This window comes from Achromobacter sp. SIMBA_011, from assembly GCF_046535435.1.
GTDB lineage: Bacteria > Pseudomonadota > Gammaproteobacteria > Burkholderiales > Burkholderiaceae_B > Achromobacter > Achromobacter dolens.
Genome location: NZ_JAWRWN010000004.1, coordinates 54,042 through 169,150 on the forward strand (window position 1 = coordinate 54,042; position 115,109 = coordinate 169,150).

Annotated in this window: 95 protein-coding genes and 3 tRNA genes (2 of these 98 cut by a window edge); 54 read left to right on the forward strand and 44 right to left on the reverse strand. The window is 67.5% G+C overall.

What is annotated here, in order from left to right; translation table 11 throughout:
* The 3 genes from SB816_RS16060 to SB816_RS16070 form a co-directional block, all read left to right on the forward strand.
* Positions 1-32, forward strand: the final stretch of a protein-coding gene (locus SB816_RS16060) for a glycosyltransferase family 9 protein (protein WP_144655850.1). It extends 946 nt beyond the left edge of the window; 32 of the gene's 978 nt are visible here — the last part of the coding sequence; its start codon lies beyond the left edge, outside the window; the stop codon is at positions 30-32.
* Positions 33-158: 126 nt separating this feature from the next.
* On the forward strand, positions 159-1,430 hold the full coding sequence (locus SB816_RS16065; protein ID WP_144655947.1) for an O-antigen ligase family protein: 1,272 nt from the start codon (positions 159-161) through the stop codon (positions 1,428-1,430).
* A gap of 242 nt (positions 1,431-1,672) precedes the next feature.
* Entirely contained in the window at positions 1,673-3,217 is a 1,545-nt protein-coding gene (locus tag SB816_RS16070) for a methyl-accepting chemotaxis protein (RefSeq protein ID WP_116793606.1), read from the forward strand.
* Here SB816_RS16070 and SB816_RS16075 read toward each other — a convergent pair.
* The 9 genes from SB816_RS16075 to kdpF all read right to left on the reverse strand — a co-directional run bounded on the left by SB816_RS16075 (position 3,195) and on the right by kdpF (position 13,746).
* Positions 3,195-4,094, reverse strand: a complete 900-nt coding sequence (locus SB816_RS16075) for a 4-hydroxy-tetrahydrodipicolinate synthase family protein (protein ID WP_410547278.1) — start codon at positions 4,092-4,094, stop codon at positions 3,195-3,197. The two genes, SB816_RS16070 and SB816_RS16075, sit on opposite strands and share 23 nt — an antisense overlap.
* Positions 4,095-4,097: 3 nt before the next feature.
* Positions 4,098-4,343: a hypothetical protein gene (locus SB816_RS16080; protein ID WP_054501961.1), complete on the reverse strand. Its 246-nt coding sequence runs from the start codon at positions 4,341-4,343 to the stop codon at positions 4,098-4,100.
* 220 nt (positions 4,344-4,563) lie between these two features.
* On the reverse strand, positions 4,564-5,325 hold the full coding sequence (locus tag SB816_RS16085; protein WP_410547279.1) for a TorF family putative porin: 762 nt from the start codon (positions 5,323-5,325) through the stop codon (positions 4,564-4,566).
* 174 nt (positions 5,326-5,499) lie between these two features.
* Complete coding sequence (kdpE, locus tag SB816_RS16090) at positions 5,500-6,192, reverse strand: two-component system response regulator KdpE (RefSeq protein ID WP_054501721.1); 693 nt, start codon at positions 6,190-6,192, stop codon at positions 5,500-5,502.
* Positions 6,193-6,201: 9 nt separating this feature from the next.
* On the reverse strand, positions 6,202-8,988 hold the full coding sequence (locus tag SB816_RS16095; RefSeq protein ID WP_175188580.1) for a sensor histidine kinase: 2,787 nt from the start codon (positions 8,986-8,988) through the stop codon (positions 6,202-6,204).
* Between the two features lie 51 nt (positions 8,989-9,039).
* Positions 9,040-9,648, reverse strand: a complete 609-nt coding sequence (gene kdpC, locus SB816_RS16100) for a potassium-transporting ATPase subunit KdpC (RefSeq protein ID WP_064523904.1) — start codon at positions 9,646-9,648, stop codon at positions 9,040-9,042.
* A 30-nt stretch (positions 9,649-9,678) separates the two neighbouring features.
* Entirely contained in the window at positions 9,679-11,838 is a 2,160-nt protein-coding gene (kdpB, locus tag SB816_RS16105) for a potassium-transporting ATPase subunit KdpB (protein WP_410547280.1), read from the reverse strand.
* A gap of 22 nt (positions 11,839-11,860) precedes the next feature.
* A complete protein-coding gene (kdpA, locus tag SB816_RS16110) occupies positions 11,861-13,657 on the reverse strand; it encodes a potassium-transporting ATPase subunit KdpA (RefSeq protein WP_064523906.1) in 1,797 nt (598 codons plus the stop codon).
* Positions 13,657-13,746, reverse strand: coding sequence for a K(+)-transporting ATPase subunit F (gene kdpF, locus SB816_RS16115; RefSeq protein WP_035360036.1), 90 nt, complete (start codon positions 13,744-13,746; stop codon positions 13,657-13,659). Before kdpF ends, kdpA begins: the two co-directional genes overlap by 1 nt.
* Positions 13,747-14,485: 739 nt before the next feature.
* Between kdpF and SB816_RS16120 the strand changes: the two genes are divergently transcribed.
* Together SB816_RS16120 and SB816_RS16125 are read left to right on the forward strand one after the other, a co-directional pair.
* The gene (locus SB816_RS16120) at positions 14,486-14,761 is read left to right on the forward strand and encodes a DUF4212 domain-containing protein (protein ID WP_054501716.1); all 276 of its coding nucleotides are present in this window, start codon (positions 14,486-14,488) and stop codon (positions 14,759-14,761) included.
* Complete coding sequence (locus tag SB816_RS16125) at positions 14,761-16,854, forward strand: sodium:solute symporter family protein (RefSeq protein WP_054501715.1); 2,094 nt, start codon at positions 14,761-14,763, stop codon at positions 16,852-16,854. The genes SB816_RS16120 and SB816_RS16125 overlap by 1 nt, the downstream gene beginning before the upstream one ends.
* A gap of 73 nt (positions 16,855-16,927) precedes the next feature.
* On the opposite strand, the gene SB816_RS16130 is transcribed toward SB816_RS16125, so the two are convergent.
* The 3 genes from SB816_RS16130 to trxB are packed head-to-tail and all read right to left on the reverse strand — an operon-like array spanning position 16,928 to position 18,886.
* Positions 16,928-17,257 (reverse strand): DMT family transporter, encoded by a 330-nt coding sequence (locus SB816_RS16130; RefSeq protein WP_026382315.1) that lies wholly within the window; start codon positions 17,255-17,257, stop codon positions 16,928-16,930.
* Positions 17,254-17,940, reverse strand: coding sequence for a Smr/MutS family protein (locus SB816_RS16135; protein WP_410547281.1), 687 nt, complete (start codon positions 17,938-17,940; stop codon positions 17,254-17,256). The genes SB816_RS16130 and SB816_RS16135 overlap by 4 nt, the downstream gene beginning before the upstream one ends.
* Positions 17,927-18,886 (reverse strand): thioredoxin-disulfide reductase, encoded by a 960-nt coding sequence (gene trxB, locus SB816_RS16140; RefSeq protein WP_054501713.1) that lies wholly within the window; start codon positions 18,884-18,886, stop codon positions 17,927-17,929. The genes SB816_RS16135 and trxB overlap by 14 nt, the downstream gene beginning before the upstream one ends.
* A gap of 42 nt (positions 18,887-18,928) precedes the next feature.
* Here trxB and SB816_RS16145 point away from each other — a divergent pair, with 42 nt between their 5' ends.
* Together SB816_RS16145 and lolA are read left to right on the forward strand one after the other, a co-directional pair.
* Positions 18,929-21,307: a DNA translocase FtsK gene (locus tag SB816_RS16145; protein WP_116793613.1), complete on the forward strand. Its 2,379-nt coding sequence runs from the start codon at positions 18,929-18,931 to the stop codon at positions 21,305-21,307.
* Complete coding sequence (gene lolA, locus SB816_RS16150; protein ID WP_410547353.1) at positions 21,307-21,942, forward strand: outer membrane lipoprotein chaperone LolA; 636 nt, start codon at positions 21,307-21,309, stop codon at positions 21,940-21,942. The genes SB816_RS16145 and lolA overlap by 1 nt, the downstream gene beginning before the upstream one ends.
* A gap of 508 nt (positions 21,943-22,450) precedes the next feature.
* Here the strand turns inward: lolA and SB816_RS16155 are convergent.
* From SB816_RS16155 to SB816_RS16195, 9 genes are all read right to left on the reverse strand, one after another.
* A complete protein-coding gene (locus SB816_RS16155) occupies positions 22,451-22,867 on the reverse strand; it encodes a RidA family protein (RefSeq protein WP_047992528.1) in 417 nt (138 codons plus the stop codon).
* A gap of 1 nt (position 22,868) precedes the next feature.
* The gene (locus tag SB816_RS16160) at positions 22,869-24,350 is read right to left on the reverse strand and encodes an N-acyl-D-amino-acid deacylase family protein (RefSeq protein ID WP_410547282.1); all 1,482 of its coding nucleotides are present in this window, start codon (positions 24,348-24,350) and stop codon (positions 22,869-22,871) included.
* Between the two features lie 14 nt (positions 24,351-24,364).
* The gene (locus tag SB816_RS16165; RefSeq protein ID WP_049071791.1) at positions 24,365-25,237 is read right to left on the reverse strand and encodes a MurR/RpiR family transcriptional regulator; all 873 of its coding nucleotides are present in this window, start codon (positions 25,235-25,237) and stop codon (positions 24,365-24,367) included.
* 31 nt (positions 25,238-25,268) lie between these two features.
* Positions 25,269-26,270 (reverse strand): ABC transporter ATP-binding protein, encoded by a 1,002-nt coding sequence (locus SB816_RS16170; protein ID WP_068980382.1) that lies wholly within the window; start codon positions 26,268-26,270, stop codon positions 25,269-25,271.
* Entirely contained in the window at positions 26,267-27,274 is a 1,008-nt protein-coding gene (locus SB816_RS16175; protein ID WP_064524653.1) for an ABC transporter ATP-binding protein, read from the reverse strand. The genes SB816_RS16170 and SB816_RS16175 overlap by 4 nt, the downstream gene beginning before the upstream one ends.
* A 2-nt stretch (positions 27,275-27,276) precedes the next feature.
* A complete protein-coding gene (locus SB816_RS16180; RefSeq protein ID WP_064524652.1) occupies positions 27,277-28,146 on the reverse strand; it encodes an ABC transporter permease in 870 nt (289 codons plus the stop codon).
* Positions 28,147-28,266: 120 nt separating this feature from the next.
* Entirely contained in the window at positions 28,267-29,208 is a 942-nt protein-coding gene (locus SB816_RS16185) for an ABC transporter permease (protein WP_410547283.1), read from the reverse strand.
* A gap of 85 nt (positions 29,209-29,293) precedes the next feature.
* Positions 29,294-30,853 carry an ABC transporter substrate-binding protein gene (locus SB816_RS16190; RefSeq protein WP_049071798.1) on the reverse strand — a complete coding sequence of 520 codons (1,560 nt, stop codon included), beginning with the start codon at positions 30,851-30,853 and terminating at the stop codon, positions 29,294-29,296.
* Between the two features lie 149 nt (positions 30,854-31,002).
* The gene (locus SB816_RS16195; RefSeq protein ID WP_144655865.1) at positions 31,003-32,271 is read right to left on the reverse strand and encodes an amino acid deaminase; all 1,269 of its coding nucleotides are present in this window, start codon (positions 32,269-32,271) and stop codon (positions 31,003-31,005) included.
* 230 nt (positions 32,272-32,501) lie between these two features.
* Here SB816_RS16195 and SB816_RS16200 point away from each other — a divergent pair, with 230 nt between their 5' ends.
* The 4 genes from SB816_RS16200 to SB816_RS16215 all read left to right on the forward strand — a co-directional run bounded on the left by SB816_RS16200 (position 32,502) and on the right by SB816_RS16215 (position 36,707).
* The gene (locus SB816_RS16200) at positions 32,502-33,293 is read left to right on the forward strand and encodes a deaminated glutathione amidase (protein WP_081273456.1); all 792 of its coding nucleotides are present in this window, start codon (positions 32,502-32,504) and stop codon (positions 33,291-33,293) included.
* Between the two features lie 135 nt (positions 33,294-33,428).
* A complete protein-coding gene (locus SB816_RS16205) occupies positions 33,429-34,769 on the forward strand; it encodes a replication-associated recombination protein A (RefSeq protein WP_049071800.1) in 1,341 nt (446 codons plus the stop codon).
* A 42-nt stretch (positions 34,770-34,811) separates the two neighbouring features.
* Complete coding sequence (gene serS / locus SB816_RS16210; protein WP_064524647.1) at positions 34,812-36,158, forward strand: serine--tRNA ligase; 1,347 nt, start codon at positions 34,812-34,814, stop codon at positions 36,156-36,158.
* Positions 36,159-36,458: 300 nt separating this feature from the next.
* Entirely contained in the window at positions 36,459-36,707 is a 249-nt protein-coding gene (locus SB816_RS16215; RefSeq protein ID WP_080977324.1) for a hypothetical protein, read from the forward strand.
* Positions 36,708-36,954: 247 nt separating this feature from the next.
* On the opposite strand, the gene SB816_RS16220 is transcribed toward SB816_RS16215, so the two are convergent.
* Positions 36,955-37,290 (reverse strand): virulence factor, encoded by a 336-nt coding sequence (locus SB816_RS16220; protein ID WP_144655867.1) that lies wholly within the window; start codon positions 37,288-37,290, stop codon positions 36,955-36,957.
* Between the two features lie 339 nt (positions 37,291-37,629).
* Entirely contained in the window at positions 37,630-38,133 is a 504-nt protein-coding gene (locus SB816_RS16225; RefSeq protein ID WP_054501703.1) for an ASCH domain-containing protein, read from the reverse strand.
* Positions 38,134-38,322: 189 nt separating this feature from the next.
* Between SB816_RS16225 and SB816_RS16230 the strand changes: the two genes are divergently transcribed.
* Together SB816_RS16230 and SB816_RS16235 are read left to right on the forward strand one after the other, a co-directional pair.
* Positions 38,323-38,523 (forward strand): hypothetical protein, encoded by a 201-nt coding sequence (locus SB816_RS16230; RefSeq protein ID WP_049071804.1) that lies wholly within the window; start codon positions 38,323-38,325, stop codon positions 38,521-38,523.
* Between the two features lie 47 nt (positions 38,524-38,570).
* Positions 38,571-39,770: an amidohydrolase family protein gene (locus tag SB816_RS16235; protein ID WP_064524643.1), complete on the forward strand. Its 1,200-nt coding sequence runs from the start codon at positions 38,571-38,573 to the stop codon at positions 39,768-39,770.
* Between the two features lie 14 nt (positions 39,771-39,784).
* On the opposite strand, the gene SB816_RS16240 is transcribed toward SB816_RS16235, so the two are convergent.
* Positions 39,785-40,663, reverse strand: coding sequence for a LysR family transcriptional regulator (locus SB816_RS16240; RefSeq protein ID WP_116793619.1), 879 nt, complete (start codon positions 40,661-40,663; stop codon positions 39,785-39,787).
* A gap of 158 nt (positions 40,664-40,821) precedes the next feature.
* Here SB816_RS16240 and SB816_RS16245 point away from each other — a divergent pair, with 158 nt between their 5' ends.
* The 3 genes from SB816_RS16245 (at position 40,822) to SB816_RS16255 (ending at position 43,954) form a co-directional block, all read left to right on the forward strand.
* Complete coding sequence (locus tag SB816_RS16245) at positions 40,822-41,949, forward strand: mandelate racemase/muconate lactonizing enzyme family protein (RefSeq protein ID WP_054501959.1); 1,128 nt, start codon at positions 40,822-40,824, stop codon at positions 41,947-41,949.
* Between the two features lie 13 nt (positions 41,950-41,962).
* On the forward strand, positions 41,963-42,871 hold the full coding sequence (locus tag SB816_RS16250; RefSeq protein WP_054501700.1) for a dihydrodipicolinate synthase family protein: 909 nt from the start codon (positions 41,963-41,965) through the stop codon (positions 42,869-42,871).
* A gap of 102 nt (positions 42,872-42,973) precedes the next feature.
* The gene (locus SB816_RS16255; RefSeq protein ID WP_144655872.1) at positions 42,974-43,954 is read left to right on the forward strand and encodes a Bug family tripartite tricarboxylate transporter substrate binding protein; all 981 of its coding nucleotides are present in this window, start codon (positions 42,974-42,976) and stop codon (positions 43,952-43,954) included.
* 68 nt (positions 43,955-44,022) lie between these two features.
* Here the strand turns inward: SB816_RS16255 and SB816_RS16260 are convergent.
* Positions 44,023-44,113 (reverse strand) — tRNA-Ser (locus tag SB816_RS16260).
* Positions 44,114-44,368: 255 nt separating this feature from the next.
* On the opposite strand from SB816_RS16260, the gene SB816_RS16265 reads away from it, so the two are divergent.
* The 3 genes from SB816_RS16265 to yaaA all read left to right on the forward strand — a co-directional run bounded on the left by SB816_RS16265 (position 44,369) and on the right by yaaA (position 47,331).
* Complete coding sequence (locus SB816_RS16265) at positions 44,369-45,613, forward strand: cation:proton antiporter (protein ID WP_410547284.1); 1,245 nt, start codon at positions 44,369-44,371, stop codon at positions 45,611-45,613.
* 148 nt (positions 45,614-45,761) lie between these two features.
* Complete coding sequence (locus SB816_RS16270) at positions 45,762-46,544, forward strand: 3-hydroxybutyrate dehydrogenase (protein WP_269873212.1); 783 nt, start codon at positions 45,762-45,764, stop codon at positions 46,542-46,544.
* A gap of 16 nt (positions 46,545-46,560) precedes the next feature.
* The gene (gene yaaA, locus SB816_RS16275; protein ID WP_054501677.1) at positions 46,561-47,331 is read left to right on the forward strand and encodes a peroxide stress protein YaaA; all 771 of its coding nucleotides are present in this window, start codon (positions 46,561-46,563) and stop codon (positions 47,329-47,331) included.
* A 77-nt stretch (positions 47,332-47,408) separates the two neighbouring features.
* Here yaaA and SB816_RS16280 read toward each other — a convergent pair whose 3' ends face one another.
* Complete coding sequence (locus SB816_RS16280; protein ID WP_410547285.1) at positions 47,409-49,631, reverse strand: FUSC family protein; 2,223 nt, start codon at positions 49,629-49,631, stop codon at positions 47,409-47,411.
* 440 nt (positions 49,632-50,071) lie between these two features.
* Between SB816_RS16280 and SB816_RS16285 the strand changes: the two genes are divergently transcribed.
* The 4 genes from SB816_RS16285 (at position 50,072) to pssA (ending at position 54,437) form a co-directional block, all read left to right on the forward strand.
* Positions 50,072-51,841 (forward strand): acetolactate synthase 3 catalytic subunit, encoded by a 1,770-nt coding sequence (locus tag SB816_RS16285; RefSeq protein WP_258955720.1) that lies wholly within the window; start codon positions 50,072-50,074, stop codon positions 51,839-51,841.
* Between the two features lie 10 nt (positions 51,842-51,851).
* On the forward strand, positions 51,852-52,343 hold the full coding sequence (gene ilvN, locus SB816_RS16290) for an acetolactate synthase small subunit (protein WP_006217868.1): 492 nt from the start codon (positions 51,852-51,854) through the stop codon (positions 52,341-52,343).
* Between the two features lie 68 nt (positions 52,344-52,411).
* Positions 52,412-53,428, forward strand: coding sequence for a ketol-acid reductoisomerase (ilvC, locus tag SB816_RS16295; RefSeq protein WP_049071830.1), 1,017 nt, complete (start codon positions 52,412-52,414; stop codon positions 53,426-53,428).
* A gap of 235 nt (positions 53,429-53,663) precedes the next feature.
* On the forward strand, positions 53,664-54,437 hold the full coding sequence (gene pssA / locus SB816_RS16300; protein ID WP_006389119.1) for a CDP-diacylglycerol--serine O-phosphatidyltransferase: 774 nt from the start codon (positions 53,664-53,666) through the stop codon (positions 54,435-54,437).
* A gap of 60 nt (positions 54,438-54,497) precedes the next feature.
* Here the strand turns inward: pssA and SB816_RS16305 are convergent, their stop codons facing one another.
* Positions 54,498-55,016, reverse strand: a complete 519-nt coding sequence (locus SB816_RS16305) for a hypothetical protein (protein WP_054501674.1) — start codon at positions 55,014-55,016, stop codon at positions 54,498-54,500.
* A gap of 317 nt (positions 55,017-55,333) precedes the next feature.
* Between SB816_RS16305 and rpsO the strand changes: the two genes are divergently transcribed.
* From rpsO to SB816_RS16325, 4 genes are all read left to right on the forward strand, one after another.
* Positions 55,334-55,603, forward strand: coding sequence for a 30S ribosomal protein S15 (gene rpsO, locus SB816_RS16310; protein ID WP_006223612.1), 270 nt, complete (start codon positions 55,334-55,336; stop codon positions 55,601-55,603).
* A gap of 90 nt (positions 55,604-55,693) precedes the next feature.
* Positions 55,694-57,850 carry a polyribonucleotide nucleotidyltransferase gene (gene pnp / locus SB816_RS16315; RefSeq protein ID WP_049071836.1) on the forward strand — a complete coding sequence of 719 codons (2,157 nt, stop codon included), beginning with the start codon at positions 55,694-55,696 and terminating at the stop codon, positions 57,848-57,850.
* A gap of 206 nt (positions 57,851-58,056) precedes the next feature.
* The gene (locus SB816_RS16320; RefSeq protein ID WP_064524633.1) at positions 58,057-58,785 is read left to right on the forward strand and encodes a hypothetical protein; all 729 of its coding nucleotides are present in this window, start codon (positions 58,057-58,059) and stop codon (positions 58,783-58,785) included.
* A 15-nt stretch (positions 58,786-58,800) separates the two neighbouring features.
* Entirely contained in the window at positions 58,801-60,018 is a 1,218-nt protein-coding gene (locus tag SB816_RS16325; protein WP_116793624.1) for a threonine ammonia-lyase, read from the forward strand.
* Position 60,019: 1 nt separating this feature from the next.
* Here the strand turns inward: SB816_RS16325 and SB816_RS16330 are convergent, their stop codons facing one another.
* From SB816_RS16330 to SB816_RS16355, 6 genes are all read right to left on the reverse strand, one after another.
* Positions 60,020-60,643: a PIN domain-containing protein gene (locus tag SB816_RS16330; RefSeq protein WP_410547354.1), complete on the reverse strand. Its 624-nt coding sequence runs from the start codon at positions 60,641-60,643 to the stop codon at positions 60,020-60,022.
* Between the two features lie 68 nt (positions 60,644-60,711).
* Entirely contained in the window at positions 60,712-61,665 is a 954-nt protein-coding gene (locus SB816_RS16335; protein WP_410547286.1) for an alpha/beta hydrolase, read from the reverse strand.
* Positions 61,666-61,672: 7 nt separating this feature from the next.
* On the reverse strand, positions 61,673-64,129 hold the full coding sequence (locus tag SB816_RS16340; RefSeq protein ID WP_410547287.1) for a TonB-dependent siderophore receptor: 2,457 nt from the start codon (positions 64,127-64,129) through the stop codon (positions 61,673-61,675).
* Between the two features lie 97 nt (positions 64,130-64,226).
* A complete protein-coding gene (locus tag SB816_RS16345) occupies positions 64,227-65,159 on the reverse strand; it encodes a DUF4880 domain-containing protein (RefSeq protein WP_175167742.1) in 933 nt (310 codons plus the stop codon).
* Entirely contained in the window at positions 65,152-65,691 is a 540-nt protein-coding gene (locus tag SB816_RS16350) for an RNA polymerase sigma factor (protein WP_054501666.1), read from the reverse strand. The genes SB816_RS16345 and SB816_RS16350 overlap by 8 nt, the downstream gene beginning before the upstream one ends.
* Before the next feature lie 576 nt (positions 65,692-66,267).
* A complete protein-coding gene (locus tag SB816_RS16355; RefSeq protein ID WP_269873234.1) occupies positions 66,268-67,191 on the reverse strand; it encodes a carbon-nitrogen hydrolase family protein in 924 nt (307 codons plus the stop codon).
* A gap of 86 nt (positions 67,192-67,277) precedes the next feature.
* Here SB816_RS16355 and SB816_RS16360 point away from each other — a divergent pair, with 86 nt between their 5' ends.
* Entirely contained in the window at positions 67,278-68,219 is a 942-nt protein-coding gene (locus SB816_RS16360) for a LysR substrate-binding domain-containing protein (protein ID WP_395757448.1), read from the forward strand.
* Here the strand turns inward: SB816_RS16360 and SB816_RS16365 are convergent.
* On the reverse strand, positions 68,160-69,146 hold the full coding sequence (locus tag SB816_RS16365) for an AraC family transcriptional regulator (protein WP_045952815.1): 987 nt from the start codon (positions 69,144-69,146) through the stop codon (positions 68,160-68,162). The two genes, SB816_RS16360 and SB816_RS16365, sit on opposite strands and share 60 nt — an antisense overlap.
* A gap of 100 nt (positions 69,147-69,246) precedes the next feature.
* On the opposite strand from SB816_RS16365, the gene SB816_RS16370 reads away from it, so the two are divergent.
* Together SB816_RS16370 and SB816_RS16375 are read left to right on the forward strand one after the other, a co-directional pair.
* Positions 69,247-70,482, forward strand: a complete 1,236-nt coding sequence (locus tag SB816_RS16370) for an MFS transporter (RefSeq protein WP_144655893.1) — start codon at positions 69,247-69,249, stop codon at positions 70,480-70,482.
* Positions 70,483-70,590: 108 nt separating this feature from the next.
* A complete protein-coding gene (locus SB816_RS16375) occupies positions 70,591-71,871 on the forward strand; it encodes a hypothetical protein (protein WP_410547288.1) in 1,281 nt (426 codons plus the stop codon).
* A 28-nt stretch (positions 71,872-71,899) separates the two neighbouring features.
* Here SB816_RS16375 and SB816_RS16380 read toward each other — a convergent pair whose 3' ends face one another.
* Together SB816_RS16380 and SB816_RS16385 are read right to left on the reverse strand one after the other, a co-directional pair.
* Complete coding sequence (locus SB816_RS16380; protein ID WP_116793634.1) at positions 71,900-72,532, reverse strand: class I SAM-dependent methyltransferase; 633 nt, start codon at positions 72,530-72,532, stop codon at positions 71,900-71,902.
* Positions 72,533-72,749: 217 nt separating this feature from the next.
* Positions 72,750-72,839, reverse strand: a tRNA-Ser gene (locus SB816_RS16385).
* A 121-nt stretch (positions 72,840-72,960) separates the two neighbouring features.
* On the opposite strand from SB816_RS16385, the gene SB816_RS16390 reads away from it, so the two are divergent.
* The 3 genes from SB816_RS16390 to secG all read left to right on the forward strand — a co-directional run bounded on the left by SB816_RS16390 (position 72,961) and on the right by secG (position 75,338).
* Positions 72,961-73,938, forward strand: a complete 978-nt coding sequence (locus SB816_RS16390) for an NAD(P)H-quinone oxidoreductase (RefSeq protein WP_144655895.1) — start codon at positions 72,961-72,963, stop codon at positions 73,936-73,938.
* 128 nt (positions 73,939-74,066) lie between these two features.
* Positions 74,067-74,813 carry a triose-phosphate isomerase gene (gene tpiA / locus SB816_RS16395; protein WP_054433438.1) on the forward strand — a complete coding sequence of 249 codons (747 nt, stop codon included), beginning with the start codon at positions 74,067-74,069 and terminating at the stop codon, positions 74,811-74,813.
* 21 nt (positions 74,814-74,834) lie between these two features.
* Positions 74,835-75,338, forward strand: coding sequence for a preprotein translocase subunit SecG (secG, locus tag SB816_RS16400; RefSeq protein ID WP_054440273.1), 504 nt, complete (start codon positions 74,835-74,837; stop codon positions 75,336-75,338).
* A gap of 88 nt (positions 75,339-75,426) precedes the next feature.
* Here the strand turns inward: secG and SB816_RS16405 are convergent, their stop codons facing one another.
* Positions 75,427-75,606: a hypothetical protein gene (locus SB816_RS16405; RefSeq protein WP_054501660.1), complete on the reverse strand. Its 180-nt coding sequence runs from the start codon at positions 75,604-75,606 to the stop codon at positions 75,427-75,429.
* Positions 75,607-75,926: 320 nt separating this feature from the next.
* On the opposite strand from SB816_RS16405, the gene SB816_RS16410 reads away from it, so the two are divergent.
* Positions 75,927-76,011 (forward strand) — tRNA-Leu (locus tag SB816_RS16410).
* Between the two features lie 223 nt (positions 76,012-76,234).
* Entirely contained in the window at positions 76,235-78,334 is a 2,100-nt protein-coding gene (locus tag SB816_RS16415; RefSeq protein WP_116793635.1) for a PhoX family protein, read from the forward strand.
* A 143-nt stretch (positions 78,335-78,477) separates the two neighbouring features.
* On the opposite strand, the gene SB816_RS16420 is transcribed toward SB816_RS16415, so the two are convergent.
* Positions 78,478-78,783, reverse strand: a complete 306-nt coding sequence (locus tag SB816_RS16420; protein ID WP_054501658.1) for a hypothetical protein — start codon at positions 78,781-78,783, stop codon at positions 78,478-78,480.
* Positions 78,784-79,040: 257 nt separating this feature from the next.
* Between SB816_RS16420 and SB816_RS16425 the strand changes: the two genes are divergently transcribed.
* From SB816_RS16425 to SB816_RS16435, 3 genes are all read left to right on the forward strand, one after another.
* Entirely contained in the window at positions 79,041-80,684 is a 1,644-nt protein-coding gene (locus tag SB816_RS16425; RefSeq protein ID WP_064524612.1) for a methyl-accepting chemotaxis protein, read from the forward strand.
* A 204-nt stretch (positions 80,685-80,888) separates the two neighbouring features.
* Entirely contained in the window at positions 80,889-81,488 is a 600-nt protein-coding gene (locus SB816_RS16430; RefSeq protein ID WP_064524610.1) for a nitroreductase family protein, read from the forward strand.
* A gap of 207 nt (positions 81,489-81,695) precedes the next feature.
* Positions 81,696-82,310, forward strand: a complete 615-nt coding sequence (locus SB816_RS16435) for a hypothetical protein (RefSeq protein WP_054417559.1) — start codon at positions 81,696-81,698, stop codon at positions 82,308-82,310.
* A gap of 14 nt (positions 82,311-82,324) precedes the next feature.
* On the opposite strand, the gene SB816_RS16440 is transcribed toward SB816_RS16435, so the two are convergent.
* Positions 82,325-83,257 (reverse strand): hypothetical protein, encoded by a 933-nt coding sequence (locus tag SB816_RS16440; protein WP_175188597.1) that lies wholly within the window; start codon positions 83,255-83,257, stop codon positions 82,325-82,327.
* Positions 83,258-83,556: 299 nt separating this feature from the next.
* On the opposite strand from SB816_RS16440, the gene SB816_RS16445 reads away from it, so the two are divergent.
* The 6 genes from SB816_RS16445 to SB816_RS16470 all read left to right on the forward strand — a co-directional run bounded on the left by SB816_RS16445 (position 83,557) and on the right by SB816_RS16470 (position 96,097).
* Entirely contained in the window at positions 83,557-89,544 is a 5,988-nt protein-coding gene (locus SB816_RS16445) for a DUF3320 domain-containing protein (protein WP_410547289.1), read from the forward strand.
* 400 nt (positions 89,545-89,944) lie between these two features.
* Entirely contained in the window at positions 89,945-90,673 is a 729-nt protein-coding gene (locus tag SB816_RS16450; RefSeq protein ID WP_269873245.1) for an META and DUF4377 domain-containing protein, read from the forward strand.
* 475 nt (positions 90,674-91,148) lie between these two features.
* On the forward strand, positions 91,149-91,940 hold the full coding sequence (locus SB816_RS16455) for a hypothetical protein (RefSeq protein ID WP_144655906.1): 792 nt from the start codon (positions 91,149-91,151) through the stop codon (positions 91,938-91,940).
* 140 nt (positions 91,941-92,080) lie between these two features.
* On the forward strand, positions 92,081-92,608 hold the full coding sequence (locus tag SB816_RS16460; protein WP_006389156.1) for a sigma-70 family RNA polymerase sigma factor: 528 nt from the start codon (positions 92,081-92,083) through the stop codon (positions 92,606-92,608).
* Between the two features lie 6 nt (positions 92,609-92,614).
* A complete protein-coding gene (locus SB816_RS16465; RefSeq protein WP_144655908.1) occupies positions 92,615-93,565 on the forward strand; it encodes a FecR domain-containing protein in 951 nt (316 codons plus the stop codon).
* An 87-nt stretch (positions 93,566-93,652) separates the two neighbouring features.
* Entirely contained in the window at positions 93,653-96,097 is a 2,445-nt protein-coding gene (locus SB816_RS16470) for a TonB-dependent siderophore receptor (protein ID WP_410547290.1), read from the forward strand.
* A gap of 24 nt (positions 96,098-96,121) precedes the next feature.
* Here SB816_RS16470 and SB816_RS16475 read toward each other — a convergent pair whose 3' ends face one another.
* Together SB816_RS16475 and SB816_RS16480 are read right to left on the reverse strand one after the other, a co-directional pair.
* Positions 96,122-97,207 carry a M48 family metallopeptidase gene (locus tag SB816_RS16475; protein WP_162876767.1) on the reverse strand — a complete coding sequence of 362 codons (1,086 nt, stop codon included), beginning with the start codon at positions 97,205-97,207 and terminating at the stop codon, positions 96,122-96,124.
* Positions 97,191-98,366 carry a YjgN family protein gene (locus SB816_RS16480; RefSeq protein ID WP_410547291.1) on the reverse strand — a complete coding sequence of 392 codons (1,176 nt, stop codon included), beginning with the start codon at positions 98,364-98,366 and terminating at the stop codon, positions 97,191-97,193. Before SB816_RS16480 ends, SB816_RS16475 begins: the two co-directional genes overlap by 17 nt.
* Before the next feature lie 262 nt (positions 98,367-98,628).
* On the opposite strand from SB816_RS16480, the gene SB816_RS16485 reads away from it, so the two are divergent.
* The 9 genes from SB816_RS16485 to SB816_RS16525 all read left to right on the forward strand — a co-directional run bounded on the left by SB816_RS16485 (position 98,629) and on the right by SB816_RS16525 (position 110,335).
* Positions 98,629-99,684 (forward strand): hypothetical protein, encoded by a 1,056-nt coding sequence (locus tag SB816_RS16485; protein ID WP_410547292.1) that lies wholly within the window; start codon positions 98,629-98,631, stop codon positions 99,682-99,684.
* A gap of 184 nt (positions 99,685-99,868) precedes the next feature.
* The gene (locus tag SB816_RS16490; RefSeq protein WP_338075989.1) at positions 99,869-100,384 is read left to right on the forward strand and encodes a sigma-70 family RNA polymerase sigma factor; all 516 of its coding nucleotides are present in this window, start codon (positions 99,869-99,871) and stop codon (positions 100,382-100,384) included.
* 40 nt (positions 100,385-100,424) lie between these two features.
* Entirely contained in the window at positions 100,425-101,444 is a 1,020-nt protein-coding gene (locus SB816_RS16495; RefSeq protein ID WP_410547293.1) for a FecR family protein, read from the forward strand.
* Positions 101,445-101,565: 121 nt separating this feature from the next.
* Positions 101,566-104,499: a TonB-dependent receptor domain-containing protein gene (locus SB816_RS16500; protein WP_410547294.1), complete on the forward strand. Its 2,934-nt coding sequence runs from the start codon at positions 101,566-101,568 to the stop codon at positions 104,497-104,499.
* A 307-nt stretch (positions 104,500-104,806) separates the two neighbouring features.
* Positions 104,807-105,148, forward strand: a complete 342-nt coding sequence (locus SB816_RS16505) for a hypothetical protein (protein WP_054501645.1) — start codon at positions 104,807-104,809, stop codon at positions 105,146-105,148.
* A gap of 116 nt (positions 105,149-105,264) precedes the next feature.
* A complete protein-coding gene (gene mgtA / locus SB816_RS16510) occupies positions 105,265-108,036 on the forward strand; it encodes a magnesium-translocating P-type ATPase (RefSeq protein ID WP_081273353.1) in 2,772 nt (923 codons plus the stop codon).
* 18 nt (positions 108,037-108,054) lie between these two features.
* Entirely contained in the window at positions 108,055-108,249 is a 195-nt protein-coding gene (locus SB816_RS16515) for a hypothetical protein (protein ID WP_410547295.1), read from the forward strand.
* Positions 108,250-108,635: 386 nt separating this feature from the next.
* Entirely contained in the window at positions 108,636-109,715 is a 1,080-nt protein-coding gene (locus SB816_RS16520) for a sensor histidine kinase (RefSeq protein WP_410547296.1), read from the forward strand.
* Complete coding sequence (locus tag SB816_RS16525) at positions 109,712-110,335, forward strand: response regulator transcription factor (protein WP_054501642.1); 624 nt, start codon at positions 109,712-109,714, stop codon at positions 110,333-110,335. Before SB816_RS16520 ends, SB816_RS16525 begins: the two co-directional genes overlap by 4 nt.
* Positions 110,336-110,437: 102 nt before the next feature.
* Here the strand turns inward: SB816_RS16525 and SB816_RS16530 are convergent, their stop codons facing one another.
* From SB816_RS16530 to SB816_RS16540, 3 genes are read right to left on the reverse strand one after another with little or no spacing between them, the layout of a single operon-like run.
* Positions 110,438-111,520: an ABC transporter substrate-binding protein gene (locus SB816_RS16530; protein ID WP_064522661.1), complete on the reverse strand. Its 1,083-nt coding sequence runs from the start codon at positions 111,518-111,520 to the stop codon at positions 110,438-110,440.
* The gene (locus SB816_RS16535; RefSeq protein WP_240317428.1) at positions 111,510-112,916 is read right to left on the reverse strand and encodes a sensor histidine kinase; all 1,407 of its coding nucleotides are present in this window, start codon (positions 112,914-112,916) and stop codon (positions 111,510-111,512) included. The genes SB816_RS16530 and SB816_RS16535 overlap by 11 nt, the downstream gene beginning before the upstream one ends.
* A gap of 4 nt (positions 112,917-112,920) precedes the next feature.
* Positions 112,921-113,619 carry a response regulator transcription factor gene (locus SB816_RS16540; protein WP_144655924.1) on the reverse strand — a complete coding sequence of 233 codons (699 nt, stop codon included), beginning with the start codon at positions 113,617-113,619 and terminating at the stop codon, positions 112,921-112,923.
* Positions 113,620-114,161: 542 nt separating this feature from the next.
* Between SB816_RS16540 and SB816_RS16545 the strand changes: the two genes are divergently transcribed.
* Positions 114,162-115,109: the 5' portion of a CitMHS family transporter gene (locus SB816_RS16545; protein ID WP_064523123.1), read on the forward strand. It continues 393 nt past the right edge of the window; 948 of the gene's 1,341 nt are visible here — the first part of the coding sequence; the start codon lies at positions 114,162-114,164; its stop codon lies off the right edge, out of view.

Genomic DNA, 115,109 nt, shown 5'->3' on the forward strand with positions numbered 1-115,109 from the left:
CCGTGGAGGCCACCAAGGTCGCGCGTTCCTGACCTGGGACGGCAATTTCCCGGGGGCTTAGCTGGCCCGTGCAGCGCGTCGCGGCTCGTGCCGCTCCATCTCCCCTACCTCACTGTTGATGTACCGAACGGTTCTTCCAGGAACCGAATTGATCCATGATGTCCTCTCCATGCTTGCGCAGTGTTGCATTCCTGACGCTGCTGATTCCTGCCCTAGCCTTGACCAGCGCTGCTGGCGGTCCAGCCATCCTTTACCTGACCGCCTTGATCGCTTTGGCGACGATGGCAGCCAACCTCGTCAGGCGTTGGGAACCGTTTGCTCTGAAGGAATTATCGGCAATGGCATGGGCGCTGGGGGCGCCATTGCTGGCCATGCTGGTCAGCAGCAGCTATCTGGGAGTCTGGAGTTCTTCCGAGATCGAAAAGCTGTTGCGTTTCGCGCTGGCGGTGCCTGTGTGCTGGATACTGTTGCGAGTTCCTCGGAACTGGTTGGCACAGGTGCAGTGGAGTCTGCTGTTTGGCGCAATCGTCGGGTCGTTGATGCTGGTGTACATCGTCTACGAACCGAATTTGGGCCGTGGCGCAGTGTCTGACTATGGCGGCCGCTATAACGCAGTTGCGTTCGCCGACCTGACTATTTTCTTTGGGTTGGCCTCAATGCTGACCCTTCCGTGGCGTCTTTCGCCCTGGCCACGATTGGAGGCTGCGCTGAAAATCCTGGCGGTGCCGATCAGTCTGTACGGCGTCTGGGTGTCGCAAACGCGCAGCAGTTGGGCGTTGCTGTTGGTGTTCGGGCTTGTCTACTTGCTGACCAAGCGCCAATGGCGGCGTTGGACCAAGGCGATGTTCCTGATGGTACTGTTGCTGGTCATCGCGGTGGGAGCGTGGCTGTCATGGAACAGCAAGGACAGCCGCTGGAAAAGCGTAGTCTCCGACATAAGCCGCTATGAGAGCCAAGATCGCGATACTTCGGTAGGCATCCGTATCCAGCTTTGGAAGGCTTCCTGGATGATGTTCCAGCAGAATCCGCTGGTCGGCGTGGGTGTGCCGAACTTCCGGCCTGAACTGGCTAAGCTGCAAGAACAGGGCGTGGTCACCGAATTGGTTGCCACTGATTTCGGCGAGCCTCACAACGACATGCTGGGCGCGTTGGCAGGATACGGGCTGTTGGGGCTGCTCAGCATGCTGGCGCTCTACCTGGTGCCCGCCGCGGTCTTCTGGCGCCGCTCCGCCAGCGATGACCCGGTGGTGCACGTGGGCTCACAGATCGGCATGCTGTTCTGCCTGGGCTATTTCGTCTTCAGCTTGTCGGAGATGATGTTCCGCAACATGCGCAGCGTGCCGATCTACGCGTTGACGGTGGTGGTGCTGTATGCCCTGACATCGGCCCGTACCGGGCTGGCGCAGCAGCGTCTGGCGGCGAAACGATAGCGGATCCGGCGGCCCGTCGTAGCCGCATGTCGCCCCGCAAAGCAAGGCCCTGGCGGCCTTGTTTTTTTTGTGCGCGCGGGGCGCATTCCAAATGCCTGCCGGGTTTGACGCAGATCAAGCCAGTCTCCCCTCGCCGGTGAAAACCCTGGCGCTCCCCCTTATCCTGATCAGACGCAACAGATAAATAGTCACATTTTGCTGTCTTTGGTTTCCGACGGCGGTGGGTATGGAGAAGAGGGTCTATGAAGAATTCAAGCTTGCGCAGGGAGCTGCTGTGGTTCGTGCTCGCGATCGGGGTCGCGGTGCTGGCCCTGGGAGGATGGGATGCCTGGGAGCGGCGCGCCGAGATGCTGGCCGAGCGCAAGACGGAACTGCGCAACGTGCTGGACCTGGCCGCCGGCATCGTGCGCAACGGCAAGCAGCGCGCCATCGACGAGCGCCTCTCGCCCGAGCAGGCCAAGCACAACGTGGCGCAGCGCCTGGCGCAGTTGCGCTATGGCGCTGACGGCTATGTCGGCGTGTTCGACGACAGCTACACGCTGCTGGTGCATCCCGACGCCAAGCTGGCCGGCACCAATGTGCGCGCGGTCAAGGACAGCGACGGCCTGCCGATCTTCGAGAATCTCTACGCGCAGGGCAAGGCGGGAGGAGGCTTCGTCCAATACCACTTTCCGCGCCCGGGCGCCGAAGAGGCGCTGCCCAAGGCCAGCTACGCCGTCTACGACCCGGAATGGGGTTGGCTGATGTTCACCGGCCTGTACGTGGATGACGTCGACGCCGCCTTTCGCGCGACGCTGTGGCGCCAGGGCGGCGTGACGCTGGTGCTGCTGGTGGTACTGCTGGCGGCGGCGCTGCGGTTCTTCCGTTCCCACATCATCCGTCCGCTGGACGAGGCGGTGGCGGTCTGTGAGCGGGTGGCGCACGGCGACCTGTCCAGCATCATTTCGCGCCATCATCGCGGCGAGATCGGCCGGCTGTTCGAAGCCATGGCCTTGATGCAAGAGCGGCTGGACGTGGCGGTGCGCACCATTGTGCACTCCACCGGTTCGATCGCGGCGGCCTCTCGCCAGATCGCCGCCGGCAGCATGGACCTGCACGACCGCACCGAGAAACAGGCCGCCGCGCTGGAACAGACGGCGGCCAGCGTCGAGCAGATAACGGCCACCGCCAAGCAGAGCGCCGACCACGTGCGCGAGGTCAGTTCGCTGGCAGGCCAGTCGGCGCAACTGGCGCGGCAGGGCAGCGAAGAGACCCAGCACGCGATCGACGCGATGCGCGAAATCTCGCAGAGCTCGCAGCGGATCGACGAGATCATCCGGCTGATCGACGAAATCGCGTTCCAGACCAATATCCTGGCGCTCAATGCCGCGGTGGAGGCCGCGCGCGCCGGCGAACAGGGGCGCGGGTTCGCCGTGGTGGCGGGCGAGGTGCGGGCGCTGGCGCAGCGCTCGGCCACCGCCGCCAAGGAAATCAAGACGCTGATCGAGGCGTCGTCGGATTCCGTCGAGCGCGGCAGCCAGCGCGTCGCGCAGGCCAGCGCCACCATGAGCAGCGTGCTGCACTCGGCGGCGAGCAGTGCGCCGTTGATGGGCGAGATCGCCACCGCGTCGTCCGAGCAGAGCGTGGGCATCGAGCAGATCAACCAGGCGGTGACGCACCTTGACAGTGTGACGCAGCAGAACGCGGCGCTGGTCGAGGAGTTCGCGGCGTCGGCCTCCACCTTGCATGATCAGGCCGACGACCTGGCGCGCGCGGTGGCGGTGTTCAAGCTGTCTGCAGCCTGCTAGGGGAGCCCTGCACCACGCTCATGGCCCGCTGCAGACGCGGGGTCAGCTCGCGGCTGGCGCCGGTCATGGGCAGGCGCAGTTCGTCGGCGATCAGGCCTTGCAGGGCCAGGGCGCGCTTGATCGGCGCCGGGTTGGGTTCGGCGAACAGCAGGCGGATCAGGCCGCGCAGCGGTTCGAACAGTTCGCGCGCCGCTTCGACGTGGCCGTCGCGCGCCAGTTGCATGACTTCGACGAAGCGCTCGGGGAACAGGTGCGCGGCCGCCGGAATGGCGCCGCGCCCGCCCGCCAGGAAATGGTCGAGCAGCGCCATGTCCTCGCCGCAGAGGGCCGCCAGGTGTCCCCGTGCGTTCAACGCCATCAGCACCGGCGCATTGCATTCCTTGACGGCGCGGAAATTGGGCAGCAACGCCAGCGATTCCATGGTTTCGACGGTCATGGTGACGCCGGCGCGCTTGGGAATGTTGTAGAGGATGATGGGGCGCTCTGTGGCCCAGGCGATCTGCCGGTAGTGCCACAGGATGCCCTGCTGTGACGGGCCCAGGTAGTAGGGCGGGGGAACCAGGTAGCCGGCGGGCGCGTACTTGTCCAGGCGGCGGATGGCGGCGGCCACGCCGCGCGTGTCGACGCCGCCCGCGCCGAACACCAGCGGCAGGGCGTGCGGATCGCGGCGGATGGCCTCGATCATCTCGATCTTCTCGGGGATGGAGAGCAGGTTGCCTTCGCCGGTGGAACCGAACAGCACCAGGCCGGCCACGCCGGCGTTGCGGTAGTAGCGCGCCAGCGCCTGGGCGGCTTCGCAATCGACGTAGCCACCGCGCATCGGCGTGACCATCGGCAGCCAGAGGCCTTCGAAAGCGGGAGTGAGCGGGGTATCCATGGCTTATTGCACCGTGATGGCGGTCGCGGGGCGCAGCGGGCCGAATTCGGCCTGGGGCAGGCCGCACATCACCGCGTGCATCAGGGCGTCGACCTGGTTGCGGTCGCAATGCAGTTGCAGGATGCTCTGGCCATGGGCGTGATCCACCGACAGCACGTATACGCCGATCCGTTCGCCCAGTTCGCGGTGCAGGGCCAGCCGGACCTTCAGGGCGTCCAGCGTGTCGATCCTGACGGTCAGGGAAACCATCTGCGCGGGTTGCGGCGCATGGGCTGGAGCGGGACGTTCAAACGAGGCGTACGTGCTGCGTTCTTGGCGGGGAATCATGGCGGTCGGGGGGGCGCAGCCGTGAGGGCGGGCTCGCGCGTATCCGGTTGGTTGATGACGATTCCACTATAGAAAGCGGGCCGTAAAACCTGCCGATAAATGCGGGCGAGACGCGTAAAAAGCGCGTCAACGCCCGGGCGTTTCAGAAGGTCTTGGTCAGCGACAGCAGGCCGGTGGCGCGGCCCATGTAGCGGCCGCGGCTGTTGGTGTAGACGGCGCGGTCGGCGTCGGTGTCGATATAGGCGATCGAGATCGCCAGGCCCTGCCCGAAGTCCTTGGTCAAGCCCAGTTTCCAGTCGGTGTAGGCGCCGTCGGTGACGTTGCGGACCGTCTGGCGGCCGACGTGGGCGTTGACCGTCAGGCCCCAGAACCCGGTGTCGAAGTTGCCGCTCAGGTCGAAATACTGGCTGTACTTGCTGTCGGCGAAGCCGAACAGATTGGTCATGGCGATCGAATACTTGAACAGGATCGGGCCGTAGCCCAGGCCGGCATACAGCTCGGTGGTGTCGGGGCTGGTGTAGCCCGACGGGTAGTCGCCGGGGTAGTAGTACTGCAGCACGCCCAGGTCGAACGGCACGTCAGGCGCCAGGTTGCCCTTGTAGCCGCCGTAGAAGTCCATTTCGACCGGCGCCGAGACCTTGCTGTTGCTGTCGTTGAGCCAACTGATGCTGGAGTTCCAGTTGCCCAGGTACAGGCCGCTGGCGTGGGTGAAATCGAAGCCGCCCTGGATCGCGGGCTGGTTGTTGGTCTGCATCAGGCCGCGGTAGCGGTACTGGCTGGCCAGGGTGACGTTGGCGGTCAGCGAGTACTCGGGAGTCGGCTCACCGGCGGTGGGCGCATCGGCGGCGTGCACGGGGGCGGCAAGGGCGAACAGCGCGAGCGCGGCCAGGGTGTTGCGGGACATGGAATTCTCCTGTGTTGGACGGGATCGCCACAATAGGAGAAGCGGCATAAACGGCGAGACAAGACTCGCGCGGCGCGCGTAAAAGGCGCATCAATGGCGCGGCAGGTCGCGTCTGCCCCGTGCGCCGCGCGGCCAAGCCTGGCTCATTCGAGCGCTTGCGCGCGGCTCCCGCCGTCAGCCCGCGAAGCGGTAGCCCACGCCGATCTCGGTCAGCAGGTAGACCGGCTGCGCCGGATCGGCCTCGAGCTTCTGCCGCAGGTGCCCCATGTAGATGCGCAGGTAGTGGTTGCTTTCCACGTGCGATGGGCCCCAGACCTCGCGCAGCAGTTCGCGGTGGGTCATGACCTTGCCGCGATGGGCCAGCAGCGCGGCCAGCAGGCGGTATTCCATGGCGGTCAGGTGTACGTGCTGGCCGCCGCGCTCGACCACGCGCCTGGCGAAATCCACGCGCACGTCGCCGAAACTGATTTCGGCGGCGCTGCCGGCGCCGCCGCGGGCATGGCGCCGCAGCAGCACGCGCAGCCGCGCCAGTAGTTCGCTGACGCCGAATGGCTTGGTCAGGTAGTCGTCGGCGCCGGCGTCCAGCGCCGCCACCTTGTCGGCCTCGGCGGTGCGCGCCGACAGCACCAGCACCGGCACTTCGGTCCAGCCGCGCAGTTCGCGGATCAGGGTCATGCCGTCCTCGTCCGGCAGGCCCAGGTCCAGGACCACGGCGTCGGGCTGGCGGGTGCCGGCCTCGATCAGGCCGCGCTTGACGGTATCGGCTTCAAAAACCGCGCAGCCCTCGCTCTCCAGGGCCTGGCGCACGAAGCGGCGGATATTGGCGTCGTCCTCGATGATGAGGAGGGTGGGCTGAAAGTCGAACATGCGATGGACTCAGGCGATTTCGGGTTGGATCTGGGGCGGCGTGCCCAGCGGCAGCGTGAAGACGAATTGCGCGCCGCTTTGCTGGCCCGGCGCGTGTTCGACCCAGATGCGGCCGTGGTGCGCGCTGACGATGGCTTCGCACACCGCCAGGCCGAGGCCGACGCCGGGGGTGGCGGATTCGCGTTCGCCGCGGGTGAATTTCTCGAAGATGCGGCGTTCGGCGCCGGGCGCGACGCCGGGGCCGTTGTCGCAGACCGCGACGCGCAGCTCGCCGTCCTGCGCCACGGCGTGCAGGCGGATGGCGCTGCCGGCTGGCGTGTACTTGGCGGCATTTTCCAGCAGATTGCAGAGCACCCGTTCGATCAGCACGCCGTCGCATTCGACCAGCGGCAACCCGGACAGGCTGTCGACCGTGACCCGATGCGCCGCCAGCGCTTCGCGCATGGCGGCCAGCGAGGCGCCGACCAGTTCCTCAATCGACTGCCACTCCAGCCGCAGCGGGGTGTCGCGGCTCTGCAGCCGCGCCATGTCGAGCAGGTTGGCGACCAGCGCGTGCATGCGCTGCGCCTGGTCGCGCATGGCGCGGATGGTGTCCTGGATGTCGGCCGGCAGCGCGTCCTGGCGCCGCGTCAGCGTGTCGGTCATGCCGACCAGGCTGGTGAGCGGCGTGCGCAGGTCGTGCGAGACCGCGGCCAGCAGTGAGTTTCGCAGCTTCTCGGATTCCATGCTGACCAGCGCCTGCTGCGCCACTTCCACGTAGTGCAGCCGTTCCAGGGCGATGGCGATGAGCGTGGCGTAGGCCTCGATCTGGCGGCGCGAGTCGGGCTGCGAGAACAGGCTGCGGCGCGGCGCCGCCAGCGCCAGCACGCCGCGAGTGCGCATCGGCGCCTTCAGCGGCAGGTACAGCAGGTCGCTGTTGGACAGCGTGGCGGTGCCGGCGCCCGCCGGCTGGCCGTGGTCGTAGACCCATTGGGCCAGCGCCGATTCCAGCGGCGGCATGTCGTCGGCGGCGGGCGAGGCCAGCTTCAGGCGGTCGTCCAGGCCCAGGATATAGAGCGCGCAGCGCGAGCCGAAGGTGGCGTGCACGAAGGCGCCGGCGGACGCGACGATCTGCTCGGGCAAGAGCGCCGATGACAGCTCGCGCGCGAACTCGTACAGGCTGCGGGCGTCGGCCTCGCGCTTGACCGAGGCCTGGGCCTGCAAGCGCAGGCCGGCGGTGAGCTGGCCGATCAACAGGCCCACGGCCAGCAGCACGCCGAAGGTCAGCAGGTACTGCACGTCGGACACGGCGAACGAGGCCAGCGGCTGCACGAAGAAGAAGTCGAACAGCCCCACGCTGACGACCGAGGCCAGCGCGGCCGGGCCGCGGCCATGGCGCAGCGCCACCGCCACCACCGCCAGCAGGAACAGCATGACGATGTTGGTCTGGTGCAGCGCCGGGAACGCCAGCGCCGACAGCGCCGTGGCCACTGTGCAATAGCAGAGCGCCCAGGCATAGCCGGCGAGCGCCTGCGGGCCGCGTTCGTCGGCCGCCTGTCGGCCGCGGCGCCCGAGCGTCAGCGGATCGCGGCCCGGCACGCTGGCGGCGGGCAGCGGCGGGGCGCCCAGGCGGATGATGTCGATCTCGGGGCAGCCGGCGGCCAGCATGTCGGCGAAGCTGTGGCGGCGCCACAGCCAGCCGGGGCTGATGGCCGCGGTCAGCAGCGCCGACAGCGACAGCCGCAGGCGCTGCAGGCCGCTGGCGCGGGTGCGGCCGACGATGGCCTTGGTGATGTTATGGCGGCGCACGTAGCGCACCACCGCGTCGACCATGTCGCCGCCAGCCAGGGTTTCGCAACGCGCGCCGAGCGAGTCGGCCAGCGCCAGGCTGCGTTGCAGCCGTTCCTGCTCGGCCTGCGGCGGCGGCGCGGCGCGCGGCACGTCGATGGTGACCACGTGCAGGTCGCATTCGAGCTGCTGGCTCAGGCGATGGGCGCTGCGGATGACGTATTCGGCGTCAGCGTCGGGGCCGATGCAGGCCACCACGGCTTCGCGCGTGCGCCACACCGGCTCGATGGCGCGGTCGCGGCGATAGGCCTGGACGTCGTCGTCGACGTGGTCGGCGGTGCGGCGCAGCGCCAGTTCGCGCAGCGCGATCAGGTTGCCCTTGCGGAAGAAGTTGCGGGTGGCGTGGCGCGCCTGCTCAGGCAGGTAGACCTTGCCTTCCCGCAAGCGGCGCAGCAGCTCGTCGGCCGACAGGTCGACCAGGATGACTTCGTCGGCGGCGTCGAAGACCTCGTCCGGCACGGTCTCCCAGACCCGCACGCCGGTGATGCTGCCGACGGCCTCGTTGAGGCTGTCCAGGTGCTGTACGTTGAGCGTGGTCCAGACGTCGATGCCGGCCGCCAGCAGTTCCTGGATATCCTGCCAGCGCTTGGCGTGGCGCGAGCCGGGCGCGTTGGAGTGGGCCAGTTCGTCGACCAGCACCAGGTCCGGGTGGGCGGCCAGCGCGCCGTCCAGGTCGAATTCCTTGAGCGCGTGGCCCCGGTAGGCGACGTCCTTGAGCGGCAGGACCGCCAGGCCCTCGAGCAGGGCGGCGGTTTCGCGGCGGCCGTGCGTTTCGACGATGCCGGCCAGCACGCGGGCGCCTTGCGCGGCGTGGGCGCGGGCGGCCACCAGCATGGCGTAGGTCTTGCCGACGCCAGCGGATGAGCCGAAGTAGACCCGCAACTTGCCGCGCACCGCCTGGCGCGCGGCGTCGTCGAGGTCTTTCAAGAGCGCGTCCGGATCGGGACGCTCGTCAGGATTGTCGGCCATGAACGCGCAAGCGAAGTGGGGGAGCGGCTGGCAATACTATACGCCGGCGTGTCATTTCACCGGCGCCAGTTGGTCCAGCGCCAGGTTGAGCTGGAGCACGTTGACGACCGGGTCGCCCAGCACGCCCAACCAGGGCTTGGAGGTGCTAGCCTCGATGAGGGCGTCGACCTTCTCACGCGGCAGATGGCGGGTACGCGCCACGCGCGCGGCCTGGTAGGCCGCGGCGGCCGGGCTGATGTGCGGGTCCAGGCCGCTGCCCGAGGCCGTGATCAGGTCCACCGGCACTGGCGTGGGATTGTCCGGGTCGGCCGCCTTCAGCGCCGCGATGCGCGCTTGCACGGCCTCGGCCAGCGCCGGATTGCGCGGGCCCAGGTTCGAGCCGCCGGAGTTGGCGCCGTTGTACGGCATCGGCGAGGTGGCCGACGGCCGGCCCCAGAAGTACTGGGGGGCGCTGAACGACTGGCCGATCCACTCCGAGCCGACCACCTTGTCGCCCTGGCGGATCAGCGATCCCGACGCTTCGTGCGGGAACACGGCGGCGGCGATGCCGGTGGTCAGGAAGGGGTAGGCCAGGCCGGTCACCAGCGACAGGGCGGCGAACACGACCAGCGCGGGGCGCAGGATGCCGCCTTGGCGCGGCAGGGGAAGAGCTTGTTTCATGAGGAGTTCCTTTCCAGTGACGGGCGCGGGTCAGACCCAGCCCAGGGCGGCCAGCACCATGTCGACCAGCTTGATGCCGGCGAACGGCACCAGCAGGCCGCCCAGTCCGTAGATCAGCAGATTGCGGCGCAGCAGGACCGAGGCGCCCAGCGGACGGTAGCGCACGCCCTTGAGCGCCAGCGGGATCAGCACGATGATGATGAGCGCATTGAAGATCACGGCCGACAGGATGGCCGAGGCCGGCGTGGCCAGGCCCATGATGTTCAGCACGTTCAACTGCGGGTACACCGTGGCGAACGCCGCCGGGATGATGGCGAAGTACTTGGCCACGTCGTTGGCGATGCTGAAGGTGGTGAGCGCGCCGCGCGTCATCAGCATCTGCTTGCCGATCTCGACGATCTCGATGAGCTTGGTGGGATTGGAGTCCAGGTCCACCATGTTGGCCGCTTCCTTGGCGGCCTGGGTGCCCGAGTTCATCGCCACCGCGACGTCGGCCTGCGCCAGCGCCGGCGCGTCGTTGGTGCCGTCGCCGGTCATCGCCACCAGGCGGCCTTCGCCCTGGTAGGCGCGGATCAGCTTGAGCTTGGCTTCCGGCGTGGCTTCCGCGAGGAAGTCGTCGACGCCCGCTTCGGCGGCGATGGACGCGGCGGTGAGCTTGTTGTCGCCGGTGATCATCACCGTCTTGATGCCCATGCGGCGCAGCTCGGCGAAGCGCGACTGGATGTCGGGCTTGACGATGTCCTTGAGCTCGACCACGCCCAGCGCGCGGTTGCCGTCGCTGACCAGCAGCGGCGTGCTGCCGCGGCGCGCCACGTCCTCGGCCAGGCGCAGCACCTGTTCGGGCACGATGGCGTCCTGCTCGGCCAGCCAGGCGCGCACCGCGTCGATGGCGCCCTTGCGGATCATGCGGTCGTTCAGGTTGACGCCGCTCATGCGGGTCTGGGCGGTGAAGGGCACGTATTCGGCGTCCGAGGCGCGCACGGCGGGGGCGTGAATGGCCTTGTCGGCCAGCGTCACGATGCTGCGGCCTTCGGGCGTTTCGTCGGCCAGCGAGGCCAGGCGCGCCGCGTCCGCCAGTTCGCGCGGCGATACGCCGGGCGCGGGCAGGAAGGTCGAGGCCTGGCGGTTGCCGAAGGTGATGGTGCCGGTCTTGTCCAGCAGCAGCACGTCGACATCGCCGGCGGCTTCCACGGCGCGGCCCGAGGTGGCGATGACGTTGGCGCCCATCATGCGGCTCATGCCCGCCACGCCGATGGCCGACAGCAGCCCGCCGATGGTGGTGGGGATCAGGCACACCAGCAGCGCCACCAGCACCGTGACGGTGACGGTGGTGCCGCCGCCGGCGGCCGTGACCGAGTAGATCGAGAACGGCATCAGCGTCGCGACCACCAGCAGGAACACCACCGTCAGGCCGACCAGCAGGATGGTCAACGCCAGCTCGTTGGGCGTCTTCTGGCGCTTGGCGCCTTCGACCATGGCGATCATGCGGTCCAGGAAGCTCTCGCCCGGGTCGGCGGCGATGCGCACGAAGATCCAGTCGGACAGCACCCGGGTGCCGCCGGTGACGGACGAGAAGTCGCCGCCCGATTCGCGGATGACCGGCGCCGATTCGCCGGTGATGGCGCTTTCATCGACCGACGCGACGCCGGCGATGACCTGGCCGTCGCCCGGGATGGTTTCGCCGGCTTCCACCAGCACCACGTCATTGCGGCGCAGCAGCCCGGAGGCCTGCTTGACGGCCTGGTTGCGCCACAGCGCCGGCTCGGCGCGGGCGGCATCCTCATCGCGGAACCCCTTTAGCAGGCGCGCATCGATGGTGGTGCGCAGGCCGCGCAGGGTGGCGGCCTGCTGCTTGCCGCGCCCCTCGGCCAGCGCTTCGGCGAAGTTGGCGAACAGCACGGTGAACCACAGCCACACGGAGATCGCGAGGATGAAGCCCGCGGGCGCCTCGGCCTGGCCGCGCAACGCCATGATCCACAGGATGGTGGTCAGGATGCTGCCCACGTAGACCACGAACATCACGGGGTTCTTCAGTTGCGCCGCGGGCGAGAGCTTGCGCAGGCTGTCCAGCAGCGCGGGACCGACGAGCGCGCCCGACCACATGCCGAACTTGCGTTCGAGCGGCGCGGCCGACGGCGCGCGGGCGGCGCCGCCGCCGGCGCCTTGGGTTGGCATATCAATCTTGGCCATTTTCTTTCCTAGCCTGTTGCATTCAGGGTTGCAGGTGTTCCGCGACCGGGCCCAGGGCCAGCGCGGGCACATAAGTCAGGGCGCCCACCAGCAGCACCGCGCCGATCAGCAGCACCACGAAGAGGGGGCCGGTGGTCGGCATGCTGCCGGGGCCGGCGGGCAGGCGGCGCTTGGCCGCCAGCGATCCGGCCATCGCCAGCACCGCGACGATGATGGCGAAGCGGCCGAACCACATGGCGATGCCCAGCAGCACGTTGTAGAAGGGCGTGTTGGCGGACAGGCCGGCGAAGGCGCTGCCGTTGTTGTTGGCGGCCGAGGACAGGGCGTACAGGATCTCGGAGAAGCCGTGGATGCCGGGGTTGAGCACGCCGGCCTGGCCGGCCGTCACCGACACTGCCAGCGCGGTGCCGCCGAGCACCAGCAGCGGCGTCGCCAGGATCACGATCGAGACCATCTTCATGTCATAGGCTTCGATCTTCTTGCCCAGGTACTCGGGCGTGCGGCCGATCATCAGCCCGGCGATGAAGACGCCCAGGATGGCGAACGCCAGCATGCCGTAGAGCCCGGAGCCGACCCCGCCGTAGACCACTTCGCCCAACTGCATCAGCAGCATCGGCGACAGGCCGCCCATGGCGCTGAGCGAATCGTGCATGCCGTTGACCGCGCCGCACGAGGCCGCGGTGGTGATGGTGGCGAACAGCGAGGTGGCGGCGATGCCGAAGCGGGTCTCCTTGCCTTCCATGTTGCCGCCCGGCGAGAGCGCGCTCATGGCGCTGTCGACGCCTGTTTGCGCGGTCATCGGATTGGGCTGTTGTTCGTAGTAAGCCGTGGTCAGCGCGAATACAACGAACAGCACGGTCATGGCCGCCAGAATGGCGACGCCCTGGCGCCGGTTGCCGACCATTTCGCCGAAGCTGAAGCACAGCGCCGCCGGGATCACCAGAATCGCCAGCATCTCCAGGAAGTTCGACAGGGCCGTCGGGTTTTCAAAGGGATGCGCGGAGTTGGCGTTGAAGAAGCCGCCGCCGTTGGTGCCCAGCATCTTGATCGCTTCCTGCGAGGCGACCGGGCCCATGGCCAGCGTCTGCGTCTGGGTGACCGCGGGGTCGGTCACGGGCTGGCCCTTGGCATCGAGCACCGGCTGCCCCTGGGCGTCCACGCGCGGTTGGTCATAGTGCAGGGCTTCGACCGTCTGCACGTCCTGATAGGGGCTGAAGTTCTGGATCACGCCCTGGCTCACCAGCGCCAGCGCCAGCACCAGCGACAGCGGCAGCAGCACGTACAGCGTGCTGCGCACCATGTCGGCCCAGAAGTTGCCCACCGTGGCCGAGCAATGGCGCGCCAGCCCGCGGATAAGCGCGAACAGCACCGCGATGCCGGTGGCGGCCGAGACAAAGTTCTGCACCGTCAGCGCCAGCATCTGCGTCAGGTAGCTCATCGTCGATTCGCCGCCATAGCCTTGCCAGTTGGTGTTGGCCACGAAGCTGATGGCGGTGTTGAGCGAGGAATCGGGCGAGACGGCGCCCATGCCGGCCGGGTTCAGCGGCAGCAAGCCCTGCAGGCGCTGCAGCGCGTAGACCGCCACGATGCCCAGGATGTTGAAGGCGAGCACGGCCAGCGCGTAGCGCTTCCAGCCCATTTCGGCTTGCGGGTCGATGCCCGCCAGCCGGTAGATGCCACGTTCCAGCGGGCGGCCCCAGGCGGTCAGCCGGGATTGCCCATTTTCCATGGCGACGCGGATATAGCGCCCGAGAAAGGGCGCGATCGCGAGCAGGACCGCCAGGTACACGACCAGCAGTCCGATGAATTCGGCAGTCATCAGAACTTCTCCGGTTTGAATAGCGCGACCAGCAGGTACACGAACAGCAGCGCGGACGTGATGCCGCTCAGCCAGTAGAGCCAGCTCATGGTTGCTCTCCCGAGGACAAGGCTTCGCAGAACGAGACCAGGGCGTAGGTCAGCCCGGCCATGACGGCGAAGATCGCGATATAGATGGCATCCACGTTTTTCCTCCCGGGAGCGGCGCTCCCTTCGAACGACGGGCCCGGGCGGCAAAAGGGGATGCGGACCGCGCGGGCGAAGTGACCAATCAGGACATCGGCAGGTTACGGAGCAGGGGGTAAAAACGGGGTATAGCTTTGGCGGGGGGGTGTAAACGGAACGTAAAGACGCGCTGTCATCCTCCGGTTCGTGGATGCGCCGCCATGGCGCGGCGCCGGTGCCCGGAAGCGGGCGGCGGGGTCGGCGGTAGTTGAGGCTGGCTCAAAATGGGTCCCGCCGGCAGCCCCTGGAATGCGGGTTGGGGCCGAATAAATCCCAATATTTAGAACACGAGCCTTAAAATGCACTACTGTGGTGCGTGGAATATGTAAATGAATGCGCCGAATTAGGGCATTCCCCTAGTGTGGCATTCCCGCATCTGGTGCAGAATCTCTTCCCATGCAGGTGAGGAGACAAAGCCCTGCATGGGCAATTACCGGCGGCACCGGTACATAAAAAAGTAGCAGTACTCAAGAAAAGCAAAACGCACAACGGCTGGCACCAGGCAGTGCCGGCCGTTGTCGCATAAAAAGCCCGTATTCCGCACGCCAGGGTTTTTTCCAGCGCCGCGTTTCGCGTTATTCCCCAGGTTTCGCTCACGCCAGCTATGCCGGAATCCCGCGCTTCCTCCAAACCTGTCCCCACGCGCTACTGGCGCCGCAACGTGCGGCTGATCGTGCTGTTGCTGGCCGTTTGGGCGGCGCTGACCTTTGTCCCGTCCTATTTCGCCCGCGGCCTGTCGTTCGACTTCATCGGCTGGCCGTTTTCGTTCTGGATGGCGGCCTACGGCGCGCCGCTGGCCTATCTCATCCTCATCGGCATCTACGCGCGGATCATGAACCGCGCCGACCAACGCTCGGAAGAGGGCAAGGGGGACGCCTGATGCCGTTCGGCGGAGACACCCCGCAGCAATTCAGCATCCGGCTGCGCCGCATCTACGTGCTGTATACGGCTGGCTTCGCGCTGATGATTCTGCTGATGGCGCTGGCCGAGATCCTGGGCCTGCCGCGCAACTGGATCGGCTATGTGTTCCTGCTGGTCACGGTCAGCCTGTACGCGGGCATCGGCATCGTCTGCCGCACCTCGGACCAGGTCGAATACTACGTGGCTGGCCGGCGGGTGCCGGCCTTCTACAACGGCATGGCCACCGCCGCCGACTGGATGTCGGTGGCCTCCTTCATTGGCGTCGCGGGCACGCTTTACCTGACGGGCTACGGCGGGCTGGCCTACATCATGGGCTGGACCGGCGGTTACGTGCTGGTGGCGATGCTGCTGGCGCCGTACCTGCGCCGCTTCGGGCAATACACCATTCCCGATTTCATGGGCGCGCGCTACGGCGGCAACCTGCCGCGGCTGGCTGGCGTGGCCTGCGCCATCCTCTGTTCGTTCACCTACCTGGTGGCGCAGATCTATGGCGTAGGCATCATCACGACGCGCATGACCGGCATTTCGTTCGAGCTGGGCATCTTCGTGGCGCTGGGAGGCATGCTGGTCTGTTCGTTCCTGGGCGGCATGCGCGCCGTTACCTGGACCCAGGTAGGCCAGTACATCATCCTGGTCATCGCCTACCTGGTGCCGGTGGTGTGGCTGTCGATCAAGCATACCGACATGCCCGTGCCGCAATTGTCGGCTGGGGCGGTGCTGCAGCAAGTGACCGAGAAAGAGGTCTATCTGCAGAACGATCCGGCCGAGATCGAGGTGCGTCGCCTGTGGCAGGAGCGCGCCGACGAAATGGCGCAGCGGGTGCGCGACCTGCCCGAGTCCTGGGCGCTCGAGAAGGACAAGCTGCGCAGCCGCCTGGCCCAGCTCAATGCCGGTGATGCGCCGATGGTCGAGATCCGCTCTGTCGAGCGCGAGCTGGCGGCCTTTCCGCCCAATGTCGAGGAGGCCAGGATCGCCTGGTCTCAGGCCAAGGCCTCCTTCGAGGCGCGTGCCGCGCCACTGACCCCGCACGCCGAGCCATTTCCTTCCGAAGACCCGCAAGAGCGGCGCAACATGCGCATCAATTTCCTGGCGCTGGTGCTGTGCCTGATGCTGGGCACCGCGGGCATGCCGCACATCCTGATGCGGTCATACACGACTTCGTCGGTGATCGAGGCGCGCCGTTCGGTGTGCTGGTCGCTGCTGTTCATCCTGCTGCTCTATTTCATGGCGCCGGCGCTGGCGCTGCTGGTCAAATACGAGGTCTATACGCAGGTGGTGGGGTCGAATTTCCTCAGCCTGCCGAACTGGGTGCATGCCTGGAGCGCGGTCGACAGCAACCTGCTGGATGTCACCGATATCAATCGGGACGGCGTGGTGCAGTTGAGCGAGATCAGTATCGGCGCCGACGTGGTGGTGCTGGCCATGCCCGAGATCGGCGGACTGCCCTACGTGATTTCCGGGCTGGTGGCGGCGGGCGGGCTGGCGGCCGCGCTGTCCACCGCCGATGGCCTGCTGCTGACGTTGTCCAATTCGCTGTCGCACGACATGTGGTACCGGATGGTATCGCCGCGCATGTCGGCGGCGCGGCGGGTGATGGTGTCCAAGATCCTGCTGCTGGTGGTGGCGTTCGGCGCGGCCTGGGTGGCGGCGCGCAAGCCGGCCGACATTCTCTTCATGGTGTCGGCGGCGTTCTCGTTCGCGGCCTCGTCGTTTTTCCCGGCGCTGGTGATGGGCGTGTTCTGGCGCCGCGCCAACAAATGGGGCGCCACGCTCGGCATGGCGGCGGGCCTGCTGGTGACCTTCGCCTACATGACGCACACGCATCCGTGGCTGCGCGAGTGGGTGCTGGGGATTTCGCGGACCCAGCCGGTGGACCTGTGGTGGGGCATCCAGCCGATCGCGGCGGGCGTGTTCGGCGCGCCGGTGGCGTTCCTGACGATCGTCGTGGTGTCGCTGCTGACGCCGCCGCCGGATCGCGCCACGCTGGCGCTGGTGGATTATCTGCGTCATCCGGGCGCGCCGAAGCCGCCAACGGAGAACGGCACGGTCTGAAACGGAGGCAGGCGCCGGGTGGCCCGGATATATGCCCGGCGCGGGCCGGATCCGGGCTCGCGCCTGGAACGGCTCAGTGCGACACGGACTTCGAGAAGACGTTCATGACCACCACGCCGGCGATGATCAGGCCGATGCCGACCAGCGCCGGGGTGTCCAGGTGCTGCTTGAAGAATAGCGCGCCGATCAGGGAGATGAGCACGATGCCCACGCCCGACCAGATGGCGTAGGCGATGCCGACCGGCACTTCGCGCAACGTCAGCGACAGGAAATAGAACGAGATCATGTAGCCGAACACCGTCACCACCGATGGCACCAGGCGCGAAAAACCTTCGGAGCTTTTCAGGGCGCTGGTGGCGAAGATCTCGGCGACGATGGCGATGCCCAGGTAGAGCCACTTCATTTGCGCGGCCCCTCGGATTGGCGCAGCAGCACCAGCAGGGCGCCGGCGCCGCCTTCGCGCTCGGGCGCCTCGGAAAACGCCAGCACTTCGTTCTTCTGCACCAGCCAGGTGCGGGCCTTGTCTTTCAGCACCGGTTCCAGGCCCTGCGAGCCATAGCCCTTGCCGTGCACGATGCGCACGCAGCGGATGCCGTGTTCCTGGCATTCGTCCAGGAACGACAGCATGGCGTGGCGCGCCTGTTCCACGCGCAGGCCGTGCAGGTCGAGTTCGGCGCCGGCGCGCCACTGGCCGCGGCGCAGGTTGCGCGCGGTGTCGGGCGCGGCGTCGCCGCGCACGAAGGCGGTGCCGCCTTCGGACAGCAGGTGCGTGATTTCGCCGCCGTCCGAGACGCCGGCATCGGCGCGCATGGCGGTCTCTCCCAAGGCGTTGGCGCGGCGCAGGGCCGGGGCCGGCTGCGGCACAGGCTTGTGCTCGGCGCGCGCGACCTGCCTGATCGGCTTGACCGTCTGCATGCTGCGCCGGAACGCGGCCATGTCGTCGGCCGGATCGGCGTCCGCGCCGGGCGCCGGCGCGGTTTTCTTCAGCGCCGCCACGCGCTGGGCGAGGGCGGCGCGCTCCTGCTCGGCCTGCAGGTCTTTCTTGAGGCGTTTCAGGTCGGCCGCGCCGACCTTATTGCCCCGCATTCTCCAGCCACCGTTGTGCGTCCAGGGCGGCCATGCAGCCCGTGCCGGCGCTGGTGATGGCCTGGCGGTAGACGTGGTCCTGCACGTCGCCGGCGGCGAACACGCCCGGCACCGAGGTCATGGTGGCCATGCCGGACAGGCCGCTCTTGGTGACGATGTAGCCGTCCTTCATTTCGAGCTGGCCCTGGAAGATCTCGGTGTTGGGCTGGTGGCCGATGGCGATGAAGGCGCCGGTGGCCTTCAGGTCTTCGGTGGCGCCGGTGTCGACGTGGCGCACGCGCACGCCGGTGACGCCACTGTCGTCGCCCAGCACTTCTTCCAGCGTGTGGAACAGCTTCAGTTCCATGTTGCCGTTTTCGACCTTGCTCATCAGCTTGTCGACCAGGATCGGTTCGGCGCGGAACTTGTCGCGGCGGTGGATCAGGGTGACCTTGCGGCAGATGTTGGACAGGTACAGGGCTTCCTCGACGGCGGTGTTGCCGCCGCCGACCACGACCACGTCCTGGTTGCGGTAGAAGAAGCCGTCGCAGGTGGCGCAGCCGGACACGCCGCGGCCCATGAAGGCCTCTTCGGACGGCAGGCCCAGGTACTTGGCCGAGGCGCCGGTGGCGATGATCAGGGCGTCGCAGGTGTAGACCTTGCCGGTGTCGCCGGTCAGGGTGAACGGCCGCTTGGACAGGTCGACCTTGGCGATGTGGTCGAACAGCATTTCGGTGTTGAAGCGCTCGGCGTGCTTCTGGAAGCGCTGCATCAGGTCCGGACCCTGCACGCCGTCGGCGTCGGCCGGCCAGTTGTCGACGTCCGTGGTGGTCATCAGTTGGCCGCCTTGGGCCAAACCTGTAACAAGGACGGGGCTCAGATTGGCGCGTGCCGCATAGACGGCCGCCGTGTAACCGGCGGGGCCGGATCCGAGTATCAAAACTTTAGCGTGCGTAGGCGTGGACATGGGCGGGTATCTTTAGGTTAACGCCCAATTATAATGAGCCGCATGCCGCGTATCTCGACTGCTTCTCCGCGCGCTTCGCGCAACACCCGCAACGGGCCCTCGCCACTGCAGACGCGTATCTCCGCGTTGCTGCGCGAAGCCCGCTGGATCCTCTTCGCCGCCCTGGCGGCCTGGCTCACCCTGGTGCTGGCCACCTGGAGCGCCGCCGACCCGGGCTGGTCGCACTCCGTCCCCGCCGGCGTCATCCACAACAAGGGCGGGACCCTGGGCGCCTACCTGGCGGACATCCTGCTGTACCTGTTCGGTTTCTCCGCCTGGTGGTGGGTGATCCTGCTGCTGCACCGCGTGCGGGCGGGTTACCGCCGCCTTGCCAGCCATCTTCGTGTTACCAATGGTAAGCAACCTGAGGTGTTGCCGCGGGTCCACTGGGAAGAGGGCATCGGTTTCTTCCTGCTGCTGGTCGGCTCGCTGGGCATGGAAGCCCTGCGCCTGGCCAGCCGCGGCACCCACCTGCCGGGCGCCTCGGAAAGCGCCAGCGGCGCCGGCGGCGTCATCGGCCACACCCTGGCCGACCTGATGGGCCGCAGCATCGGCTTTACCGGCAGCACCCTGGCCTTTTTGGTGATGCTGGCGATCGGCCTGAGCCTGTTTTTCTCGTTCTCGTGGCTGACCGTGGCCGAGCGCGTCGGCACCTGGATCGAAGGCCTGGTGCGTCGGGTGCGCAATTCCTACGCCGCGCGCGAAGACCGCAAGGTCGGCGAGGTGGCCAAGGCCGTGCGCACCGAGCAGGTGGTGGCCAAGCAGGAAAAGCTGGTGCACGAACAACCGGTGCGCATCGAGCCGGCGATCACCGTGGTGCCCAAGTCCGAGCGCGTCGAGAAGGAAAAGCAGCAGTCGCTGTTCTTCGCGCCGCCGCCGGGCGGCGAGGGCGACCTGCCGGCCATCAGCCTGCTGGATCCGCCGCTGGCCAACCAGGAAACCGTGTCGGCCGAGACCATCGAGTTCACTTCGCGCCTGATCGAAAAGAAACTGGCCGACTTCGGCGTGTCCGTCACCGTGGTGGCGGCGCAGGCCGGTCCGGTCATCACGCGTTACGAAATCGAGCCGGCCACCGGCGTCAAGGGCAGCCAGATCGTCAACCTGGCCAAGGACCTGGCGCGCGCGCTCAGCCTGGTCAGCATCCGGGTGGTGGAAACCATTCCGGGCAAGAACCTGATGGGCCTGGAACTGCCCAACCCGCGTCGCCAGGTGGTCAAGCTGTCCGAGATCCTGGGCTCGCAGACCTACCACGCCAGCCATTCGGTGGTGACCATGGCGCTGGGCAAGGACATCGCCGGCAATCCGGTGGTGGCCGACCTGGCCAAGATGCCGCACCTGCTGGTGGCGGGCACCACCGGGTCGGGCAAGTCGGTCGGGATCAACGCCATGATCCTGTCGCTGCTGTACAAGGCCGACGCCTCGCACACCCGCCTGATCCTGATCGATCCGAAGATGCTCGAAATGAGCGTCTACGAAGGCATTCCGCACCTGCTGGCGCCGGTGGTCACGGACATGCGCCATGCCGCCAACGCGCTGAACTGGTGCGTCGGCGAGATGGAAAAGCGCTACCGCCTGATGAGCAAGATGGGCGTGCGCAACCTGGCCGGCTACAACACCAAGATCCGCGACGCGATCAAGCGCGAGGAGCCGATCCCGAACCCGTTCTCGCTGACGCCCGACCAGCCCGAGCCGCTGTCGCCGCTGCCCACCATCGTGGTGGTCATCGACGAGCTGGCCGACCTGATGATGGTGGTGGGCAAGAAGATCGAAGAACTGATCGCCCGCCTGGCGCAGAAGGCGCGCGCGGCCGGCATCCACCTGATCCTGGCGACGCAGCGTCCCAGCGTGGATGTCATCACCGGGCTGATCAAGGCCAACATTCCGACCCGCATCGCGTTCCAGGTGTCGTCCAAGATCGACTCGCGCACCATTCTCGACCAGATGGGCGCGGAGACCCTGCTGGGCCAGGGCGACATGCTCTACATGCCGCCGGGCACCGGTCTGCCGGTGCGTGTGCACGGCGCCTTCGTCAGCGACGATGAAGTGCACCGCGTGGTCGAAAGCCTGAAGGCGCAGGGCGAGCCGAACTATGTCGAGGGCCTGCTGGAAGGCGGGCTGGACGGCGACGGCGGCGAAGGCGCCAGCAGCGTCACCGGCATCGGCGGCGACGCCGAGTCGGACCCGATGTACGACCAGGCCTGCGAGGTGGTGCTCAAGCATCGCCGCGCCTCGATCTCGCTGGTGCAGCGCCATCTGCGCATTGGTTACAACCGTGCGGCGCGGTTACTGGAACAGATGGAGCAATCGGGTATCGTGTCGGCGATGCAGTCCAATGGCAACCGGGAGATCCTGGTGCCCGCCGCCGCTCGAGAGGAAGCATGATGAAGACGTTTCGTGGCCTGGCCGCCGGCCTGGCCTTCTGCCTGGTCCCGGCGTTGACGCCGGCCGCGGCGATGGCCGCCAGCGCGCAGGAACAGTTGCGCGCGTTCGTGGGGGCGGTGACGGCGGCGACGGGCGCGTTTTCCCAATACACCGTCAATACGCAGGGGCGCACGCAGCCTGCGCAGACGGGCGTGTTCTCGTTCCAGCGGCCGGGCAAGTTCAAGTGGTCGGTGCAGAAGCCCTATGAACAGTTGGTGATTTCCGACGGCAAGCAGGTGTTCCAGTTCGATCCGGATCTGGCGCAGGTGACCGAGCGGAAGGTGGATGCGGCCATCGGGACGTCGCCGGCGGCGATTCTGTTCGGTTCGGGATCGCTGGAGCAGTCGTTCGATGTGTCGGCGCTGCCGTCCAAGGATGGCATCGATTGGCTGCGGGCGAAGCCGCGCACGGCGGATGCGGGGTTTTCGCGCGTCGATATCGGGATGAAGGACAATCTGCCGGTGCGGGTGGAGCTGCTGGATTCGTTCGGGCAGACGACGCGGGTGGATCTTTCCGGGATCGTTCCTAATCCCAAGCTTGGGGAGGGGGAGTTTCGGTTTGTGGCGCCCAAGGGCGTGGATGTGGTCAAGATGTAAGGAGTCCGGCGGCGTCAGTGCTGAGTTGCTGTTGGGTTCTTGATTATTTCTTTGTTGGTCGGGCTTCGTAGGCCGCCCGTCACGGGGCGCGCAGGCGGTGAGCGCGCCAACGATTGCGGTCCGGAGCGTTCGCTCCGGACTTCCCCTTCGTCATCTTCGTTGTCGCCTGCGGCGACTGCCTTCAGATTCCCTCGGGCGCATCGACGGCGCGCTCACCGCCTGCGCGCCCCGCGCCGGGCTACCGGTTTCGAGAAATGACGCGCTGCTGGACCCTGGGGGCATGGGGGAGGTTTGCGTTGCCCGCAAAAAACGGCCGCGCGGGCGGCCGTTTTTTTCATACGTGGTGTCTTGCGTCGTGATGTGGGTCGCTGCGCGCTTGCGGCGCGGTGTGGGCGGTGTACCTGAAGCGCGCAGCGGCTGGCTTGGGCCAGGAGGGGCGCCCGGCCGTCCGAAGGCCGGGCAGCCCCCTTGGGAGGCAGCTAGCTCACGCCTTGAGCGTCGCGTCAGGTCACGGGCGCTTATACGCAACACAATCAATTTCCACCTTTGCATCCACCATCAGCGGCGACTGCACGCAGGCGCGGGCGGGGGGATTGTTGCCGAAGTATTCCTTGAAGACCTTGTTGAACGAGGGGAAGTCGCGGGCGTCGTCGAGCCAGACGCCGCAGCGCACGACGTGTTCGGGGCCGTAGCCGGCTTCCTTGAGGATGGCGAGGACCTGCTGGATGGCCTTGTGGGATTGGGCGACGGTGCCGCCTTCGATGACTTCGCCGTTTTCCATCGGGACCTGGCCCGAGACGTAGAGCCAGCCGTCGGCGGCGACGGCGCGGGCGAAGGGCATGTGGGAGCCGCCTTGGCCGGTGCCGCCGGCGACGCCGTAGCGGGTGATGCCGTTGTTGTCGGGGGTGGGGGTGGTGCTGCTCATGTCAGGGCTCCTGAAGGGCGGGGGTTGAGGCGGCGAAGCTGGCGCGCAGGTCGCCGTTGCGGGGCAGCCAGCGGCCGGCGCGGTCGCCTGTGGGTTGGCCGTGGCGGTAGGACAGGACGCCGTTGACCCAGACGGCCTCGATGCCGGCGGCGGTCTGGACGGGGGCGGCGAAGGTGGCGCGGTCGATGACGGTGGCGGGGTCGAACAGCACCAGGTCGGCGTGAAAGCCTTCGCGCACCAGGCCGCGTTCGGCCAGGCCGAAGCGGGCGGCGGACAGGCCGGTCATCTTGTGAACGGCTTCGGGCAGCGGGAACAGGCCGACGTCGCGGCTGTAGTGGCCGAGCACGCGCGGGAAGGCGCCCCACAGGCGCGGGTGCGGCATGGGGTCGTTGGGCAAGCCGTCGGAGCCGACCATGGTGAGCCGGTTCGACAGCACGCGGCGCACGTCGTCCTCGTGCATGTTGTGGTAGACGGCGCCGGCCGGTTGCAGGCGTTTCGCCGCTTCCAGCAGCGTCACGCTCCAGTCGGCGGCGATGGCGGACAGTTTGCGGCGGGCCTGTTCGGGGTGCGGCACCGACCAGGTGATGTCGATGTCGAATTCGTCGGTGACCTGCTTGAGGTCGAGCGTGGACGAGCTGGCCGAGTAGGGATAGCAGTCGCAGCCCACGTGCTGCATGCGGCCGGCGTTCTCCAGCTTGAACAGCACTTCCTTGGTGCGGCCCCAGTTGCCGGCGCCCGCGCATTTCAGGTGCGACACCACCACCGGCACGCGGGCGTGCAGGGCGATGTCGAAGGCTTCCTGCATGGCTTCCAGGATGGCGGCGAATTCCGAGCGCAGGTGGGTGGTGTAGAGCGCGCCGAATTCGTCCAGGACTTCGGCCAGCAGCTTGACCTCGGCGGTGTCGGCCTCGATCGCCGAGCCGTAGGCCAGGCCGGTGCTCAGGCCGATGGCGCCGTGCGCCAGGGCTTCGCGCAACTGGTCGCGCATGGCCATCACTTCGTTGCGCGTGGCGCTGCGGTCGAGACGGTCCATGTGGTTGTTGCGCAGGGCCGTGTGGCCGACCAGCGCGGCGACGTTCACGGCGGGCTGCGCGGCCTCGATGGCGCGGGTGTAGTCGGCGAAGGTCGGGTAGGCGAAGTCGCCGCGCTGGCCCAGCAGGTTCATCGGGTCGGGCGGCTCGCCACGCAGCGAGACCGGCGAGGCGCTGATGCCGCAGTTGCCCACCACCACCGTGGTCACGCCCTGGGACAGCTTGGGCAGCATGCCGGGCGTGCGGATGACGTTGGTGTCGTCGTGGGTGTGGACGTCTATGAAGCCGGGCGCGAGCGCCAGGCCGGCGCCGTTGATGATCTGCGCCGCCGGCCGGCCGGACAGGTCGCCGATGGCCGCGATGCGGCCGCCGGCGAGCGCCACGTCGGCGGTGTATTCGGCGCCGCCCGAGCCGTCGAGCACGCGGACATTGCCGATGAGGGTGTCGTACATCTTGGTTTCCAAATTCAATCGCCCAGCGGCAGCCGGTTGGGGCCGCCGCGATGTTCGTCCAGCGCCAGCTTGATGCGGCGCAGGCGTTCGCGGTTTTCTTCCTGGTTCAGCATGGCCAGCTCGGTCGACAGCAGGTCGATCGCCAGCATCATGGCGTAGCGCGAGGCCGAGGGCTTGTAGATGAAGTCGGTCTCGTCGGTACGGATCGGCAGCACCACGTCGGCCAGCTTGGCCAGTTCCGAGGTGGCGTCGGTGACGGCGACGATGCGGGCGCGGTACTGCTTGACGATGCGCGCCGCGCCGACGATTTCGGGCGTCAGGCCGGAGGCCGACAGGATCACCACGGCGTCGCGCTCGTCGAGCGTGGCGGCCACCATGCGCAGCAGCACGGCGTCGCTGTACACCGCGATCGGGTAGCCCAGTCGCACCAGGCGCGACTGCACTTCCTGCGCCAGCACGGCAGAGGCGCCGCCCATGCCGAACACGTAGACCATGCGGGCGCCGTCGACGATGGCGGCGGCGGCCTCGAACAGCGGCTCGGTGAAGGTCGGCAGGTGGGCGCGCAGGGTGCTTTCGATGTCGGCATAGATGCGCGCGTAGAACGTGCTTTCCTCGGCCGGCGTGCTCTGGTCCAGGAAGCGGCTGCCCACGGTGCTGGCCTGCGCCAGCTTCATCTTCAGGTCGCGGGTGTCGTCGCAGCCCACGGTGCGGGCGAAGCGCGAGATGGTGGCGATGCTGACGCCGGCCTTGGCCGCCAGTTGGTCCACGGTGGCGCTGGCGCTCCAGATGATGTTGTCCAGGATGGCGTCGGCGACCTTGCGCTCGGTCACGCTCAGGTCGTCCCGGCGGCTGCGGATCTGGAAGACGATGTCGCGGATGATGTTCATGTGGTGTTCCTGGGTCGGGGCGGGCGAGGCGCTACGCGGCCAGTTCGGCGTCGCCGAGGCGCGAACAGGCCGCGAAGTGGCCCGGTCCGACGTTGACGTCGCGCGCCTCGGTCGTGGCGCAGGCATCGATGGCGTGCGGGCAGCGGGTGCGGAAGACGCAACCCGACGGCGGGTTGACCGGGCTGGGAATGTCGCCCTTGAGCAGGATACGCGAACGCGGCGCGCGCGGATCCGGCACCGGCGCGGCCGACAGCAGCGCCCGGGTATAGGGATGGCGCGGCCGCGCGTAGACCTCGCTGGTCGGGCCGCGTTCCATGACGCGGCCCAGGTACATCACCACCACCTCGTCGCACAGGTAGTCGACCACGGCCAGGTCGTGCGCCACGAACAGCATGGTCAGCCCCAGGTCGCGCTGCAGGTCCTGCAGCAGGTTCAGCACCTGCGCCTGCACCGACACGTCCAGCGCCGACACCGGTTCGTCGGCCACGATGAAGTCGGGCTCGACCGCCAGGGCGCGGGCGATGCCGATGCGCTGGCGCTGGCCGCCGGAGAACTCGTGCGGATAACGGCGGCTGTGGTCGGCGTTCAGGCCGACGCGTTCGAGCAGTTCGCCGATGCGGGCCGCGCGGCGGTGCTGCGCGAGTCGATGGGTGTCGAGCGCTTCGCCCAGGATCTCGGCCACCGTCATGCGCGGGTTGAGGCTGGCATAGGGGTCCTGGAACACGATCTGCATGCGGCGGCGCCACGGCAGCATCTCTTTCTCGGACAGCCTGGTGATGTCCTGGCCGTCGAACAGCAGGCGGCCCGCGGTGGGCGCGAACAGGCGCAGCAGGGCGCGGCCGGTGGTGGTCTTGCCGGAGCCGGACTCGCCCACCAGGCCGACGATGGTGTTGCGCGGCACGTCGAAGCTGACGCCGTCCACCGCCCGCACCACCGGCGCGTTGCGCGCCTGCGAGGTCGGGAAGTGGACCTTCAGGTCCTCGATGCGCACCAGCGGTTCGGCGGCGCGCGCGGGTTGGGGGCTTGCGGTCATAGCGGGGTCACCTTGATGCAGCGGGCGCGGTGCTGGTCCTGCACCGCCACCAGTTCGGGCACGTCGCGACGGCAGTTGTCGTCGGCCAGCGCGCAGCGCGGCGCGAAGGTGCAGCCGGCCGGCAGCGACAGCACGCTCGGCACGTTGCCCGGGATGGCGCGCAGGCGCTCGCCCGAGGCCAGCAGCGCGGCGGTCGGCAGACAGGACAGCAGGCCTCGCGTGTACGGATGGGTGGGCTTTTCGAACAGGTCGTAGACGCCGGCGTCCTCGACCACGCGGCCGGCGTACATCACCGCCACGCGATGCGCGATCTCGGCCACCACGCCCAGGTTGTGGGTGATGAACAGGATGCTCATGTTCATCTCGGCCTGCAGTCGGCGCAGCAGGTCCAGGATCTGGGCCTGCACCGTCACGTCCAGCGCGGTGGTGGGCTCGTCGGCGATCAGCACAGCCGGGTTGCAGGCCAGCGCCAGGGCGATCATGACGCGCTGGCGCATGCCGCCCGACATCTGGTGCGGGTATTCGTTGACGCGCCGGTCGGCCGCCGGGATCTCGACGCGGTCGAGCATGTCGCGGGCGCGCTTCATGGCTGCCGCTCGCGATCCGCCTTCGTGCTGCAGCACGGCTTCGGCGATCTGGTCGCCCACCGTGTACAGCGGGTTCAGGCTGGTCATCGGCTCCTGGAAGATCATGGCGATCTCGGCGCCGCGGATGCGCCGCAGCGTGGTCGGCGAGGCGTGGGCCAGGTCGTGTTCCTGGCCGCGGCGGTCGCGAAAGCGGATCTGGCCCGCTTCGATGCGGCCGGCCGGCTTGGGCAGCAGGCCCATGATGGACAGGCTGGTGACGGATTTGCCGGAGCCGGATTCGCCGACGATGGCCAGCGTTTCGCCGCGGGCCAGGTCGAAGGTGACCCCGTCCACCGATTTGGCGACGCCGTCGCGGCTGTGGAACCAGGTCTTCAGGCCTTCCACCGACAGCACGATGTCTCGGGTGCTTGCGGTCATGATTACAGCTCCTTGCGCAGGCGCGGATCGAGCACGTCGCGCAGGCCGTCGCCGACCAGTTGCAGCGACAGCACCGACAGGACGATGGCGATGCCGGGGAAGATCATGATCCAGTCGGCCGAGCCCATGTACTGCTGGCCGGCGTTGATCATGGTGCCCCAGGTGGGGATGTCGGGCGAGACGCCCACGCCCAGGAACGACAGGCCGGCTTCGGCCAGGATCGCGTAGGCGAAGATGAAGGTGCCTTGCACCAGAATGGGCGACAGCAGGTTGCGCAGCACGTGCACGGTGACGATGCGCCAGGTCGACACGCCCAGCGCGCGGGCGGCCTCGACGAACGGCAGCTCGCGGATCACCAGCGTCGAGGCGCGCACGATGCGGGCCAGGCGCGGCGTGTAGACGATGCCCAGCGCGATCACCACGTTCACCAGCGACGGTCCCAGCGCGGCCACCAGCGAGATCGCCAGCAGGATGTCGGGAAACGCCATCATGGCGTCGATCAGGCGCGACACGAACTTGTCGGCCGAGCGGAAGAAGCCGGCGATCAGGCCCAGCGCGATGCCCAGCACGCTGGACAGGATCACCACCGAGAAGCCCACCATCAGCGACAGCCGGCCGCCGTAGATGACGCGGCTGAACACGTCGCGGCCAAAGTCGTCGGTGCCGAACCAGTGCGCGGTCCCGGGCGCCTTGAGGCGGTTCATGATGGACAGCTTGAAGGGGTCGTAGGGGCTGACCCACGGCGCCAGCAGCGCCGCGGCCACCAGCACGATCAGCACGATCAGGCTGATCAGCACGGTCTTGCGAGCCACCAGCAGGCGTAGCACCTGCCAGCGGTCCGCGCCGGCGTTAACGGTAGTTGGACTAGTCATTTCGGTCGTTTCGTTCGCAACACTTCCAAGCGGGGCCACCGCGGAGCCGGCTTTGCCGGGCCGCCCATGGCACCCCTGTGAGGGGGAGACGCCGAAGGCGGGTCGTGGGTGGGTTCATCATCAATAACGGACGCGCGGATCGACCAGCAGGTACAGCAGATCGATGAACAGGTTGATGAGCACGTAGATGGCCGCGATGATCAGCAGCGCGCCCTGGATGACGGGGTAGTCGCGGCGCAGCACGGCCGACACCACCAGGCTGCCCACGCCGGGCAGGCCGAACACGGTCTCGGTGACGACGGCGCCGCTGATCAGCAGGGCGGTGGTCAGGCCCAGCACCGTCAGGATCGGGATCAACGCATTGCGCACGGCGTGTTTGAGGATCACGCGGCTTTCCGGCAGGCCCTTGGCGCGGGCGGTGCGCACGTAGTCGTCGCGCAGCACGTCCAGCATGCTGGCGCGGATGAAGCGGGTGATCAGCGCCGAGTTCACCAGCCCCAGCACCACCGCCGGCAGCACCAGGTGCGACAGCCGCGTCGCGAACGAGGCGTCCGGGCCGCCGTAACCCGACACTGGCAGCCAGCCCAGCTTGACCGAGAACACCTGCATCAGCAGCAGCCCGAGCCAGAAGCTCGGCACGCTGGAGGTGAACATCGAGAACGACAGCACCGACTGGTCCAGCGTGGTGCCGCGCTTGACCGCCGACAGGATGCCGACCGGCAATGCGATCAGCGTGGCGATGCACAGCGACATCAGCGTCAGCAGCAGGGTCGGTTCGGCGCGGTCGGCCAAGGCCGCCAGCACCGGGTTGTTCATGAAGATGGATTGGCCCAGGTCGCCCTGGACCAGCTTGCCCAGCCACGACACATACTGCACCGCCAGCGGCTGGTCGAGCCCCAACTGGTGCTCCAGCGCGGCGATGTCGGCCTGGCTGGCCTGGGGCCCGAGCATCACGGCGGCGGGGTTGCCGGGCGTGACGCGGATGATGACGAACACGATGGTCGCGACGATGAACATCACGGCCACCAGCCCGACCAGCCGGTTCAAGAGATAACGCAACACAGTGGCATCCTAAGGATCGGCGCGCCGATGCCGGCGCTGTGGTTCAGGCGGGGCGGGCCCTGAGCGGACCGCCCCGCGGCCTGGCTTACTTCTGCGCTTTCCAGGCGTTCCAGAAGAACGGCCACGGCGCCGGCTTGACGCCTTGCAGCGACGGCGAACGGGCCGCCTGCGCATTGAAGTCGCCGACCTTCACGAACGGCACTTCGTCATACACGGCCTGCTGCACGTCGGCCCAGCGCTTGACGCGTTCTTCCTGGGTGCGGGCCTGGTTGAAGGCATCCATCACCTGCGCGCGGCGCGGCGTGTCCCACCAGCCCGGCGCGTCCTTGGACGGGAAGTCGATCAACGCGGGTTCGGGCAGGAAAACGCTGTGAGTGATGAAGATGTCCCACACGGCCGGGTCCTGGCGGCGCTGCGTCAGCGTGGCCCAGTCGACCACCTGCATGTCGACGGTGAAGCCGGCGGCCTTGAGGTATTCCGCGGCCACCAGCGCCATCTTGTAGTGGAACTCGTACTGCTGGCTGGTCAGGATGCGGATCTTCTTGTCGGCTACGTTGGCGCTGTCCAGCAGCTTCTTGGCCGCGGCGGCGTCGCCCTTGTTGTAGACCTTGCCGCCCAGCGACGTGGCCCACGGGTAGCCTTCCGGATACAGGTCGCCGTTGAGCTTGTAGAAGTCCTTGTTGCCGAACGCGGCGAACAGCATGTCCTCTTCGTTCAGCGCCAGTTGCACCGCCTGGCGCACCGCCAGGTTGGACATGATGCCCTGCTTGGTGTTGAGCACCAGGCGCGGCCAGCCGAAGGGCTTGAGCATGATCGGGTCGGAGCGGCCGCCCTTGAGCTTGTCCAGCGCTTCCACCGGCAGCGAGTCGACGTAGTCGAATTGGCCCGCGGCGGCGGCTTCGGACCGGGTGTTGGCGTTGGCGACCGGCACGAAGCGGATCTCGTCCAGGTATTGCTTGCGGGCGCCGCCGTAGCCGTCGGGCTCGCCTTCGCGCTGCTTGTAGCCCTCGAAGCGGGTCAGTTGGATGTACTGGTCCGGCACGCGCGCCTTGAGCTGGTAGGGGCCGGTGCCGACGATCTCGGTCAGCACCGGGGCGATCTTGCCCTTGGGCATGATCACGGCGGCGGCGTTGTTCATGGCCAGCAGCGCGGTCAAGGGGGCGTAGGGCTGCTTGAGCGTGATGCGGATGGTGTTGGCGTCGGGCGCCTCGATGTTGGCGATGACCTTGGCGGCCATCTTGCCGCGCGTGGCGGTCTCGGTCCAGCGCTTGAGCGAGGCCAGCACGTCCGACGAATCCATCTTGGAGCCGTCATGGAAGGTGATGCCCTGGCGCAGCGCGATGGTGTAGACCAGGCCGTCCGGCGTCACCTCGGGCATCTTGTCGGCCAGCAGCGGCGTCAGGTTCCACTTGGCGTCGAAGGTGTACAGCGTTTCGAAGAAGTGCTGCGTCAGGATGCCGACCAGGTCGGCGGTGCTGCTCATCGGGTCGAGCGTGGGCGGCTCGCCGATGGTGGCGACGGAAATCGTGCCTCCCTTGACCGGCGTGGCACAGAGGGCGGGGGACGACAATGCGGTCAAGCCAATTGCGCCGGCCACGAGCAGGCTTTTCAGCCCACCGCCTTGCCGGGAGGTGCGGAAGTTCATGATTCTCTCTCCAGAGGGTCAAAAACAGGTTGTCGCGTGATTCAGTGAAAGGCCGGTAAGGCGCCGGATGCCCGAGTTCGTTCTTGCCCCCCGGGCGCGGGGCTTGTCGGTAGCGCAACGGAACGCGCGGCCGCGCCGCGCGCAAAGGCTCAGAAAAAGGTGTCCGCGACGTCGATGACGCGGTACTGCTCGTCCACCAGCAGGACCTGGCGCCACTTGTCGAACGTCAGGCAGGGATGGGAGATGTCGAAGGCGATCATGTCGCCAACCTGGATGTCGTCGTGCTCGCCGATCTGCATGAACGCGTGCTGGTCCATCATGGCGGTGAGCTTCCATTGGGACGGCGCGGCGCCGGGCGCGCTTTGCCCGGGACGGAAATGCAGCGAAGGCGTCGGCAGGCCGGCGTCGAAGGCGGCGTCGCGCTTGCCCATGGCCACGATGGCGCGGCCAGGCTCGGGCAGCGACTGCACGTAGGCCCAGACCTGCAGCGCCGGCTGCAATCCCGGCTCCATCTTGTGGGCGACGGGATTGTTGGCATTGATGCGCTCGGCGGCCGAGCGGTAGACGCCGACGTCGTGCGACAGGTAGCAGCCGGGGCGCAGCACGACTTCCAGCGGCGCGCCGATATCCAGTTGCGAGAATTCCTCGGCCACCACGTCGAACCAGGCCGAGCCGGCGCCGGAGATCAGGGCGGGGCCGTTCTTGCGCAGGCGGCCGGCGGTCGCCAGGCCGCGCAGCGCGTCGGTGGCGCGGCGCAGGAAGGCGCGGATCGCGGTTTCCTCCTGCAGCACGCCTTCGTAGACTTCGATGCCGGCCAGCGCCAGCCCGGGCCAGCGGCCGATTTCCTCGACCACGGACTGCAATTGCGCGTCATCGCGCACGCCGGTGCGCCCGCCCTTCGGGCCCAGTTCGATCAGGACCGGCAGCACCAGGCCCTGCTCGCCGAAATAGCGGCCCAACTGGGCGGCGTTGGCGGCCGAGTCGACGATGCAGAAATAGGTGAACGCCGGATCGCGCAGCAGCTTGGCGATCAAGGCCATGTTGGCGCGGCCCACCAACTGGTTGGCCATCAGCACCCGGCGGATGCCGTGGTTATAGGCGGCCACCACCTGCGGCGCGGTCGCCAGGGTGATGCCCCAGGCGCCGTTGTCGATCTGGCGCTGGAACAGCGCGGGGCTCATGGTGGTCTTGCCGTGCGGCGCCAATTTGACGCGGTAGGCTTCCATGAAGCGCTGCATCCATTGCAGGTTGTGCCGCACCCGGGCCTCGTACAACACCGCCACCGGCAGGCTGACGTCCTCGGCCAGCAGGTTCCAGTTCAGCGCCGCCACGCCGGCGTTGGTACAGGCGGCGGGAAACGCGCCCAGGCCCTTGCCGTTGACGTCCAGGGGAGCTGCGGTGGTGGAGGAATGAGGCATGGCGCGATTCTTCTATGGAAAATATTTACGGTAAATCCGTTTTTTTTCAATTATCCTGAAAGAAATTTACAAGCGGCAGTTGGGAGTTACCCGTAGTCGGCGACCGCCATGGCGGACGCCGGCAGGCGCCGGCCAGGCGAACCGACAGGCGGCTGCACTCTCGCGGCCATTGGCGCGACAATAGGCAATCCGCGGCGATGCCTGTTTGCCGCCCCACACAAGGAAGATTCATGCTGAAAGTCGCGTTGGGCCAGTTCGCCGTCAGCCGCGTCTGGGAAGAAAACGCCCAGGTGTGCGTCGATCTCATGGCGCGCGCCCGGGATGGCGGGGCCGGCCTGCTGGTGCTTCCCGAAGGCATCCTGGCGCGTGACATCACCGATCCGCAGATCGTGCTGAAGGCCGCCCAGCCGCTGGATGGCCCCTTCATGACGCGGCTGCTCGAGGCCAGCCGCGGCTCCTCGCTGGCCACCATGATGTGCGTGCACGTCCCGACCGGCGACGGCCGGGTCTGGAACACGCTGGTCACGCTGCAGGACGGCCGCATCGTGTCGCAGTATCGCAAGCTGCACCTGTACGACGCCTTCACCATGAAGGAATCGACCAACGTCACGCCCGGCAACGACATTCCGCCGCTGCTGGAGATCGGTGGGCTGAAGGTCGGCCTCATGACCTGCTACGACGTGCGCTTCCCGGAACTGGCCCGGCGCCTGGCGCTGGACGGCGCCGACCTGCTGGCGCTGCCGGCGGCCTGGGTGCGCGGCCCGTTGAAGGAAAAGCACTGGGAAGTGCTGGTGACGGCGCGCGCGCTGGAAAACACCTGCTACGTCGCCGCCACCGGCGAGTGCGGCGAACGCAATATCGGCTGCAGCATGGTGGTGGATCCGCTGGGCGTGGTCACCGCCCAGGCCGGCGAGGCCCCGGCGCTGGTGTTCGCCGACATCGATCCCGAGCGCCTGGCGCATGCCCGCAAGGTGCTGCCGGTGCTGGCCAACCGCCGCTTCGGGACCCCGGAACTGGCCTGAAGCGACGGTTTCTCGCGGGGCTGCCGGGTGGGCCGCCGCACGCGGGTTCCCGGCCGTGCCGCCCGGGGCGCGGGGCGGCCGGACATGTTGTAATACTGGCTTGATTTCCTTGCCGTCTTCCCCCATCTGCTGCCAATGAGCAACGATCTCTTCGCGGCCGATCCCGCCCATCGGCCTTACGTGCCCCTGGCCGAACGCCTGCGCCCGCGAACGCTGGCCGACGTCGTCGGCCAGTCGCACCTGCTGGGGCCGGACAAGCCGCTGCGCGTGGCCTTCGAGTCGGGCCGCCCGCACTCCATGATCTTCTGGGGCCCGCCGGGCGTGGGCAAGACCACGCTGGCGCGCCTGATGGCCGACGGTTTCGATGCCCAGTTCATCGCCATTTCCGCCGTGCTGGGCGGCGTCAAGGACATCCGCGACGCCGTCACCGTGGCGCAGGTGGCGCAGGGCCAGGGCCGCCGCACCATCCTGTTCGTCGACGAGGTGCACCGCTTCAACAAGGCGCAGCAGGACGCGTTCCTGCCTTACGTCGAAAGCGGCCTGTTCACCTTCATCGGCGCCACCACCGAGAACCCCTCGTTCGAGGTCAACTCGGCGCTGCTGTCGCGCGCCCGCGTCTACGTGTTGCAATCGCTCACGCCCGAGGAACTGCAGCAACTGGTCGACCGCGCCATCACGGCGTTCAACGACGGCCACGAAGAGGGCGCGCGCATCCACATCGACGCAGACGCGCGCGAACAGTTGGCGGCCTGGGCCGACGGCGACGCGCGCCGCCTGATCAGCGCGGTCGAGGTGGTGGCCGAATCGGCGCAGGCCGCCGGCCGCGACACGGTCGACGCGGCCTGGCTGGAGATCTCGCTGTCGCAGAACCTGCGACGCTTCGACAAGGGCGGCGACGCCTTCTACGACCAGATCAGCGCGCTGCACAAATCGGTGCGCGGCTCCAACCCCGACGCCGCGCTGTACTGGTTCTGCCGCATGATCGACGGCGGCGCCGATCCCAAATACCTGTCGCGCCGGCTGGTGCGCATGGCGGTCGAGGACATCGGCCTGGCCGACCCGCGCGCCACCGACCTGGCGGTCAACGGCGCCGACATCTATGAACGGCTGGGTTCGCCCGAGGGCGAGCTGGCGCTGGCCCAGGCGGTGGTCTACATGGCCTGCGCGGCCAAGTCCAACGCCGTCTACAACGCCTACAACCAGGCGCGCAAATTCGCCGCCGAGCACGGCAGCGCGCCGGTCCCGATCCACCTGCGCAACGCGCCCACCAAGCTGATGAAGCAACTGGGGCACGGCAAGGCCTACCGCTACGCCCACGACGAGCCGCATGGCTACGCCGCGGACGAGCAATATTTCCCCGATGGGCTCAAGCCTTCCTTCTACCGGCCGACCGATCGCGGCCTGGAGGCTAAAATCCAGCAGAAGTTGGCATTCCTGCGCGAGCTGGACGCGCAGGAACGCGCCAAGAAACGGTAACGGGCGCCGCCCGTTGCTTCCCGCAATCTCACCGACATCACCATGCTAGACCCGATACTGCTGCGCAAAGACCTGCAAACCGTCGTAGACCGCCTCAAGAGCCGTGGCGTGTCCTTCGACACGGAACGGTTCAACGAGCTGGAGTCTCGCCGCAAGGCGGTCCAGACCGAAACCGAATCCCTGCAAGCCCGCCGCAACGCGCTGGCCAAGCAGATCGGTCAGCTCAAGGCCAAGGGCGAGGACGCCAGCGCCGTCATGGCCGAATCGCAGGCCGTGCCCGAGCGCCTGAAGCAACTGGAAGAAGAGCTGGCCGCCCTGCAGCAGCCGCTCAACGAGCTGCTCATGTCGGTGCCGAACCTGCCGCACGCCAGCGTGCCGCTGGGCGAATCCGCCGACGACAACGTCGAAGTGCGCCGCTGGCTGCCGGCCGCCGCGGGCGCCGATGGCAACCCGCCCGCGCTGCCGTTCGAGCCCCGCGACCACGTCGCGCTGGGCGAACCGCTGGGCCTGGACTTCGATACCGCCGCCAAGCTGTCGGGCGCGCGTTTCTCGTTCATGCGCGGTCCCATCGCCCGCCTGCACCGCGCGCTGGCGCAGTTCATGCTCGACCTGCAGACCGGCACGCACGGCTACACCGAGTGCTACACGCCGTATATCGTCAACGCCTCGACGCTGTACGGCACCGGCCAACTGCCCAAGTTCAAGGATGACATGTTCGCCGTGTCCAAGGGCGGCGGCGACGACGACCCCAAGGTCGACGAGCACGGCAAGCCGTTCGTGCGCGAAGACCAGTACCTGATCTCCACCTCGGAAATCACCCTGACCAGCGTGGTGCGCGACACCATCCAGGCGGCCGCCGACCTGCCGCTCAAGCTCACCGCCCACACGCCGTGCTTCCGTTCCGAAGCGGGCAGCGGCGGCCGCGACACGCGCGGCATGATCCGCCAGCACCAGTTCGACAAGGTTGAAATGGTGCAGGTCACGCAGCCCGACCAATCCTACGAAGCACTGGAGGACATGGTCGGTCACGCCGAGCGCGTGCTGCAATTGCTGGGGCTGCCGTACCGGGTGATGCTGCTGTGCACCGGCGACATGGGTTTCGGCTCGGCCAAGACCTACGACCTGGAGGTCTGGCTGCCGGCGCAGAACACCTGGCGCGAGATCTCGTCGGTGTCCAACTGCGAAACGTTCCAGGCCCGCCGCATGCAGGCGCGTTTCCGCAACGCGCAGGGCAAGCCGGAATACGTGCATACCCTGAACGGCTCCGGCCTGGCCGTGGGCCGTGCCCTGGTGGCGGTGTTGGAAAACCACCAGCAGGCCGACGGCAGCATCGTGGTTCCGCAGGCGCTGCAACCTTACATGGGCGGCCTGACGGTATTGAAGCCCTGACGCCCGGCTGAGCGATCCGGCAATAAAAAAACGGAGCCCGCGGGCTCCGTTTTTTATTGCCGCTCGGCGTGGGCACGCCGCTTGCTGAGGATGCAAGTCGGCCACATGGTGGATGGGGCGGAAAACGCGGCCTATTTATGATCGAGACATATTCCTGTCGTCTCGATGGATTATGTTGGCGACGCCAGTACTGGATTTTGATGTGAGCAATTGTGTATTTTCAATAAAAGGGCCGGATAGTTCGGCACAATACACCTGCGTTCAACGCGCTTCATTCACATAAATAACAAGGAGTTGTCCATGACTTCAAGAATGATTGGAGATTTTCGTGTGAGATGCTCTGTGGCTCAAGATGACGAGCAGGGCTACCGTGTGCAGATATGGACCCGCCGGGTAGGCGGAACCGCGCCGGAAAAATGCTGGACGGTGCCCGGACAGGCGCCGTTCAACAGCTTGCACGAAGCGGAACAGGAAAGCCGGCAATTGTTTGAAGAAATAAACGGCGTTCGTTTCAACGGTGAACCGGAGTTTGCGCATGCGTCCGCATAATGGTTGGTGGCGGGCGTCGAGTGCTCCGCGTCGTTGGATCGATCTTGTTCAGGAAGCGCCGCGTTGGGCCGCAGGCAAGCCCGTCGCGGTGCCGCAGCAGCCGCCCGCCGTCACGGCGGGCAAACCCGTCCAGGCCCCTGTCGCCTGACGTGCCTTCCATGGGGTACCGGAAATTACCCTGTGGAAAAAAGGCCACTCGCAAGAGTGGCCTTTGTATTTATTGCGGTGGGCTGGGAGCCCCGCGGCATCAACGGTGCCAGCCGCCGCGGCCGTGATAGTAGCCGCGATCGGGGCCGCGCCAGTGGCCATGCGGACCCCAGTAGCCGCCGCCGCGGATGTAGACCGGGGCCGGATAGACCACCGGGGGCGCCACGTAGACGGGCGCCGGACGGTAGTAGACGGGGGGCGGGGGAGCGTAGACCGGCGCCGGCGCCACGTAGACGGGCGCGGGCGCGGCGTAGACCGGAGCCGGGTACACCACCCCGGGCACGCCGATCGAGATGCCGACATCCACCCGGGCCAACGCGACGCTGGAGATCAGCAGACCCGCGACACCTGCCCCTGCGATGAGCCATTTTTTCATGTTGCACCTGCCTGCTGCGTGACGCAGCAAAGTTGAGTATTCGTTGACGCTATTTTCGGTCTTTTCGGATCGGCAGGGGTAAGCGGGCGGCCCTCAATAGCGACAATCCGCAACGGGGGCGGGGCGACGAACGTTCCCCATGCTGCGTCGCGGCAGGCCGGCTTCACTCTGGTAAACCCCCGTCTGAAATCGACTGAAATAAGGTGGAATGCGGTGAAGCGGGGGCGGCGAGTTACAGGCAGTCACGATCCTGGGGCCTGATTTCCCCTGGCAGCAACACCGGTGCGCCAGCGCCAGTCGGTTGGCGGCCTGGAGCGGACTGGCAGGGCCGGCGGACGCCTAGGCCTCTTGCGGCTGCTGGCAGCGGAATTCGACCACCCACACCCAGGGGTTGGCGGCCCAGGCGTGCGCGCCATAGCGTTCGCACCAGGTCAAGGCAAAGGCCGTCTGCAGGGGAACGCCGGGCAACAGCGCCGACGATTGGTAGAGCGCCTGGGTGCCTTCGGCGCGCGCGTCGGCGTCCGACAATTTTTGCAGGCGCTGGATGCGCACGCCCACGATTACGGCGGTGGCGAAGGGCTTGCCGGATTCGTCTTCGAGCGTGATGCTCTCGCCCGACCGGCCATAGGGGCAGGTGACCCACGGCGAGGTTTTGCGCAATTCGGTCGCGCCTTCGCGGGTCGGGCCCATGGCCACCCATTTGCCGGAATCCGCCGCATCGGCATACCAGGCGGTCGTCAGCTTGGTGGGCTGCGGTTTGACGATGCGCCGGGTTTGCACCTTATAACCATCCAGGATGGCTTGCTTGAGCGGCTCGCTGAATTGGAGTGCTTGCCTTTTCATACCTGTTGTTCCCCTCACGTTCGACGCTTGCATACCAGCAGTGCTGTGGCCGCGTCGACACGTGCCAACATGGCGGGTTATCCGAAACCTCGCATGGAACAGTATGACGCGTGGCAATCGCCGTGTCAGGCAAACGGTTACTAGTGTGTCTTTTTGAATACGTTCCAAGGTTGTTTGTATACTCGACGTATGAATACTGACCTGCACGATCTCAAGCCCGGTTACTACTGGTACACCATGGCCAACGACCCGCTGGCCGTCATCCACATACACGACGACGGCGGCGCCACGTTGATGGGCACCGACTATCGCCTCGGCGCCGAAGGCGTGGCGGACATGATCCGCCAGGGCCAGCGCTTCTTCTGGATCGAACCGCCGCAGCAGGCCTGATCCGGCGCGGCCGCCCGACGCGGGCAGGCGAGGCCGAGGACCTATCCATGACCGACATGTTGTTAAACGACGTTCGACTGCCCGATGGCGCGGCGGTCGACGTAGCGATATCCCGCGGCCGTATCGAACGCGTCGGACCGAATCTGCAGGCGCCGGCCCATGTGGCGCGGGAAGCGGGTGCCGGCCTGTTGCTGCTGCCCGGTCTGGTCGAGGGGCACACGCACCTGGACAAGACCACCTGGGAATCCCCCTGGTATGTGAATCAGGTGGGGCCGGCGTTGACCGACCGTATCGACAACGAGCGGGCCTGGCGCGCCGCCAGCGGCCATGACGCCGCCAGCCACTCGCGCGCGTTGGCGCTGGCCTTCCTGCGCGAAGGCACTATGCGCATCCGCAGCCACGTCGACGTCGATACCGATGCCGGACTGCGCCATCTGGAGGCGGTGCACGCCACCCGCGAGGCACTGGCCGGCCTGATCGAGATCCAGACCGTGGCGTTTCCGCAGTCAGGGTTGCTGGGGCGGCCAGGCACGGCCGCGCTGTTGGACTTGGCCCTGGCGCAAGGCGCGGATGTGCTGGGCGGGCTGGATCCCTGCGCCATCGACCGCGACCCGGCACAATCGCTCGACGTGCTGTTCGGCTTGGCGGACAAGCATGGCAAACCCCTCGATATCCACTTGCATGAGCCCGGCGACCTGGGCGCGTTTTCGCTCGACCTGATCCTGGATCGGGTGCAGGCGCTGGACATGCGCGGCCGTGTCGTCGTCAGCCATGCCTTCTGCCTGGGCGGTGTGGATGCCAGGCGTCTGGATGGGCTGCTCAAGCGGCTGGCCGCGCTGGAGGTGGCGGTATTGACCACCGCGCCGCCGTCGCGGCCAGTTCCGCCGTTGCGTGCCTGCCGCGAGGCCGGCGTGACGCTGTTCGGCGGCAACGACGGCATCCGCGACACCTGGACGCCGTACGGCAGCCCCGACATGCTGGCGCGTGCCATGATGATCGGGTTGCGCAACGACCTGCGCCGCGACGACGAGATCGGCTGGGCGTTCGATTGCGTCAGCGGCGCCGCGGCGCGCGCCTGTGGCTTCGCCGACTACGGACTGACGCCCGGCGCCCGCGCCGACCTGGTGCTGGTGGCGGCCAGCGGCGTGGCCGAAGCCGTGGCGCAGCGCGTCCCGCGTCGCCTGGTGATTTCGGGCGGTGCGGTGGTGGCGCGTGACGGCCGCTTGCTGGATAGCGTGGCGGCGTAGGCATCGCCTGGCCGTCAGCGGTCCGCCGCCGCCTGGCTCTGCGCCAGTTCCACGAATACCCGCATCAATTCAGAGCGCACGCCGGAGCGCGGCCAGAGCGCGCCGACCGTGCGCACGGGGCATGGCGCAGGCAGCGGCCAGCGCCTGACTGGCGCCGACGCGCCAGTGGTGGCCCAGTCGGGCAATAGCGCCACCCCCAATCCTTCCGACACCAGCTTGGCGATCGAGTCGATGCCGTCCAGCTCGAAGCGCACGTGTGGCCGCAGGTCACGGGCGCGCAGGTAGTCGTCGGCCATGCGGCCGCCCACCACGCTGCGGTCGTAGCGGATATAGGGCTCGCGCGCGATCACCGCCAGCGGGTCGCGCACCGCCATGTCGGCCGGCGTCACCAGCACCAGCGGTTCGCGCCGCAGGTCGCGCCAGACACAGGACTTGGGCAGCGCGAACAGCGGATGCACCAGCAGCGCGCCATCCAGTTCGCCGGCCAGCACCTTGCTGTAGAGCAGGGTGGTGGGCGCCGGTTCGATGTAGATCTCGATGTGGGGATAACGCGCCGCCCAGGTGCGCAGCACCGGCGGCATGATGCCGGTCAGCGCGGTGGGCGTGGCGCCCAGGCGCAAGGGGCCGGCCGGCAGGTCGGACTCGGTTGCCGCCGAACGCAGGTCGCGCAGGTCGCGCAGCACGTTGCGGGCGCGCTCCAGGATGCGGGTGCCGGCGGCGGTGGGCTTGACGGTGCGGCCCGAGCGGGCGATCAGCGCGCTGCCCATGTCGGCTTCCAGCGCGCGCAGGCGCTGCTGCACGGTGGCCGGCGTCAGCCCCTGGTGGCGCGCGGCCTGCGCGATGGAGCCCAGTTCCACCACATGTACATAGGTCTGCAGGAATCTCGAATCCATCGGCGGGCGCTCATAGAAGATGCTTTTTACATATTCTAAAGATGGATGAAAATAATTGTTTGTTTCTTTGATGGCGGCAAGAATGCGCTTGAGCGTTGCGCCAGCGCAAGGCGCGCCGGCAGCGCGACCCGCACTATTCCCGTTATCAGGAGCCAGCCGTGCCCATCATTGAATCCATCGACGTTTGCGCCGCCGCGGTGCCCTTGGACAAGGTCACCTCGTTTTCGAACCGCACCGTCTCCACCCGCCATTACGGACTGGTCAAGGTCCGCAGCGCCGATGGCGTCGAAGGCATCGGTTTCTGCTATGTCGGCAGCGCTGGCGGCGCGATCTTCGAGGCCGCCGTGCAGAGCCTGCTGGCGCCGGTGCTGCTGGGCAAGGACTCGCACGCGGTCGAAGGACTGTGGCAGGCGATGTACCAGGAAGCGTTGCTGCAGGGGCGCCAGGGCACGGTGATGCGCGCGCTCAGCGCGCTCGACATCGCGCTGTGGGACCTGAACGCCAAGACGGCGGGGCTGCCGCTGCACAAGTTCCTGGGCGCGGTCGAGCTGGAGTCGGTGCCGGCCTATGCCAGCGGCGGCTACTACCTGGATGGCAAGACGCCGCAGCACCTGGGCGAGGAAATGGCCAGCTACGTGGCCAAGGGCTTCTCCGCCGTCAAGATGAAGACCGGGCGCCTGTCGCCGCGCGAGGAAGAGGCGCGGCTGAAGGCGGCGCGCGAGGCCGTCGGGCCGGATGTCGAGCTGATGATGGACTGCAACAACGCCTGGCAGGACGTGACCCAGGCCATGCAGTACATCCGCCGCTTCGAGCAGTACGAGCCGTACTTCATCGAGGAGCCGTTCGGCCCCGATGACATCGACAGCCACGCCAAGCTGGCGCGCCTGACGCACCTGCCCATCGCCACCGCCGAGATCGGCTATGGCCGCTGGTATCACAAGGAGCTGCTGGACAAGGGCGCGGCCGGTATCCTGCAGACCGACGCGGCGGTGTGCGGCGGCATCACCGAATGGAAGCGCATCGCGGCGACCGCGGCGAGCTATGGCGTGGTGGTGTGCCCGCACTGGTTCCACGACGTGCACGCGCCGCTGGTGGCCGCCACGCCCAATGCGCGTTATGTTGAATTTTTCTGGGACGACCAGGTCCTGAATTTCCGCAAGCTGGTGGACCGCCAACTGACCCACAAACAGGGGCGTGTGGTGCTGCACCAGGAGCCGGGGCTGGGATTCGGTTTCGATGAACGCATGGTCGAGCGCTACGGCAAGTGGACCCGCGTCGGCCGCTGACAGGAGAGTTTTCATGAGCACACGCGCCGCTGACCGGCCGCAAGGCGTCTATTCCCCGGTCCTCACGCCCTTCAACGCGGACCTGTCGCCCAGCGTGCCGCGCTTCGTCGGGCATTGCCGCGCCCTGCTGGAACAGGGCGCGGGGCTGGCGATCTTCGGCACCAACTCCGAGGCCAATTCGCTCAGCGTGGCGGAAAAGCGCCATCTGCTGGATGCGTTGCTGGATGCCGGCCTGCCGGCCGCGCGCATGATGCCCGGCACCGGCGCCTGCGCGTTGCCCGACGCGGTGGAGCTGACCCGTCATGCGGTCGAGGCCGGCTGCGGCGGGGTGCTCATGCTGCCGCCGTTCTACTACAAGGGCGTCAGCGACGAGGGCCTGTTCCGCGCCTTCGCCCACGTGATCGAGCGGGTGGCCGACGAACGCCTGCGCATCTACCTGTATCACATCCCGCCGGTGTCGGGCGTGCCGATCAGCCTGGGCCTGATCGATCGGCTGCTGGGCGAATTTCCCGGCATCGTCGCTGGCATCAAGGACAGTTCCGGCGACTGGAACAATACCGCGGCCATGCTGCGCGACTTCCAGCCGCGCGGCTTCGACGTGTTCGCCGGCACCGAAACGGTGTTGCTGGAAACGATGCGGGCCGGCGGCGCGGGTTGCATCACCGCCACCGGCAACGTCAATGCAAGCCCGATCGTCGCGTTGTACCGGTCGTGGCGCGAGGCCGGCGCCGAGGACCGGCAGCGCGCCTTGAACGAGACCCGCGCCATTTTCCAGTCGTACCCGATGATCCCGGCCATGAAAGCCGCGATCGCGCAGCGGCGCAACGATCCGGTGTGGGCCACGGTCCGGCCGCCGCTGGTGGAGCTGGACGCCGCGCAGTCGGCGCAACTGGCCCAGCGGCTGGCGGCCCCCGCCGCCTGACCGCGCCAGCAGGACCCGCAGGACGCCGCGGCCCAGCCGGCCGCGGCCGGCAAGGCTTACCAACAGTCGCCGGGCATGGACCCGGCGCGCGAGGAGACAACCATGCAACGCAGGGAATTCATTACCGGCGCCGCGGCGCTGGGGGCGGCGCTCGTCCTGCCGTCGGCCAGGGCGCAGCAACCGCTGCCGCCGGGCCCGGTCAAGATCGTGGTGGGATTTCCGGCGGGCGGCGGCACCGATGTGCTGGCGCGCCTGCTGGGCCAGAAGCTGGGCGTGATGTGGGGCATCCCGGTGATCGTCGAGAACCGCGCCGGCGCGGCCGGCATCATCGCCGCCGAGCAGGTGGCGCGCCAGCCTCCCGATGGCAACACGCTGCTGATGGCGCACGTCAACAGCCACGGCATCGCGCCCGGCCTGCAGCCCAGGCTGGCCTATTCGGCCGAGCGCGATTTCTCGCCGATCGCGCTGGTGGGCAAGACGCCTACGCTGCTGATTGGCGGCGCGGCGCAGCCGGCCAAGACCCTGCCCGAGCTGGTGGCGCTGTGTCGCGCGCAGCCCGGCAAGATCATCTTCGGCTCGGCCGGCAGCGGGTCGGCGCAGCATCTGGCGCTGGAGATCTTCAAGGCCCGCGCCGGCATCGACGTGCTGCACGTGCCCTACAAGGGCTCGGCGCCGCTGATGAACGACCTGCTGGGCGGCCACGTGCAGTACTGCTTCGAGGGCATGACCACGGCCACGCCGCTGATCCAGTCCGGCAAGGTGCTGGCCTTGGCCCAGACGCTGCGGCAGCGTTCCAGGAGCCAGCCCGACGTGCCGACGGTGGCCGAGCAGGGCTATCCCGGGTTCGAGGCCAGCATCTGGTTCGGCATGGTGGGCCCGGCCAACATGCCCGCCGACATGGTCGCGCGCATGAACCAGGACATCGACCGCGTCCTGGCCATGGCCGACGTGCAGGAAAAGCTGGCGCAGGTCGGCGCGGAAGACGGTGGCGGCAGCGTGCAGCGCTTCGCCGACTTCATGCGCGACGAGCAGCGCAAGTACGCCAAGACCATCCAGGACGCTAAGATCGTGGCCGAGGGGTAGGGGCAGGACTTGCGGCAAGAAGGCAAAGAAAAAGGCCAATCCCGGGGGATTGGCCTTTTTTTGAATACTGGCGGAGAGGGTGGGATTCGAACCCACGGTACGGGGATACCGTACGCCTGATTTCGAGTCAGGTACATTCGACCACTCTGCCACCTCTCCGTGGCTGGATTCCGCAACGGTGAAATTCCAGTGGCCGGTTCAGGGCGAGCCCATCAGCGGTTCCTGGTTTCCCACGATCAGATTCCTGGCCGGAAGAATCTGCGTTGTCGGAGCAGCGAAGCCCGCAATTCTACAGCAAAAAAAAGTTTTGTGTAAAGCCTTTCGATGTTGGGCGCTTCAGACGGTTTCCCCGGCTTCCCGCATGGGTAATCTTTGCGCAGAATCGGACTGTCTCGAATTGCACGCTTCGCGCCGATGAATCTGATCCTCATCCTGTTGCTGGCCGCCGTCCTGTGCGTGCCTCTGACCCAGCGGCTGGGGCTGGGCGCGATCCCGGGCTACCTGCTGGCCGGCGTGCTGGTGGGGCCGTCGTGCCTGAAGCTGGTGACCGACGTGGGCGACATGGTCAATGTGTCGCAGTGGGGCGTGGTGATGATGCTGTTCATCATCGGGCTGGAACTGGCGCCCCGGCGCCTGTGGGCCATGCGTCATGAAGTGTTCACCCTGGGGGCGTCGCAGATGCTGGCCTGCGGGCTGCTGCTGGGGCTGGTGTTCGGCGCCGCGCTGCGCCATCTGGCCGGCATGGGCTGGCAGGCGGCGGTGTTGTGCGGGCTGTCGCTGGCCCTGTCGTCCACCGCGGTGGCCATGCGGCTATTGGAGGAGCGCGGCCTGACGCGCACGCCGATGGGGCGCTCGGCGCTGGGAGTGCTGCTGTTCCAGGACATGGCGGCGATCCCGATGCTGGTGGCGGCCGGGCTGCTGGGCAGTGGCGCCGCATCCGAGCCGTCCTTCAAGGAGGCCTTGATCGCGGTGGCGGTGGTGGCGGTGGCCTACCGGTTGCGGCTGCTGGGCTGGGCCGCCAAGGCGCAGTTGAAGGAGTTGTTCACGGCGGCGGCGCTGCTGATGGTGATCGGCACCGCCCAGTTGTTCAACTACGCCGGCCTGTCGGCCGGCCTGGGCGGCTTCCTGGTGGGGGTGCTGATGGCCGAGTCGCGCTATCGCGACGAACTGGAAAACGCCATCGAGCCGTTCAAGGGCCTGCTGCTGGGCCTGTTCTTCGTCGCGATCGGCATGTCCGTGAACCTGCACGTGGTGGCGGATCACTGGGCTTTCATCCTGGCGGGCGTGACGGCGCTGCTGCTGGTCAAGGCGCTAGTGCTGTATGGCTTTGCGCGGTTCCTGGGCCTGCCGCGCTATCACCGCCTGCTGTTCGCCATGGTGCTGGCGCAGGGCGGCGAATTCAGCTTCGCCATCTTCAACGAAGCCTGGAGCAACCGTTTGATGGACCTGGACCAGCGCGACGTGCTGGCAGTGGTGGTGGCGGTGTCGATGGGCGTGGTGCCGATCCTCATCAAGCTGCTCGAGCGCGTGCCGGAGCGCCTCGGGGGCATGGCGGACCTGCCGCCGCCGCCGCCCGCCGAGACGGCGCAGGACCGGTCGGATTCCGCGCCGCCGCCGAGCCAGGCGGAGCCATCGGATTCCCCATCGCCGCGGCCTTGACCCCGCGCCGCGTGGGGGCATGGCATGATGGGCGCCTTACCGGGCAGCTACACTTGACGCTGTTTTTCAGCCCGTGTTTCGCCCACGGCGCCGACCGGCATGTTCCGGTCGCCGCCCGCCTTCCGCGCCCCGCCACAGGAGAACATCTATGCTCAAAGGAAAAGTCGCAGTCGTCACCGGTTCCACCAGCGGGATCGGCCTGGGTATCGCCACCGCGCTGGCCGCGCAGGGCGCCGATATCGTTCTGAACGGCTTCGGCGACGCCGCCGAGATCGAAAAGGTGCGCGCCGGCCTGGCGGCCCAGCATGGCGTCAAGGTGCTGTATGACGGCGCCGACCTGTCCAAGGGCGAGGCCGTGCGCGGCCTGGTCGACAACGCGGTGCGCCAGATGGGCCGCATCGACATCCTGGTCAACAACGCCGGCATCCAGCACACCGCGCTGATCGAGGACTTTCCCACCGAAAAGTGGGATGCCATCCTGGCGCTGAACCTGTCGGCCGTGTTCCATGGCACCGCCGCCGCGCTGCCGCACATGAAGAAGCAGGGCTTCGGCCGCATCATCAACATCGCCTCGGCCCACGGCCTGGTGGCTTCGGCCAACAAATCCGCCTACGTCGCCGCCAAGCACGGCGTGGTCGGCTTCACCAAGGTGACCGCGCTGGAAACCGCCGGCCAGGGCATCACCGCCAACGCCATCTGCCCGGGCTGGGTGCGCACCCCGCTGGTCGAAAAACAGATCTCGGCGCTGGCCGAAAAGAACGGCGTCGACCAGGAAACCGCCGCGCGCGAATTGCTCAGCGAAAAGCAGCCGTCGCTGCAGTTCGTCACGCCTGAACAACTGGGCGCCACGGCCGTCTTCCTGGCCTCCGATGCCGCCGCGCAAATCACCGGCACCACCGTCTCCGTCGATGGCGGCTGGACGGCGCGCTGATCAAAGGAACCTTCGAATGCTGTTTCTGCTTTCCCCCGCCAAGAAGCTGGACTACGACTCGCCGGTGCACGTCGAGACGCACACCCAGCCTTTGTTCGTGGACCAGGCCGCCGGCCTGATCAAGGTGCTCAAGACCAAGACCGCGGACGACATTGCCGAACTGATGAGCCTGAGCCCGGCGCTGTCCGAGCTCAATGTGCAGCGCTATGCGCATTGGAAGCGCACCTTCACGCAGGCCAATTCGCGCCAGGCCGTGCTGGCCTTCAACGGCGACGTCTACGAGGGCCTGGAGGCTTCGACCCTGTCGGCCAAGCAACTGGACTGGGCCCAGGAACACGTGGCCATCCTCAGCGGCCTGTACGGCGTGCTGCGGCCGCTCGACCTGATGCAGCCCTACCGCCTGGAAATGGGCACGCGCTTGGAAACGCCCAAGGGCAAGAACCTGTACGAGTATTGGGGCAGCGGCATCGCCGAGTACCTGAACGAGCGCCAGGCCGGGCAGAAGGCGCCGGTCATCGTCAACCTGGCTTCCGAAGAGTATTTCAAGTCGGTCGACCTGAAGGCGCTCAAGGCGCGTGTGGTGCAGTGCGTGTTCCAGGACTGGAAGAACGGCGCCTGGAAGATCATCAGCTTTCACGCCAAGCGCGCGCGCGGCCTGATGGCGCGCTACGCCATCCTGCACAAGGTGTCCAAGCCCGAAGGCCTGCACGGCTTCGACCTGGAGGGCTACAAGTACGACGCCTCGGCCTCGACCGAGGACAGGCTGGTGTTTCGCCGCAAGCTCTGAGCGGGACGCGGGTAGCGCGGAAAACCGGCCCCCGAAAGGGCCGGTTTTTTTGTTCCCGCGAAGCGCGGCGGCTCGATTCAGGCTGGCGCCGCGACCGGCGGCGCGTGCTGCGGATCGGCCAGCGCCAGCAGTTCCTGGCGGATCATGTGCGCAGCCTTGATCATCTGCTTGACGGGATAGACCAGCGCCGCCTGCTCGCCTTCGGTGTCGAACTGGGTCGGCAGGTCGGCGGGGGGCTGCGCGCGGTTCTCGTCGAGCAGGTCGACCATGCCGGCCAGCGCCCGCTGCACCGCCTCGGGCGTAGCCGGCAGCGCGGCCAGGATGGGAATGGCGGCGGTGATCTGCGAGGCCAGCACGTGGTTCTGGATCAGCAGGTTGTTCAGCTCGGGCACGCTGACCTGGTGCGACTTGGGCTCGCTCATCATGCGGTAGAAGGCCTCGGCGAAATTGCTGAAGGCGATGTGCACGTTCTTGCGCGCCAGGCGCCAGGCCAGGTCGGCGTCGGTGACCGCCGGGGTGGCGTCTGCGGCCGCGCCCACCGGGGCGCCATGCGCCTGCATCGCTTCCACGTAGCGCATGCCGGCCACCAGGTACTCCCGGTTGGCGCGGGTGGCCGCCGCGGCCAGCGGCTTGAGGTAGCGCGCCTCCCACCAGGGCAGGATGTAGCTGCACACCAGCGCCAGCGCGCAGCCGATCAGCGTGTCGATGGCGCGTTCGCCGATCACCGCCATCGACACCGTGCCGGGCGAGACGAAGTGGAACACCAGCACCACGAACAACGTATTGAAGATGGCGCTGGCCATGTAGTTCAACTGCACCATGCTGTTGCCCATGATGCAGGCGCCCAGCAGCACCGCGAACAGGATGGCGGGCTTGTCGGTGACGTTGAACAGCAGCAGCGCGCAGAGGCAGCCGATCAGCGTGCCCATCAGGCGCCAGCCGTTGCGCTGGCGGGTCAGCGCGAAGCCCGGCTTCATGATGATGACGATGGTCAGCATGATCCAGTAGTTGTGCGCCGAGAACGCCGGCGACAGCCAGCGGCTGGCCAGCGTCATGGCGATGGCGGCCGCCGCCGTCACGCGCAGGGCGTAGCGAAAGTGCGGCGAATCCAGGCGCAGGTTGCTGGTCAGCAGGCCGACCCGGAATTCCTGGCGCGAGATGAAGCGCGTCAGCGATTTGTTGATGCGCAGCACGTCGGTGGGCTTGGCGTGGGGCGAGGCGGCGGTGTGGTCGGCGAGCCGGTCGACGATGCGGGCCGAGTTGCGCAGCCGGCGCAGCACCTGCACGATCAGCGCCAGCATTTCGGGCTCGCGTTCGCCCAGGCCCTGTTGCTTGAGCTGTTCGATCTCGTATTCGATGGCGCGCAGTTCGGCCTTGGCGCTGCTGCGGTACTGCACCTTGCGGCCGCGCGACACGTCCAGCGCAATGCGGTTCAGCTCCAGCGACATCTTCACCAGCGCGTCGCGCATGAACATCAGGCAGTCGTTGCCGGCCAGCGCGCGCCGCAGGGCCGCATAGTCGGTGTGGGTGGCCACGAGCGTGTCCAGCAACTGCAGCATGTCGACGAACATGTTCCAGAGCATCACGCGGTGGCGGTCGCCCAGGCCCTTGCCGCGGGGCAGTGCGCGCAGCACCATGTCGCGCGCGGCCTGGTGCTTTTCGGTCATGACCGACTGGCGCTGGATCAGGGTGCGATAGGCCTCGTCCAGGTCGGCGGTCTCGTCGTAGAAGGCGGCGCGCGCGGCGACATAGTCGGCGGTGGCGAACAGCGCCACCGACATCGCCTGTTGTTCTTCCCGCAGCCAGAACAGCCGTGAAAATCCCAGACTGAACGCTACGTAGAACAGCGCCCCGCCCAGCGTCGCGGCGGCGTGCGCCAGCACCTCGTGCGGTTCCAGCGGCGAATGCATGGTCAACGTCATCAACAGCAGGCCGGCAAAGCCGATCAGGCCGCCGCGCTTGCCGAACACCGTGAACATCGAATAGACGAAGCACTGCGCGATGACCACCAGCCAGATCAGCACCGGGTTGGTCGAGGCCAGGCCGGTGATGATGACGGTCAGCGTGCCCAGCGCCGCGCCGCCCAGCATCTCGTTGGTGCGGTGCCGCTGCGGCCCGCCGGGTTGGTCGATGATGGCCAGGCATTGCGCCCCGAAGGTGGCCACCAGGCCGGTGGTGTAGTGACCGAACAAGCCGCCCAGCACCAGGACCGGCAACAGCATGCCGACGCCCTGCCGCACTCCGCCGAAGAAGTAGTGGCTGTAGAGAAAACGGCGAATGCTGGCAATGCGCAGATCCATGGGCGGCGGGACTCGAATCCAGGTGACGCGTCAAGTATAGAGAGGCCGGTCGCGTTTTAGGGGCCAGATGGTTACCAGACTTTCCCGCATGGCGCGGCGCGACTTCCGTGCAACGTCCGCGAAACCTCGATTTGCTACGTTTGACGCAACGCGGTAAATTGCTCCACTTGCGCCGGTCTGCCTATCCGAAACCGGCGCGATGAGGCGGATGGCCAGGGTCACCTCCCAGCCATCTTGCAGCAGACCTATTTGCCGTTGGCCGCGCCACAAGCGTGTGTTGCCAAGGCTTCCATTTCGACCTCCAGCGTCCCCCAGGGGCGTTTGCACTGCGTTCTGTCGAACGTATGTCGGGTCGGCAGGGTGTCCGGGTGGCGTGGCTCCGTGAGCCGCTAAGCGCCGGATCATGTTGCCGTAGCCGGCATGGGTTCCGTTGCCGCCGTATCCGGGCGCGCAGCAGTCAGGGTTGCAGGGCCGGTTTTGAAAGGAATGACAACATGGAAATGAATGGCGCCGATATCGTCGTGCGCTGCCTGGCCGATGAAGGCGTGGAACACGTTTTCGGCTACCCTGGCGGCGCGGTGCTCTACATCTACGACGCGATTTTCAAGCAGGACAAATTCCAGCATATCCTGGTTCGTCACGAGCAAGCCGCCGTGCACGCGGCCGATGCCTATTCGCGCTCGTCGCAGAAGGTCGGCGTCTGCATCGTGACCAGCGGTCCGGGCGTGACCAATGCCGTCACCGGCATCGCCACCGCCTACATGGACTCCATCCCCATGGTCATCATCAGCGGGCAGGTGCCCACTGCGGCCATTGGCGAGGACGCCTTCCAGGAATGCGACACCGTCGGCATCACCCGTCCCTGCGTCAAGCACAACTTCCTGGTGCGCGACGTCAAGGACCTGGCCGAAACCATGCGCCGCGCGTTCTACATCGCGCGCACCGGCCGTCCCGGCCCGGTGCTGGTGGACATCCCCAAGGACATCACCGTCGCGCAGTGCAAGTACACCCCGCCCAAGGGCGAGATCTCGATGCGTTCCTACGCGCCCGTCAACAAGGGCCACCAGGGGCAGATCAAGAAAGCCGTGCAGATGCTGCTGGCCGCCGAGCGGCCGATGATCTACACCGGCGGCGGGGTCATCCTGTCGAACGCCGCGCCCGAGCTGAACAAGCTCGTGTCGCAACTGGGCGCGCCCTGCACCAGCACCCTGATGGGCCTGGGCGGCTTCCCGGCCAGCAGCGGCCAGTTCGTGGGCATGCCCGGCATGCACGGCACCTACGAGGCCAACATGGCGATGCAGCACTGCGACGTGCTGCTGGCAATCGGCGCCCGTTTCGACGACCGCGTGATCGGCAATCCCAAGCACTTCGCCCAGAACGCCCGCAAGATCATCCATATCGATATCGACCCGTCGTCGATCTCCAAGCGCGTGCGCGTGGACGTCCCGATCGTCGGCAACGTCAAGGATGTGCTGGCCGACCTGAGCGCGCAGTACGAGGCCGCCTCGGCCGAGCACAAGCCGGCTTCCATCGCCAAGTGGTGGGACCAGGTCGAGACCTGGCGCGGCAAGGAATGCCTGAAGTTCGCGAATTCGGACGAAGTCATCAAGCCGCAGTTCGTGGTGGAAAAGCTCTGGGAAGTGACCGGCGGCGACGCCTTCGTCACCTCCGACGTGGGCCAGCACCAGATGTGGGCCGCGCAGTACTACAAGTTCGACAAGCCGCGCCGCTGGATCAACTCCGGCGGCCTGGGCACCATGGGGGTGGGCCTGCCGTACGCCATGGGCGTGCAGATGGCCAATCCGGGTCATGACATCGCCGTGATCACCGGCGAGGCCTCGATCCAGATGAACATCCAGGAACTGTCGACCTGCGCCCAGTACCGCCTGACGCCCAAGATCGTCTGCCTGAACAACCGCTTCCTGGGCATGGTCCGGCAGTGGCAGCAGATCGACTACGGCTCGCGCTATTCCGAGTCGTACATGGATTCGCTGCCCGACTTCGTCAAGGTGGCCGAGGCCTACGGCCACGTGGGCCTGCGCATCGAGCGCCCGGCCGACGTCGAGCCGGCGCTGCGCGAAGCGTTCGGCAAGCACAAGGAGCGCCTGGTCTTCCTGGACTTCATCACCGACCGCACCGAAAACGTGTGGCCGATGGTCAAGGCCGGCCGCGGGCTGACCGAAATGCTGCTCGGCTCTGAAGACCTGTAAGGAGGCCACCATGAAGCACGTGATTTCCGTCCTCCTCGAGAACGAGCCCGGCGCGCTGTCGCGCGTGGTCGGCCTGTTCTCGGCGCGGGGCTACAACATCGAGACCCTGACCGTGGCGCCCACCGAGGACGCCACACTGTCGCGCATGACCATCGTCACGACCGGCTCGGACGAGGTCATCGAGCAGATCACCAAGCACCTGAACCGCCTGGTGGACGTGGTCAAGGTCGTGGACCTGACCGAAGGCGCGCACATCGAGCGCGAGCTGATGCTCGTCAAGGTGCGCGCGGTCGGCAAGGAACGCGAGGAAATGAAGCGCATGGCGGATATCTTCCGCGGGCGCATCATCGATGTGACCGACAAGTCCTACACCATCGAATTGACCGGGGTGCAGGAAAAAGTACAGGCCTTCCTGGAAGCCCTGGACCGCAGTGCCATCCTGGAAACCGTGCGCACCGGCGTGTCCGGCATCGGCCGCGGTGAACGGATTCTGAAGATTTGACCGGCCTTCCAGGCCAAGCCGCACCCTACATACGAACCAACGAATATCCAAGATATCTGGAGCACCCCATGAAAGTTTTCTACGACAAAGACTGCGATCTCTCCCTCATCAAAGGCAAGACCGTTGCCATCATCGGCTACGGCTCGCAAGGCCACGCCCACGCCCAGAACCTGAACGACTCGGGCGTGAAGGTCATCGTCGGCCTGCGCAAGGGCGGCGCTTCGTGGGACAAGGCCGCCAACGCCGGCCTGCAGGTCAAGGAAGTGGCGGAAGCCGTCAAGTCGGCCGACATCGTCATGATGCTGCTGCCCGACGAGAACATCGCCTCGGTCTACAACAAGGAAGTGCACGCCAACATCAAGGCGGGCGCCGCCCTGGCCTTCGCCCACGGCTTCAACGTCCACTACGGCCAGGTCGTGCCGCGTGAAGACATCGACGTCATCATGATCGCCCCGAAGGCCCCCGGCCACACGGTGCGCAACACCTACAAGCAGGGTGGCGGCGTGCCCCACCTGGTGGCCGTGTACCAGGACAAGTCGGGCGCCGCGCGCGACGTGGCCCTGTCGTACGCCAGCGCCAACGGCGGCGGCCGTGCCGGCATCATCGAAACCAACTTCCGTGAAGAAACCGAGACCGACCTGTTCGGCGAACAGGCCGTGCTGTGCGGCGGCACCGTCGAACTGATCAAGGCCGGTTTCGACACGCTGGTGGAAGCCGGCTACGCGCCCGAAATGGCGTACTTCGAGTGCCTGCACGAACTGAAGCTGATCGTCGACCTGATCTACGAAGGCGGCATCGCCAACATGAACTACTCGATCTCGAACAACGCCGAATTCGGCGAGTACGAGACCGGCCCGAAGATCGTCACCGACGAAACCCGCAAGGCCATGCGCCAGTGCCTGACGGACATCCAGACCGGCGAATACGCCAAGAAGTTCATCCTGGAAAACGCCGCCGGCGCCCCGACGCTGACCTCGCGCCGCCGCATCAACGCGGAATCGCAGATCGAAGTGGTGGGCGGCAAGCTGCGCGCCATGATGCCCTGGATCGCCGCCAACAAGCTGGTGGACAAGTCCAAGAACTGATTCCGGTTTCCGCGCGGGGTTTGCGCCCCGCGCGCGCCGGCGGAAAGCGGCATGCCTGCGAGGGCATGCCGTTTTTCTTTGCGCAGAATGTGCGCGAAGGCGGGCGCGCCACGGGGAGCGCGGGCGGGCTTAGCGCGCCGGCGGGGCCGGATCGCGGCGGGCATGGCCCTTGCTGCGGCCCGTTGCGGGGCCAGATGAGTTAACCTTTCAATGTCTGTCGTAAGTAATTGAGACCATGCCCAATTTTTCCATGCGCGATTCCGAGAACCGCCACCGAAGCATCTACCTGCTGCCCAACGCATTCACCACCGCGGCGTTGTTCGCGGGGTTCTATGCCGTGGTGCAGGCCATGAACAACCGCTTCGAGGTCGCCGCCATCGCCATTTTCGTGGCCATGGTGCTGGACGGCATGGACGGCCGGGTGGCCCGCCTGACCAACACCCAATCGGCCTTCGGCGAGCAATACGATTCGCTGTCCGACATGACCTCGTTCGGCGTGGCGCCCGCGCTGGTGATGTACGAATGGATCCTGAACGACCTGGGCCGCTGGGGCTGGCTGGCGGCGTTCGTCTACGTGGCCGGGGCCGCGCTGCGCCTGGCGCGCTTCAATACCAATATCGCGGTGGTCGACAAGCGCTATTTCCAGGGCCTGCCGAGCCCGGCGGCGGCGGCATTGGTGGCCGGTTTCGTCTGGCTGGCGGTGGACAACAAGCTGCCGATCCACGACAGCGTGATGGCCTGGGTCGCGTTCACGCTGACCATGTACGCCGGCATCACCATGGTGTCCAACGCGCCGTTCTTCAGCGGCAAGAGTTTCGCCCTGGGCCGCAGCGTGCCGTTCTGGGGCATCCTGCTGGTGGTGGCGGTGTTCGTGTTTGTGTCCAGCGATCCCCCGGTGGTGCTGTTCGGCCTGTTCGTGCTGTACGGCTTTTCGGGCTGGGTCATCTGGGCCTGGCGTTGGAACCGTGCCCGCCGGCTGCAGCAGGAGCGCCGCGGCCAGTCGTCCTGAGCGCGTCGCCCGCCAAACGAAAAACCCGCCTGGATGCAGGCGGGTTTTTTCATGGTGGCATCAGCGCCACATGAAGCGGTCATCGTCGTACATCGGGTCCGGGCCGGGATGGAAGTGCGTCACCCCGTTGCCGTCGCGGCCCATGTAGACGTACATCAGCGAATTCCAGACGCTGTTTTCCTTGTAGCGGTACGACCAGATCACCTCGCGTTTTTCGCCCAGGCCGGCCTGGTCGATGCGGGCCGGCGGGCCGAACTCGCAGCGCACGCGCTCGGGGCTCCATTGGCCTTGTTCCAGCACCTTGAAGTGGGCGTCGGTCAGCAGCGGCATGACGCGGTCGACGCGTCCGTCGGCGCCGACGTTGGCGCCCCAGGCATACTGGCCCATGGGTTGCTGCGTCCAGATCACGCGGCGGCCGCCGTTGGCCTGCGGGCATTCGAAGTTGGGGCGGCCGAACTGGGCCTGGACGTCGGCCAGGGGCGTGCCGGGGGCGACCTGGGCCAGGTTGGCGCAGGCGCCCAGGCTGGCGAGGGCCGCAGCGGCCAGGGTGGTGCGGGCAAGTTTGTAATAATTCGACATATTGTTGCTCCTGTGGCCTCCCGTCGAGTCGGCGGCGCGACTCACGGCGGCGGGGCGGTGGCGTCACTGGGGTAATTCTAGCGAATCGGCTATAATCAGCAGGCTTTATCAAGTGTATTGATTTTGCAAGATGCTTTGCGCCGGCAACGGGGCTGGCTGGAGCGGGAGCAAATAAGGCGCCAAACCTTGTTCTCCGGCATTTCCAGGGTGGTCCCGAAGCAGCAGTGAGAACGCAACAACGCTTATCGCCGGCCGCGATTTTTTTCCAAACCACGTCAGGGCGCCTCGGCCCTGTCGCATGTCCGAAGAGGTCATCAATGTCTGTAGCTGACATCAAGAAATCCGATATCGTTGCGCAGTTCCAACGCGCTCAAGGCGATACCGGCTCCCCCGAAGTCCAGGTGGCTCTGCTCACCGCCCGTATCAACGAACTGACCGGTCACTTCAAAGAACACATGAAGGACCATCACTCGCGCCGCGGTCTGCTGCGTATGGTCAGCCGTCGCCGCAAGCTGCTCGACTATCTCAAGGGCCGCAATCCCGATTCGTACCGCGCACTGATCGAAAAACTCGGTCTGCGCAAGTGATCGACGGGGCTGGCTCCCCATGACGCAACCGTGGTCGGTGCGACGCATGTCGCGACGGCCACGGTTTTTCATTTGTAAGGAATAATCGTCATGTTCAATAAAGTGACTAAATCGTTCCAGTACGGCCAGCACACGGTCGTCCTGGAAACCGGCGAAATTGCTCGCCAGGCCTCCGGCGCCGTGGTGGTGTCGATCGAGGACACCGTTGTCCTGGCCACTGTCGTGGCCTCCAAGAAGGCCAAGCCGGGCCAGACGTTCTTCCCGCTGACCGTCGACTACATCGAAAAGACCTACGCCGCCGGCCGCATCCCCGGTGGTTTCTTCAAGCGCGAAGGCAAGCCGTCCGAGAAGGAAACGCTGACCTCGCGCCTGATCGACCGGCCCCTGCGTCCGCTGTTCCCCGAAGACTTCTACAACGAAGTCCAGGTGGTCATCCACACGCTGTCGGTCAATCCTGAAATCGACCCCGACATCCCCGCGATGATCGGCGCCTCGGCCGCGCTGGCCATCTCCGGCATCCCCTTCAACGGCCCGATCGGCGCCGCCCGCGTGGGCTACATCGATGGCCAGTACGCCATCAACCCGACCGCGTCGCAACTGAAGTCCTCGAAGCTGGACCTGGTGGTCGCCGGCACCGAAAACGCCGTGCTGATGGTGGAATCGGAAGCCGACCAGTTGTCCGAGGAAATCATGCTGGGCGGCGTGGTCTACGGCCACGAGCAGATGCAGGCCGTCATCAACGCCATCCACGAACTGGTCAAGGACGCTGGCAAGCCCGATTGGGACTGGCAGCCGCCCGCCAAGGACGAGGCCCTGATCGCCGCCGTCACGTCGGCCGCCCAGGAAGGCCTGAACGCCGCCTACCAGATCCGCGAAAAGCAGGCCCGCACCACCAAGCTGCGTGAAGTCTACGCCGACGTGTCGGCCAAGCTGAACGCCGCCGCCGCCGAAAAGGGCGAGCCGGCGCCGGACGCCGTCACCGTCGACAACATCCTGTTCTCGCTGGAATCGGCCATCGTCCGTGGCCAGATCCTGAACGGCGAACCGCGTATCGACGGTCGCGACACCCGCACCGTCCGTCCCATCAGCGTGCGCCTGGGCGTGCTGCCGCGCGCGCACGGCAGCGCCCTGTTCACCCGTGGTGAAACCCAGGCGCTGGTCGTGGCCACGCTGGGCACCAAGCAGGACGAGCAGATCATCGACGCGCTCATGGGCGAGTACCGTGATCGCTTCATGCTGCACTACAACATGCCTCCGTTCGCCACCGGCGAAACCGGTCGCATCGGCGTGCCCAAGCGCCGCGAAATCGGCCACGGCCGCCTGGCCAAGCGCGCGCTGATCCCGCTGCTGCCGGCCCCGGAAGACTTCCAGTACACCATCCGCATCGTGTCGGAAATCACCGAGTCCAACGGCTCGTCGTCGATGGCTTCGGTCTGCGGCGGCTCGCTGGCCATGATGGACGCCGGCGTGCCGGTCAAGGATCACGTGGCCGGCGTGGCCATGGGCCTGATCCTGGACGGCGGCAAGTTCGCCGTGCTGACCGACATCCTGGGTGACGAAGATCACCTGGGCGACATGGACTTCAAGGTCGCGGGCACCGAAAACGGCGTCACCGCGCTGCAGATGGACATCAAGATCCAGGGCATCACCAAGGAAATCATGCAAGTGGCGCTGGCGCAAGCCCGCGAAGGCCGCCTGCACATCCTGGGCAAGATGAAGGAAGCGCTGGACGGTTCGCGTGGCGAGCTGTCGGCTTTCGCCCCGCGCATGCTGACCATCAAGATCAACCCCGAGAAGATCCGCGACGTGATCGGCAAGGGCGGCGCCACCATCCGCGCGCTGACCGAGGAAACCGGCACCCAGATCGACATCTCCGACGACGGCACGATCGTGATCGCCAGCGTCGACGAAGCGCAGGCCAAGGAAGCCCAGCGCCGCATCGTCGAGCTGACCGCCGACGTCGAAGTGGGCCAGGTCTACGAGGGCTCGGTGCTGCGCCTGCTGGACTTCGGCGCCATCGTGCAAGTGCTGCCGGGCCGCGACGGCCTGCTGCACATCTCGGAAATCGCCAACTACCGCATCGCCAACATCAACGATGTGCTGAAGGTCGGCCAGCAAGTCCGCGTCAAGGTCATCGAGGCCGACGACAAGGGCCGTCTGCGCCTGTCCATCAAGGCCATCGGTGGCATCGAGCAGCAGCAGCCCGCCGCCGAAGCCGCGCCGCAAGCGGAACCGCAAGCCGAATAAGGCCTGCCTTTCCTGCTGGAGCAAACGGCGCCGCGAGGCGCCGTTTTTTTTGCCCGGGCGCGGCGCTGATTCATCTCCTTTCGTCTTTGAATCCCCGGTATCTCCCATCTTCGCACGGCTTACGGTAAAGTCTTGCGCGTGACACGAGCGCCGGCGCGGCGCAAGCCGGCAAGGCGCCAACAGGGGGGGATTCGGATGGATCGAGCATGACGCGAGGGCGAGGATTCGCCGCGGCGGCGGCCGTGCTGGCGGGGACGCTGCTGGCGGGATGCATGTCCGCTCCGGGACCGGGCCAGGGCTCGCCCAAGGGCGAGGGCATGTCGGCCGACCAACTGGTGCAGACCGATTTCAACCGTACCGTCACCCTGGAAGTGCGCGACAACCTCGCCAGCCTCTACAGCCTGCTGGACAAGCTCTACCGGCGCAATCCGCGTGAATGGCGCAAGACCGGCGCGCCGGATCACGCCACCGCGGTCTCGCGGGTCAAGCATGCGATCGAGGTGCGCATCCCGCCCGCCGACCTGGCCGGCCTGCACGACATCCAGATCCTGGCGGTGTCGCTCGATCCCAACTACAGCGGCGACCGGGTCGGGGCCTTCATCTACGGCCTGGCCGACACCATCATCGCCGCCCACAATGGCAAGACCCGCCTGTACGCCACCGACGCGCTGGACGGGCAGCGGGTCTACAATGCCGCACGGAACGTCGAGGCGGCGGCCTGGCTGCTGGCGTCACGCCGCAACAACCAGGGCGAACCGCTGCTGCTGGCCAACGAGATGTCGCCGCAGGCCACCAACCTCAGTTTCGAGCGCGAGTTCGGCGCCATCATCGGCCGGCTCGACCTGATCGCCAACCTGCTTGGCGAGAACTCGCGGCGCATCGGCATCAACTATGCGCAAGGGCTATTGCTGTTCAATTTCCTGCCGGTGCGCTAACAGGATTTTTCCACCGTGATCGATATCGCTTCCATCCAGACCGCCCGCGAGAACCTGCGCGGCCAGGTGCTCAAGACCCCGTTCACCCTGTCGCGCACGCTGTCCGACATCTTCGGCGCCGAGATCTGGCTGAAATTCGAGAACCTGCAGTTCACCGCCAGCTTCAAGGAGCGCGGCGCGCTCAACCGCATGCTGACGCTGTCGGACGAGGAACGCCGCGCGGGCGTGATCGCCGTGTCGGCCGGCAACCACGCGCAGGGCGTGGCCTACCATGCGCAGCGCATGGGCGTGCCCGCCGTGATCGTGATGCCGCGCTTCACGCCCACGGTGAAGGTCGCCAACACGCGCCGCTTCGGCGCCGAGGTGGTGCTGGCCGGCGATACCTTCGACGACGCCAAGGCGCATGGCTACGAGCTGGCCAAGCAGCGCGGGCTGATCATGATCCATCCCTACGACGACGAGGCCGTGATCTCGGGCCAGGGCACCGTGGCGCTGGAGATGCTGGAAGACCAGCCGCAACTGGACACGCTGGTGATCGCCATCGGCGGCGGCGGGCTGATTTCAGGCATTGCCACCGCGGCCAAGGCGCTCAAGCCGGGCATCGAGATCATCGGCGTGCAGACCGAACGGTTTCCCGCCATGTACGCCGCGATCAAGGGCGTGTCGATGCCCAACGGCCAATACACCATCGCCGAAGGCATCGCGGTGAAATCGCCGGGGGGGCTGACGCAGCCCATCGTCAGCCGGCTGGTCGATCACATCGAACTGGTCAGCGAGGCCGACATCGAGCACGCCATTGTGGTGCTGCTGGAAATCGAGAAGACCGTGGTCGAGGGCGCGGGCGCGGCCGGCCTGGCGGCGCTGCTGCGCGCGCAGGAGGCGGGCAGCGAGCGCTTCAAGGGCAAGCGCATCGGCCTGGTGCTGACCGGCGGCAACATCGACCCCCTGATGCTGGGCGAGCTGATCGAGCGCGGCATGGTGCGCGCGGGTCGCCTGGCCCGCATCCGCGTCGACCTGCGCGACCTGCCGGGCGCGCTGGCGCACGCCACCAAGCTGATCGCCGACGCCCAGGCCAATATCACCGAGGTGCATCACCAGCGCGCGTTCACCTCATTGCCGGTGCGCAACGTGGAAGTGGATTTCGTGCTGCAGACGCGCGGCCCGGAGCATATCCAGGAAGTGATCGACATCCTGAACGCGGCCGGTTTCGCGGCCAGCAACCACGATCATTGAGTCAGGCGCGGCCTAGTTCCGGGTCGCGGCCCACCTGGTTCTTCAGCCGGTACAGCCGCTCGCGATGCAAGGTCGCGGCCAGCGGTTCGGGCTCGCGCCCCAGCGCCACGTAGTCCGCCGGAATCTGCGCGATGGCCTCGCGCATGCGGTCGGCGCCGTCCTGCCACCATTGCGCCAGCATGCGGTCCGGGTTGTACACGTCCAGGCCCTGCCGGCGCAGCTCCGAGCGGTTGAAGTCCTTCAGGTTCCAGGTCAGCACCTGCACCACCGGCGTCTGCGCCAGGCCGCAGCGGGCGCGGCGCGCCAGGCCGGCGGCGATGACGTGAAAGTCCTTGGGGTCGCTGTAGCGCAGCGCGGCTTCGTAGACCTCGGTGTCGTGCTCGATGGCCTGCGGGAAGCGGGCGTTCATCTCGATCCAGAACTCGGCCATCACCTCGGGCGGGATGTCCCAGATGCGGCAGGCGTTGCGGCGCCATTCCTCGCCGATGCGCTCGGTCCAGACGGGCTGGAACACGCCGGCCTCGGCCAGGCGCAGCAGCAGGCGGCGCAGGATGCCGGACATGAGGACGCAGGCGTCCAGGACGATGAAGGGCGGGGTGGAGGTCGGAGTGGTCAAGGCTGGCAGTGTGTTCGCAGCGGCCGGGACGCGGCCGCGACCGTGCAGTGTAAGCGCATCCGCCGGAACCCCAGGCTTCAAGGCTGCATCGCGACCTCCAGCGCGCGTTCCAGCGATGCCCGGATCATCTCGCCATGGCCGAACTGCGGGAAGGCTTCGTAGCTGGCGTCGGCGCCCGCGGACCTCAGGCCCTGGGCCATTTCGCGCACGGCGGCGCGCGGATCCTCGCCCGCGGCGGGCACCGCACCGCCGGGCAGGGGACGGTTGGGATCGCGCGGCTTGGTGCCGACCAGGATGGCCACCCGCTTGCCAGCAGCCCTGCGGGCGTCGAACCGCCGCCATTCCCCGACCAACGCGCCGTCGTGCCACCAGGCCGAGGGGTCGCCGACGATGTAGCGGGCGAAGGCCTGCGGTTGCGTAAACAGCACGTGCAGCGTGAAGAGCCCGCCGTACGAATGGCCCCACAGGTATTCGCGTTGCGGGTCGATGGCGGCGCGTTCGCGCACCAGCGGTTTCACTTTGGCGCGGATGAACTCCAGGAAAATGTCGGCGCCGCCGCCGACGCGGCCGCGCACCACGGGGTCGGGCACGGGCTTGCCATTCACGAATACCGGCGGCGTGTAGTCATAGGCCCGCGACACGACGTCGTTGCGGGTATCGACGTCGTAGCCCAGCGCCACCAGCACCGGCGTGCGGCCCCGTCCCAGCGTGTCCAGGTCGGCTGGTGTCAGCGTGGCCAGGGCGGCGTTGCCGTCCAGCATGTAGAGCACCGGGCTGCCCCCGCTGTCGGGCGCCTTTCTGGGGATGGCGATCTGGATGCGGTAGTGGCGCTTGCCGTCGTCCGAATCCAGATTGTGCGTTTCGTACCGGTAAACCGCCGAGGGATGGTCGGCCACGGTTTCTCCCAGCAACTGCATGCCGGGGCGCGGCGGGGCGTCGGGCGTCGCCGCAGGCGCTTGCGCTTGCGCCGCCGTGGCCAGGATGCACGCCAGCACGGCGGCGGAAATCGGACGCGGGATCTTGTTTTTCATGGAAGGCCTACCAGGTGTAGTTCAGGTTCGCCGAGATATTGCGCCGCGCACCGTAGTAGCAACTGGCGCTGCCCGAGCAGCTTGCCAGATATTCCTTGTCGGTCAGGTTGCTGGCGTTGAGGGAGAATTTCAGGCCTTTCAGGCTGGGAGAGAGCGCGCCCAGATCGTAGCGGATGGCGGCGTCGATCAGATTCACCGACGGGCTGCGGTACGCGTTGGCGGTGTCGCCGTAGCTGCTGCCGATATGGCGCAGGCCCGCGCCCAGGCTCAGGCCCGGGGCGATCTCCTGCGGCAGGCGATAGTCCGCCCACAGGTTGTAGCTGTGGCGCGGCACGCGCGGCAGTTCGTTGCCCTGCTCAGTGCCATTGCTCTTGGTGACTTCGCTGCGCATCAGCGTCGCCGAGGCGATGACCGTGATGTGGTCGGTCAGCGCGAAGTTTCCTTCCAGCTCCAGGCCGCGGACGCGGCCTTCGCCGGTCTGGACCTGGCACTGGCTGCCGTTGCACAAATGCGTGGGATCCGGGTCTGGCGTGGTGATGTTCTGCTGCTTGATCTCATACGCGGAGAAAGTGATCATGCTGCGCGAACCTGGCGGCTGGTACTTGATGCCGATCTCGGTCTGTTTGCCTTCGGTGGGTTTGAAGGGCCGATCCTCGTAGCCGACCCCGTTTACCGGTTCGAACGAGGTGGCATAGCTGGCGTAGGGCGCCAGGCCGTTATCGAACAGGTAGACCGCGCCGGCGCGCCATGTGGTGGCTTCGTCTTCGTAATGCGTCTTGGCGCCGGTGGCGCGCACCAGCGAGTTGTCCCGCGACCAGTCGTGGCGCACGCCCAGCGTGGCGGCCCACTGGCCCCAGCGGATCTGGTCCTGCGCGTAGATGCCGGTCTGCTCGCTGTCGCTGCGCCGGGTGGGCGTCATGGCGCCCATGACGACGGGGCTGCCGTAGACCGGGTCGAAGACGTCGAGCGATGAAGCCTTGCCTGACGCCTGCGCCACGCGGATGGTCTGGGTGCGATAGTCCAGGCCCGTGAGCAGGGTGTGTTCGGTGCGGCCCAGGCCGAAATCGAATTGGGCGTTATTGTCGACCGTGAAGCCTTCAGAGCGAATCCGGTTGCTGGACGCCGTGCGCCGCAGTGTGCGGCCGTCGGCCTGCAGGTCGCCCTGGCGCGAGACGCCTGCGTTGTCGGTATCGACTCGCATGTAGCGAAGTTTCTGGCCAAGCTTCACCTGGTCGGTCAGGGCATGGCTGAATTCATAGCCGATGGCGTATTGGGTGCGATCGTAGCGGTTGAAGCCGGGTTCGCCCAGGAAGCGGCCAGAACCGAAGCGGCCATGGTCCGTCGCATAATAGGTGCCGTGGGAAGGCAGGAACTGGTAGGTGCTGCCGCCGCGGTCCTGCTGATAGTTGGCCAGCAGGGTCACCGAGGTGCGGGCTGACGGCCGCCAAGTCAGGCTGGGCGCCAGCATTACGCGGTTCAGCTTGACGTAGTCGACCTGGGTGTCGGAGTGGTAGGCGGTGCCCACCACGCGGTACAGCCATTCGCCGGATTCGTCCATCGGCCCGCTGACGTCGGCGTTCAGGCGAGCCAGACCGTAGTTGTCGGTGCCGACCCCGATCTCGCCGCGCGCGTAATCGGTGGGCCGCTTGCTCACCGCGTTGACGAGCCCCCCGGGCGCGATCTGGCCGTACAGCACCGACGAGGGGCCGCGCAGTATTTCGACCCGCTCCAGGCCGAAGCCGTCGAACTGGGTGGCCGAGGCGGTGGCGCCGCTGCTGCTGCCCGGCGGACGCAGGCCGTCCAGGTAGAGGTTGTTGGCGAAGCTGCCCGTGCGGAAGCCGCGCACGGAAATCTCGTCGACGCGGCTGTCCACGCCATACGAGCCGACCGAGACGCCGGCGCCGTAGCGCAGGGCGTCGGCGGTGTTCTTCGCTCCTATCATGTCCATCAGCTCGCGGTTGACCACGGACACGGATTGCGCGGTCTCGATGAGCGGCGTGCCAGTCTTGGTACCCACGCTGCTGTCGAGAGCCAGCGGGCCGATGTCGCCCATGCCCTGGCCGGTCACCGTCACGCTGGGCAACAGGGCCGGGCCTGCGCCCATGGGTTCGGGCGCGCGTTCGATGCGGTATCCCTCGCCATTGGCGTTGGGCACCGCGCGCAGATTGCTGCCTCGCAGCAACTGCCGCAGCGCGTCCGTCACCGATCCCTGCAGGTGCATGGCAGGCGCCTGCTTGCCTGCCGTGAGCGGCGGGGCGCTGATGATGGTGATGCGAGCAGCTTGGCCCAGCCGCAGGAGCGCGTCCTGCAAGGACAACGCCGGCAGCGTGATATCCACGGCGGCGTTTTCCGCTGCCCGCGTGGGCAGCGTCGTGGCGAGCGCGACGGCGCACAGAAGCAGGCAAAGCGTGGCTGGCTTGAAGCGGCGGATTCGGCCGCCCTCGGGAGGGAATCGTTGGGACATCGGTATGGGTTCTTCAGTTGGGACCCGCGCAGCGGGTTTCAACTTGTCCTAACGAGCGGGTGCCGGGAATCTGTCGAAACTTACATTTTGTTTCTCATCATGCCGGTTCCACGCGAACCCAGTAGCGCGTGCGGTATCGCACCCGCAGGCCCAGCGTGATGGCCAGCGCCTCCAGGACCTGGTCCGTGTCCTTGAGGCGAAAACTGCCGTTCACGCGCAGGGCAGCCACGCGCTCGTCGCACTGGATCAGGCCCGGCCGATAGCGCGCCAGTTCTTCGGCAAACGCCTCCAGCGGCATATCGTCAGCGATCAACATGCCGTGCACCCAGGCGAACTCGCGCCCGGCCCAACCTGTTTCGTCCTCGATGCGGTGCGCCGAGAAGCGGCGCACGTCGCCGGCGCGCAGGGTCAGGCCGAGATCGCCTCGGGTGGTGAGAACGGCCTGCCCCGCATCGAGCGCCACGCGGGTCAACGGGCCTTGCGTGCGCACCACCAGGTGAGCGCGGGTTGGCACGATACAGCCACCGCGCGTCAACACGCGCGGCGCCGAGTCCGCGGCGCGGGTGTCCAGCATGATCTCGCCGTCGTGCAGTTCGATGTCCAGGCGGCCTCCGTCCTGCCTCAGGTCCAGCGCAGTGCCGGTGTTCATCATCAGCGCCACAGCGTCGTTCAGCGTCAGGCTGCGCTGTTCGCCGGTGGCGCTGCGGTAGGCCGCGAGCCACCCCGCCTCCCGGGCCTGGCGGTAGAGCAGCGGGCCGCCCACTGCAATGCCCGCGCCGGCCGCCAGCAACTTGAGCGTGCGCCGGCGCGTGTGGCGAAAGTCGATGGCCCCGAGCGCGGCGGCAGCGGCATCGCCGCTTGCGGGCACGGCGTCCTGCAATAGCTCGAAGCGCCGCCAGACTTTGGCGTGCCCGGGCGAAGCTTCGTACCAGCGCTGCCAGGCCTGCCGCGTGGCGGCGCTGCCGTCCTGTTCCAGGCGCACCAGCCAGCCGGCCGCCTGCGCGACTACGTCGGGTTGGCGTCTAGACATCGAGCGCGTGATAAAGGCGTTGCCAACCCTGGACCATGTCTTTCTGCACCATGTTGACCGTGATTTGCAGGCGGTCCGCGATCGCTTCGTAGGGCAGGCCCTGTAGGCGCGCCAGCAGGAACACCTCGCGCATGCGCCGCGGCATGCGGTCCAGCGCCGCGCACACGGCCAGCAATTGCTGCGACACCTGGGCCAGCATTTCGGGCGACGGCGAGAGTGGTTCGGGCTGTTGCGCCAACGCGGCCAGGTAAGCGGCCTCCAGCTCACGGCGCCGGTGGCGGTCGATCAGCAGGCGGCGGGCGATGGCGGCCAGGTAGCCGCGGTTCCAGCCGCGTGATTCCAGGTAGGTCTGGCGCAGCAGGCGTTCAAAGGTGTCCTGCACCAGGTCCCAGGCGTCGGCCGGGTGTCCCGTCTGGCGCCGCATGAAGGCGAACAGCCAGGCGCGGTGCTCGCGGTACATCGACGCGACCGCGTTGCGGTCGGCCGCCTCGGGAGTTGAGGGCGCTTCCACGTTGAAGAAGAATTTATGCAAATAAGAATCAGACGCAATTCTAACTGTTGCATGCATGCCTGGGAAGCGGGCCGGGGGCGGACGTTCGCGGGGGAAGAGGAATGCGGTTGCGGCAAAGGGCGCGCAAACGCGGGCCGGTGGTGGTTCAGGGGTGGTGCCCGAGACCGGAATCGAACCGGTACGGCCTCGCGGCCGAGGGATTTTCGTACCACTTCGACTTTCGCCGCCGGCGCGCGGAGCGCCGTTCGTGGTCTGGAGCACGCCTTCACCATAGCCTTGCGGCCTTAGGTGCCCGCCGTCTGCTCTCTACACCTTCCCGGTTCTTTCGATCCGGGCTTGGCTCGGCGTTGGCTCGGAACAAGTCCAGGGCATTCGCCGAGTTTGACGGGCTACACCTCTGGAGTTTCCTCCGGAGGGCTCAAATGGATTCAAGTCCCTTGTGTCTACCAATTTCACCACTCGGGCATTGGGGTTCCGACAGGAAACCGCAATGGGATACCTGGGTGTGCGGCGCGAGCGCGCAGCGGTATCCGGCGGGCGTGACTATACCACTCGCGGGCGGGCGGCCCGTCATGCAAGGCCGCCCCTGTGGAAAACTCAGCCGATGAAGCGCACCGTCTGGCGGGCGCGTTCGTCCACCTCCAGGGTGAAAACGTCGGGCCGAGCGTAGTGGCCAACCACGTCGAAGTCATAGCGCGCGCGCACCAGTTCGTCGACATCGATGGTTGCCGTCAGCAGGCCGGTCTGGCCGTGCAGCGGGCCGGCCAGGACGTCGCCCAGCGGTCCGACGATGAGCGAGCCGCCGTTGATGAGTGGACGCTGAGGATCCCAGCCGGGCACGTCCAGGCCCAGCTCGGCGGGCGAGGGTTGCACCTGGCAGGCGCTGATGACGAAGCAGCGGCCCTCGTGGGCGATGTGGCGCATCGAGCATTGCCAGATGTCGCGTTCGTCGACGGTGGGCGCGCACCAGATCTGTACGCCCTTGGCGTACATGGCGGTGCGCAGCAGCGGCATGTGGTTTTCCCAGCAGATGGCGCCGCCGACGCGGCCCGCGGCCGTCTCCAGCACGGGCAGGGTCGAGCCGTCGCCCTGGCCCCAGATCAGCCGTTCGGTGCCGGTGGGCATCAGCTTGCGGTGCCTGGCGGTCAGGCCGGTGGCCGGATCGAAGTACAGCGCGGTGCAGTACAGCGTGCTGCCGGCGCGTTCGATCACGCCGATCACCAGGCTGGCCCCGGTGCGTTGCGACAGCGCGGCCAGCGCGTCGGTCTCGGGGCCGGGTACATCGATGGCGTTCTGGTAGTAGCGGGCGTAGGCGTCGCGCCCTTCGGGCAGGCGGTAGCCCAGCCGGGTGCCGAAGATCTCGCCCTTGGGGTAGCCGCCCAGCAGGGCCTCGGGCATGACCACCAGCGCGGCGCCAGAGGCGCTGATCCCGGCCTCGAAGGCCAGGATCCGTTCCAGGGTGGCGTCCTTGCCTTCGGGCGAGGCGCCGATCTGCAGCGCGGCGACGGTGGTGGCGGTCATGGGGGTTCCTTTTTCACAGGGGAGTCGATGCGTCCTAGTGTCGGGGGCGGCCTAAAATCAATCAATCCTGCCTGGCGATAAATGATATGAACCAGATCGATATCGAGTCGACCGACCTGAACCTGCTCAAGGTGTTCGAGGCGATCTACGACGAGGGCGGCGCGGGCCGCGCCGCGCTGCGCCTGGGGGTGACCCAGTCGGCGGTCAGCGCGGCGCTGGCGCGGCTGCGCGCGCTGTACGCCGACCCGCTGTTCGTGCGCACCGGGCGTGGCCTGTCGCCCAGCCTGCGGGCGCGCGAGCTGCGGCCGATCATCGGCGAGGCGTTGGACAAGTGCCGGCAGAGCCTGTCGCTGGCGCGGCCTGGACCGGCCGGGTTCGCCGGGCGTTCGGTCACGCTGGGGCTGTCGGACGACTTCGAGATCGCGCTGGGGCGCGAGGCCATCGCGGCGCTGGCCGAGGCTGCGCCGGGACTGCGTCTGATCTTTCGCCAGACCCACAGCCGCCTGGCCGCCGACATGCTGATGGCGCGCGACGTCGACCTGGTGATCGCGTCCGGCGGACTGATCGCGCCCGCATTGCAGCGCGTGACCGTTGGGCAGGGCGACTATGCCTGCCTGGTCGATCCGGCCAGCCTGGCGCCGGGCCAGGATGCGTTGTCCGTGGACGATTTCACCCGGCGTGCGCACGTGCTGGTGTCGTCGGGCGGATTCATCGGCGTGGTTGACGAGGTGCTGCACGCGCAGGGATTGACGCGGCGGGTGCTGGCGGCGACCACGCACTTTGCGGCGCTGGCGTTTCTGCTGCGTGGCGGCGACGCGCTGGCGACCCTGCCGACCCACGCGGCGCGCGGCCTGGCGGCGGTCACGGGGCTGCGGCTGCTGCCGTGCCCGGTCGCCATGCCGGGCTACGCCATCGAGATGGGCTGGCGCGCCGATGCCTTGCGCGATGAGGCCGTGGCGGTGGCTCGCCTATCCCTGCTGGGCCTGCTGCAGGGCTACGGTTGGGCCGCGGCGCCTGGCGCCCGGTGATTGACCGGTGACGCGTTTATAGGCGCGGCTGAAGGCGGCTTGGGAGGTATAGCCGAGGCGCTCGGCCACGGTGTCGATCGGCAAGCGCTCGTGGGATAGCCATTGGCTGGCCAGGCGCATGCGCAATTCGGTGGCGTAGCGCAGCGGCGGCGTGCCGATGGTGGCCTGGAAGCGTTGCGCGAAGACCGATCGCGAGACATTGCATTGCGCCGCCAGTTCTTCCACGGTCCAGTCGCGGCCGGGCTGGCGATGCAGGGCCAGGATGGCGCGCGCCAGCCGCGGGTCGCGCAGGGCGGCCACCAGGCCGGCGGCATCATCGCAACCGCTTTCGATCCAGCCGCGCACGATCATGGCGGCCACCACTTCCGCCAGGCGCGCCAGGATGCCGGCAAAGCCGATGCGTCCGGCGCAGATTTCGCGCTTCATGGCGTCCAGCAGCGCCAGCGCGCCCGGGTAGCGTTCGCTGGCGGCGTCCACCAGCATCAGGCCAGGCATCAAGGGGCCGAGGCCCCGCATGCCGCCCAGGTCGAACGCCATGCAGCCATAGAAGAGCACGGCGCTGGGCGTGTCGTGCGTGCTGGGGCAGGTGTCGACGCCGCTGACCTGCTCGCCCAGCGGCGCCGCGGCCACCTCGTCGATATCGCGCACCGGGGCGCGCGGGTCGGATAGCAAGTGATGGGCGTCGCCCTGGGGAATGAGCACGGCGTTGCCCGCGGACAGCGGATGCAGCGCGCCGTCGGCGCTGCGCAGCACGGCGTTGCCAACCGCCAGATAGTGGAAGTAGGCGTGGCCGGGGCGGGCGCGGAAGCCCAGGCCGACCGGCGCGCCGACCTGGATGCGGCGGTATTGCACGCCGCGCAGGCGCATGCCGGTCAGCAGTTCGCTGATCAGGTCGGACGAAAGCGCAAAGGCATCCGTGGCATTCATTCAGGTGTTTAGGTCAAAAATCAAAGATTATTCATCATAGATCATCCTGGATGCCATCCCTAGACTGGCCGCTGTGATGTTTTCCTGAGGATGTTCTGCGATGAGTCATGGTGTCTGTGAAGCGGTCTGCGATGGCCGCATGTCGCGCGCGGCGGATGCGCCGCCCGCCTGGATGGCGGTGTTTTCGCTGGCGATGGGGGTGTTCGGTTTGCTGACCGCGGAGTACCTGCCGGCCAGCCTGCTGACGCCGATGGCGCTCGACCTGGGAGTTTCCGAGGCGCTGGCCGGGCAGGCGGTGACGGTGACGGCGGTGGTGGCGTTGTTTGCCGGACTGCTGGTGCCGGGGCTGACGCGCGCGCTCGACCGGCGCGTGGTGCTGCTGGCCTTCAGCACCCTGATGGTGGCCTCCAATCTGTTGGTGGCAATGTCTTCCAGCCTGGCGGTGCTGCTGGCGATGCGTATTTTGCTCGGCGTTGCGCTGGGCGGTTTCTGGAGCATGGCGGCGGCGGTGGCCATGCGCCTGGTGCCGCCCGCCTTGCTGCCGCGCGCGTTGTCGATCATCTTCAGTGGCATTGCCGTGGGGACCGTGGTGGCGGTGCCGCTCGGCAGCTATCTGGGCGGCAGGTATGGCTGGCGCAGCGCCTTCGTCGCCGCGGCCGCGGTTGGCGTGGCGACGCTGGCGTTCCAGTGGCTCACGCTGCCGCGGCTGGCGCCGGGTCGGACCGCGCGGCTGCGCACGGTGCTGGAGGTATTGCTGCGTCCCGGCATCGCCGTGGGCATGTTGGGATGCGTGCTGGTGCACACCGGCCACTTCGCGCTGTTCACCTACATCCGGCCGTTCCTTGAAACCACGACAGGCGTCGGCGCCGACGGACTGGCCTTGATGCTGCTGGGTTTTGGCGTGGCGAATTTCGCCGGCACCCTGCTGGCGGGATGGTTGCTGGGCCACAGCGCCCGCGCCACGCTGGTGCTGATGCCCGCGCTGGTGGGGGCGGCGGCCCTGGCGCTGGCCTTGCTGCCGACGACCGTAACGGGACAGGCGCTGCTGGTGGCGCTATGGGGAATGGCGTTCGGCGGGGTGCCGGTGGCGTGGTCGAACTGGGTGGCCAGCGCGGTGCCCGACCAGGCCGAAAGCGCGGGCGGCATGGTGGTGGCGTCGGTGCAGTCGTCGATCGCGGCCGGCGCGGCGGCCGGTGGCGCGATGTTCAGCGCCAACGGCATCGTCGGCGTGTTCGTGGCCGCGGGCATCCTGATGCTGCTGGCGGCGCTGTTGATCGCATTGCGGGTGCGCATCCACGCGCCTGGACGCGGCCCCGGTCCGGCAGTGCATCTTTGAGACCTACGCCGCCTGAGGCCGGCGCGGGACGAGGCCGCGCCAGCCGTGCGCGCGACTGCGCCGACGGTATCATGTGCCATCCTCGTTTTGGCAACCCGCCGTACGGTCATGGTCCCTGCATCGACTCCGCTTCTCGACCGCCTGCTTGCCGACGGCGTCATTCGCCCGGATCACCACGCCGCCGCGCGCCAGCGTCTGGGCGAGGGCGGCGCCGAACCGTGGACGTCGCTCGGCGAGGCGTTGTTCTGGCTGGTGGACGAACACATCGTTTCCGACGAGGATCTGGCGGCCATCGGCGAGCTCTCCGTGACCGAAGCCGCCTTCGCCGGCAACGCCACCCGTCGCCAGGCACTGGCCGAGATGGACGCGCTGATGCAGCGCAAGCTTGAAGAATATGAACGGCAGGTGCGCCGGGTCGCGCTCAAGCGTGCTTTTCCCGGCCCGCGCCGGGCATGGCTGGGCGGCGGCGTGATCGCGGTGGCCGCGGCGGGATGGTATCTGTTCGCGCCGGCCACGCCGCCGCAGTGCGATGATGCCGATGTGCAGAAAACCCTGCGCGCCAGCCTGTTTACCTCGCGCCTCCAGCAGATGTCCCGCAATCCGCTGGCCGGGGGAGCGGCGCCGGCCGACCTGTACCTGGCGACGTTTTCGGATGTGAACGAAATCGGCTACATCAAGCCGGAACGGTCGCGCGGCTGCGCCGCGACGCTGAAGGTCGGCGAGGCCACGTCGGTCCTGGCCTACACCATCGGTCCGAACGACAAGGGCGAGATGATGATCGCCGGCGCGGATCCGCGCGTGGTGCGGGCCCGTTACGGCCAGCTCGATGCCGATGGCAAGCCGCGCGATGTGGGCCAGCCGGCGGGCGCGGCAAGGCTCGCCGCCGCCTTCGAACAGGGCGTGGCGGCGTTCGACCAGTTGGCCCGGGGCGCGGCGCGCAAGGCAGCCCAGGACCGGCAGCGCGAACGCATGGGCCTGCCGGCGGAAACCGACACGCGCGCCGTGCGCAATATCCAGCCGCTGGGCGACTGCAAGGATCTCGGCGGCGGCAGGTGGTCATGCCGCCTGCAGGTCGAGTACCGCGACCGCCTGATGTCCGCCATCGGCCGCGCCGACTGGCAGGTGTTCGAAGGCGACTTCGAATTCCTGCAGGAAGGGGACGCGTGGCGCGTGGGCGAGCCGTTCACGCGCCAGTACATGGATGCGATCGTGCGCGGCCGGATGGCGGAGCTGAAGGGCGACGAGGCGGCGGCGCGGCTGGAGCAGATCCAGCGCCAGCGGCCGCAGGCCGCGCCGACGGCCGAGTCGGCGCCCTCCGAGGGAGCCTTGGCGCCCGCCAGGACGGGCGGCCGCGAGCATCGCGGCGACGGCGCCGTCATCAACAAATAGGACGGGTTGTGGTTAGTCCCGCGCGCGCTCAGGCCGTGATGGCGTCCGGTTCCCGACGGCGGGCGAAGACGAACACGTGGTGGTATTTGTCGCGCATCGGATGGCGCGGCTGTTCGACGCCGGCGATCGGCGGCACGAAAGGCGTGAACAGGCCAAGCGCGTCGATATGTACCGGGAAGGGCGCGCGTTCGGGCGTGTCGTTGTAGCCCAGGACGAGCAGGCCGCCCGGCTTGAGCACCGCATGGCATTGTGCAAGCATGCGCTCGTAGCCGGCCTGTTCGTTCAGGCCGTAGCCGATCAGGCCGTTGGCGATCACCACGTCGAAATAGCCCGGCTCGTAGAGCGCCGCCATCTCGGTGGCGCTGCCTGTCAGGTGGCGGCCAGGCACGCCGTAGCGGGCCTGTTCCGGATCCATGTCGAGCGAATGGAATTCCGGCTTCAGCAGCCGCGGATAGTGCCAGGTGTATTCGCCCATGCCCAGGAAGAGGCAGCGCCCCGGGCCTTGCGGGCCGTCCGCCTGGCGGTTGAGATAGCCGAAGATCTGTTGTTCCAGGAAGGCCCGGTTCGGCGCCCGCAGCGGAAACTGCACGCCACAGCGCGCGGCCAGGGCCGGAGACAACCGGAACAGGCCTGATTTGAATGCGTCTTTGAGTTTGGGCATACGGATCGCCTGGCTGTGTCGCCGGTTCTTTGACGGGGTTCGCCACCGCGAGCCGCCCGGAATGCGCCAGATAGTAGACGAAATCGTTTCTATTCAGGAGTTGTTCAGTTGTTAATGATATTTGCGCAACAGGGGCGCGAGCGGACACGTCCTGGACCGTGGTGACGGCGGGCGACTCGGGCAAATCGAGGGGGGATGGAGACGGTGGGCGGTCTTCTGGCGGAAGCGGTGGGATTCGAACCCACGAAGGGTTTAACCCCTTGCCGGTTTTCAAGACCGGTGCAATCGACCACTCTGCCACGCTTCCTGCTGCCGCAATGTCCTGCGGAGACGGCAATCCGGCCGCCAGGCAAACACTCTACCCGACGACAACGCGACTTGCCGTAAAGGGCGCAATAATAATCCATTTGCTGCGAAGGAGGCACGCGATGCACTGTGTAGAAATCTCCCGCCCGGGCGGCCCCGAGGTGCTGGTTCCCGCCGAACGTCCCACGCCCGAGCCCGGCAAGGGCGAAGTGCTGATCAAGGTCAGCGCCGCGGGCGTCAACCGTCCCGACGTGTTCCAGCGCAAGGGCAACTACGCGCCGCCGCCCGGAGCGTCCGACCTGCCGGGCCTGGAAGTGGCCGGCGAGATCGTCGGCGGCGACCTGGCCGGCAGCGGCTTTGCGCTGGGCGACAAGGTGTGCGCCCTGGTCGCTGGTGGCGGCTATGCCGAATACTGCGTCGCGCCCGCGGCCCAGTGCCTGCCGATTCCCAAGGGCCTGTCCGATATCGAAGCGGCCGGCCTGCCGGAAACCTATTTCACGGTCTGGAGCAACGTGTTCGACCGCGGCGGCCTGGCCGACGGCGAGATCCTGCTGGTGCACGGCGGCGCCAGCGGCATCGGCACCACAGCCATCCAGTTGGCCCGCGCCCTGGGCAACACGGTCTACGCCACTGTCGGCAGCGACGATCGCGCCCGCGCGGTCGAGGCCCTGGGCGCCGCGCGCGGCATCAATTACAAGACGCAGGACTTCGTCAAGGAAGTGAAGGACGCCACCGGCGGCCGCGGCGTCGACGTGATCCTGGACATGGTGGCCGGCGATTACATCGCCCGCGACATGCAGTGCCTGGCCGACGACGGCCGCATCGTCATCATCGCCCAACTGGGCGGCGCGCAGGCCAATGTCGATACCAGCCAGGTCATGCGCCGCCGCCTGACCATCACCGGCTCCACCCTGCGGCCGCGCCCGGTGGCCTTCAAGGGCGCCATCGCCCGGGCGCTGCGCGAGCGCGCCTGGCCCCTGCTGGAGCAGGGCGCGATCAAGCCGATCGTGCACGCCACCTTCCCGCTGGCCCAGGCCGCCCAGGCCCACGCCATGATGGAAGGCGGCGAGAACATCGGCAAAATCATCCTGACCGTGTAAGAAACGCGCGGCGTTCGGCGCGGCGCCGCGCAACAGGATACAATCACGGGTTTCGCCTGGAATTATTTCCAGGCCAGCCCGTGGGCGGGTGCTTTTCCCCCGGGTTCACCCACTCTGACATTTGCGCCATGACTTCAGTCGAACACCGCGCCCGCCTCGTGCTGGGCAACTGGAAGATGCACGGCAACCTGGCCGAGAATGCCGCGTTGCTGACCGAACTGCGCGCCGCGGATGCCGCCAGCCATTGCGAAATCGGCGTCTGCGTTCCGTTTCCGTACCTGGCGCAGGCCGCGTCGGCCCTGACCGGTAGCGCCGTGTCGTGGGGCGCGCAGGACGTCAGCGCCCACGACAAAGGCGCCTACACGGGCGAAGTCTCGGGCGCCATGCTCAAGGAATTCGGCTGCCGTTATGCGCTGGCCGGCCACTCCGAGCGCCGCGTGCTGCATGGTGAAACCGACCAGATGGTCGCCGACAAGGCGCGCGCGGCCCTGGCCGCCGGCCTGACCCCGGTGGTGTGCGTGGGCGAGTCCCTGGCCGACCGCGAGGCCGGCAACACGCTGGCTGTGATCGAGCGCCAGCTCAAGCCGGTGCTGGCGCTGGGCGCCGAGGCCGTCTCGCGCATGGTGCTGGCCTACGAGCCCGTCTGGGCCATCGGCACCGGCCGTACCGCCAGCCCCGAGCAGGCGCAGGAAGTCCATGGCGCCATCCGCGCCGCCCTGGCAGCGCTGGGCGCGGCCCAGGTGCAAGTTTTGTACGGCGGCAGCGTCAAAGCTGCCAATGCCGCCAGTTTGTTCGCCATGACTGATATCGACGGAGCCCTGGTCGGCGGCGCGTCGCTCGTGGCCGAAGAATTTTTGCGAATCGCCGCCATCTAAGTTTCCGTTCCGGAGTCTGTAATGCCCTTGATGCTCAAACTTCTGCTGGCCGTCCAAGTGATCTCGGCGCTGGCTATCATCGTGCTGGTCCTGCTGCAGCAGGGCAAAGGCGCCGACATGGGGTCCGCGTTCGGCAGCGGCTCGTCGGGCAGCCTGTTCGGCGCCACCGGCGCGGCCAACTTCCTGTCGCGCGCCACCAAGTGGGCCGCGGTGGTCTTCTTCGCCTCCACGGCCGGCCTGGCCTATGTCAGCCACAAGGGCACCAGCGGCCCCGCCGTCGACTCCGGCGTGATGCAGAACTTCCCGGCCGACCGTTCCGTGCCGCAGGTGCCGGGCGCCGCGCCGGCCCAACCGGGCGCGGGTGCCTCGTCGGTGCCCGGCGCTTCGTCCGTCCCCGGCGCCGCTTCGTCGGTGCCTGGCGCCGGTTCGGCTCCTGCCCCGGCCCCGGCTGCCAAGCCGGACGCTTCGGTGCCGTCGGCGCCGGCCGCCGCGGGCGACAAGCCGGCCGAGACGCCTGCCAAGTAAGCGTCCCGCCCCAATGAGAAAGGCCGGCTATCGCCGGCCTTTTTTCATGGCGTTCCGTCTTGGAACGCTGGTCTTGCGCGGAAGGCGTTCAGGCGCCCGGCAGCATGTGGCGCGCCGAGACGGCGAGGATGCGCTCGGCGGACTCGCGTAGCTGGCGCGCTTCGCGGTAGGCACGCAGGGACACGACGGCATCGTAGCGGCGCGCGCTGCGCGGGCCGGCGAGCAGCGTGGGACGGCGGGTCAGGATCGGGGATATCAGACGTTGCATGGTGGAGCCTTGTACGGGCCTGAGGCCCTGTTGTGTATGACTGGCATCGTAAGCCGGCCGGGCATGCGCGCCAACGAATTCCCTTTCATATGAATATCCGGGGGGAACTCCCCGGGAACGGCCCGGGTGTGCGCATGGCAACTCCAGTATTGCCTGTCCACATGACAGATCGATGCCAGGTGGGGCGCGACGCGTCAGGGCGGGTTGCCCGGTGGCGGCGAAGGCTTGAGCGATATGGCGCGACGGATTCACGCGAATCGCCAATTGCGTGATAGAATGTTCGACTTTCCAGGAAAGCACGACTTTTCTGGCAAAAGTTAGCCGACGTGGTGAAATTGGTAGACACGCTATCTTGAGGGGGTAGTGGCGAAAGCTGTGCGAGTTCGAGTCTCGCCGTCGGCACCAGGAATCAAGAAAAGCCCGCTGAAACGCAAGTTCCAGCGGGCTTTTTGCTTTTTGCTTTTGCAGCGCTTGTCGCCGTGCGCGCGGCTTTGGACGGGACGGTTTCCGTGCCCCTGTCAAACCTTTCATTTAGCTGTTATTAACCCGTCATCTTGGACAGCGATCATGCCGGCAGGCTGGGTCGCGGGTGAGCCAGTCGATAACAGCGACATTGACAGGAAAACTGATGAGTTCTTCGGACCAGGACGACATCCCGTCCAACCCCTCCAAGGCACCGCATTTCAACGAAGTGGTACGACGCGCCGTTTCGCGCCGCGGCTTTCTCAAGGCCGGCCTGGGCGCCAGCGCGGTCGGCTTCATGGGCGCGGGCCTGACGGCCTGTGGCGGCGATGACGACGATGATTCGTCCAGTGGCAATCCTGGCTCCAACCCGGGCGGCGAGACGCCCGCCAAGCCGGTCGAGCTCAATTTCAAGGCGGTGCCCATCAGCACCGCCGATACCGTGGTGGTGCCCGAGGGCTACCAGTTCGCCGTGATCAGCCGCTGGGGCGATCCGCTCTTTGCGGGCGCGCCGGCGTTCAAGGCCGACGCCAGCAATGGCGGCGACGACCAGGCCCGCCAACTGGGCTACAACCACGACGGCCTGCACTTCTTCCCGATCGACGGCAGCGATAGCGTCAACGGCAGCAGCGTGGAAGGCCTGATGGTCACCAACCACGAATACACCACGCCGGAATACTTCTATCCCGTCGGCGTGCAGCCCGGCAACGCGCAGTGGAACCTGGACTGGGTGCGCAAGTCGCAGCACGCGCATGGCGTGTCGGTGCGTCACTTGCGGCTGGCCAATGGCAAGTGGGAAGCGGTGCTGGATTCGCCGTTCAACCGCAGCGTCAATGCCAACGTCGCCATGCAACTGGTGGGCCCGGCCGCGGGCAACCGCCTGGTGCGCACCAATGCCGATCCGACGGGCACGCGCTGCTTCGGCACCTTCGGCAATTGTGGCAACGGCTACACGCTGTGGAACACCTACCTGACGTGCGAAGAGAACTTCACCGACTACTTCGGTGTCGGCACGGCGGATCCGGCCACGGTGAACTACCCCGACGCCGAATACCGGGCGCACATGGAGCGCTACAAGGGTTCGGGCAAGACCTCCAGCAGCTCTTACCGTTGGGACCACTACGACAACCGCTTCAACTGGGCGATGGAGCCCAACGAATACAACCGTTGCGGCTGGGTGGTGGAGATCGATCCGTTCGATCCGAATTCCACGCCCAAGAAGCTGACCGCGCTGGGCCGCTTCAAGCACGAGAATGCGGCGATGACGCTGGCCGACGACAAGCGCGTGGTCGTCTACATGGGCGACGACCAGGTCAGCGAGTACATCTACAAGTTCGTGTCCGACGGCAAGTACGACCCGGCCCGCCCGGCGTTGAACCGTCTGTTGCTGGACAAGGGCACGCTGTACGTTGCGCGTTTCCTGGACGGCGCCGCGCAGGGTGACGCCATGGGCGTGGGCGAGTGGATCCCGCTCAAGCTCGACACGCCTGCGCAGGCCGGCGGCACGCTCGGCGCGCTGTTCAATCAGGACATGGGCGAGCTGCTGGTCAAGACGCGCCAGGCCGCCGACGCGGTGGGCGCGACGCCGATGGACCGGCCCGAATGGATCACGACCCACCCGACCACCCGCGAAGCCTATGTCACGCTGACCAACAACAGCTCGCGCGGCAGCGGCAGCGCGCGCTATCCGGGCGGCCCCAACCATCCGGGCGCCAATGACGCCAACCCCCGCACCGGCAACCAGTACGGCCAGATCGTGCGCTGGCGCGAGAAAAATGGCGACCCGGCGTCGCTGAGTTTCGAATGGGACATTTTCGTGCTGGCCGGCAACCCGACGCTGTATCCGCGCACCGATCTGCGCAGCGGCTCGGCCAACGTCACGGCCGACAACACCTTCAACAGCCCCGATGGCCTGGCTTTCGACAAGCGCGGCCTGCTGTGGATCGAGACGGACGGCAACTACTCCAACACCGGCGCCTACGCCGGCCAGGGCAACAACCAGATGCTGGTGGCCAACCCGGCCACCAAGGAGATCCGCCGCTTCATGACGGGCCCGGTCGGTTGTGAAGTGACCGGCCTGACCTGGACGCCCGACCAGAAGTACCTGTTCATCAACATCCAGCACCCGGGCGAAGGCCCGAGTGTGACGGATGCGCAGAACAATCCGCTGATGGCGTCCAAGTGGCCCGATGACGCCAGCGCCAGCCGGCCGCGCCCGGCCACGGTGGTGATCTGGAAGCAGGACGGCACCGCCGTCGGCACCTGAGGCCGCGAGCGCGTCCGCGGGGCTGTCCCGTGGCCGTCGGCATGCCTGATGACGTATCGGCCGGCGCCTTGTGCGCCGGCTTTTTTTTGCGCGGGCGTCGTGCGCGCCTATGGGCGCGGACGGTGCGCGGGCGCGGAACGCCGCTATCGCAGGTGGTGGCCGAAGACGATGGCCGCCACCACGAAGGTGATGGCGCCCGCCGCCGCCAGCCAGTTGGCTCGCCTGGCCGCCAGGGCGTCGCGCCGCGCCATGCCGATCAGCGCCGCGACCAGGGACCACAGCGCCGTGAACGCCAGCAGGGTCAGCGTGTAGACGAAGTTCGACAGATCGTACCCGCCGCCTCCGATGGAGGGATGGCCGGCGCTTCTCGGCCAGAGCAGGGCGACATGCCAGCCCACGATCACGACGAACACGGCAAGCCAGATCTGGAATCGTCGGTCTTTCAGCATCGATGGGATCTCCGGGTTGGCAGGCGCCTAGTCTGACACCGATGCGCCAGCGCCGAAACCTGCCGGCTTGCGGGCACGGGGCGCCACCGCCACCACCTTGCATGCGAGCCGCAGGTCCCTGCGGGCGGCGTTCACGCCATGGACAAGGGTGTTTATTTGCAACAATAGTTATATATAATTAACTATTAATATTTAATAGTTTTTATAAATCAATCAAATAGGCATTTCCGGTCCCGCCGGCTGCCGCAGGAGCTTTCATGCAGGACTCCCATTCCCCCTCACGCACCCTGCGCAGCACGGGCGGCCTGATCATGCTCGGATTCACCGTGGTTCTCTGCCTGATGGTGTTGCTGACCGTGGTCGGCATCACCCAGGTGAACCGGATGAATGGCGCGCTGACCGCCATCAACGACGTCCATGGCGTCAAGCAGCGCTACGCCATTACCTTCCGCGGCAGCGTCCATGACCGTTCGATCGCGCTGCGCGATGCGGTGTTGGCCAATCCCGCCGAGCTGCATGCATTGGTGGCCGACATCGAGCGCCTGAAGCGCCAATATGACGAGGCGGCCGTGCCGATGGATGCCCTGTTCGTGCAGGGCGCCGATGTGTCAGACCAGGAACGCGAGACCCTGGCCGGCATCAAGGACGTCGAGACGCGCACGCTGCCCGTGGTGCAGCGCCTGCTGACGGCGCTGGAGCGGGGCGATACCGCCCAGGCGCGGCCCTTGCTGGACCAGGCGCGGCCGCTGTTCGTGCAGTGGCTTGCGGCCATCAACCGCATGATCGACCTGGAAGAGCGCCTGATGAAGGATCAGAGCGACATGGCGCGCCGCGTGGGGATCGACTTCCAGCAACTGATGCTGGCCCTGACCGGCGCCGCCATCCTGCTGGGCGCGGGCCTGGCCTGGCTGATCGCCCGCCGCATCACCCGCGCTTTGGGCGCGGAACCGGCCGCGCTCAAGCGCATCGCGCAGTCCGTCAGCGCCGGCGACCTGGCCAGCCCGATCGCGGTCAAACCGGGTGACGAGAGCAGCATCCTGGCGACGCTGGCGGGCATGCAGCGCAACCTGGCCTCGGTGGTCGGCGGCGTGCGCCAGCATGCCGACGCGGTGTCGGTGGTGAGCGTACAACTTGCCGAGGGCAATGCCGACCTGTCGACCCGCACCAGCGACGAGGCCCGCGCCCTGCGCCAGACCGCAGACTCGATGGAAGAGCTGACCGGCGCGGTCAAGCGCAATGCGCACGACGCGCAGGAAGCCGGCGTCATGGCGGGGCAGGCAATGGATGCCGCGCGGCAAGGCAGCCAGACTATGCATGCCGTCGTCGACACGATGGAGCATCTTTCCAGGGCATCGGCGCAGATTTCCGAGATCACGTCGGTGATCGAGGGCATCGCGTTCCAGACCAACATCCTGGCGTTGAACGCCGCGGTCGAGGCCGCGCGCGCGGGCGAGCAGGGCAAGGGCTTTGCCGTGGTCGCCAGCGAAGTGCGCTCGCTGGCGCAGCGCTCGGCCACCGCGGCCAAGGAAATCAACACGCTGATCAGCCAGTCGGCCGAAACCGTGCGCCAGGGCGTCGAGCGAGTCGGCGCCGCCGGGGAAACCATGGATCTGATCCTGGACTCGATCACCCAGACCACCGCGACCATGCACGGCATCGTGCAGGCCTCGGTCGAGCAGACCGGCCGCATCGAGCACGTGGCGCGGGTGATCGCGCAGTTGGATGAGGACACGCAAAAGAATGCGCAGCGCGTCGAGGAAGCCTCTGCCGGCGCCGAAGCGTTGCGCGAGCAGGCCGCCGACCTGCGGCAGGCGGTCTCGGCGTTCCGCGTGGGGGGAGCGAGCGCCACGGCCGGTGCCCGTATCGCGTCAGCGGGCAACGGACGGCTATTGCCGGTGTGATCGCATCGCCGCCGCCAGCGGGCGGCCCAGGCGGTCGACGCCAGCGCCATCCTCCCCCTCGAGGGCCATTCGCCACAAAACTGGAACAGTTTGTTCCGGGGAAAAGCGCCTTTTTGTGGCCCGGAAAGGTGGCCGCTCGCGGCCTCGGCCGTTAGAATTTGCTCACTCCTCACCCTCTATCTACCAGTCGAAAGGCATATCCTCATGAGCAACGCATATATCGACGCACTGAAGAAGCGCCGCACGCAGTATTCGCTGGGCCGTAACCTGTCCGCCTCGAAAGAGGAACTGGCGACCCTGATCCAGGAAGCGATCAAGCACAGCCCCTCGTCGTTCAATTCGCAGAGCTCGCGCGCCGTGATCCTGTTTGGCGCCGAAAGCGACAAGCTGTGGAACCTGGCCATCGAGGAAGTGCGCAAGGTCGCTCCGGCCGAAGGCTTCGACAAGACCGAAGCCAAGCTCAAGAGCTTTGCCGCTGGCGTGGGCACCGTGCTGTTCTTCGAAGACCAGGACGTGGTGCGTAGCCTGCAAGAGAAATTCGCGCTGTACGCCGACAACTTCCCGGTGTGGTCGGAACAGGCGGGCGGCATGGCCCAGTTGTCGGTCTGGACCGCGCTGGCCAACGCTGGCGTGGGCGCCAGCCTGCAACACTACAATCCCCTGATCGACGCCGCCGTGGCGCGCGAGTGGAACGTCCCGGCAAGCTGGAAGCTGCGCGCGCAGATGCCGTTCGGCTCGAACGAAAACGGCTTCGGCGAAAAGGGCTTCATGGACGACGCCGAGCGTTTCCGCGTGATCGGCTGATCCGGCGGGCGCCTGGCGCGCCCGGCTTCGGACCGCAAGACCCGCACATCCCGTTCACGGGGTCTGCGGGTTTTTTCATGCAATGCGTGCGCCCGGCATGGGTCGGGAAAACCCGCGGGCCCTGCGGACACGCCAGCGGCCTGGGGCCTGCCGGGGCTGCGGACAGGCATAATCCGAGGTTTTGTCCGTATCCAGAAAGGCCCTGCCGTGACCGACGCCGTACCCATCAGCCAAGCCGACTACGACCTGCCGCTCGAGACGCTGGAGGCCCATCTGCTGGCGCAGCGCCAGCGCGCCGCCGACGTGGTCAACGCGGCCACGCGCACGTGGACCTGGATCCGCCATGGGTCGTTTCTCGCGTCCATCGTCATCGTCGGCATCGAGAAGCTGACCACCGGCAAGGTGGGCGCCCATACCGCCGTGTTTGCCAGCGTGATGCTGTTGATGGCGCTGAGCTTCATCGCCGCCGCCAAGACGCGCCGCATCATCAAGGGCCTGGGCAACGGCCAGCCCACGCCCAAGTGGGTGCTCAAGCGCATGATCCGCAAGACCATCTTCAAGGGCGCCGCCAGCCTGAAGGGATCGGCGCGTTTTTATGCGGACCGCTTCGTGCTGGATCAGAATGGCAGCCATTTCGAGTCCGCCTACGAGAACGACAAGATCGAATTGATCGCGCTGACGCCGGATTATCTGCAGATCATTCCGGTGCAGCGCCAGGACGTGCCGGACGAGGTGTATTTCATTCCGCTGGCGCAGGTCAGCCAGCCCGAGGAATTGCTGAAGTTCCTGGGCGGCAAACCGAATTACGTGGATGCGGCCTGAGGGCCGGCGCGGGTCTACTCGTAGGCCCGCTTCTGCGTTGACCACTTGAACGTGCGCTTCCACTTGCCGCCCTGCTGGCGCAACTGGATGTCGAAGTAGCCACCCGTCTTGCCCGGCAGCAGCACCAGCGCGTTGCTGGCGTCGGATTCGTCGTGTTCGCGCGTGCCGTCCGGGTTCCAGTCGCCGGCGATGCTCTTGACGAACGACATGGGCTGGGCGAACACCACTTCCAGGGCCGCGCCCTCGATGCGGAACAGGTACAGCGCCTCGAAGTCGGCGCCGCCGCCAGCGTAGCCTTCGCTCCAGCCGGCGCGCAGGCCGAAGGCGGTGGCGTCGGGGGAGATCCGGTAGGGCGCCAGGTCGAAGCGCTTCCAGCTTTCAGGCGTGGACAGCATCGGCGCGCCGGCATCCTGCATCGCCAGGTCCATGGGCGGGTCGATGTCGGTGTCGCTCCAGTCCGTCGGCGTCGTCACCGGCGCCTCGGTGCGGGCCACCAGCCGGGGCGCCGCGCCGGGCGCCGATTCGAATACCCCGACCCACACTTCATTCTTGTCCTGGTCGCGCGACAGGTTGGCGCAATCGCCGCCGCCGAACTGCTTGAGCCGTTCCGCGCGTTCGGCGCTGGCCGCCAGGCACACCAGCGCGACATAGGATCCGGGGCGCTGCGGCCAGGCCTTGGCGCCGGCCACGAGCAGGCGCTTGGGATTCTGGCCGGGCGCGAGCTCCTGCAGCAGGAACGCGTCGCTGAAGCCCGGCGGCAGTTGCGCGCCCAGGCCGTCGGGCCGGGGCGCGCCGCTCATCTGGCTGTCGTACATCTTGCGGGCGTCCTGCGTCTTGATGGCGCCGGGCACCTGGTCCAGGGATTGCACCCGGGTGTCGGCGCGCGCCATCGGGGCGTGCAGGGCAAGGGCCAGCGGGCAGAGCAGCAAAGCGGCGCGGATACGCATCGGCGTGGCCCGGCGGCGAGCCGGGCGGTAGTGGGGTTGCGCGATTATCGCTGAACGCCGCTGACACGCCGCCGTCGGCGTCAGTCTGTTTTCCAGCTCCCCCTTCTTGAAGATCGCGCGGCCCTCGGCGCAGGCGAGGTAATCGATGAAGGCCTGCGCCCGCGGGTTGGCAGGGGGGGGCGTGGCGCGCGGGCGGCGCAGCTTCCGCCTGCTGTGAACGTTGGGGGCGGCCGCGAATATTCCCTCGATTCGGTCTATAGTCCCTGCCCAATGGCGATGAACCGAGCAGAGAGCGATCGATGGACAAGCGACTAGAGCTGGAACCCGCGGCGATTCAGGAAGGCGCGGCGCATGCCACCGGGCCGGCCGGCCCGGCCCCGGGCACGCCAGACGCGGTCGCGATCGAGATCGAGGCCGATCCGACGCTGGGCTACGCGTCGATCCAGAACGCGGTGCCGGTCCTGCGCTCGCTGCGACTGATCAACCGCTCGCAGGAGACGTTCGAGGACGTCGAGGTCCACATCCGTTGCAATCCGGCCTTCGCGCAGCCCGTGCGGCTGCGCTTCGACGCGCTGGTGCCGGGCGAAATCCGCCGCATTGCGCCGCTGGACCTGGCGCCCGACCATGCCTACCTGGCCGAGCTGCAGGAGGCGCAGCGCGCCGCCATCGAGGTGACGGCGCTGGCCGATGGGCGCGAAGTGGGCCGCGCCGCGCAGCCCGTGGCGGTGCTGGCCTATGACCAGTGGGCCGGCACCCGCGCGCTGCCGGAATTGCTGGCCGCGTTTTCCATGCCCAACAACCCGGCCGTGGACGGGCTCATCGGCAAGGCCGCCCGGCTGCTGCGCGAGCAGCACAACGACCTGACCATGAACGGCTACCAGTCCAAGAGCCGAGACGTGGTCTGGAAGCAGGTGTCGGCCATCTACAGCACGCTGGCGGCCGAATCGCTGCATTACGCCGAGCCGCCCGCGTCGTTCGGCGTCGACGGCCAGAAGATCCGCACGCCCGACCGCATCCTGGAGGCCCGCGTGGCCACCTGCCTGGATCTGGCCCTGCTTTTCTCGTCCTGCCTGGAGCAGGCCGGGCTGCGCCCCGTGATCCTGATGAAGGAAGGCCACGCCTGGGTGGGCGTGTGGCTGCATCCGGCCTGCTTCGCCGATCCGCTGACCGACGACGTGCAGGCCGTGCGCAAACGCGTGGACAGCGGCGAATTCCTGGCGTTCGAAACCACGGGCATCGCCCAGCATCCGAATTTCCGGCCGTCGCTGCGGCTGGCGTTGGAACAGGGCGCGGCCCACCTGCGTGAAGACGAGGCTTTCCGCTATGCCATCGACGTGCATCGCGCACGCGAATTGCAGATCAAGCCGCTGCCGTCGCGCGCCGGCGCCACGGCGCCGGAGGGGGGCGACGCCACCGAGGCGCCCGCAGCGATCGAGCCGACGCCCGACCTGCCGCCGCTGGACCCGGAATTCGTCATCAGCCTGGAGCCGGCCGACGACAGCCCCGAAGGCCGCCTGGCCAAATGGAAGTCGCGCCTGCTGGACCTGACGCTGCGCAACCGGCTGCTGAATTTCAAGAACACCAAGTCGACGCTGCCGCTGGTGGCGCCCGACCTGGCCCGCCTGGAAGACGCCATTGCCGATGGCAGCGAGTTCCGCATCCGTCCGTTGCCGGCGGCCTTGATGGAGGGCGGCGATCCGCGCGTGGCGCAGGTGCATGTCGACCGTGGCGGCCGCGCACCGCTGGACGACATGGCGCTGGAGGCCCTGGGCAACCAGGAGCTGATCGCGCGCGTGCCGCAGGAGGCGCTGGATGCCAACCTGCTGACCCTCTTCGGCGCCGCGCGCACCGGGCTGGAGGAGGGGGGCGCCAATACGCTGTACCTGGCGATGGGCATGTTGCGCTGGACCGAGCATCCCGCCGCCGAGAGCGCCCACCTGGCGCCGCTGATCCTGATGCCGGTGTCGCTGCAGCGCCAGTCGGTGCGCAGCGGTTTCCGGCTGGCGCGCCACGATGACGAGACCATCATCAACCCCACGTTGTTGCAGATGCTGCGCAACAACTACGAGCTGCGCATCCCCGGCCTGGACGTGCTGCCGACCGACGACAAGGGCGTGGATGTGGCGCGAGTGCTGCAGGCGTTCCGACTGGCGGTGCGCGAGATCGCCGGTTGGGAAGTGCTGGAGCAGGTGCATCTGGGGATCTTCTCGTTCACCAAGTACCTGATGTGGAAGGACTTGCAGGATCGCAGCGGCCAGCTCAAGGCCAACCGCGTGGTGCGGCACCTGATCGACCATCCCGGCCAGGCCTTTGCGCAGGAGCCCTGGGATCCGCGTTTCGAGCGCCTGGACGACAGCTACCGGCCGCAGGACCTGTTGACGCCGCTGCTGTCGGATTCCTCGCAATTGAAGGCGATCTGCGCGGTGGACGCCGGCCGCGACCTGGTGCTGGAAGGCCCGCCCGGCACCGGCAAGAGCCAGACCATCACCAACCTGATCGCGCACCTGCTGGCGCGCGGCAAGACCGTGCTGTTCGTGTCGGAGAAAATGGCGGCGCTGGAGGTGGTGCACCGGCGCCTGGCCAACATCGGGCTGGCGCCGTTCTGCCTGGAGCTGCATTCGTCCAAGGCGCGCAAATCCGAAGTGCTGCAGCAGCTTGGCCGGGCGCTGGAACTGGGCGGCCAGCGCACCAGCGAGGAGTGGAACCGCGAGGCCGAACGCCTGGGCGTGCTGCGCCAGGAGCTGAACGGGCTGGTCGAAGCGCTGCACCAGCGTCATGCCAATGGCCTGACGGTCTATGACGCCATCGGCACCTGCATCCAGCACGCTGGCCGGGAGGCGTCGCCGATGTACTGGCCCGATGCCCAGGCGCACGACGAGAAGGACCTGGAGCGGCTGCGCGAGGCGGCGCGGCGCATGTCGACGTTGTCCGGGGAGCTGGGGGCGCTGCACGGCCACGCGCTGGCGCACATCGGCATGACCGAGTGGAGCCCGAGCTGGCAGGACGCGCTGCTGGCGGCGGCTCAGGCGCTGGACGAGGCGGTGGACGCGTTCAAGACCTGCGTGGAGGCCGCTGGCGAGGAACTGGGCGTGCCGGCCGCGGGCTTGAGCCTGGACGCCTACGCGCGCCTGGACACGCTGATCGACGTCCTGCTGGCCGCGCCGCAGGTGCCCGCCGGCCTGGCCGCGCAGGCGCATGACCCGGCCGCGCGCCTGCGGGTGCAGGCCCTGGCCCGCCATGGCCTGGCGCGCAATGCGCATTGGGCCGAGGTCGGCGCGCAATGGCAGGCGCGCCTGGCGGACCTGGACGCGGCGGCGCTGCGGGCGCAATGGCAGGCCGCCTGCGCCGCCTGGTGGCCCAAGTCGGTCTTCGCCAGGCGTGGGGTGTGCAAACGCCTGGCGGCGCTGCGCGTCGATGCGCGCCGTCCGGACGACGCCGCCATTGCCGCGATGCTGGAACCGCTGGCGCGGGTCAACGCCGAGGACCGCGAACTGGCGGCGCTCAAGGCCGATGCCGAGCGCCTGTTGCAGAATGACTATGCCGGCCTGGACACGGATTGGGAGCAGGTCGGGCGCCACGAGCAGTGGGCCGAACGTTTCGCCGAGGCGGTCACGCTGATGGCCGGCGACCCGGCCACGGCGTCCGCGCTGCGCACGCGCCTGCAGCCGCTGGTGGGCGAGAACCGCGCCTTGCTGCAGCCGGGCGCCGCGCTCGGCCAGCGCCTGCTCGACGCCCGCAACGCGTGGCGCGGGCTGCGCGATCAACTGGCCGTGGTGGAGGCGCTGGCGCATCCCGCCGCGCCGTTGGCAGGCCTGCCGCAGGACAGCGGCGCGCTCGAACGCCTCCAGGGCGTGCTGGCCGGATGGCGGCTCAACAGACAGAGCCTGATGCCGTGGTGCGTCTGGCGCCAGGCGCGCGAACAGGCGGTTGGCATGCAGTTGCAGGGGCTTGTGGCCACGCTGGAGGCGGGGCGCGTGCCGCTGGCCGGGGTCGAGGCGCATTTCGAATTCAGTTATCGCAACTGGTGGGTCAAGAAGGTCATTGACCGGTCGTCGTTGCTGCGTTCGTTCTCCAGCGCCGACCACGATCGCAAGATCCGCGAGTTCCGCCTGGCCGACGACCGCTTCCAGCAGCTCACCTCGGCCTATATCGCGGCATTGCTGGCCGGCAAGGTGCCTGCCAACAATGCCGTCCTGGTCAGTCCCGACAGTGAGCTGGGCCTGTTGCGCCGCGAACTGCAGAAGAAGACGCGCCACGTGCCGGTGCGCCAGCTCATGCAGCGCCTGCCTTCGCTGCTGCCGCGCCTCAAGCCCTGCCTGTTGATGTCGCCGCTGTCCGTCGCGCAATACCTCGATGCCGGCCACTCGCAGTTCGACGTGGTGGTGTTCGACGAGGCCTCGCAGATTCCGGTGTGGGATTCGATCGGCGCCATCGCGCGCGGCCAGCAACTGGTGGTGGTGGGCGATACCAAGCAGTTGCCGCCCACCAGTTTCTTCAGCAAGTCCGCCAACGATGACGACGGCGCCGGCGACGATGGCCAGGTGGAAGACCTGGAGAGCATCCTGGACGAATGCCTGGGCGCCGACATGAACCGCCTGCGGCTGCAGTGGCATTACCGCAGTCGCCACGAAAGCCTTATCACGTTCAGCAACGTGACCTACTACGATTCGCAGTTGATCACCTTCCCGTCGCCGGTCACCGACGACGTGGCGGTGCGGCTGGAACGCGTGGCCGGCGTCTACGACCGCGGCGGCAGCCGCAGCAACCGCGCCGAGGCCGAGGCCATCGTCCAGGGCATCGAGCAGCATTACCTGGATCCGGCGCGCCGACGCCAGAGCCTGGGCGTGGTGACGTTCAACCAGCCGCAGCAGTCGCTCATCGAAACCCTGCTGGACGCGCGCCGGCGCGCCAATGCCGCCCTGGACAAGGCGATTTCGGCGCAGGCGCGCGAGCCGCTGTTTATCAAGAACCTTGAGAACGTGCAGGGCGACGAACGCGACGTGATCTATTTCTCGATCACTTATGGTCCGGACGCGGCCGGCAAGATGACGATGAACTTCGGCCCGCTCAATGGCGAAGGCGGCCATCGCCGCCTGAACGTGGCGATCTCGCGGGCCCGCGAAGGCGTGGTGATCTACAGCACGCTGCTGCCGCAGCAGATCGACCTGTCGCGCGTGCGCGCCGCCGGCGTGCGCGACCTGAAGCATTACCTGGAGTTTGCGTTGAAGGGGCCGCGCGCGCTGGTGGAACAGTCGCTGCCCACCGGCCGCGAACCCGACAGCCCCTTCGAGACCCAGGTCATCAAGGTGCTGCGCGAGCGCGGCTGGGTGGTGCATCCGCAGGTCGGCTGCTCGGGCTACCGCATCGACATGGGCGTGGTCGATCCGCGCGCGCCTGGCCGCTACCTGCTGGGCATCGAGTGCGATGGCCGCGCCTACCACGCCGGCGCCACCGCGCGCGACCGCGACCGGCTGCGGCAAGTGGTGCTGGAAGGCCTGGGGTGGCGCCTGCACCGGATCTGGTCGACCGACTGGTGGATCAATCCCGAACGCGAAGTGGAAAAGCTGCTGGCGCGCCTGGAGGCGGAACTGGCGCGCGAGGAGGAGGAGGCCGCGCCGGAACCGGAAGTCGCGCCCGAGGCGCCGGACGCCGCGGACGACGACGTGGCATTCAGCATCACCACCGAGGGCGAGGCGCAGCCGCGCCAGGCCGATCCGGCAGGCGCGCCGGCGAGTGGCATAGAGACCTACGCGGTGGCCGCGCTGCCAGCGGGCGATGCGCAGGCGTTCTACGTCCAGGCCAGCAACGCGCGGCTGAGCGCCGAATTGCGCCAGGTGATCGAGACCGAAGGCCCCTTGCCGGAAAGCGTGCTGCATCGCCGGGTGGCGCGGGCCTGGGGCCTGGAGCGCACCGGCACGCGCATCGTCGAGCGCCTGCGGCAACTGACGCCGGCAGACAGCGGCCGCACGCAAGAAGGCGAGGTCACGTTCCTCTGGCCCGCGGGCACGCGGGCGGCGGACTGGGCGGGCTTTCGCGGCGCCGGCGACGATGAGGCCTCGCGCCGCCGCGTCGACGACGTCTGCCTGGAGGAACTGGCCAACGGCGTGCTGCGGGTGCTGGCCATGACCGGCAACGCCCCGCGCGCGGATGTGATCAAGTCGGTCTGCCGCCTGCTGGGCCAGTCGCGCACCCCGGCGGACGCCGAGGCGCGGTTGGGCCTGGCGCTGGCGGCGCTGCTGGCGCAAGGCCGGGTGCGCGAGGAGGCGGGGATGCTGCGGGTGGATTGAGGCGCCGCGGCGCGCCGCGGGCAAGAAAGAACGCCGCAAAACTCCGCATCACTGCGTGCAATGTTGCGGTTTGCGCGACGCGTAAGTGTCAGTCTGTAATCACACGGCGGGACGCGAGCGGCCCGCGCCGCGCCATTCGTGGCGCCGCCGCAGGGGCGGCGCGGGGCGGACGCAGCTTTTGGTGTCAGCTTGTGTTCAATCGGACGGCAAGATTTTGATACGACCGTGGGCAGGACCCGCCCATTTCGTCCATGGCGCGGACGTAGAATCGCGGTTTTCATCAGTGCCACACGGCTGATAGGAACAAACCATGAAGAAAACGATTCTCCTGGCGTCGGTCTGCGCCGCCTTGCTGCAGGCTTGCGCACCGGTTTCCCACACTGGCGAAGGATCTTCCACCATGTCCACCTCTTCCTCGACGCCCGCCGCCAACGCATTGAGCCTGCCGGCCTACCACTGGCGCCTGGCGTCCGCCACCGATGCCTCGGGCAAGACCATCCCCGCCTTGCAGAAGGGTATCGAACAACCGCTGCGCCTGTCGTTCTCGGCCGATGGCATGAACATCCGCGGCGGCTGCAACACGCAGTTCGGCGGCTACACGTATAAGGACGGCGTGCTGCATGTCGCCAACCTCGCTTCGACGATGAAGGCGTGCGAACCCGGCCTGATGAAACTGGATGCCGAGATCGGCCAGCGCCTGAAGGGCGACCTGCGCGCCACGCTCAGCGGCGAGTCCACCGAACCGGCCCTGGAGCTGGTGGCGCAGGACGGCAGTGTGCTGAAGTTCGTCGGCGAGCCGACGCCGGAAACCCTGTACGGCAGCGCCGGCGAGATCATGTTCCTGGAAGTGGCGCCCAAGCGCGCCGATTGCAACCATCCCATGATCCCGCGCTACCAGTGCCTGATGGTGCGCGAGCGCCGCTACAACGAGGCCGGTGTGCAGCAGCCGCCGCAGGAAGACTGGCATCCGCTGTACCAGTCGATCGAAGGCTACGACCACCGCGACGGCGTGCGCACCGTGCTGCGTGTCAAGCGCTACGACTGGAAGAACCCGCCGGCCGACGCGCCCTCGAAGGTGTACGTGCTGGACATGGTGGTCGAGCAGGACGCCTCGGGCAAGAAGAAGTAAACGCCGGCCGCGCGGGCCACCTGGTACGAAGAAAAATCCTCGTCCTACAATGGCCCCGCCAATCTCCGGACCACCACCCCGTCGGAGCGCGGTTCTCCCAATGCGCTGCTACCGCCGCAGACCCGCAAGAACTACGAGTCGAGCCTGAGGGGTAAGGCAGACAGGTGACGGCGTTGATCGATATCGACAACCTCACCGACAAGCGCTACTACAGCGGGCTGGGTGGGTACAACAGGTAACTATGGGATGCGGCGCAATGTGTGGCGGAAGGTGAGCTACAGGTTCTCGACCAATCCTCCAGCCAGCAACTACGCGCCTATGAAATCAGACCAAATGCGATATGGCATCTGATATGCCCGTGCCATGATTTCGAACTGTCGAGGGGGCTCATGCCGCTCCATGTTGCCCGCCGCGCGCCGAGCAATGTGTGTGCGGCCCGCGGTCCCGGGTAGGTCGCAGTTTGTACGGGGAATTCATGTCGAAGAAGTTATCGGTGGCCTTTTTCTGTTGTGTATGTATGGCCGGTGCAACGGCGGCGGCTGCCGCTCCGCCGCCGGAACGCACGATTACCGAATACGTCTATAACGGACTGGTATTCTCGTTTTCGGCACTGCCGGAGCCAGCCAATTCGGCTACGTACGGCAAAGGCCGGATTGTAGTGAAGGACCGCCAGGGTGCACCAAGGCTGATGAGTCTTGTGGCGCAAAGCCCTGGCTGTACAGGGAATTTTCCCGCAATCAGCGCGATGGAGATGCCTTATGCCTCCTCGCCAATCGAGTCGGTCAGGGTGGAGACGTTCATCCTGTTCTGCGGCAGCGACAACGGTAGCCACAATACATTGCGTTTCCTCGATCGTCAGGGGAGTCTCCAGGGCAGCCTGGATTTTTTCGATGGCCCGGTCGATTTACGGCCTGCTCCCGACGGACTCAGGGCTGTAGTTACCGAGCAGAAAGTGATTCCCGATGTCCCTGGCGTCGTCTATTTCCCCGTCATATATCAATTGACCGCAAGGGGCGGCGCTAATCTTGCGATCACGCGCGATGTCTCCGAGAGGGCCAAGCAGATCTACGCTGCGCTCTTGCACGAGAAACCTTATGCAAACGGCAATGCCCCGGGCTCGGTCGTATCTGCGATCACCCTGCATTTGCTTGGTGACCAGGACGGCTTCTGTCGTGAATTGGCGATGATTCCCTCGGGAGTCCGCTGGAAAAACCTGTCGGGGGCGTTAGGCCGTGCTGCGCTCCAATGCACTCCCCCTGTGAAGTGAGACCCGGACGGCGCCCAGGGGGGCGCTTCAGTGCCAAGGTACGGAGGGCGAGCCGGAGCTGCACGAGGTGATTGAACGCCTTCATCAATAATGATTACAATTCCCATTCCCGAAATACTCAAGGCGCTGACGCGACGGCCATGTCGTCCACGGAATCCCTGGAACACCGCGAGCTGGGCAGGCTGTACCGCGACCATCACGGCTGGCTGCGTGGCTGGTTGCTGCGGCGGCTGAACGTGCCGGCCGAGGCCGCTGACCTGGCCCAGGACACCTTCCTGCGGCTGCTGGCCTCGCCGGCATCGATGGCGCAATTGCAGGGCGTGCGGCAGCCGCGCAGCTTCCTGGCCACGGTGGCGCAACGCACGCTGGTCGACCACATCCGCCGCCAGGTGCTGGAACGGGCCTGGCTGGAAACCCTGGCGCAGCAGCCCGAGGCCAGCGCCATTTCACCCGAGACCCGGGCCATCCTGCTCGAGACCATCCGCGAGATCGACGCCATGCTGCACGGCCTGGGCGACAAGGTGCGGCGCGCCTTCCTGATGTCCCAGTTGGAAGGGGCCAGCTACGCCGAGATCGCCGCCCGCCTGGGCGTGACGGTCAGTTCCATCAAGAAGTACATGGCGCGCGCCACCGAGCATTGCCTGGTGTACGCGCTGGCCCGGCAGTAGGCGGCCATGGCGGACAAGACCATCGCCGCGGCGGCGCAATGGTACGCGCGGCTCTGCGCGGACGACGTCAGCGCGGCCGACGTGGCGGCGCATGGGCGCTGGCTGGCGGCCGATCCCGAACATGCGCGCATCTGGGGCCAGGTGGAACGGCTGCGCGGCACGCTGGGAGCCGCGCCGGCGCGCCTGGCTGCGGACACGCTCAATCGTGCCGACCAGCACTTCTCGCGCCGCCGCGCCGCGCTGCGCAACGGGCTGGGCGCGGTGGCGCTGCTGGGCGCCGGCGGCCTGGCGGCCTGGCGCACCCTGCCGACGGAGCGGATGCTGGCCGACTACCGCACCGGGGCGGGCGAGCGCCGCGAACTGCGGCTGGCGGACGGCACCTTGCTCTGGCTGGACAGCGCCAGCGCGGTCGACGTGACCGTCGACGCCGGCCAGCGGCGCATCTTCGTGCATGCCGGCGAGATCCTGGTCGATACCGACAACGTCCGTCCCGGCCTGCCGCCCTTGCGCGTGCTCACCGCGCACGGCGCGGTGCGACCCTTGGGCACGCGTTTCATCGTCACGCGGCAGGATGACCTGACGCGGGTCGCGGTGCTGCGCCATGCGGTGGCGCTGGAACCCGCGACGGGCGGCGCGCCCGTGATCCTGAAGGCGGGCGAGCAGGGCACGCTTGCGCTCGCGGGGGCGCAGGCGGCCGGCGCCATCACCGGCGAACCCGACGCCTGGACGCGCGGCCTGCTGGTGGTCGACAACTGGCGCCTGGACGATTTCGTTGCCCGGCTCGACCGTTATCGGCCCGGGCTGTTGCGATGCGACGATGCCGTGGCGGCGCTGCGCCTGTCGGGGGCGTTTCCCGTCGACGACACCGACCAGGCGCTGGCCGCCGTGACGCGCGCGCTGCCCGTGAACATCGCGCGCTTTACCCGTTATTACGTCCGCATCGTCGCCCGCCACTGATTTTTTTTCGCTCGGCATTGTCCTTTTTCCGCGCTCGTCCGACTTAGCAGGGATTACGTCGGATCTGCCACACGGAAACCTGAGTCCATGCCTTCTGTACCCTTGCTTCGTCACTCCGCCACACTCGCGCCCCTGGCGCGCGCCGTTGTCATCGCGTTGACCGTCCTGGGCGCTGCGCCGTCCGCGCAGGCGCAGGCCGTTCCCGGCGCGCAGGCGTCGCGTCACTATGATGTGCCGCCCGGTCCGCTGGGCCTGGCGCTGAGCCGGTTCGCCGCCCAGGCCGGGGTGGTGCTGTCGTTCGACGCCACGCTCACCCAGGGCCGCCAGAGCGCCGGCCTGCGGGGCGACTATGGCGTGGCCGCGGGCCTGGCGGCGATGCTGTCGGGCACCGGGCTGGAGGCCGTCAACCAGGGCGGCAACCGCTATGGCCTGCGCGCCGCCAATGCGCAGACCCTGGCGCCGGTCGAAGTGCTGGGCGCGCGCGAACCCGCGCCCAGCGAAGGCACCGATTCGTACACGGTCGGCGTGTCGAACACCGCCACCCGGCTGCCGATGACGCTGCGCGAGACGCCGCAGTCGGTCTCGGTGATGACGCGCCAGCGGCTCACCGACCAGGGCCTGAACACGCTGGAAGACGCCATCGTCAACACCCCGGGCCTGACCTTCAAGAAGAAGGGCTCGGCCGACGACAACGAGAAGGGCCTGTATGCGCGCGGCATGGAGATCACCAACATGCAGGTCGACGGCGTGCCGACCCACAAGGACTTCAATGCCCTGGGGCTGGACACGGCGCTGTATGACCGCATCGAAGTGGTGCGCGGTTCCACCGGGCTGCTGAGCGGGGCGGGCAACCCGGCCGCGTCCATCAACCTGGTGCGCAAGCGGCCGACCCGCGAGTTCGAGGCCGGCGTGGGCGCCAGCATCGGGTCGTGGGACTACAAGCGCACCGAGTTCGACCTGGGCAGCCCGCTGGATGCGTCGGGCAAGCTGCGCGGGCGGCTGGTGGGCGCCTGGCAGGAAGGCGGCTCGTTCATCGACCGCGTCAAGCAGGATTCGCAACTGCTGTATGGGGTGGTCGAGGTGGACCTGACCGAGCGCACCCTGCTGACCCTGGGCGCGGAATACCAGCGCAAGAAGTGCACGGCGTGCTCGTACTTCGGCTTTCCCGCGTACTACGCCGATGGCTCCAAGACCGATTTTCGGCAACGGTTCAATTCCGCCACCAACTGGAGCCGCCAGGAACGCACGCGCTACAACGTCTTCGCCACGCTCGACCACGAGTTCTCGTCATCGTGGAAGGGGTCGCTGACGCTGTCGCGCACCGGCGACGACAACGACCGCACCTATGGCTGGTTCAGCAGCAACGGCTGGGCCAATCCGCAGACCGGGCAGGGCGCCTCGGTCTGGGTCGCCAAATGGCCGATCCCCAAGACCCAGAACGCGCTGGACGCCAGCCTCAGCGGCGCCTTCGACGCGCTGGGCCGCCGCCACGACGTGGTGCTGGGCGTGAGCCTGTCGCGCACCCGGGGCGACTACGACACCTATCCGCTGTGGACCGCGCCCGGCTATGACCCGGTCATCCCGGACGTGCGCGCCTGGGATGGCGACATGCCGCAACCCCAATGGCAGGCGACGGGCAAGCGCTACTACACCGAGAAGCAGAACGCGGTCTATGGCGCATTGCGCCTGCGGCCGACCGACGCGCTGTCGGTGATCCTGGGCTCGCGCATCACCTGGTGGGACCAGCAGGCCTCATACACCTACAACGACGGCTCGGCCTATCCGGACAACATGCGCGAGCAGGGCGTGTACACGCCGTATGCCGGCGTGGTCTACGACCTGACGCCGACACTGTCCGCCTATGCCAGCTACACCAGCATCTTCCTGCCGCAGCAGGCCCAGACCGTGTCGGGCAGCGGCGTCGCGCCGATCAAGGGCAATACCTACGAGATGGGCCTCAAAAGCGCCTGGCTGGACGGCCGCCTGAATGGCGCGCTGGCGCTGTTCCGCACCCGCCAGGACAACTACGCCATGCTGGACGGCGACAAGCTGGCCCCCAATGGCGATAACGCCTATGTCGCCGCCAACGGTGCCGTGCTGCGCGGCGTCGAAGCCGAGCTCAGCGGCGAGCTCGCGCCCGGTTGGCAAATGCAGTTGTCGTACGCCTACGTCGACCGCCGCCTGCCGACGGGCTTCTCGACCCAGGTCGGGCTGCCGCGCCACATCGCCAAGCTGTACACCACCTACCGCCTGCCGGGCGACTGGAGCGCCCTGACCGTGGGTGGCGGGGTGCGCTGGGAAAGCCAGAGCGGCTTCACCAGCCGCGGCCCCGGCGGGCAGCAGTTCGATTCCTCGCAAAGCAGCTATGCGCTGGTGGACCTGATGGCGCGCTACCAGTTCAACCGCCAATGGTCGGCCACGCTGAACCTGAACAACGTGCTGGACAAGAAGTACTACGCCAGCACCAACGTCTACAGCAATTACTACGGGGCGCCGTTCAGCGCGATGCTGGGGGTGAATTACCGGTATTGATCGGATTGTCTTGCAATACGCGAGTTATCGGCCTTCCAGCATCAGGCGCGTGCGTTCTTCGGTCGATGGATGGCTGGAAAGCCAGTTCGGGGTGGTGCCGGCCACTCTGGACTGCGCCGCCAGGTCTTGCAGCAGCTTTGCCAGCAACGCAGGGTCCTTGCCGGTCTTGCGCATGAGCGCGACGGCGGTCGCGTCGGCATCCCGCTCGAAATCGCGGGAGTAGGACAGGTCCAGCAGCCCCGTGCCCAGCACGCTGGCTTGGTGCAGCAGGCTGGAGGCATCACCGGTGAAGAACAGCGCCACGGTCGACAGGCCCGCCAGGCGGCCAAGACGGCGTATGCCGTGGCGGTGCTGGATGTGGCCGAGTTCATGGGCCAACACGCCCGCAAGGGCCTGGGCTGTTCCGGCCAGGCGCGCCAGTTCGTCCGTGACGATGACGGGGCCGCCCGGCAGCGCCATCGCGTTGGCGCCCACCAACGGGCCGCCTTGGCGGAACAACAACTGCGGTGGCGTCGCGCCCAGGTCGGCGTGCGCCACGAGTTCATCGAATACGGCCTGGATGGCCCGCCGGGTGTCGGGGGCGAGTTGGCTGGGGCGCAGCACAAGGCGATCGAGCGTATGCAGGACGTTGGCGCCGATGCGCGCTTCGGTGGCGGGGGGAACGGTGCGTGCAAGGCTGTCGCCCAGCCAGGGAATGCTCCAGCGCAGGCTGACGACGAACGCCAGGGTAGCCAAAGCCGCCAGTCCGAGCGCGGCCAGATTGAGGCGCTCCAGGCGATGCAGCAGATGGCTGCGGCGGCCGAGCAGGCGTTCCAGGCGGTCGACCTGATCGTTGTCATCGGTTTCGAAGACGCTGTCGTCGGGCAGCGTGGCACGCCGGGCTGTCGTGCCGATACGGCTGGACCATCGCAGCACGCCGGCCGGCAGCGTGCGGCGCGCCTGGCCGTGCAGCAACGACACGGAGCCATCCGCCTGCCATCGCAGGCTCGCCGGATGGCTGGCCGCGCTGCCGGCGGCGTAGAGCCGGCCGTGGATGATGACCGATACGGCGTCGCCTGGCGACGCCGGGGAGCCCGCCGGCTCATCCGTGTGGTCAGAGGGCCGAGACACCGGCAAAACCTTCGAGCTGGCTGAACTCGGCACCGAAGGCGCCGGGGACATGGGCCAGTTGCCGTGACACGAATTCATCCAGGCCAGGCGCCGCCAGCACGGTGATGCGCTGCGTCACGTAGCGATACTGGCGCACGCGCGCCCAGGGGTAGGCCAGCCCCAGCGTCAATATGCTGGCCGCGATGCCGGACAGGGTGATCCAGGTGTAGCGCCAGGGCGCCACGGCGCTGTGCAGCCGGTGCCTGCCTTGTAGCGTGCATCGGTTGAGAATTTCATTGTGGGCGCAGGCGCCGTAGTACAACGCGGCTACGATCAGCGCGGCGTAGAGTGTCGCGAGCAGAACGGGGAAAACGGAGAGGAACATGTGCGGTCCGGCCGAAGGATGGCGATGCGACGGGTCGGTAAGCCCCCGCAGCATTTCGCTAAACGAGAACTCGGGATTTGCGGCCTGACCGACCCATTGCGCGGCCAACATTCCGACCAGGCAGACCACTATGAATATGCCCATGCCGCGCAGCAACCCGGCATACAGGATCGCCAGGCGAGGGGTGCTGAAGAAGGCGGCGTAGCCGTAACGGTGGCCTCCCGCCACATAGCTGGCACGTTGTTGCGTGGCCAGCGGGGTCAGCAGCCCGAGCGTGAAGATAGAGAGCAGCGGCAGAAATACGAAGACGAGCAGCGCGCGTCCGTAGCTGCCCTGGAAGCCGAACCGCACGTTGCTCCAGGAGGTCATGTACGCGCGGAAACCCAGGCTGGCATTGACCAGCCATGGTACGGCCAACAGGATGAAAAGCGATAGCAGCCGTTCGGCAAGCGGCCACACCGCGCCGATGAGCGAGACAGCGGCGATGATTGCAATGGCGAGCAGGCGCCCTTTGAATATCTGCCCGCCCGTGGCGTGATAGTCGAACCCGGCGCCCGCCAGGTAGGTGTGGCCGCGGAACCAGCGCATCGTCCTGACCTTGGCCCAGGCCGACCAGATGCCCAAGGTGCATAGCGTCAACAGGACATTCACCGCCCACACGCCAAAGTAATCACGGGCGCGGCCGCGGAACTGCAGCGGCAGCGCTTGTGACGCTTCGTCGGGCGCCGATGGGAGGGGGTGCGTGCCGCTGGCAGCGTGGGTGCCCGCAGGGGCGGGGGAGGGAAATTGCGACATCGGACTATCTCGGGAACGGCTAACGAAGGGCTTCGCGGATCGTAGCGATGCAGGCTTCGGCGATGCCATCGGATAGGTCTGCTATTGAGACGCGGTCCTCGCGGTTTAGGATAGGTCCGCCAGGTTGCCCGGGACGGGACGCGCCATTCAGTACACTTGCCGGTGCGATGATCTCCGGGCGGTTGCCTCCCGCGAGGCGCGCCGCAGCCACGCGGGCGGGGCGTCCGCCCTTGCGCCAACGATATTCCACGGATTCCCTGCCATGCCCGCTGCCCACGCCACGCTTGCCACCGCGCTGCGCACCCCGGTCGTCTCCGCCGACGACGCGGAAACCCTCGACGGCTTTTTCAAGCGGCCTGAGGTGCGCGCGTTCTACGAAGATGCCTTGGCGTCCGCGCACACCGCCGCCAGCCTGAGGTTCTGCGCCGAACTGCTGCCGTCCCTGCACCCCAGCCGGGCAGCGGCGCTGGCGCTGATGTGCGGCTCGCTGGTGGAGGACGGCGCCGATCCCGTGCTGCTATTCCCCGCGTTGCAGGCGTTGCTGGGCCCGTGGTTGCGGACCCTGCGACCGTATTGCGCGCTGGAGGTCGAGGACGACGACGCCGAAGTCGAGGAAGCCGACCGCCTGGCCTGGAAAGAGGCGGTGGCGCGGCTTGAAGCCATTCCCGAGGACCGGCGCTGGGAACTCGATGCGCAGGTCGCCGCCATCGACACCCTGGTGCTGCCGATGATGGCCATGCTGATGCGCGACCAGCGCAATCACCAGGCCTTCGTCGCCGACGCCGATCTGATGGACCTGCTGTATGCCATGACCACGCTCAACGACAACCTGCCGTTCGAGCAACTGCACTACCTGTGGCTGGCCTCGCGCATCAGCTACGAGGAAGAGCTCGTGGTGGTGTTGCCCACCTCCAGCAAGGGCTTCGTGGCGCGGGCGCACGGCATCAACAACAATTTCCACGCCTTCACGCTGTTGCAGAACCTGATGCGCGACCACGTCCGGACCCTGGGCGTGCGCCGCGAGATCGCCGCGCGCGAGCCCGACGCCGAGCGCGACAGCGCCGATTTCCAGTGGCTGCAAGCCGATGCCTATGCGCAGGGAAAGCTGGTCAACGACATGCGCTTTGCCTGGGGCGAGGCGGCGCTGCGCGACAACCTGGCCAGGCACGGCAAGCGGGTGCTGATCGCGCTGGAGACCGAGGACGGCATGCAGCGCAACTGGTCTGGCTTCAACGGTGCGATCCATGATGCGCAGCAGCCGTCGATGACGTTCGTGCGCTACCTGACGGCGGATGAGGTAGTGGCGTATCTGACCTGAGCGGCAGGCGGCGGCGCCGCGCCAACGAAGGCGGCGGGCGGCCGGCACGACGCGGTGCAACAGATGAGCGACGGATGTTTCTCTTGTCTTGCGCAGCGCTTTTCATCCACATAGTATTGAAACTCATTTTCATTTGAGTTCCTCAAGACGCTCGCCGGTCGCTCGCGTCGGAATGAAGTGGATCGTGACTGCAGCCTATCCCCTGGTCTCGGCCGTCAAGGCGCTCTATGTCGACCATCACGGTTGGCTCACTGCCTGGCTGCGCCGCCGGTTGGGATGTCCGGAGCAGGCGGCGGATCTGGCCCATGACACTTTCCTGCGGCTGCTGACGGCCAGGGTTCCTCCCGCCGAACTGGTCGAGCCGCGGGCCTGGCTGACCACGGCCGCGCGCCGGCTGATGCTCGACCGCCTGCGGCGCCAGCGCGTCGAACAGGCCTATCTCGAAGCCATGACGCTGGCGGCGGATGCCTTGCCGCGAGGGGCGCCATCACCCGAGGCGCTGATGAGCGCGATACAGGTGGTGGAGCAACTGGCAGCCGCGCTGGCTGCGCTGGCGCCGAAAGGGCGCGAGGCGTTCCTGTTGCATTACCTGGAAGACCACAGCCAGTTGGTGGTGGCCGAGCGTCTCGGAATCTCCGTGCGGATGGTGCAGAAGTATCTGGCGCAGGGGCTGCTGCGTTGTCACCGGGTGCTGGCCTGATGATGGCCGGGCGATCCGGTCGCCAACCGGAAGCCGCCGCATGAGGCGCGTGCCGATCCCCGATGCCATCGCCGAACAGGCCGCCCGGTGGGTCGTGCGCCTGAGTTCTGACGACGCGGCCGAGCGCGACGCCGCGCAGCGCGAACTGGAGGCGTGGATGCGGCAAAGTCCCGTGCACGAGGCGGCGGCGCGGGGCATGCGACTGGTGGTGGACCGGATGCAGGATCTGCGCGGCTCGGCGGCGAAATCGGGGGCGCCGGCGCGGGCGGGATTCGAAGCGGCGTTTGCCCATTCGGGCAAGCGCCGCGCGAGCCGGATGCTGTTCGCGATCGGTGCGGCGTTGCTCGTGGCCGCGGCGGGCGGGATGACACTGCGGGTGTATCCCGCGTCCTATCTGATGGCGGATGTGCGCAGCGTGACCGGCGAGTGGCGCGTCGAGCTGCTGGAGGACGGCTCGCGCGTCACCCTGGCCGGTGACAGCGCGGTAAACCTGCGATTCGACCGCCAGCGCCGGGAGCTGGAATTGGTGCAGGGACAGGCGCTGATCGAGGTGGCGAAGGACGCGCTGCGTCCCTTCGTGGTGCGCACGCGCGAGGCGCGGCTGGTCGCGCTGGGTACGCGCTTCGCAGTGGATCGGCATGACGGCGTGACGAAGCTGGCAATGATCGAGTCGCGCGTGCGGGTGGAGGCGGCCGGCACGCCACCGACGCAGGCGCTGGTGGTGCGGGCCGGGCAGCGCGTGGCGGTTACGGCGCAGGGCGTCGGGCCGATTGCGGCGGTCGATCCCGGCCAGTTGGAGGACGCCTGGAGATTCCATCAGTTGGCGGCGCGGGACCAGCCGCTGGCGGACGTGCTGGAGGAGCTGAATCGGCACCGGTCCGGCCGCATTTTCTATGACGAGGCCGCCTTGGCGGGGATCCGCATGACGGTGGTGTTGCCACTGGACGATACCGGCCGGGCGTTGCGATTGCTGGCCGAGAGCGTACCCGGCCTGACGCTGCGGTTCGCCTCGTCCTATTTCGTGTGGGTGGGGAGGACCGGTGGCGAAGCCGCCCGCTAGTCCGGGAAGATTCCCTGCGATGGGTGGTTCGTGTTTTGGAGTCCGGCGCGTCATGTCTTCTGAATGGCGATGATCCGGGACGTATCGATAGGTCCCGGCGCCCGAGCTGAGGACCACGATCATGCACAAGCTCCACCCGGCAGGCCCGCGCCGCCGTTTCCGATTTTCACCGCCGCCGCAGCCCCGCGGCCTGCCCCCCGCCGCCCGCCTGGTGCTGGCCGGGTTGGGCGCGTCGATCGCGCTGATTGCCCAGGCGCAGCGCGTCGACAGGCAATACGACATTCCCGCCGGCTCGCTGGCGGACGTCTTGAGCCGTTATGCGCAACAGTCCGACATCGCGTTGTCGCTGATTGCCGAACAGGTGGCCGGTCGCGAGAGTCCGGGGCTGCATGGCCGCTACGCGCTGGAAGAAGGCTTCGCGGCGCTGTTGCGCGGTAGCGGCCTGCAGGTCCGGCGCAGCGCATCCGGCTATGTGCTGGTGGTGTCGCCGGGAGCCGTCACCCTGGCGCCGGTCGAGATCGAGGGCGATGCGGTGGCCGGGAAAGAGGTCTATGCCGCGCCACGTTCATCCGTGTATCTGTCCAGCCGGGACCTCGACCGTTTCGGCCGGGTGTCGGTCGGTGACCTGCTGGCCGGCATACCGGGGGTGCAGGTTGGCGACAGCCGCAACGGCGGCGCGCTGGACGTCAACATCCGCGGCATCCAGGGGCAGAGCCGGGTGGCGGTGCGGGTCGATGGCTCCGAGCAGGCGCTGGACGTGTACCGCGGATACGGAGGCACGGCCCAGCGCAGCTATATCGACCCGGACCTGATCAGCGACGTGACCGTCAACAAAGGTCCCTCCGTGACGTCCGGCGCCATCGGCGGTTCGGTGGAAATGCGCACGCTGGGCGTGCGGGACATCCTCACGGAAGGCAGCCGGGTCGGCCTGCGCCTGAAGGGCGAGTTATGGAACAACGGCGTGGCGCCGCCACATCGTGGCGTCAATCCGCCATCGTCCTCCACAGGGGAGCCCTCGGCGAATGATCTGAGTGCCGTTCCGCACGATAGCCATGGCAGCCTGTTCGGGTCGCGCGCGGAATCGGGCAGCCTGGCGTTTGCCTATGCCAACGACCGCCTCGACTTCGTGGCGGCCTACGCGCACCGCAACCAGGGCAACTACTTCTCGGGCAAGAAGGGGCGGGAGCGTTATCGCATGTACTACCCGGGTGGTCGCTACGAGATGAACAGCGTGGCCAAGTCCTACAACCCTGGCGAGGAAGTGTTGAATTCGTCGGCCGAAACCGAGTCGACGCTGTTGAAACTGACGCTGCGACCCGCCGAAGGCCACGCATTGGAACTGGGCTATCGCCGTTACGACGGCAAAATCGGCGAAATCATGCCGTCGGACATCATCCGGTCCGGCACGGCGGGCATCACGCAGTATCCGCTGGGGGAAATCGGTATCGACACCTATACGGCGCGCTATCAGTTCCAGCCGGCGGACAATCCGCTGCTGGACCTGGGCGTGAACCTGTGGATGACGGATGCCAAGACCAGCCAATTGACCTCGGTGTGGGCGCCGGCGTCCCAGGCCTACGTGACGGATCGCCGATGGACCCGGCAGGCCGACCGCCGCATTGGCGGCGATCTGTCCAATACCTCGCGGTGGCGCACGGCGCGCGGCGATGTCAGCCTCAACCTGGGCGGCTCATTCCAGGTCGAGGATCTCCGGCCGCAGCGCAGCGTGGTGACGACGCGGCAGGACATCGACGGCAACCGCGTGCTGCGCGATGCGTCGCGCCGGGAGTTCAGCCTGAACGGCAAGCTGGAATACCGGCCGGTGGCGTCGCTGACGTTGTGGGGCGGCGGCCGCTACAGCCATTTTGACGTCAGGGACCGCGGCGTGTATTCCACCGCCATCCGCGAACCGCGCTCCTATCGCCCCATCATGGTGAAAAAGCCGGGTGAGTGGTGGTGGCCGGGCAACTTCGGTTACCAGACGTGGTGGCCGGACGAGCAAGGCCTGTACACGGACGCCACCGACCCGCGCCTGCATAACGGCATCGTGTTCCAGGACAGCAACCGCCCCGAGGTCGGCGTGCCGTACGACGACTTCGGGGCGGGCTCGACCCGCGTCTATGACGAGGATGTGAAAGAGGTCGTCACCGGCTATGCGCATGCCCCCAGGCTGCGCAGCCGCGGCGGCGGCTTCGCCCCGTCGGTGGGCCTGAACCTGGAACTGGTGCCGGACACTTTCGTCTATGCCTCGTACACCCAGGGGCTGCGGTTGCCATCGCTGTTCGAGACCAGCCTTGGCACGATGAGCCTGTCACCGGGCAGGGGGCTCAAGCCAGAGCGTTCCAATAGTTGGGAATTCGGCGCCAGCACGGTGCGTGGCAACCTGTTGGCCGATGGCGACACGGTCGCCGCCAAGGTGGTCTATTTCAACAACAACATCAAGAACTACATCGTGCGCTACTACGACTATGACGGGGTGGAGGAGCTGACCGAAAAGGCGTTGCAGATGCGGAATACCGACCGCTACAAGACCAGCGGATTGGAATTCCAGTCGCGCTATGACGCCGGGCGGGTGTTCGCCGATCTGGCGGCCACGTATTACCTGAAGACCGAGACCTGCGACGCCGCCTTCGCGCAGCACTTGCGTGACAACCCCAGCGCTATGCGGCATACGGAAAACACGCCGACGTGCACCCCTGGCAGTTTCATGGGTTCGTATACCAACGCTCAGAATCCGCCCAGGCTGGCCTTGAGCCTGACCGCCGGCCTGAGCTTCTTCAATGAAGCGCTGACGCTGGGCGGGCGCATGGCCTACACCTCGGGCCCCACGGTCAAGGCCGACGAGCCGTGGCAGGAAACACCGACGACGAAACAGCTCGTGTACCACCCCGTGACCCTGTTCGACCTGTTCATGACCTACCGGCTGCGCGAACGGGTGATGGTGAGCCTCTCGGTGCAGAACCTGACGAACCGTTATTACCTGGATCCGCTGGCGCAGAGTTTCATGCCTGCGCCGGGCCGGACGGTACGGATCGGCATGCAGACGCGTTTCTGAGCGCGCGGCGTCCGGGGGCGGGCAGTCCGCACGCGAGGCCTGCCCGCGCCGGCATCTATACCAAGGTATACGCCTCATGATCTGTTCGGAACGCCGCCCCGGACCTACACTGCCGCCTGTTGCAACCCTATAGGAGCCCGCCGTGGAAGACGACGGAAGTACCAGAACCCACGGCGCACGCCGGGTCTAGCGGGTCTGCATTTTTTTGTCAGCCGCCACGCCCGTCCGGGTCGATCCGGAGCCGCGACGGCTTGCATGCGCCATCCGAACCCCTGCGGGCGGAATCGCCCGTTTCCAGGAGACGCGCATGCTGTTCCATACCCTTTCCCCCAACCCCGTGCGCCGCGCGGCCCCCGCGCCGGCCTTCATCAACCTGACGTTCTACGGCAGCCCCGCGGTGCTGGCCCTGATCCGCAAGCGCCTCTACGAGGAACTGCGGCAGCGGTCGGAAACCGTGGCAGACGTGCGTTACTCGACCGACGGCGAACAGGCCTGCACCGCCATCAGCCTGCGCAGCGACAGCGGCAATCCCTGGCCCGTGATTACCTGGCTCAGCGACCTGTGCCGCGAGCTTGGCGTGCATACGCTGCGTGTCGGCGTGGCGCCAGCGCCGCGCGCGCAGGCGCCGGCCGTTCCCGTCCCGCATTGATTCCGCCTTACCCGATTTTCAATTTCCACCAAGCCCGCGCGGGCCGTGGACGGGGGACGCTCGCGCCGTGAAAACGGCGGGCTCCCACCGGCGGTGCGTGGGTGGGAGCAGCGAACATGAAGCAAGTCCAAGAAGCCTCGTTGCCGGCCCCGCGCGGGCCTCGCAGCGAGAAGACCCCCGCGGCCGGCGCCGCGTCGGGCAAGAACCGCACGATGCCGGTGGCGCGACATGCCGGCCTGTCGGTGCACGAAAGCCTGCAGACGCTGCAGACGCAACGCGCCGGGCTGAGCGACGCCGAGGTTGCCGCGCGTCGCGCGGTCGACGGCCTGAACGAGGTCGCGCACGACAAGCCCGCGCCGGCCTGGCTGCAGTTGCTGCGGGCGTTCCGCAACCCCTTCGTGCTGGTGCTGCTGGGCCTGGCGGCGGTCTCGTATCTCACCGATATCCAGTTCGCCGCGCCCGCCGACCGCGACTGGACCGGCATCGTCATCATGCTGACCATGGTGACGGTCAGCGGCCTGCTGCGCTTCATCCAGGAGTACCGCTCGGGCCGCGCCGCGGAGAAGCTCAAGTCCATGGTGCGCAGCACCGCCACGGTGGTCCGCCGCGACAGCCAGTCCAGCGAGCCGGTGCGCCGCGAACTGCCGATGAACGAACTGGTGCCTGGCGACATCGTCGAACTGCAGGCCGGCGACATGATCCCGGCCGATATCCGCCTGCTGCAGTCGCGCGACCTGTTCATCAGCCAGGCCATCCTGACGGGCGAAGCGCTGCCGGTCGAGAAGTACGACACGCTGGGCAATGTCAGCGCCAAGCGCGCCGAGGCGCAAGCGGGCGAGAACGCCGAGTTGCTGGACCTGGCCAACATCTGCTTCATGGGCACCAATGTGGTCAGCGGCACCGCCACCGCGGTGGTGGTGGGGACCGGGCCGAATACGTATTTCGGCTCGCTGGCCAAGAACGTGGTGTCGACCAAGCGCGTCGAGACCAGCTTCGACCGCGGCGTCAACAGCGTGTCGTGGCTGCTCATCAAGTTCATGCTGGTGATGGTGCCGATCGTGTTCGTCATCAACGGCGTCACCAAGGGCGACTGGGTCACCGCGCTGACCTTCGCGCTGGCGGTGGCGGTGGGGCTGACGCCCGAAATGCTGCCGATGATCGTCTCGGCCAACCTGGCCAAGGGCGCGGTGGCGATGGCGCGGCGCAAGGTGGTGGTCAAGCGGCTCAACTCGGTGCAGAACTTCGGCGCGATGGACGTGCTGTGCACCGACAAGACCGGCACGCTGACGCAGGACCGCATCATCCTGGAGCATCACTTCAACGTTGACGGCGATGTCGACGACCAGGTGCTGCGCCTGGGGTGGCTGAACAGCGCCAACCAGAGCGGCCAGCGCAACCTGATGGACCGCGCCATCCTGGCCCGGGCGCGGGAGCTGCGCGGCTGGGACCGCAGCGCGCATCACGAGAAGGTCGACGAGATCCCGTTCGACTTCGTGCGCCGGCGTCTGTCGGTGGTGGTGCGCAGCGTCGACGGCGGCCTGGAGATGATCACCAAGGGCGCGGTCGAGGAAATGCTGGCGGTCAGCACGGGCGTGATGATCGACGGGCAGGAACGTCCGTTGGACGCGGCCATGCGCAAGCGCCTGCTGCGTAGCGCCGAGGCCTACAACCGCGATGGCTTCCGGGTGCTGGTGGTGGCCTCGCGCCGCCTGGAGGACAGCGGCCGCACGCAGTTCCAGGCCAGCGACGAAAGCGGGTTGGTGGTGCGCGGCTTCCTGACGTTCCTGGATCCGCCCAAGGATTCGGCGCAGGCCGCGATCCGTGCGCTCAACGACTACGGCGTGGCGGTGAAGGTGCTGACCGGCGACAACCCCATCGTGGCGGCCAAGGTCTGCCGCGACGTGGGCCTGGATCTGGGTGACGACGACGCGCGGGTGCTGCTGGGCGCCGACATCGAGCAGATGGATGACGTGACGCTGTGCCGCCGCGCCGAAACCGCGGTGCTGTTCGCCAAGCTGACGCCGCTGCAGAAGTCGCGCGTGGTCAAGGCGCTGCAGGCCAACGGTCACACCGTGGGCTTCCTGGGAGATGGCATCAACGATGCCCCCGCGCTGCGCGACGCCGACGTCGGCATCTCGGTGGACAGCGGCGCCGACATCGCCAAGGAAACCGCCGATATCGTGCTGCTGGAAAAGGATCTGATGGTGCTGGAGCAAGGCGTCATCAAGGGGCGCGAGACCTTCGGCAACATCCTCAAGTACCTGAACATGACCGCCAGCTCGAACTTCGGCAACGTGTTCTCGGTGCTGGTGGCGTCGGCGTGGCTGCCGTGGGAGCCGATGCTGTCGCTGCAACTGCTGATCCAGAACCTGGTGTACGACATCTCGCAACTGACGCTGCCGTGGGACCGCATGGACGATGAGTTCCTGAAGAAGCCGCGCAAGTGGGAAGCGGGCAACATCCAGCGCTTCATGCTGTGGCTGGGGCCCACCTCGTCGGTGTTCGATATCACCACCTATTTCCTGATGTGGACGGTGTTCGGCGCCGGCGCGGCCTATGCCCTGCATGGCGGCGACGGCGGCCAGACCATCATGAATTCGGGCTGGTTCATCGAGGGCCTGGTGTCGCAGACCTTCGTGGTGCACATGCTGCGCACCCGCAAGATCCCGTTCCTGCAGAGCACGGCGTCGCTGCCGGTGCTGTTGTCGACCACCGCGGCGATCGCGCTGGCATGTTGGCTGCCCTTCTCGCCGATCGCCGAGTCCATCGGATTCGTGTCGCTGCCGCCCATCTACTTCGGCTGGCTGGCGCTCACCATCCTGGGCTACATCGCGCTGACGCAGCAGGTCAAGACCCTCTACATCCGCCGCTACGGCCGGTGGTACTGACATGCCGGGAGAGACGACATGGAAAAGGCTTTCGAGGAAATGCGCAAATTCTCGCGTGACATGCACGCCTACGAGATCGAACGGGCCTCCTTCCGTCAGGCGGGGCAGGCGCCGGACTTGCCGGATGGCCCGCTGATCCCGCTGCGGCTGCTGGTGCCGATGCTGCTGGCGTGGACATTGGGCGTGGGCGGGATCCTGTGTTTCCTGCCCTGAAGGGAGGGAGGATCGGGCGGCCGGGCGCCGCCCGATTGTCTCAGGCGACGCGATGCAGCGCCTGGATCACGCCGAGCGCGATCCAGATGCCGACGAGCACGGCGCCGCGGACGATCCAGAGGACTTTGATGGACGGTTTCATGGGGACGCTGCCAGTAGGCGTTGGCGGGGCGGCGCGGCCGAAGGACGCGCCCGGGAGGGATCCGAAAATTATAGGAACCGGCCCCCGCGCGGGCGAGCCGCCATTGGGATGGCGGACCTATACCTTGGTATATGCCGGCTTTCCGAAAGTGCGCCACGGCCCGCGCCTGTCTCTACAATGGCAGCTCGCGGCGCGGGGCCATCGGGGCCCGGCGCCGGCGTCCATTCAACGGGGTGGCAGCGCCATGTTCCTCAAGCCGGCCAGGTATCTGAAGCAGCGTCCCCGCGCGGGCGTTGCGCTGCTGGTGGCGCTGATGGCGATAGTGTTCCTGGCGGACACCTTCACCCGCCTGGAAATCGCCGTGGCCGTGTTCTACGTGGCGGTGATCCTGGCGGCGCTGAGCTTCCTGCCGCGACAGGGCGTCACCCTGGTCGCGGTGGCGTGCGCGGCGCTGACGCTGCTCAGCCTGTACCTCACGCCAAATGGCGGCGCACTGCGCGAACTCGGGCTGATCAACGCGCTCATCAGCATTGCCGCCATTGGCGTGACCACCTACCTGGCGCTCAAGCGGGCGGCGGCCGAGGACGCGGCATTCGAGGCGCGCACGCAACTGGCGCGCATGGCGCGCATTCACAGCCTGGGCGAACTGACCGCGTCCATTGCCCACGAGATCAACCAGCCGCTGGCGGCCATCGCCACCAGCGGCAGCGCCTGCCAGCGCTGGCTGGAGCACGATCCGCCCAACATCGAAAGGGCCTTGCGCGCGCTGCAGCGCATGACTGGCGACGTGCATCGCGCCAGCGAAGTGGTGGCGCGCATCCGCCGCGACGCGCGCAATGCCGCGCCGCAACGCGAGCGGCTGGAGCTGGCCGACGTCATCGGCGAGGTGCTGGAGCTGGCCGGCGGCGAGCTGGCGCGCAACGAAGTGGTGGTGTCCACCCGCATCCAGGAGCGCGTGCCGGCGGTGCTGGGCGATCGCGTCCAGCTTGGGCAGGTGCTGGTCAACCTGGTGCTCAACGCCATCGAGGCCATGCAGCAGACCCCGGCGGGCGCCCGCCAGTTGACGCTACGCCTGTCGTGCCATGAGGCGGGGCAGGTGCAGTGTTCGCTGACGGACTCCGGCCCGGGCCTGACGCCGCAGGCGCGCGAACGCCTGTTCGACACCTTCTGGAGCACCAAGCCCGAAGGCACCGGCCTGGGGCTGACCATCAGTCGCGGCATCATCGAAAGCCATGGCGGCCGGTTGTGGGCCGAACCCGCCGCGCGCGAGGGCGCGGTGTTCTGTTTCATGCTGCCAGCGGCGGCCGAGGATGAATCTTCATGATCGCAAGCACGCGGCCCGAGCCCGCCACCATCCACATCGTCGATGACGACGCCTCGCTGCGCGAGTCGCTGGAGGACCTGATGCATTCGGTCGGACTGCCCGTGCGCGGCTATGGGTCGGCACGGGAGTTCCTGGACGCCGATCCGGGCACCGGCCCAGCCTGCCTGGTGCTGGACGTGCGCCTGCCGGGGCAGAGCGGCATGGACCTGCTGCGCAGCCTGCAGCAGGCGCGGCGGCGCATGCCCGTGGTGATGATCACCGGCCACGGCGACATTCCCATGTCGGTCGCGGCGATGAAGCTGGGCGCGGTGGATTTCCTGACCAAGCCGTTTCGCGACCAGGACCTGCTGGACACCATCCACGCGGCGGTCGAGAAGGATCGCGCGCAACTGGCAAGCGCATCGGGTTCTGATGAGGTCCAGGCCCGCTGGGACACTTTGACCGAGGGCGAGAAGGCGGTGATGGAGCGGGTGGTGCGAGGCATGCTGAACAAGCAGATCGCGGCCGAACTCAATGTCAGCGAGATCACGGTCAAGGTGCGGCGCGGGCGCGTCATGCGCAAGATGCAGGTGCGCACGCTGGCGGACCTGGTACGCGCGGGCGGGCAACTGGGCGGTTAGCGCTCATTGGGCTGGCGCTCGTCGAGGCGCAATGCCTGGAGACGAAGGGCTCGCCCCGTCATCGGCGGGCGCCATGCGCCGCGAGCGGGCGGCCGACCCGCTTCAGTCCGGCTTGCCCGGCGGCTGGGCCGCGGCGCGCCACAGGTCGAGGAAGTGGCGCTTTTTGAGCGGATCCAGGTACACCAGCAAGCCCACGCCCAGCGCCACCGGCCGCACGCCCGCCGCCGGCACTACCGAGGCGCCGACCGGCCGCATGCCGGACTGGCGCGCGAGCATGTCCTGGCCGCGCGGCGACAGCAGGTAGTCGAGAAAGCGCGCGCCCAGGTCGGCGCGCGGCGCCTGCCGTGGAATGATGGCCGAGCGCGACAGCATCAGGGTGTAGTCCTGCGGGTAGATGATGGCCAGCGGCGCGCCCTGGTCGATGCGGTGGCGGGTATAGGATTCCAGCAGGTTGTAGGCCAGCGTGATCTCGCCGCGTTCGAGCTTGTCGAGCGCGTGCTCGGTCGATTCGTGCACGCTGACGCCGTTGCGGCCGAAGGCGGCCAGCAGCGCGCCGGCCAGGCTGTCCAGGCGCGCGTCCTGGGTGGCGGCCAGGTAGCCGATGCCGCTGCCTTCGACATCGTAGGTCGAGATCCGGCCGGCCAGCGGCTGGTCGGGCGCCTGCAGCAGCGCCAGCAGCTCGCGGCGGGTGCGGGGCGCACGCGCGGCGTCGAGCGTGCGGGTGTCGTAGACCATCACGATGGGGTCGGTGCCGATACTGAAGACCTCGTCGCGCCAATTGGCCCAGGCGGGCAGGGCGCGGGTGTCCGGCGACACGTGCGGCTGCGCATGGCCGTCGTTGACCAGCTTGGTCTGCAGGTCCATGGCGCTGCTGATGACCAGGTCGGGGCCGGCCTTCTCGCCCGGCGCCTGCGCGGCGCGGGCGGCCACTTCGGCATACAGCGCCTGGGTCGACAGTTCCGTGTATTCCAGGCGCACGCCAGGATTGAGCTGGCTGAAGTCCTCCAGCACGCCGCGAAACACCCTCACGCTGTTGGAGGCGTGCAGCACCAGCACGTGCTTACTGTCGGCCGGACCCAGCGTCAGGCCGTCGGCGCTGGTCTCGGCGGCGGGGCTGGCGCTGGCCAGGAGCAGGGCGGCGCCGGCCGCGGCCAGGCGCGCGAGCAGGGGAAATCTAGGCGTCATGAACGTTGGCGGGCAGGTAGACGACGGCTTCGAGGCCGCCGCCGGGGCGATTGCTGAGACTGAGCCGGCCCTGGTGGATATCGACCACGCGCTTGACGATGGACAGTCCCAGGCCGGCGCCGGGCGTGCGTGGATTGGGGCCGCGCGAGAAACGCTCGAAGGCGCTTTGCGCCAGCGCGGGCGGGATGCCGGGCCCCTGGTCGGCCACGGTGATGCGCCAGCCGGCGTCGTCGCGTTCGAGCCGCACGTCGATGTGGCCGTCCGCCGAGGCGCCATGGCGCAGGGCGTTGTCGACCAGGTTCTTGAAGGCCTCGCGCAGCATCAGGCTGTCGCCCGCGATGCAAGGCGGCGCGTTCTCCTGCGCGGCGGGCAGGCGCAGCCGCACGTCGGGCTGCGGGTCGGCCTGCGGCACGGTGTCGTAGACGGCCTGCGAAAGCAGCTCGGCCAGGTCCACGGGACCAAACTTGCGCACGTTGCTGCGGTGGATGACGCTGGCGTCGCTGAGCAACTGGTTCACCAGCCGCGACAGCTTTTCGGCGTTGCGCAGCACCGCCAGCAGGCTGCGGCGCTGTTCGGCCGGGTCTTCTTCGTCCAGCGCCACTTCCATCTGCGCGTGCAGCGCCGCCAGCGGCGTGCGCAACTGGTGCGCGGCCTCGGCGATGAACAGGCGCAGGGTGTCGAGGTTCTCGGACAGCCGCGCCATGAAGCCGTCGAGCGAATGCACCAGCGTGTCCAGTTCCTCGGGCACGGGCGCGGCGATCGGATGCAGGTCGGCGGCGCTGCGCGCGGCCAGCTCGCGTTCGATGCGCTGGATCGGCGACAGCGAGCGCCGCAGGCCCCAGTAGGCCAGCGCCAGCGCCGCAGCGGTAAAGCCGATCAGCGCCAGCGTGCCCTGCCACAGGATGCGCTCGGCCAGCGCATTGCGCGCCTCGCGCGTCTGCGCCACCTGGATCAGCGCGGTCTCGGTGGCGCGCGGACCTGCGATCTTGCGCTCCATCCACGCCACCCGCACGGCCTGGCCCTGGTAGTCGGCGGTGAACAGTTGCGGCGCGGCGCCGGCGTCGGCGCCGTGAGCGGGTGGAGCGGACAGGTCGGCGTAGCCGGAGATCAGCGCGCCGTCGGCCGCCGCCACGCGATAGAACACGCGGTCGCGCGGCGCCTGCTCCAGCAGCGCCAGGGCGGCGTAGGGCATGTCCATCTGCCACTCGCCCTGCACCAGTTGCAGGCTGTCGGCCATCGACAGCGCCGAGGCGCGCAGCAGTTGGTCATAGGTGGTGTCGGCGTTCTGCTGCGCATAGCCGCGCACCAGCAAGTAGAGCGCGCCCAGTCCCACGACGAACAGTCCCAGCAGCATCGCCAGCAGGCGCCGGCGTACGGAAATACGGCGGGACCGCACCGTTTCAGTTCCTTGGCGCCGCGGTGGCGTCGGCATCCCCGGCCGCCGTCAGCAGATAACCCGTGCCGCGTTGCGTCTCGATGCGCAGCGGCGAGCCTTCCAGCTTCTTGCGCAGCCGCGCGATGTAGACCTCGATGGCATTGGGCGCCGCGTCGTCATCGAACGCGAACAGCTTGTTGGCGATCTCGGCCTTGCTGACCGCGCGGTTCATACCGGCCAACAGAATCTCGAGCAGGCTGTACTCGCGCTTGGGCAGATCGATGCGCTGCCCCGCCAGGCTGACCTGCCGCGCCGCGCTGTCGATCACCAGTTCGCCAAACCGCAGCACCCCCGCCGCCTGCACGCTGGGCCGCCGCAGCAGGGCCCGGCAGCGCGCCTCCAGCTCGCGAAAGTCGAACGGCTTGGCCAGGTAATCATCGGCCCCCGTATCCAGCGCATGCACCCGATCCTCGATATCGATGCGCGCCGTCAACGCCAGCACCGGCGTCTTGCTGCCCCGATCCCGCAGCCGATGCAGGATCTCGAACCCCGACATGCGCGGCAATCCGATATCCAGGATCACCAGGTCAAAGGTCTCGTACTGCAACACCCCATCCGCGTTCAACCCATCATTCTGGCAATCAACGGCATGCCCAAGACGACGCAGCCGACGCACAAGCGCGTCGGCCAGGTCCTCATCATCTTCGATCACCAGAATCCGCATGCGCGAGATTGTCGCATAGCGTCCCCCGCCATCAATGGCCTCCGCCGCCACATCCGTCCCCCTGTAACGCCCTGTCATAGCGCCCCGCTCCCCACCAGCGCGCAGCGCACACCGCCACGCAATCCCTGGCCGCGTATGCCGTTTGGGCCGCCCGCGCGGCCCAAAAAGGCGGGCCACCACCACTCCCCCATGCCGCCGAGGTCCAGCAACGCATCAAACCAAGAAACCGGTAGTCCGGGGCGGGGTGGGTGTCGCGGAGCGCGCCGTCAGATGCGCCCGACGGAAACCGAAGGCAGCCGCCGAAGGGCGGCCACGAGGTTGAGGCAGGGGCAGTCCGGAGCGAAGGCTCCGGACCGCAATCGCAGGCGCGCTCCGCGACACCCACCCCGCCCCGGACGGCCTACATCCCTTCTTTGCTCAACACCCCCCCACCCCGACCCCGGCCCCCCAAAAAACGACAGGTTCCAGACAGCTTTTCTTCCTAGTCTTCCGCCCCAGCGCACCCCAAGCGCACATAACAACGAGCCCGGAGATACCCCCTCATGCTTTTGACCCTGCTTGGCTTCGGCATGGTGATCACGTTCATGACGCTGATCATGACCAAGCGCCTCTCGCCCCTGGTGGCGCTCATCCTCGTCCCCATCCTCTTCGCCCTGCTCGGCGGCTTCGGCGCCGGCATCGACAAGATGATGCTCGACGGCATCCGCAAGATCGCACCCACCGGCGTCATGCTGATGTTCGCCATCCTCTACTTCGGCGTGATGATCGACGCCGGCCTGTTCGACCCCATCGTCGGCCGCATCCTGCGCGCGGTGAAGGGCGATCCGCTCAAGATCGTGGTCGGCACCACCGTGCTGGCGCTGGTCATCTCGCTGGACGGCGACGGCTCCACCACCTACATGATCGTGGTGGCCTCGATGCTGCCGCTGTACCGCCGCCTGAAGATGAACGCGCTGTCCATGACCTGTCTGGCGATGCTGGCCAGCGGCGTCATGAACCTGACGCCATGGGGCGGGCCGACCGCGCGCGCCGCCAGCGCGCTGCACGTGGACGCCGGCGACATCTTCGTGCCGCTGGTGCCGGTGATGGGCGTGGCCATCGTCGCGATCCTGTTGCTGGCCTTCTTCCTGGGCCTGCGCGAACGCCGCCGCCTGGGGGTGCTGTCGCTGCCCGACGGCGCCTCGCTGCACGCCGGCTACGACGAGGACGGCCCCAAGAACCTGCCCGAGATCGAGGTCGACCACGACCTGCGCCGTCCCAAGCTGCTGTGGGTCAACGCCGGCCTGACGCTGGCGCTGATGGTGAGTTTGGTGATGGGCGTGCTGCCGCTGCCGGTGCTGTTCATGATCGCCTTCGCGATCGCGCTGATCATCAACTACCCGAACCTGGCCGAGCAGCGCCGCCGCGTGGCGCAGCATGCCGGCAACGTGCTGTCGGTGGTGTCGCTGATCTTCGCGGCGGGCATCTTCACCGGCATCCTGTCGGGCACG

Excerpts from the sequence above, each read along its gene's own strand:
- SB816_RS16065 (WP_144655947.1), top strand. The coding sequence starts at position 159 with ATGTCCTCTCCATGCTTGCGCAGTGTTGCATTCCTGACGCTGCTGATT.
- SB816_RS16070 (WP_116793606.1), top strand. The coding sequence starts at position 1,673 with ATGAAGAATTCAAGCTTGCGCAGGGAGCTGCTGTGGTTCGTGCTCGCG.
- SB816_RS16075 (WP_410547278.1), bottom strand. The coding sequence starts at position 4,094 with ATGGATACCCCGCTCACTCCCGCTTTCGAAGGCCTCTGGCTGCCGATG.
- SB816_RS16080 (WP_054501961.1), bottom strand. The coding sequence starts at position 4,343 with ATGGTTTCCCTGACCGTCAGGATCGACACGCTGGACGCCCTGAAGGTC.
- SB816_RS16085 (WP_410547279.1), bottom strand. The coding sequence starts at position 5,325 with ATGTCCCGCAACACCCTGGCCGCGCTCGCGCTGTTCGCCCTTGCCGCC.
- kdpE (WP_054501721.1), bottom strand. The coding sequence starts at position 6,192 with ATGTTCGACTTTCAGCCCACCCTCCTCATCATCGAGGACGACGCCAAT.
- SB816_RS16095 (WP_175188580.1), bottom strand. The coding sequence starts at position 8,988 with ATGGCCGACAATCCTGACGAGCGTCCCGATCCGGACGCGCTCTTGAAA.
- kdpC (WP_064523904.1), bottom strand. The coding sequence starts at position 9,648 with ATGAAACAAGCTCTTCCCCTGCCGCGCCAAGGCGGCATCCTGCGCCCC.
- kdpB (WP_410547280.1), bottom strand. The coding sequence starts at position 11,838 with ATGGCCAAGATTGATATGCCAACCCAAGGCGCCGGCGGCGGCGCCGCC.
- kdpA (WP_064523906.1), bottom strand. The coding sequence starts at position 13,657 with ATGACTGCCGAATTCATCGGACTGCTGGTCGTGTACCTGGCGGTCCTG.
- kdpF (WP_035360036.1), bottom strand. The coding sequence starts at position 13,746 with ATGAGCTGGCTCTACTGGCTGAGCGGCATCACGTCCGCGCTGCTGTTC.
- SB816_RS16120 (WP_054501716.1), top strand. The coding sequence starts at position 14,486 with ATGCCGGAATCCCGCGCTTCCTCCAAACCTGTCCCCACGCGCTACTGG.
- SB816_RS16125 (WP_054501715.1), top strand. The coding sequence starts at position 14,761 with ATGCCGTTCGGCGGAGACACCCCGCAGCAATTCAGCATCCGGCTGCGC.
- SB816_RS16130 (WP_026382315.1), bottom strand. The coding sequence starts at position 17,257 with ATGAAGTGGCTCTACCTGGGCATCGCCATCGTCGCCGAGATCTTCGCC.
- SB816_RS16135 (WP_410547281.1), bottom strand. The coding sequence starts at position 17,940 with ATGCGGGGCAATAAGGTCGGCGCGGCCGACCTGAAACGCCTCAAGAAA.
- trxB (WP_054501713.1), bottom strand. The coding sequence starts at position 18,886 with ATGTCCACGCCTACGCACGCTAAAGTTTTGATACTCGGATCCGGCCCC.
- SB816_RS16145 (WP_116793613.1), top strand. The coding sequence starts at position 18,929 with ATGCCGCGTATCTCGACTGCTTCTCCGCGCGCTTCGCGCAACACCCGC.
- lolA (WP_410547353.1), top strand. The coding sequence starts at position 21,307 with ATGAAGACGTTTCGTGGCCTGGCCGCCGGCCTGGCCTTCTGCCTGGTC.
- SB816_RS16155 (WP_047992528.1), bottom strand. The coding sequence starts at position 22,867 with ATGAGCAGCACCACCCCCACCCCCGACAACAACGGCATCACCCGCTAC.
- SB816_RS16160 (WP_410547282.1), bottom strand. The coding sequence starts at position 24,350 with ATGTACGACACCCTCATCGGCAATGTCCGCGTGCTCGACGGCTCGGGC.
- SB816_RS16165 (WP_049071791.1), bottom strand. The coding sequence starts at position 25,237 with ATGAACATCATCCGCGACATCGTCTTCCAGATCCGCAGCCGCCGGGAC.
- SB816_RS16170 (WP_068980382.1), bottom strand. The coding sequence starts at position 26,270 with ATGACCGCAAGCCCCCAACCCGCGCGCGCCGCCGAACCGCTGGTGCGC.
- SB816_RS16175 (WP_064524653.1), bottom strand. The coding sequence starts at position 27,274 with ATGACCGCAAGCACCCGAGACATCGTGCTGTCGGTGGAAGGCCTGAAG.
- SB816_RS16180 (WP_064524652.1), bottom strand. The coding sequence starts at position 28,146 with ATGACTAGTCCAACTACCGTTAACGCCGGCGCGGACCGCTGGCAGGTG.
- SB816_RS16190 (WP_049071798.1), bottom strand. The coding sequence starts at position 30,853 with ATGAACTTCCGCACCTCCCGGCAAGGCGGTGGGCTGAAAAGCCTGCTC.
- SB816_RS16195 (WP_144655865.1), bottom strand. The coding sequence starts at position 32,271 with ATGCCTCATTCCTCCACCACCGCAGCTCCCCTGGACGTCAACGGCAAG.
- SB816_RS16200 (WP_081273456.1), top strand. The coding sequence starts at position 32,502 with ATGCTGAAAGTCGCGTTGGGCCAGTTCGCCGTCAGCCGCGTCTGGGAA.
- SB816_RS16205 (WP_049071800.1), top strand. The coding sequence starts at position 33,429 with ATGAGCAACGATCTCTTCGCGGCCGATCCCGCCCATCGGCCTTACGTG.
- serS (WP_064524647.1), top strand. The coding sequence starts at position 34,812 with ATGCTAGACCCGATACTGCTGCGCAAAGACCTGCAAACCGTCGTAGAC.
- SB816_RS16215 (WP_080977324.1), top strand. The coding sequence starts at position 36,459 with ATGACTTCAAGAATGATTGGAGATTTTCGTGTGAGATGCTCTGTGGCT.
- SB816_RS16220 (WP_144655867.1), bottom strand. The coding sequence starts at position 37,290 with ATGAAAAAATGGCTCATCGCAGGGGCAGGTGTCGCGGGTCTGCTGATC.
- SB816_RS16225 (WP_054501703.1), bottom strand. The coding sequence starts at position 38,133 with ATGAAAAGGCAAGCACTCCAATTCAGCGAGCCGCTCAAGCAAGCCATC.
- SB816_RS16230 (WP_049071804.1), top strand. The coding sequence starts at position 38,323 with ATGAATACTGACCTGCACGATCTCAAGCCCGGTTACTACTGGTACACC.
- SB816_RS16235 (WP_064524643.1), top strand. The coding sequence starts at position 38,571 with ATGACCGACATGTTGTTAAACGACGTTCGACTGCCCGATGGCGCGGCG.
- SB816_RS16240 (WP_116793619.1), bottom strand. The coding sequence starts at position 40,663 with ATGGATTCGAGATTCCTGCAGACCTATGTACATGTGGTGGAACTGGGC.
- SB816_RS16250 (WP_054501700.1), top strand. The coding sequence starts at position 41,963 with ATGAGCACACGCGCCGCTGACCGGCCGCAAGGCGTCTATTCCCCGGTC.
- SB816_RS16255 (WP_144655872.1), top strand. The coding sequence starts at position 42,974 with ATGCAACGCAGGGAATTCATTACCGGCGCCGCGGCGCTGGGGGCGGCG.
- SB816_RS16265 (WP_410547284.1), top strand. The coding sequence starts at position 44,369 with ATGAATCTGATCCTCATCCTGTTGCTGGCCGCCGTCCTGTGCGTGCCT.
- SB816_RS16270 (WP_269873212.1), top strand. The coding sequence starts at position 45,762 with ATGCTCAAAGGAAAAGTCGCAGTCGTCACCGGTTCCACCAGCGGGATC.
- yaaA (WP_054501677.1), top strand. The coding sequence starts at position 46,561 with ATGCTGTTTCTGCTTTCCCCCGCCAAGAAGCTGGACTACGACTCGCCG.
- SB816_RS16280 (WP_410547285.1), bottom strand. The coding sequence starts at position 49,631 with ATGGATCTGCGCATTGCCAGCATTCGCCGTTTTCTCTACAGCCACTAC.
- ilvN (WP_006217868.1), top strand. The coding sequence starts at position 51,852 with ATGAAGCACGTGATTTCCGTCCTCCTCGAGAACGAGCCCGGCGCGCTG.
- ilvC (WP_049071830.1), top strand. The coding sequence starts at position 52,412 with ATGAAAGTTTTCTACGACAAAGACTGCGATCTCTCCCTCATCAAAGGC.
- pssA (WP_006389119.1), top strand. The coding sequence starts at position 53,664 with ATGCCCAATTTTTCCATGCGCGATTCCGAGAACCGCCACCGAAGCATC.
- SB816_RS16305 (WP_054501674.1), bottom strand. The coding sequence starts at position 55,016 with ATGTCGAATTATTACAAACTTGCCCGCACCACCCTGGCCGCTGCGGCC.
- rpsO (WP_006223612.1), top strand. The coding sequence starts at position 55,334 with ATGTCTGTAGCTGACATCAAGAAATCCGATATCGTTGCGCAGTTCCAA.
- pnp (WP_049071836.1), top strand. The coding sequence starts at position 55,694 with ATGTTCAATAAAGTGACTAAATCGTTCCAGTACGGCCAGCACACGGTC.
- SB816_RS16320 (WP_064524633.1), top strand. The coding sequence starts at position 58,057 with ATGACGCGAGGGCGAGGATTCGCCGCGGCGGCGGCCGTGCTGGCGGGG.
- SB816_RS16335 (WP_410547286.1), bottom strand. The coding sequence starts at position 61,665 with ATGAAAAACAAGATCCCGCGTCCGATTTCCGCCGCCGTGCTGGCGTGC.
- SB816_RS16340 (WP_410547287.1), bottom strand. The coding sequence starts at position 64,129 with ATGTCCCAACGATTCCCTCCCGAGGGCGGCCGAATCCGCCGCTTCAAG.
- SB816_RS16345 (WP_175167742.1), bottom strand. The coding sequence starts at position 65,159 with ATGTCTAGACGCCAACCCGACGTAGTCGCGCAGGCGGCCGGCTGGCTG.
- SB816_RS16355 (WP_269873234.1), bottom strand. The coding sequence starts at position 67,191 with ATGACCGCCACCACCGTCGCCGCGCTGCAGATCGGCGCCTCGCCCGAA.
- SB816_RS16360 (WP_395757448.1), top strand. The coding sequence starts at position 67,278 with ATGAACCAGATCGATATCGAGTCGACCGACCTGAACCTGCTCAAGGTG.
- SB816_RS16365 (WP_045952815.1), bottom strand. The coding sequence starts at position 69,146 with ATGAATGCCACGGATGCCTTTGCGCTTTCGTCCGACCTGATCAGCGAA.
- SB816_RS16370 (WP_144655893.1), top strand. The coding sequence starts at position 69,247 with ATGAGTCATGGTGTCTGTGAAGCGGTCTGCGATGGCCGCATGTCGCGC.
- SB816_RS16375 (WP_410547288.1), top strand. The coding sequence starts at position 70,591 with ATGGTCCCTGCATCGACTCCGCTTCTCGACCGCCTGCTTGCCGACGGC.
- SB816_RS16380 (WP_116793634.1), bottom strand. The coding sequence starts at position 72,532 with ATGCCCAAACTCAAAGACGCATTCAAATCAGGCCTGTTCCGGTTGTCT.
- SB816_RS16390 (WP_144655895.1), top strand. The coding sequence starts at position 72,961 with ATGCACTGTGTAGAAATCTCCCGCCCGGGCGGCCCCGAGGTGCTGGTT.
- tpiA (WP_054433438.1), top strand. The coding sequence starts at position 74,067 with ATGACTTCAGTCGAACACCGCGCCCGCCTCGTGCTGGGCAACTGGAAG.
- secG (WP_054440273.1), top strand. The coding sequence starts at position 74,835 with ATGCCCTTGATGCTCAAACTTCTGCTGGCCGTCCAAGTGATCTCGGCG.
- SB816_RS16405 (WP_054501660.1), bottom strand. The coding sequence starts at position 75,606 with ATGCAACGTCTGATATCCCCGATCCTGACCCGCCGTCCCACGCTGCTC.
- SB816_RS16415 (WP_116793635.1), top strand. The coding sequence starts at position 76,235 with ATGAGTTCTTCGGACCAGGACGACATCCCGTCCAACCCCTCCAAGGCA.
- SB816_RS16420 (WP_054501658.1), bottom strand. The coding sequence starts at position 78,783 with ATGCTGAAAGACCGACGATTCCAGATCTGGCTTGCCGTGTTCGTCGTG.
- SB816_RS16425 (WP_064524612.1), top strand. The coding sequence starts at position 79,041 with ATGCAGGACTCCCATTCCCCCTCACGCACCCTGCGCAGCACGGGCGGC.
- SB816_RS16430 (WP_064524610.1), top strand. The coding sequence starts at position 80,889 with ATGAGCAACGCATATATCGACGCACTGAAGAAGCGCCGCACGCAGTAT.
- SB816_RS16440 (WP_175188597.1), bottom strand. The coding sequence starts at position 83,257 with ATGCGTATCCGCGCCGCTTTGCTGCTCTGCCCGCTGGCCCTTGCCCTG.
- SB816_RS16445 (WP_410547289.1), top strand. The coding sequence starts at position 83,557 with ATGGACAAGCGACTAGAGCTGGAACCCGCGGCGATTCAGGAAGGCGCG.
- SB816_RS16450 (WP_269873245.1), top strand. The coding sequence starts at position 89,945 with ATGTCCACCTCTTCCTCGACGCCCGCCGCCAACGCATTGAGCCTGCCG.
- SB816_RS16455 (WP_144655906.1), top strand. The coding sequence starts at position 91,149 with ATGTCGAAGAAGTTATCGGTGGCCTTTTTCTGTTGTGTATGTATGGCC.
- SB816_RS16460 (WP_006389156.1), top strand. The coding sequence starts at position 92,081 with ATGTCGTCCACGGAATCCCTGGAACACCGCGAGCTGGGCAGGCTGTAC.
- SB816_RS16465 (WP_144655908.1), top strand. The coding sequence starts at position 92,615 with ATGGCGGACAAGACCATCGCCGCGGCGGCGCAATGGTACGCGCGGCTC.
- SB816_RS16470 (WP_410547290.1), top strand. The coding sequence starts at position 93,653 with ATGCCTTCTGTACCCTTGCTTCGTCACTCCGCCACACTCGCGCCCCTG.
- SB816_RS16480 (WP_410547291.1), bottom strand. The coding sequence starts at position 98,366 with ATGTCGCAATTTCCCTCCCCCGCCCCTGCGGGCACCCACGCTGCCAGC.
- SB816_RS16485 (WP_410547292.1), top strand. The coding sequence starts at position 98,629 with ATGCCCGCTGCCCACGCCACGCTTGCCACCGCGCTGCGCACCCCGGTC.
- SB816_RS16495 (WP_410547293.1), top strand. The coding sequence starts at position 100,425 with ATGAGGCGCGTGCCGATCCCCGATGCCATCGCCGAACAGGCCGCCCGG.
- SB816_RS16500 (WP_410547294.1), top strand. The coding sequence starts at position 101,566 with ATGCACAAGCTCCACCCGGCAGGCCCGCGCCGCCGTTTCCGATTTTCA.
- SB816_RS16505 (WP_054501645.1), top strand. The coding sequence starts at position 104,807 with ATGCTGTTCCATACCCTTTCCCCCAACCCCGTGCGCCGCGCGGCCCCC.
- mgtA (WP_081273353.1), top strand. The coding sequence starts at position 105,265 with ATGAAGCAAGTCCAAGAAGCCTCGTTGCCGGCCCCGCGCGGGCCTCGC.
- SB816_RS16515 (WP_410547295.1), top strand. The coding sequence starts at position 108,055 with ATGGAAAAGGCTTTCGAGGAAATGCGCAAATTCTCGCGTGACATGCAC.
- SB816_RS16520 (WP_410547296.1), top strand. The coding sequence starts at position 108,636 with ATGTTCCTCAAGCCGGCCAGGTATCTGAAGCAGCGTCCCCGCGCGGGC.
- SB816_RS16525 (WP_054501642.1), top strand. The coding sequence starts at position 109,712 with ATGATCGCAAGCACGCGGCCCGAGCCCGCCACCATCCACATCGTCGAT.
- SB816_RS16530 (WP_064522661.1), bottom strand. The coding sequence starts at position 111,520 with ATGACGCCTAGATTTCCCCTGCTCGCGCGCCTGGCCGCGGCCGGCGCC.
- SB816_RS16540 (WP_144655924.1), bottom strand. The coding sequence starts at position 113,619 with ATGCGGATTCTGGTGATCGAAGATGATGAGGACCTGGCCGACGCGCTT.